Source organism: Ignisphaera sp., assembly GCA_038735125.1.
Lineage (GTDB): Archaea > Thermoproteota > Thermoprotei_A > Sulfolobales > Ignisphaeraceae > Ignisphaera.
In genome coordinates this window covers 343,672-459,014 of the sequence record JAVYNU010000001.1, presented here as the reverse complement: position 1 = coordinate 459,014, position 115,343 = coordinate 343,672, and the positions used below count along the sequence as shown (strand labels likewise).

At 40.1% G+C, this 115,343-nt stretch carries 124 protein-coding genes, 11 tRNA genes and 1 other RNA gene (1 of these 136 running past the window's edge); 58 read left to right on the top strand and 78 right to left on the bottom strand.

Annotation, left to right across the window (positions count from 1 at the left end; all coding sequences use genetic code 11):
• The 4 genes from QW284_02635 to QW284_02620 form a co-directional block, all read right to left on the bottom strand.
• Positions 1–158, bottom strand: partial view of an NADH-quinone oxidoreductase subunit C gene (locus QW284_02635; GenBank protein ID MEM0338562.1) — the 5' end (the start) only. 319 nt of this gene lie to the left of the window's left edge; 158 of the gene's 477 nt are visible here — the first part of the coding sequence; it begins with the start codon at positions 156–158; the stop codon falls past the left edge of the window.
• Positions 142–582, bottom strand: a complete 441-nt coding sequence (locus tag QW284_02630) for an NADH-quinone oxidoreductase subunit B family protein (GenBank protein ID MEM0338561.1) — start codon at positions 580–582, stop codon at positions 142–144. The genes QW284_02635 and QW284_02630 overlap by 17 nt, the downstream gene beginning before the upstream one ends.
• Positions 583–1,648: 1,066 nt before the next feature.
• Positions 1,649–1,726, bottom strand: a tRNA-Glu gene (locus tag QW284_02625).
• A gap of 45 nt (positions 1,727–1,771) precedes the next feature.
• Entirely contained in the window at positions 1,772–2,308 is a 537-nt protein-coding gene (locus tag QW284_02620; protein ID MEM0338560.1) for a phosphoribosyltransferase, read from the bottom strand.
• Between the two features lie 181 nt (positions 2,309–2,489).
• Between QW284_02620 and QW284_02615 the strand changes: the two genes are divergently transcribed.
• A complete protein-coding gene (locus QW284_02615; GenBank protein MEM0338559.1) occupies positions 2,490–2,765 on the top strand; it encodes a DNA-binding protein in 276 nt (91 codons plus the stop codon).
• 82 nt (positions 2,766–2,847) lie between these two features.
• On the opposite strand, the gene rgy is transcribed toward QW284_02615, so the two are convergent.
• Entirely contained in the window at positions 2,848–6,522 is a 3,675-nt protein-coding gene (rgy, locus tag QW284_02610) for a reverse gyrase (protein ID MEM0338558.1), read from the bottom strand.
• A 166-nt stretch (positions 6,523–6,688) separates the two neighbouring features.
• On the opposite strand from rgy, the gene albA reads away from it, so the two are divergent.
• Complete coding sequence (gene albA, locus QW284_02605) at positions 6,689–6,988, top strand: DNA-binding protein Alba (protein MEM0338557.1); 300 nt, start codon at positions 6,689–6,691, stop codon at positions 6,986–6,988.
• Between the two features lie 67 nt (positions 6,989–7,055).
• Here the strand turns inward: albA and QW284_02600 are convergent, their stop codons facing one another.
• The 5 genes from QW284_02600 to QW284_02580 form a co-directional block, all read right to left on the bottom strand.
• On the bottom strand, positions 7,056–7,541 hold the full coding sequence (locus QW284_02600) for a hypothetical protein (GenBank protein ID MEM0338556.1): 486 nt from the start codon (positions 7,539–7,541) through the stop codon (positions 7,056–7,058).
• Positions 7,523–8,059, bottom strand: coding sequence for a DNA-directed RNA polymerase (locus QW284_02595; GenBank protein ID MEM0338555.1), 537 nt, complete (start codon positions 8,057–8,059; stop codon positions 7,523–7,525). The genes QW284_02600 and QW284_02595 overlap by 19 nt, the downstream gene beginning before the upstream one ends.
• A gap of 67 nt (positions 8,060–8,126) precedes the next feature.
• Positions 8,127–8,558 (bottom strand): hypothetical protein, encoded by a 432-nt coding sequence (locus QW284_02590; protein ID MEM0338554.1) that lies wholly within the window; start codon positions 8,556–8,558, stop codon positions 8,127–8,129.
• Positions 8,525–9,757 carry a translation initiation factor IF-2 subunit gamma gene (locus QW284_02585; protein MEM0338553.1) on the bottom strand — a complete coding sequence of 411 codons (1,233 nt, stop codon included), beginning with the start codon at positions 9,755–9,757 and terminating at the stop codon, positions 8,525–8,527. Before QW284_02585 ends, QW284_02590 begins: the two co-directional genes overlap by 34 nt.
• A gap of 63 nt (positions 9,758–9,820) precedes the next feature.
• Positions 9,821–10,480 carry a 30S ribosomal protein S6e gene (locus QW284_02580; GenBank protein MEM0338552.1) on the bottom strand — a complete coding sequence of 220 codons (660 nt, stop codon included), beginning with the start codon at positions 10,478–10,480 and terminating at the stop codon, positions 9,821–9,823.
• Positions 10,481–10,605: 125 nt separating this feature from the next.
• Between QW284_02580 and infB the strand changes: the two genes are divergently transcribed.
• Positions 10,606–12,423 (top strand): translation initiation factor IF-2, encoded by a 1,818-nt coding sequence (gene infB, locus QW284_02575; protein MEM0338551.1) that lies wholly within the window; start codon positions 10,606–10,608, stop codon positions 12,421–12,423.
• Between the two features lie 14 nt (positions 12,424–12,437).
• On the opposite strand, the gene QW284_02570 is transcribed toward infB, so the two are convergent.
• Complete coding sequence (locus QW284_02570; protein MEM0338550.1) at positions 12,438–12,620, bottom strand: 50S ribosomal protein L24e; 183 nt, start codon at positions 12,618–12,620, stop codon at positions 12,438–12,440.
• A gap of 102 nt (positions 12,621–12,722) precedes the next feature.
• On the opposite strand from QW284_02570, the gene QW284_02565 reads away from it, so the two are divergent.
• Complete coding sequence (locus QW284_02565; GenBank protein ID MEM0338549.1) at positions 12,723–12,986, top strand: 30S ribosomal protein S28e; 264 nt, start codon at positions 12,723–12,725, stop codon at positions 12,984–12,986.
• Positions 12,987–13,050: 64 nt separating this feature from the next.
• Here the strand turns inward: QW284_02565 and rpl7ae are convergent, their stop codons facing one another.
• From rpl7ae to QW284_02465, 20 genes are all read right to left on the bottom strand, one after another.
• Positions 13,051–13,437 carry a 50S ribosomal protein L7Ae gene (gene rpl7ae, locus QW284_02560; protein MEM0338548.1) on the bottom strand — a complete coding sequence of 129 codons (387 nt, stop codon included), beginning with the start codon at positions 13,435–13,437 and terminating at the stop codon, positions 13,051–13,053.
• A 72-nt stretch (positions 13,438–13,509) separates the two neighbouring features.
• Positions 13,510–15,267: a glutamate--tRNA ligase gene (locus QW284_02555; GenBank protein MEM0338547.1), complete on the bottom strand. Its 1,758-nt coding sequence runs from the start codon at positions 15,265–15,267 to the stop codon at positions 13,510–13,512.
• Positions 15,239–15,787: a DUF2118 domain-containing protein gene (locus QW284_02550; protein MEM0338546.1), complete on the bottom strand. Its 549-nt coding sequence runs from the start codon at positions 15,785–15,787 to the stop codon at positions 15,239–15,241. The genes QW284_02555 and QW284_02550 overlap by 29 nt, the downstream gene beginning before the upstream one ends.
• A gap of 25 nt (positions 15,788–15,812) precedes the next feature.
• Positions 15,813–16,808, bottom strand: coding sequence for a polyprenyl synthetase family protein (locus QW284_02545; protein MEM0338545.1), 996 nt, complete (start codon positions 16,806–16,808; stop codon positions 15,813–15,815).
• 16 nt (positions 16,809–16,824) lie between these two features.
• Complete coding sequence (gene fni, locus QW284_02540) at positions 16,825–17,916, bottom strand: type 2 isopentenyl-diphosphate Delta-isomerase (protein ID MEM0338544.1); 1,092 nt, start codon at positions 17,914–17,916, stop codon at positions 16,825–16,827.
• Positions 17,913–18,689, bottom strand: coding sequence for an isopentenyl phosphate kinase (locus QW284_02535; GenBank protein ID MEM0338543.1), 777 nt, complete (start codon positions 18,687–18,689; stop codon positions 17,913–17,915). The genes fni and QW284_02535 overlap by 4 nt, the downstream gene beginning before the upstream one ends.
• A gap of 16 nt (positions 18,690–18,705) precedes the next feature.
• Positions 18,706–19,524: a hypothetical protein gene (locus tag QW284_02530; protein MEM0338542.1), complete on the bottom strand. Its 819-nt coding sequence runs from the start codon at positions 19,522–19,524 to the stop codon at positions 18,706–18,708.
• A gap of 18 nt (positions 19,525–19,542) precedes the next feature.
• Positions 19,543–20,169, bottom strand: a complete 627-nt coding sequence (gene rpsB, locus QW284_02525; protein MEM0338541.1) for a 30S ribosomal protein S2 — start codon at positions 20,167–20,169, stop codon at positions 19,543–19,545.
• A gap of 10 nt (positions 20,170–20,179) precedes the next feature.
• The gene (locus QW284_02520) at positions 20,180–20,380 is read right to left on the bottom strand and encodes a DNA-directed RNA polymerase subunit N (protein ID MEM0338540.1); all 201 of its coding nucleotides are present in this window, start codon (positions 20,378–20,380) and stop codon (positions 20,180–20,182) included.
• A gap of 6 nt (positions 20,381–20,386) precedes the next feature.
• Positions 20,387–20,848, bottom strand: a complete 462-nt coding sequence (locus tag QW284_02515; GenBank protein MEM0338539.1) for a 30S ribosomal protein S9 — start codon at positions 20,846–20,848, stop codon at positions 20,387–20,389.
• 3 nt (positions 20,849–20,851) lie between these two features.
• Positions 20,852–21,355 carry a 50S ribosomal protein L13 gene (locus QW284_02510; GenBank protein ID MEM0338538.1) on the bottom strand — a complete coding sequence of 168 codons (504 nt, stop codon included), beginning with the start codon at positions 21,353–21,355 and terminating at the stop codon, positions 20,852–20,854.
• A complete protein-coding gene (locus QW284_02505; protein ID MEM0338537.1) occupies positions 21,352–21,714 on the bottom strand; it encodes a 50S ribosomal protein L18e in 363 nt (120 codons plus the stop codon). Before QW284_02505 ends, QW284_02510 begins: the two co-directional genes overlap by 4 nt.
• The gene (locus QW284_02500) at positions 21,711–22,568 is read right to left on the bottom strand and encodes a DNA-directed RNA polymerase subunit D (protein ID MEM0338536.1); all 858 of its coding nucleotides are present in this window, start codon (positions 22,566–22,568) and stop codon (positions 21,711–21,713) included. Before QW284_02500 ends, QW284_02505 begins: the two co-directional genes overlap by 4 nt.
• A 3-nt stretch (positions 22,569–22,571) precedes the next feature.
• Positions 22,572–22,973, bottom strand: a complete 402-nt coding sequence (locus tag QW284_02495; GenBank protein MEM0338535.1) for a 30S ribosomal protein S11 — start codon at positions 22,971–22,973, stop codon at positions 22,572–22,574.
• A 14-nt stretch (positions 22,974–22,987) separates the two neighbouring features.
• Positions 22,988–23,509, bottom strand: a complete 522-nt coding sequence (locus QW284_02490; GenBank protein MEM0338534.1) for a 30S ribosomal protein S4 — start codon at positions 23,507–23,509, stop codon at positions 22,988–22,990.
• Between the two features lie 18 nt (positions 23,510–23,527).
• Complete coding sequence (locus QW284_02485) at positions 23,528–24,010, bottom strand: 30S ribosomal protein S13 (GenBank protein MEM0338533.1); 483 nt, start codon at positions 24,008–24,010, stop codon at positions 23,528–23,530.
• Between the two features lie 91 nt (positions 24,011–24,101).
• Positions 24,102–25,160, bottom strand: a complete 1,059-nt coding sequence (locus QW284_02480) for an ABC transporter ATP-binding protein (protein MEM0338532.1) — start codon at positions 25,158–25,160, stop codon at positions 24,102–24,104.
• A gap of 1 nt (position 25,161) precedes the next feature.
• Positions 25,162–26,646, bottom strand: coding sequence for an ABC transporter permease (locus QW284_02475; GenBank protein MEM0338531.1), 1,485 nt, complete (start codon positions 26,644–26,646; stop codon positions 25,162–25,164).
• Entirely contained in the window at positions 26,643–27,743 is a 1,101-nt protein-coding gene (locus QW284_02470) for an ABC transporter permease (GenBank protein MEM0338530.1), read from the bottom strand. The genes QW284_02475 and QW284_02470 overlap by 4 nt, the downstream gene beginning before the upstream one ends.
• 173 nt (positions 27,744–27,916) lie before the next feature.
• Positions 27,917–30,751: an ABC transporter substrate-binding protein gene (locus QW284_02465; protein ID MEM0338529.1), complete on the bottom strand. Its 2,835-nt coding sequence runs from the start codon at positions 30,749–30,751 to the stop codon at positions 27,917–27,919.
• Between the two features lie 83 nt (positions 30,752–30,834).
• Between QW284_02465 and QW284_02460 the strand changes: the two genes are divergently transcribed.
• Positions 30,835–31,338 carry a hypothetical protein gene (locus QW284_02460; GenBank protein MEM0338528.1) on the top strand — a complete coding sequence of 168 codons (504 nt, stop codon included), beginning with the start codon at positions 30,835–30,837 and terminating at the stop codon, positions 31,336–31,338.
• On the opposite strand, the gene QW284_02455 is transcribed toward QW284_02460, so the two are convergent.
• The 14 genes from QW284_02455 to QW284_02390 form a co-directional block, all read right to left on the bottom strand.
• Positions 31,302–32,264, bottom strand: coding sequence for an ABC transporter ATP-binding protein (locus QW284_02455; protein ID MEM0338527.1), 963 nt, complete (start codon positions 32,262–32,264; stop codon positions 31,302–31,304). The genes QW284_02460 and QW284_02455 overlap by 37 nt on opposite strands.
• A 127-nt stretch (positions 32,265–32,391) precedes the next feature.
• Positions 32,392–33,573 (bottom strand): hypothetical protein, encoded by a 1,182-nt coding sequence (locus tag QW284_02450; protein ID MEM0338526.1) that lies wholly within the window; start codon positions 33,571–33,573, stop codon positions 32,392–32,394.
• The gene (locus QW284_02445) at positions 33,570–34,187 is read right to left on the bottom strand and encodes a hypothetical protein (protein ID MEM0338525.1); all 618 of its coding nucleotides are present in this window, start codon (positions 34,185–34,187) and stop codon (positions 33,570–33,572) included. Before QW284_02445 ends, QW284_02450 begins: the two co-directional genes overlap by 4 nt.
• A gap of 87 nt (positions 34,188–34,274) precedes the next feature.
• A tRNA-Ser gene (locus tag QW284_02440) sits at positions 34,275–34,363 on the bottom strand.
• Between the two features lie 36 nt (positions 34,364–34,399).
• A complete protein-coding gene (rpsJ, locus tag QW284_02435) occupies positions 34,400–34,714 on the bottom strand; it encodes a 30S ribosomal protein S10 (protein MEM0338524.1) in 315 nt (104 codons plus the stop codon).
• 18 nt (positions 34,715–34,732) lie between these two features.
• Positions 34,733–36,079, bottom strand: coding sequence for a translation elongation factor EF-1 subunit alpha (gene tuf / locus QW284_02430; protein MEM0338523.1), 1,347 nt, complete (start codon positions 36,077–36,079; stop codon positions 34,733–34,735).
• Between the two features lie 100 nt (positions 36,080–36,179).
• Positions 36,180–36,794: a 30S ribosomal protein S7 gene (locus tag QW284_02425; GenBank protein ID MEM0338522.1), complete on the bottom strand. Its 615-nt coding sequence runs from the start codon at positions 36,792–36,794 to the stop codon at positions 36,180–36,182.
• 5 nt (positions 36,795–36,799) lie between these two features.
• Positions 36,800–37,243, bottom strand: coding sequence for a 30S ribosomal protein S12 (locus QW284_02420; protein ID MEM0338521.1), 444 nt, complete (start codon positions 37,241–37,243; stop codon positions 36,800–36,802).
• An 81-nt stretch (positions 37,244–37,324) separates the two neighbouring features.
• On the bottom strand, positions 37,325–37,786 hold the full coding sequence (locus QW284_02415) for a NusA-like transcription termination signal-binding factor (GenBank protein ID MEM0338520.1): 462 nt from the start codon (positions 37,784–37,786) through the stop codon (positions 37,325–37,327).
• 8 nt (positions 37,787–37,794) lie between these two features.
• On the bottom strand, positions 37,795–38,124 hold the full coding sequence (locus QW284_02410; protein ID MEM0338519.1) for a 50S ribosomal protein L30e: 330 nt from the start codon (positions 38,122–38,124) through the stop codon (positions 37,795–37,797).
• Between the two features lie 10 nt (positions 38,125–38,134).
• Positions 38,135–39,334 (bottom strand): DNA-directed RNA polymerase subunit A'', encoded by a 1,200-nt coding sequence (rpoA2, locus tag QW284_02405; protein MEM0338518.1) that lies wholly within the window; start codon positions 39,332–39,334, stop codon positions 38,135–38,137.
• Entirely contained in the window at positions 39,334–41,982 is a 2,649-nt protein-coding gene (locus QW284_02400; protein ID MEM0338517.1) for a DNA-directed RNA polymerase subunit A', read from the bottom strand. Before QW284_02400 ends, rpoA2 begins: the two co-directional genes overlap by 1 nt.
• Before the next feature lie 11 nt (positions 41,983–41,993).
• Complete coding sequence (locus tag QW284_02395; GenBank protein MEM0338516.1) at positions 41,994–45,443, bottom strand: DNA-directed RNA polymerase subunit B; 3,450 nt, start codon at positions 45,441–45,443, stop codon at positions 41,994–41,996.
• A gap of 6 nt (positions 45,444–45,449) precedes the next feature.
• Positions 45,450–45,710: a DNA-directed RNA polymerase subunit H gene (locus QW284_02390; protein MEM0338515.1), complete on the bottom strand. Its 261-nt coding sequence runs from the start codon at positions 45,708–45,710 to the stop codon at positions 45,450–45,452.
• A 139-nt stretch (positions 45,711–45,849) separates the two neighbouring features.
• Here QW284_02390 and QW284_02385 point away from each other — a divergent pair.
• From QW284_02385 to QW284_02375, 3 genes are all read left to right on the top strand, one after another.
• A tRNA-Lys gene (locus QW284_02385) sits at positions 45,850–45,926 on the top strand.
• A 238-nt stretch (positions 45,927–46,164) separates the two neighbouring features.
• Positions 46,165–46,692 (top strand): DUF4382 domain-containing protein, encoded by a 528-nt coding sequence (locus tag QW284_02380; GenBank protein ID MEM0338514.1) that lies wholly within the window; start codon positions 46,165–46,167, stop codon positions 46,690–46,692.
• Positions 46,693–47,088: 396 nt separating this feature from the next.
• Positions 47,089–49,230 carry a sodium-translocating pyrophosphatase gene (locus QW284_02375; GenBank protein ID MEM0338513.1) on the top strand — a complete coding sequence of 714 codons (2,142 nt, stop codon included), beginning with the start codon at positions 47,089–47,091 and terminating at the stop codon, positions 49,228–49,230.
• A gap of 157 nt (positions 49,231–49,387) precedes the next feature.
• Here QW284_02375 and QW284_02370 read toward each other — a convergent pair.
• A tRNA-Ala gene (locus QW284_02370) sits at positions 49,388–49,463 on the bottom strand.
• Positions 49,464–49,589: 126 nt separating this feature from the next.
• Between QW284_02370 and QW284_02365 the strand changes: the two genes are divergently transcribed.
• Both QW284_02365 and QW284_02360 read left to right on the top strand, forming a co-directional pair.
• A complete protein-coding gene (locus tag QW284_02365; protein ID MEM0338512.1) occupies positions 49,590–50,810 on the top strand; it encodes an orc1/cdc6 family replication initiation protein in 1,221 nt (406 codons plus the stop codon).
• Positions 50,779–51,369 (top strand): DUF99 family protein, encoded by a 591-nt coding sequence (locus QW284_02360; protein MEM0338511.1) that lies wholly within the window; start codon positions 50,779–50,781, stop codon positions 51,367–51,369. Before QW284_02365 ends, QW284_02360 begins: the two co-directional genes overlap by 32 nt.
• Before the next feature lie 18 nt (positions 51,370–51,387).
• Here the strand turns inward: QW284_02360 and ahcY are convergent, their stop codons facing one another.
• On the bottom strand, positions 51,388–52,632 hold the full coding sequence (gene ahcY, locus QW284_02355; GenBank protein ID MEM0338510.1) for an adenosylhomocysteinase: 1,245 nt from the start codon (positions 52,630–52,632) through the stop codon (positions 51,388–51,390).
• A 262-nt stretch (positions 52,633–52,894) separates the two neighbouring features.
• Here ahcY and QW284_02350 point away from each other — a divergent pair, with 262 nt between their 5' ends.
• Both QW284_02350 and QW284_02345 read left to right on the top strand, forming a co-directional pair.
• The gene (locus QW284_02350) at positions 52,895–53,482 is read left to right on the top strand and encodes an AAA family ATPase (protein ID MEM0338509.1); all 588 of its coding nucleotides are present in this window, start codon (positions 52,895–52,897) and stop codon (positions 53,480–53,482) included.
• On the top strand, positions 53,473–53,910 hold the full coding sequence (locus QW284_02345) for an RNA-binding domain-containing protein (protein MEM0338508.1): 438 nt from the start codon (positions 53,473–53,475) through the stop codon (positions 53,908–53,910). Before QW284_02350 ends, QW284_02345 begins: the two co-directional genes overlap by 10 nt.
• 505 nt (positions 53,911–54,415) lie before the next feature.
• On the opposite strand, the gene QW284_02340 is transcribed toward QW284_02345, so the two are convergent.
• Genes QW284_02340 through prs form a run of 3 tightly spaced genes read right to left on the bottom strand, consistent with a single transcriptional unit; the run spans position 54,416 to position 57,165 of the window.
• Positions 54,416–55,225, bottom strand: a complete 810-nt coding sequence (locus tag QW284_02340) for an MBL fold metallo-hydrolase (protein MEM0338507.1) — start codon at positions 55,223–55,225, stop codon at positions 54,416–54,418.
• Complete coding sequence (locus QW284_02335; GenBank protein ID MEM0338506.1) at positions 55,222–56,238, bottom strand: RsmD family RNA methyltransferase; 1,017 nt, start codon at positions 56,236–56,238, stop codon at positions 55,222–55,224. The genes QW284_02340 and QW284_02335 overlap by 4 nt, the downstream gene beginning before the upstream one ends.
• A 39-nt stretch (positions 56,239–56,277) precedes the next feature.
• On the bottom strand, positions 56,278–57,165 hold the full coding sequence (prs, locus tag QW284_02330; protein ID MEM0338505.1) for a ribose-phosphate diphosphokinase: 888 nt from the start codon (positions 57,163–57,165) through the stop codon (positions 56,278–56,280).
• A gap of 315 nt (positions 57,166–57,480) precedes the next feature.
• Between prs and QW284_02325 the strand changes: the two genes are divergently transcribed.
• The 3 genes from QW284_02325 to QW284_02315 are packed head-to-tail and all read left to right on the top strand — an operon-like array spanning position 57,481 to position 60,111.
• A complete protein-coding gene (locus tag QW284_02325) occupies positions 57,481–58,344 on the top strand; it encodes a 4Fe-4S cluster-binding domain-containing protein (protein ID MEM0338504.1) in 864 nt (287 codons plus the stop codon).
• Positions 58,345–58,389: 45 nt separating this feature from the next.
• Entirely contained in the window at positions 58,390–59,184 is a 795-nt protein-coding gene (locus QW284_02320; GenBank protein MEM0338503.1) for an ATP/GTP-binding protein, read from the top strand.
• 27 nt (positions 59,185–59,211) lie between these two features.
• The gene (locus QW284_02315) at positions 59,212–60,111 is read left to right on the top strand and encodes a hypothetical protein (GenBank protein ID MEM0338502.1); all 900 of its coding nucleotides are present in this window, start codon (positions 59,212–59,214) and stop codon (positions 60,109–60,111) included.
• Positions 60,112–60,152: 41 nt separating this feature from the next.
• Here QW284_02315 and uppS read toward each other — a convergent pair whose 3' ends face one another.
• The gene (gene uppS / locus QW284_02310) at positions 60,153–60,860 is read right to left on the bottom strand and encodes a polyprenyl diphosphate synthase (protein MEM0338501.1); all 708 of its coding nucleotides are present in this window, start codon (positions 60,858–60,860) and stop codon (positions 60,153–60,155) included.
• 307 nt (positions 60,861–61,167) lie between these two features.
• Between uppS and QW284_02305 the strand changes: the two genes are divergently transcribed.
• The 4 genes from QW284_02305 to QW284_02290 all read left to right on the top strand — a co-directional run bounded on the left by QW284_02305 (position 61,168) and on the right by QW284_02290 (position 63,758).
• On the top strand, positions 61,168–61,569 hold the full coding sequence (locus tag QW284_02305; protein MEM0338500.1) for a 30S ribosomal protein S8e: 402 nt from the start codon (positions 61,168–61,170) through the stop codon (positions 61,567–61,569).
• A 499-nt stretch (positions 61,570–62,068) separates the two neighbouring features.
• Positions 62,069–62,335 (top strand): RNA-binding protein, encoded by a 267-nt coding sequence (locus QW284_02300; protein ID MEM0338499.1) that lies wholly within the window; start codon positions 62,069–62,071, stop codon positions 62,333–62,335.
• On the top strand, positions 62,332–63,195 hold the full coding sequence (locus QW284_02295) for a transcription initiation factor IIB family protein (protein MEM0338498.1): 864 nt from the start codon (positions 62,332–62,334) through the stop codon (positions 63,193–63,195). The genes QW284_02300 and QW284_02295 overlap by 4 nt, the downstream gene beginning before the upstream one ends.
• Positions 63,196–63,320: 125 nt before the next feature.
• On the top strand, positions 63,321–63,758 hold the full coding sequence (locus QW284_02290; protein MEM0338497.1) for a hypothetical protein: 438 nt from the start codon (positions 63,321–63,323) through the stop codon (positions 63,756–63,758).
• A gap of 35 nt (positions 63,759–63,793) precedes the next feature.
• Here QW284_02290 and QW284_02285 read toward each other — a convergent pair whose 3' ends face one another.
• The 5 genes from QW284_02285 to QW284_02265 form a co-directional block, all read right to left on the bottom strand.
• Positions 63,794–65,050, bottom strand: a complete 1,257-nt coding sequence (locus tag QW284_02285; protein ID MEM0338496.1) for a hypothetical protein — start codon at positions 65,048–65,050, stop codon at positions 63,794–63,796.
• Between the two features lie 96 nt (positions 65,051–65,146).
• Positions 65,147–65,716, bottom strand: coding sequence for an NTPase (locus QW284_02280; protein MEM0338495.1), 570 nt, complete (start codon positions 65,714–65,716; stop codon positions 65,147–65,149).
• A gap of 6 nt (positions 65,717–65,722) precedes the next feature.
• Positions 65,723–66,727, bottom strand: coding sequence for a helix-turn-helix domain-containing protein (locus QW284_02275; GenBank protein ID MEM0338494.1), 1,005 nt, complete (start codon positions 66,725–66,727; stop codon positions 65,723–65,725).
• Between the two features lie 81 nt (positions 66,728–66,808).
• Complete coding sequence (locus QW284_02270) at positions 66,809–67,516, bottom strand: fibrillarin-like rRNA/tRNA 2'-O-methyltransferase (GenBank protein ID MEM0338493.1); 708 nt, start codon at positions 67,514–67,516, stop codon at positions 66,809–66,811.
• Positions 67,517–67,584: 68 nt separating this feature from the next.
• Positions 67,585–68,817, bottom strand: coding sequence for a C/D box methylation guide ribonucleoprotein complex aNOP56 subunit (locus tag QW284_02265; protein MEM0338492.1), 1,233 nt, complete (start codon positions 68,815–68,817; stop codon positions 67,585–67,587).
• Between the two features lie 162 nt (positions 68,818–68,979).
• On the opposite strand from QW284_02265, the gene QW284_02260 reads away from it, so the two are divergent.
• The 7 genes from QW284_02260 (at position 68,980) to QW284_02230 (ending at position 76,114) form a co-directional block, all read left to right on the top strand.
• Positions 68,980–69,189: a 30S ribosomal protein S30e gene (locus tag QW284_02260; GenBank protein ID MEM0338491.1), complete on the top strand. Its 210-nt coding sequence runs from the start codon at positions 68,980–68,982 to the stop codon at positions 69,187–69,189.
• Between the two features lie 130 nt (positions 69,190–69,319).
• Positions 69,320–71,251 (top strand): Glu-tRNA(Gln) amidotransferase subunit GatE, encoded by a 1,932-nt coding sequence (gene gatE / locus QW284_02255; GenBank protein ID MEM0338490.1) that lies wholly within the window; start codon positions 69,320–69,322, stop codon positions 71,249–71,251.
• Between the two features lie 32 nt (positions 71,252–71,283).
• On the top strand, positions 71,284–71,877 hold the full coding sequence (locus tag QW284_02250) for a hypothetical protein (protein ID MEM0338489.1): 594 nt from the start codon (positions 71,284–71,286) through the stop codon (positions 71,875–71,877).
• Between the two features lie 26 nt (positions 71,878–71,903).
• On the top strand, positions 71,904–73,061 hold the full coding sequence (locus tag QW284_02245; GenBank protein MEM0338488.1) for a PhoH family protein: 1,158 nt from the start codon (positions 71,904–71,906) through the stop codon (positions 73,059–73,061).
• Between the two features lie 76 nt (positions 73,062–73,137).
• On the top strand, positions 73,138–74,286 hold the full coding sequence (locus tag QW284_02240; GenBank protein ID MEM0338487.1) for a hypothetical protein: 1,149 nt from the start codon (positions 73,138–73,140) through the stop codon (positions 74,284–74,286).
• 138 nt (positions 74,287–74,424) lie between these two features.
• A complete protein-coding gene (locus QW284_02235) occupies positions 74,425–74,928 on the top strand; it encodes a hypothetical protein (protein MEM0338486.1) in 504 nt (167 codons plus the stop codon).
• Positions 74,915–76,114, top strand: coding sequence for a hypothetical protein (locus QW284_02230; protein MEM0338485.1), 1,200 nt, complete (start codon positions 74,915–74,917; stop codon positions 76,112–76,114). Before QW284_02235 ends, QW284_02230 begins: the two co-directional genes overlap by 14 nt.
• Positions 76,115–76,147: 33 nt before the next feature.
• On the opposite strand, the gene QW284_02225 is transcribed toward QW284_02230, so the two are convergent.
• A complete protein-coding gene (locus QW284_02225) occupies positions 76,148–76,909 on the bottom strand; it encodes a hypothetical protein (GenBank protein ID MEM0338484.1) in 762 nt (253 codons plus the stop codon).
• A gap of 228 nt (positions 76,910–77,137) precedes the next feature.
• On the opposite strand from QW284_02225, the gene QW284_02220 reads away from it, so the two are divergent.
• Entirely contained in the window at positions 77,138–77,785 is a 648-nt protein-coding gene (locus tag QW284_02220) for a TFIIB-type zinc ribbon-containing protein (GenBank protein MEM0338483.1), read from the top strand.
• A 66-nt stretch (positions 77,786–77,851) separates the two neighbouring features.
• Positions 77,852–77,928: transfer RNA gene (locus tag QW284_02215), tRNA-Met, on the top strand.
• A 179-nt stretch (positions 77,929–78,107) separates the two neighbouring features.
• Here QW284_02215 and QW284_02210 read toward each other — a convergent pair.
• The 3 genes from QW284_02210 to QW284_02200 form a co-directional block, all read right to left on the bottom strand.
• Positions 78,108–78,317, bottom strand: coding sequence for a hypothetical protein (locus tag QW284_02210; GenBank protein ID MEM0338482.1), 210 nt, complete (start codon positions 78,315–78,317; stop codon positions 78,108–78,110).
• A gap of 56 nt (positions 78,318–78,373) precedes the next feature.
• A tRNA-His gene (locus tag QW284_02205) sits at positions 78,374–78,465 on the bottom strand.
• Positions 78,466–78,514: 49 nt separating this feature from the next.
• Entirely contained in the window at positions 78,515–79,024 is a 510-nt protein-coding gene (locus QW284_02200; GenBank protein MEM0338481.1) for a metallophosphoesterase, read from the bottom strand.
• 103 nt (positions 79,025–79,127) lie between these two features.
• Here QW284_02200 and QW284_02195 point away from each other — a divergent pair, with 103 nt between their 5' ends.
• Together QW284_02195 and QW284_02190 are read left to right on the top strand one after the other, a co-directional pair.
• The gene (locus QW284_02195; GenBank protein MEM0338480.1) at positions 79,128–79,361 is read left to right on the top strand and encodes an LSm family protein; all 234 of its coding nucleotides are present in this window, start codon (positions 79,128–79,130) and stop codon (positions 79,359–79,361) included.
• Between the two features lie 12 nt (positions 79,362–79,373).
• Positions 79,374–79,559, top strand: a complete 186-nt coding sequence (locus QW284_02190) for a 50S ribosomal protein L37e (GenBank protein MEM0338479.1) — start codon at positions 79,374–79,376, stop codon at positions 79,557–79,559.
• Positions 79,560–79,675: 116 nt separating this feature from the next.
• Here QW284_02190 and rtcA read toward each other — a convergent pair whose 3' ends face one another.
• Positions 79,676–80,731 carry an RNA 3'-terminal phosphate cyclase gene (rtcA, locus tag QW284_02185; protein ID MEM0338478.1) on the bottom strand — a complete coding sequence of 352 codons (1,056 nt, stop codon included), beginning with the start codon at positions 80,729–80,731 and terminating at the stop codon, positions 79,676–79,678.
• A 67-nt stretch (positions 80,732–80,798) separates the two neighbouring features.
• Here rtcA and QW284_02180 point away from each other — a divergent pair, with 67 nt between their 5' ends.
• The 3 genes from QW284_02180 to QW284_02170 all read left to right on the top strand — a co-directional run bounded on the left by QW284_02180 (position 80,799) and on the right by QW284_02170 (position 85,786).
• On the top strand, positions 80,799–81,320 hold the full coding sequence (locus QW284_02180) for a nicotinamide-nucleotide adenylyltransferase (GenBank protein ID MEM0338477.1): 522 nt from the start codon (positions 80,799–80,801) through the stop codon (positions 81,318–81,320).
• Positions 81,321–81,409: 89 nt separating this feature from the next.
• Positions 81,410–82,024, top strand: a complete 615-nt coding sequence (locus QW284_02175; protein ID MEM0338476.1) for a hypothetical protein — start codon at positions 81,410–81,412, stop codon at positions 82,022–82,024.
• A 126-nt stretch (positions 82,025–82,150) separates the two neighbouring features.
• The gene (locus QW284_02170) at positions 82,151–85,786 is read left to right on the top strand and encodes a methyl-accepting chemotaxis protein (protein ID MEM0338475.1); all 3,636 of its coding nucleotides are present in this window, start codon (positions 82,151–82,153) and stop codon (positions 85,784–85,786) included.
• Between the two features lie 40 nt (positions 85,787–85,826).
• Here the strand turns inward: QW284_02170 and cyaB are convergent, their stop codons facing one another.
• Complete coding sequence (cyaB, locus tag QW284_02165; GenBank protein MEM0338474.1) at positions 85,827–86,378, bottom strand: class IV adenylate cyclase; 552 nt, start codon at positions 86,376–86,378, stop codon at positions 85,827–85,829.
• A gap of 98 nt (positions 86,379–86,476) precedes the next feature.
• Here cyaB and QW284_02160 point away from each other — a divergent pair, with 98 nt between their 5' ends.
• A complete protein-coding gene (locus tag QW284_02160; protein ID MEM0338473.1) occupies positions 86,477–87,181 on the top strand; it encodes an FKBP-type peptidyl-prolyl cis-trans isomerase in 705 nt (234 codons plus the stop codon).
• 48 nt (positions 87,182–87,229) lie between these two features.
• On the opposite strand, the gene QW284_02155 is transcribed toward QW284_02160, so the two are convergent.
• Positions 87,230–88,297: an NAD(P)-dependent glycerol-1-phosphate dehydrogenase gene (locus QW284_02155; GenBank protein ID MEM0338472.1), complete on the bottom strand. Its 1,068-nt coding sequence runs from the start codon at positions 88,295–88,297 to the stop codon at positions 87,230–87,232.
• Between the two features lie 101 nt (positions 88,298–88,398).
• Between QW284_02155 and psmB the strand changes: the two genes are divergently transcribed.
• Together psmB and QW284_02145 are read left to right on the top strand one after the other, a co-directional pair.
• A complete protein-coding gene (gene psmB / locus QW284_02150; protein ID MEM0338471.1) occupies positions 88,399–89,094 on the top strand; it encodes an archaeal proteasome endopeptidase complex subunit beta in 696 nt (231 codons plus the stop codon).
• Positions 89,091–91,022 carry a beta-CASP ribonuclease aCPSF1 gene (locus QW284_02145; GenBank protein ID MEM0338470.1) on the top strand — a complete coding sequence of 644 codons (1,932 nt, stop codon included), beginning with the start codon at positions 89,091–89,093 and terminating at the stop codon, positions 91,020–91,022. Before psmB ends, QW284_02145 begins: the two co-directional genes overlap by 4 nt.
• A 4-nt stretch (positions 91,023–91,026) precedes the next feature.
• Here QW284_02145 and QW284_02140 read toward each other — a convergent pair whose 3' ends face one another.
• The 3 genes from QW284_02140 to QW284_02130 form a co-directional block, all read right to left on the bottom strand.
• Positions 91,027–91,713, bottom strand: coding sequence for a DUF357 domain-containing protein (locus QW284_02140; GenBank protein ID MEM0338469.1), 687 nt, complete (start codon positions 91,711–91,713; stop codon positions 91,027–91,029).
• 99 nt (positions 91,714–91,812) lie between these two features.
• A tRNA-Val gene (locus tag QW284_02135) sits at positions 91,813–91,886 on the bottom strand.
• A 162-nt stretch (positions 91,887–92,048) separates the two neighbouring features.
• The gene (locus QW284_02130; GenBank protein ID MEM0338468.1) at positions 92,049–92,633 is read right to left on the bottom strand and encodes a DUF367 family protein; all 585 of its coding nucleotides are present in this window, start codon (positions 92,631–92,633) and stop codon (positions 92,049–92,051) included.
• A 123-nt stretch (positions 92,634–92,756) separates the two neighbouring features.
• On the opposite strand from QW284_02130, the gene QW284_02125 reads away from it, so the two are divergent.
• Both QW284_02125 and QW284_02120 read left to right on the top strand, forming a co-directional pair.
• On the top strand, positions 92,757–93,017 hold the full coding sequence (locus QW284_02125; GenBank protein ID MEM0338467.1) for an Lrp/AsnC ligand binding domain-containing protein: 261 nt from the start codon (positions 92,757–92,759) through the stop codon (positions 93,015–93,017).
• Positions 93,018–93,032: 15 nt separating this feature from the next.
• Positions 93,033–94,451, top strand: coding sequence for a tRNA(Ile)(2)-agmatinylcytidine synthase (locus QW284_02120; protein MEM0338466.1), 1,419 nt, complete (start codon positions 93,033–93,035; stop codon positions 94,449–94,451).
• A gap of 357 nt (positions 94,452–94,808) precedes the next feature.
• Here QW284_02120 and rnpB read toward each other — a convergent pair.
• Positions 94,809–95,122: RNase P RNA component (gene rnpB, locus QW284_02115), an RNA gene on the bottom strand.
• 70 nt (positions 95,123–95,192) lie between these two features.
• Positions 95,193–95,369 (bottom strand): preprotein translocase subunit Sec61beta, encoded by a 177-nt coding sequence (locus tag QW284_02110; protein ID MEM0338465.1) that lies wholly within the window; start codon positions 95,367–95,369, stop codon positions 95,193–95,195.
• Positions 95,370–95,522: 153 nt separating this feature from the next.
• Here QW284_02110 and QW284_02105 point away from each other — a divergent pair, with 153 nt between their 5' ends.
• Together QW284_02105 and QW284_02100 are read left to right on the top strand one after the other, a co-directional pair.
• The gene (locus tag QW284_02105) at positions 95,523–95,825 is read left to right on the top strand and encodes a hypothetical protein (protein ID MEM0338464.1); all 303 of its coding nucleotides are present in this window, start codon (positions 95,523–95,525) and stop codon (positions 95,823–95,825) included.
• A 60-nt stretch (positions 95,826–95,885) separates the two neighbouring features.
• On the top strand, positions 95,886–96,638 hold the full coding sequence (locus tag QW284_02100; protein ID MEM0338463.1) for a geranylgeranylglyceryl/heptaprenylglyceryl phosphate synthase: 753 nt from the start codon (positions 95,886–95,888) through the stop codon (positions 96,636–96,638).
• 25 nt (positions 96,639–96,663) lie between these two features.
• Here the strand turns inward: QW284_02100 and mtnA are convergent, their stop codons facing one another.
• The gene (gene mtnA, locus QW284_02095) at positions 96,664–97,707 is read right to left on the bottom strand and encodes an S-methyl-5-thioribose-1-phosphate isomerase (GenBank protein ID MEM0338462.1); all 1,044 of its coding nucleotides are present in this window, start codon (positions 97,705–97,707) and stop codon (positions 96,664–96,666) included.
• A 100-nt stretch (positions 97,708–97,807) separates the two neighbouring features.
• On the opposite strand from mtnA, the gene QW284_02090 reads away from it, so the two are divergent.
• From QW284_02090 to QW284_02050, 9 genes are all read left to right on the top strand, one after another.
• The gene (locus QW284_02090) at positions 97,808–98,317 is read left to right on the top strand and encodes a hypothetical protein (GenBank protein ID MEM0338461.1); all 510 of its coding nucleotides are present in this window, start codon (positions 97,808–97,810) and stop codon (positions 98,315–98,317) included.
• Positions 98,314–99,621, top strand: a complete 1,308-nt coding sequence (gene hisS / locus QW284_02085) for a histidine--tRNA ligase (GenBank protein MEM0338460.1) — start codon at positions 98,314–98,316, stop codon at positions 99,619–99,621. The genes QW284_02090 and hisS overlap by 4 nt, the downstream gene beginning before the upstream one ends.
• Positions 99,608–100,540 (top strand): deoxyhypusine synthase, encoded by a 933-nt coding sequence (locus QW284_02080; protein ID MEM0338459.1) that lies wholly within the window; start codon positions 99,608–99,610, stop codon positions 100,538–100,540. The genes hisS and QW284_02080 overlap by 14 nt, the downstream gene beginning before the upstream one ends.
• A 100-nt stretch (positions 100,541–100,640) precedes the next feature.
• Positions 100,641–102,224: a DNA topoisomerase VI subunit B gene (locus QW284_02075; GenBank protein ID MEM0338458.1), complete on the top strand. Its 1,584-nt coding sequence runs from the start codon at positions 100,641–100,643 to the stop codon at positions 102,222–102,224.
• Between the two features lie 11 nt (positions 102,225–102,235).
• A complete protein-coding gene (locus tag QW284_02070; protein ID MEM0338457.1) occupies positions 102,236–103,411 on the top strand; it encodes a DNA topoisomerase IV subunit A in 1,176 nt (391 codons plus the stop codon).
• A gap of 59 nt (positions 103,412–103,470) precedes the next feature.
• Positions 103,471–103,591: transfer RNA gene (locus QW284_02065), tRNA-Phe, on the top strand.
• A gap of 97 nt (positions 103,592–103,688) precedes the next feature.
• A tRNA-Cys gene (locus tag QW284_02060) sits at positions 103,689–103,797 on the top strand.
• A gap of 82 nt (positions 103,798–103,879) precedes the next feature.
• Positions 103,880–103,956: transfer RNA gene (locus QW284_02055), tRNA-Val, on the top strand.
• A gap of 82 nt (positions 103,957–104,038) precedes the next feature.
• Positions 104,039–104,188, top strand: a complete 150-nt coding sequence (locus tag QW284_02050) for a hypothetical protein (protein ID MEM0338456.1) — start codon at positions 104,039–104,041, stop codon at positions 104,186–104,188.
• A gap of 411 nt (positions 104,189–104,599) precedes the next feature.
• Here QW284_02050 and speD read toward each other — a convergent pair whose 3' ends face one another.
• Positions 104,600–104,968, bottom strand: coding sequence for an adenosylmethionine decarboxylase (gene speD / locus QW284_02045; GenBank protein MEM0338455.1), 369 nt, complete (start codon positions 104,966–104,968; stop codon positions 104,600–104,602).
• Positions 104,969–105,181: 213 nt separating this feature from the next.
• Between speD and QW284_02040 the strand changes: the two genes are divergently transcribed.
• Positions 105,182–105,481 (top strand): hypothetical protein, encoded by a 300-nt coding sequence (locus QW284_02040; protein MEM0338454.1) that lies wholly within the window; start codon positions 105,182–105,184, stop codon positions 105,479–105,481.
• A 62-nt stretch (positions 105,482–105,543) separates the two neighbouring features.
• On the opposite strand, the gene QW284_02035 is transcribed toward QW284_02040, so the two are convergent.
• Both QW284_02035 and QW284_02030 read right to left on the bottom strand, forming a co-directional pair.
• Positions 105,544–106,161, bottom strand: a complete 618-nt coding sequence (locus QW284_02035; GenBank protein MEM0338453.1) for a hypothetical protein — start codon at positions 106,159–106,161, stop codon at positions 105,544–105,546.
• A complete protein-coding gene (locus QW284_02030; GenBank protein ID MEM0338452.1) occupies positions 106,158–106,655 on the bottom strand; it encodes an adenosine-specific kinase in 498 nt (165 codons plus the stop codon). Before QW284_02030 ends, QW284_02035 begins: the two co-directional genes overlap by 4 nt.
• A gap of 225 nt (positions 106,656–106,880) precedes the next feature.
• Between QW284_02030 and QW284_02025 the strand changes: the two genes are divergently transcribed.
• The 3 genes from QW284_02025 to QW284_02015 are packed head-to-tail and all read left to right on the top strand — an operon-like array spanning position 106,881 to position 107,807.
• Positions 106,881–107,117, top strand: coding sequence for a hypothetical protein (locus tag QW284_02025; protein MEM0338451.1), 237 nt, complete (start codon positions 106,881–106,883; stop codon positions 107,115–107,117).
• Positions 107,110–107,496, top strand: a complete 387-nt coding sequence (locus QW284_02020; GenBank protein MEM0338450.1) for a hypothetical protein — start codon at positions 107,110–107,112, stop codon at positions 107,494–107,496. Before QW284_02025 ends, QW284_02020 begins: the two co-directional genes overlap by 8 nt.
• Positions 107,493–107,807, top strand: a complete 315-nt coding sequence (locus tag QW284_02015; GenBank protein ID MEM0338449.1) for a hypothetical protein — start codon at positions 107,493–107,495, stop codon at positions 107,805–107,807. The genes QW284_02020 and QW284_02015 overlap by 4 nt, the downstream gene beginning before the upstream one ends.
• Here QW284_02015 and argF read toward each other — a convergent pair.
• From argF to QW284_01990, 5 genes are read right to left on the bottom strand one after another with little or no spacing between them, the layout of a single operon-like run.
• Positions 107,799–108,743: an ornithine carbamoyltransferase gene (gene argF / locus QW284_02010; protein ID MEM0338448.1), complete on the bottom strand. Its 945-nt coding sequence runs from the start codon at positions 108,741–108,743 to the stop codon at positions 107,799–107,801. The two genes, QW284_02015 and argF, sit on opposite strands and share 9 nt — an antisense overlap.
• Before the next feature lie 27 nt (positions 108,744–108,770).
• Positions 108,771–109,826, bottom strand: a complete 1,056-nt coding sequence (gene fen / locus QW284_02005) for a flap endonuclease-1 (protein ID MEM0338447.1) — start codon at positions 109,824–109,826, stop codon at positions 108,771–108,773.
• A gap of 42 nt (positions 109,827–109,868) precedes the next feature.
• The gene (locus tag QW284_02000) at positions 109,869–110,102 is read right to left on the bottom strand and encodes a hypothetical protein (GenBank protein MEM0338446.1); all 234 of its coding nucleotides are present in this window, start codon (positions 110,100–110,102) and stop codon (positions 109,869–109,871) included.
• A 16-nt stretch (positions 110,103–110,118) separates the two neighbouring features.
• Entirely contained in the window at positions 110,119–110,400 is a 282-nt protein-coding gene (locus tag QW284_01995; protein ID MEM0338445.1) for an elongation factor 1-beta, read from the bottom strand.
• A gap of 15 nt (positions 110,401–110,415) precedes the next feature.
• The gene (locus QW284_01990) at positions 110,416–110,598 is read right to left on the bottom strand and encodes a zinc finger domain-containing protein (protein ID MEM0338444.1); all 183 of its coding nucleotides are present in this window, start codon (positions 110,596–110,598) and stop codon (positions 110,416–110,418) included.
• A 135-nt stretch (positions 110,599–110,733) separates the two neighbouring features.
• On the opposite strand from QW284_01990, the gene pth2 reads away from it, so the two are divergent.
• Positions 110,734–111,096 carry a peptidyl-tRNA hydrolase Pth2 gene (gene pth2, locus QW284_01985; protein ID MEM0338443.1) on the top strand — a complete coding sequence of 121 codons (363 nt, stop codon included), beginning with the start codon at positions 110,734–110,736 and terminating at the stop codon, positions 111,094–111,096.
• A gap of 26 nt (positions 111,097–111,122) precedes the next feature.
• Positions 111,123–112,340, top strand: coding sequence for a tRNA pseudouridine(13) synthase TruD (truD, locus tag QW284_01980; GenBank protein ID MEM0338442.1), 1,218 nt, complete (start codon positions 111,123–111,125; stop codon positions 112,338–112,340).
• On the opposite strand, the gene aspS is transcribed toward truD, so the two are convergent.
• On the bottom strand, positions 112,337–113,644 hold the full coding sequence (gene aspS, locus QW284_01975; protein ID MEM0338441.1) for an aspartate--tRNA(Asn) ligase: 1,308 nt from the start codon (positions 113,642–113,644) through the stop codon (positions 112,337–112,339). The two genes, truD and aspS, sit on opposite strands and share 4 nt — an antisense overlap.
• A 311-nt stretch (positions 113,645–113,955) precedes the next feature.
• Between aspS and QW284_01970 the strand changes: the two genes are divergently transcribed.
• The 3 genes from QW284_01970 to QW284_01960 form a co-directional block, all read left to right on the top strand.
• Positions 113,956–114,031 (top strand) — tRNA-Ala (locus QW284_01970).
• A gap of 80 nt (positions 114,032–114,111) precedes the next feature.
• Complete coding sequence (locus QW284_01965) at positions 114,112–114,609, top strand: hypothetical protein (protein ID MEM0338440.1); 498 nt, start codon at positions 114,112–114,114, stop codon at positions 114,607–114,609.
• Between the two features lie 72 nt (positions 114,610–114,681).
• The coding region (locus QW284_01960; protein ID MEM0338439.1) for an HD domain-containing protein at positions 114,682–115,343 on the top strand (662 nt) is incomplete at its 3' end.

Below are 115,343 nucleotides of genomic sequence, written 5' to 3'. Positions count from 1 at the left end.
AAGTAGAACCATTCATAGCCGACCCTCTCAACAAGTTCCTCAAACAGCTTTCTCACGCTTTCAGGCTTTACAACAAAAATCATTCTATCAGGTTTGATGGAGCCTTTCTCAACGGCATGTCTCTCAACAATCTTTATAACATCATTTGCATTCTTCACTAGACTCACCCTTCTCAATAATCTTAAGAAGCTTGACAATGCCATCAAGAATTGCCTCAGGTCTTGGGGGACACCCAGGAATATACATATTCACGGGAACAACCTTATCAGCACCTCCAATAACACTATAAGAATTTGCAAAAACACCACCATCGATGGCGCATGCCCCAACAGCAATCACAAATTTTGGACAGGGCATTTGCTCATATAGCCGTTTGAGTCTTTCACCAGATTTCTTAGTAACAGCACCTGTAACAATTAGAATATCCCCATGCCTAATACTAGGTGCAAGCTTTAACCCAAATCTCTCAGGATCATAAAGAGGGGTTATAGATGCAAGAACCTCTATGTCACAACCATTGCATGCGCCAGTATTGAAATGTGCAACCCATGGCGAATATCTCACTAGTTTAGCATTATCCATATTATTTCCCGATAAATGTCCTAAGCTGAGTGAAATAAGCACAGAATAAAGGCTTTTCGTGTATACTCTATACAAAAATAGATAAAGTTTTGGAAAAATTATACAAAATTGCTTGTCTGTATAAACAATCTATATCATACATTTACTCAATGCTTTAAATATATAAATAAATCCCATGTCTTCAAGATTGTGCAAGTATAAATAACCATTAGCATTGTATCACCAACCAAGGCATTGCACATCTAGGTACAGCATCGGCAATTGCCTTAACCTCATACTCTTCAACATATATCTACACCCAACCTATTAATTGTTGAATATAGAGAGTATTATGTGATTATTACTTAGGTTTTATTTTGTTTAGAGAATTTCTTACATATTCAACTATTTTCCACTACATACCTAGTGTAAATAATGTTAATCTGAGATGCTAACCACCAACAGTTATGTACAACCATTTTCCTGACTCAAAACAATAAAGTGATTAATGCTGAGCTTGTTTTCACATAGTTTTTATATAATATACTGGCAAAGATGATGTACTGAAAACATAGAGAATACCTACCACCTCACAAAATAGATCTTATAATTCTTTTTAGTCTATACAATAGAAGGATAACCAACTAGAGGCTGCCGTGTCTGAATTCTCATGAGGCTGTTGCAGATTTAACGATAGATTTAAATACTTTTATTTTTCTGCTAGCGATGAGATGCAATGCGATGAGGTTCAATCCGCAGATGGGGTCCGTGGCGTTGGGCTCGACAAAGCCCCATGAGGTGTGGGTTCACCAGCTTTAACCCACACCAAGGGCCAGCACTCTCACAGAATTAAAACTATTGAAAAGTAACTAGAAGTACTGTGGGAGGGGAAACGTTTACCCACATATTCAGTAAGCTTTATTGGACAAGGAATTAATTTCTGAGGTAGCTACTAAGGGATTTAGGTCTGATATAGGTTTATGTTGGTTGTTGTAATCCCCTCATCTCTGTTTCCCCTGCATCCCAGCCCGATTAGCAACATCATCTATTGGGATATATGATTGTTATAATAATTGTTTTGGTTTTTTGGTGCCGCGGCCGGGATTTGAACCCGGGTCACGGGCTCGAAAGGCCCGCATACTTGTCCGGGCTATACTACCGCGGCACTAATCTTTGTTGTTGTGTGTAGGGTCTTTAAGCTTTATGTTTGTTATAGACTTCTTGCTATTCTCACTATTTTTTCTATTACTTCTTTTGTATAGTACTTCTCTAGGTTAAGTATGTTTATCGCATTTTCAAAGCCTCCGAATTTCTTTGACAGTTCTCTTAGAACTTCACTTACCTCCCATGGAAAGACTATCCAGCTTTTTGTTTCTGCAACATAGTAGTCTGGGGCTGTTATAGACCATGGCTTTAGATATAAGGTAGCCGTCTTGACTTCTTTTGCACCATATATTCTTGCAATATCTATGGCTACTTGGAGTGTTCTTCCACTATCTGCAACATCATCTACTATAAGTACCCTCTCATCTTTTATGCTACGTATAAGTGGTGTTGAGACAATTGGTCTCTCTGCTCTTTCTCCAACACCTCTATAGAATTTTATCTCTATAGTAGCTATATCCTCTACACCAAGATAGTCGCTAACAAGCTTTGCCACTATGTAGCCCCCTCTAAGGATAGCTATTATCACACCTGGTCTAAAGCCCGATAAGAGAATTTTCTCTGCAAGCTCCAAGCTAAGCACTACTATATCGTTCCAGGTTAACACAAGAAAATTTCTATCCTCTATAGCTATACACCTCTCACATCTTGTAATCTGCCGAGAGACCCACTTTTAAAGTCTATATAGGCGTATACAATAAAATCATAAATTTATATTTCTATACACAATTTACATTATTACAATTATCTAGAAGGGTCCCAGAATGAGTGCCTCACCAACCGGCAACATAAAAACTATTGTACTTGGAAATAGACCACTAAGAGAATATGTGCTAGAAGCTATAGTAAGCCTTAACAGAGAAGCTGATGCTGTCGAAATACTTGGCAGGGGAAGACATATATACAGAGCCGTTACATTATACAATGCATTAATTACGAGGCTTGGCGATAGAATAATGCTTAAAAATGTTGAAATAGGAAGCATGCTAGTAAGAGGAAGAAGGGTTTCATATATAAAGATATCAATTGGAAGAAAATAGCCTTGGCAACTAAATCAGTAAATTCCTTGCGATATTCAAAGCCATACTAATAAGGATTAATGGAATCTCAAGAGACTGCACACTATACAGTAGCTAGTGGTAGCATATGTTGCCGAGATGCTATCACCTCACTGATTTTAGGTGATATTGTATCAACTTTGGATTTAATAAAAGATACTGCGGTGCACATATCTATAGCCCTTCTTTCAACATCATCAATAAGTTTCTCTAAGGTTCTGGTAAACCCAATATCAACAAGCTCTAGAAACTCCTTTGAAAGTACTTCAGCAACCTCTAGGCCAAGTTTCGTTGGTATGGCAACTTTCTTCTTCTTGCTCAGAACAATATAGCCATGCCTAACATTGTTATCGATTGCCTTGGCATACGTACTTGGTCTACCAATCCCGTGGTTCTTCATCATCATTATTAGATCAGAGACTTTGTATAGCCATACACTAGATGTTTTTACAACTTTAACATCGTCAACCTTTATTATGGTATCTTGAGTAAGATTCTTGAATTGTTTATACGTTTTAATTGGATAGATGTATGTGAATCCATGATCAATTACATCTACAGGCAAGGATAGGGTATATTTATGTCCATCTAAATCAAGAACAATTGTAGCATACAAAATCTTTGCAGAAGCCATTTGACTTGCTAAAAACCTTCTATATATGAGATCATACAGCTTTAGATGATCATTTGAAATCCTAGTTATGAAGCCCATATCACCACGAAGAATAGCCTCCATAACCTCATCTGAGCTTTGCGATGTTGTAGGCCTTATGGCTTCATGCGCATCTTCACCCTTTATATCTTTGTCCCATGATCTGGGGATGCACAGATTTCCTAAATTCATTTTCTCCAGGGCTTCTTTAGCTATTGCAATACCTGATGTTGAAACCCTTGTAGAATCTGTTCTATGATATGTTATCAGACCTAATTCGAATAGGTTTTGAGCAAGAGACATAGTCTTTGATGCTGAGAAACCATATAATGTATTTGCCTCAGCTAGAAGGGTATCTGTTGTAAATGGTGGTGGTGGGCTTAACATCTTTTCTTCATATTTTACATCAATAACCTTAGCACCATTTTTACGAATTCTCTCGGCTATTTCCTCTGCATCAGATCTGCTTATCGACCCTAGAAATACTTTGAATCTGTAGCCAAGAGCTGTTACATTAATGGCATATCCTTGATTCGATTTATATTCGCTATATCTATTAACTGTCCATAGAAGCACAGGTGACTGAACCCTTCCAGCGCCAAGCCATGGTTTATTAAATGTCGCCTGAAGATATGTGCTTAGCTCAAATCCCACCCACCTATCAGCTATTCTCCTAGTAATTTGGGCTAGAACCTTATTCAAATCTATTTCTCTTGGGTTTCGAAGAGCTGCAAGAATAGCATTTTTTGTAACCTCTCTGAATTCTATTCTATACACGTTCTTATTATAGCTATAGATGAGATTATAGACGTCAAACGCTATTTTCTCGCCCTCTGTATCAGGATCAGTTGCTATGAAGACTAAGCTAACTTCTGATGCAAGCTTCCTTAAAACATTATATACAGAGGCTGATACGTATACATCCACAGAGCCACAATAAGGACATGAATCAAATACCCCCACATGTTGAGATCCACAGCTCCTACACTTTGTTATGAAATCGTATACAACCACATAGTCTTTGGATCCTATTTCCCTAACACCATGGAACCCTTCGTCAATGACGAGATCTGTTAAATGACCTAGTGTTGCCATAATCATTGCCACATATACCCTGTCCTCTAGGGGTATCACAGTCTCATAAACAATAACATCGCCGTAAATCTTCTTAACAGGCTTACCAAACATTGATGCTATTGTTCTCGCTTTTGTTGGGGATTCTACGACTATCAAGACCGGCTTTATATTCTCAACTTGTATTCCTTCTGCATTCCAGTTATCCCCACTTCTACTTTGAATAACTTTTTTATATGATTCATGTATAGCTTCTCTGTTGTATTCCCTAAATCCATTAAACATAGTAAGTCTCTTAAGCCTCTTTTCAAGTATCTTGACAAGCTCATAGTACTTCTCAAAAATGATTGAGACCCCATAACACTTGGTCTTCCCAACTATTCTCGAGGTTCTGCCACTTGCCTGGATATAGGTGAACGGATCTGGTTTAACAACATAAATTTGTTTATTATCATCGGCGACTATAACCCCATAATTCTCTATTACCATGTAGTTGTGTTTATCAAGAATACCTTTAGTTAGTGAAACAAGTTTTTTCTTCAGTTCCTTCAAAATATTTACTCTTTCAACAACATCTTGCTGAGGTTCTGCTACCCCCCTCAGCATTTTTGAGTACAAAATTAGTTGAGCAGGTGAAGATCCTTGGATTATTTCTACAACCTTTTTAATATCCTCCTCTACGTCTAGCCCATATTTATCCAAGGCTTTGAGTAAAATAAACATGAATCTCACATTATTTAATGCTTCGTCCAATCTTCTCATAATATGTGGAGCACCAATAAATATGGCAAATCTAATTCTCTGAGGCTCGTCAAGGCCCCTCACAAGTATTCCATAGTATGACGATGAACCTATTAAAACATTAACTTCACCTCTTCTAAATTTGTCTACCGCTCTATTTCCGCTCTTCGCTATAGAAAATTCAATACCATTTTTTTCCAGAAGCATTGTTATCTTATCTACAATATTCTTGTATAGGCTTGATACAAATATTATACCACTTCTAAACACCTTAACAATGTTTATAACTTCTTCAATTTTGTCTAGACTAACGTAGAAGTCGTCAACATTTCTCAAATACTCGAAAACAGCCCCTGCATCAAATCCCAGTAGCTCCTTTAGCAAAATAGCCTTTATCCCTTTAGATCTTCCAGTAGCTGATGCAACTATGAGTTGGGTTGTGACCTTAGACAGCCTATCTCTAAGTTGTGCCTCTATCTCTACCAAATCCTTTCGAATCTTATCAACCTCGTCTTGGCTTCTAGAAAGTTTTGCCATGAGCATCTTCTGCTTAGTTTTGATTAACCTCAGCCCAATCTCTATCAATTCATCATCGAACCCAAGAAGCCGAAGAATTTTGTCAACACTTTTGGAATTTCTTAGTATAGAGTCCAAGTCGTCAGCTATAATAACATCAATTTTCTTATCCATTATAAGTTCGTGGTGCCTAGAAAGAAATGCCGCAGAGGTTATGAGTATATCGAAGTCGCCGTTCATTATAGAGTTTTTTAGTGCATTAACATTTTTGGCTGTTGAATCGTATAGCACCAGCCTTATGTTGTTGACGCTATATCCCTGCTCACTAAGATTATTAATATAGTCCAATATCTTTTTATATAATTGCTTAGCTATTTCCCTTGTTGGGGCAACTATATACACTTTGCTATTATATATCAACGCCCTATAGAGAGCATAAACCGTTAAGAGGGTTGATTTGCCAACACCCGTAGGGGCTACAAGTGCAAAAGACTCTCCAAATAGAAGCCTCTTGCTCCAGTACTCCTGAAATGACCTCATTTCACATTTCGTACACTGCCTGAAAAACTCCTTGAAGAATGTGATCTCCTTCTCCATAACATTTTTAAGATCATTAAATTGAGAAGAAGTACTATCATCTCTCCCACATACAGCTACAACCCTGTCTACCTCATTCGGGAATCTACACATTCCGTTAAGTCCATTCCTATACTCTATCCTCAGCAACTTAATACCCAATGCCAAAGCTCTACTCATTCATGAAAAAGTACAAAAGAACTGAGAGTCTTGAACTTGCAACTGTAAAATATATTATATGCAAATGGGCTGCACAACTTCTGTGTAGCAAATAAATTTATAATCTCTAGCCATCCCAGAATTATTTACAAACAAATAAGAATCTAGAAGTAAAGGTGGAGAAGTGATGTCACAAGCCCAAGCACCTACATCTGCAAACACAGTATTGGTTGGCAAAAAACCTGTCATGAACTATGTGCTAGCAATGTTGACACTGCTAAACCAAGGAGTTAACGAAGTTGTTGTCAAGGCTAGAGGTAGGGCAATAAGCAAAGCTGTAGATGCTATAGAAATTGTTAGAAACAGATTCCTACCAGGAAAAATCGAGGTCAAGAACATTACAATAGGTAGCCAGACAATAACAGGTAGCGATGGTAGGCAAAGCAGAGTTTCAACAATAGAAATAGTTATAACAAAGAAGGATTAGAGAAAATCAACAATTATTTTCATAAAACTTTTTTAGAATATTTTCATGTTACTAATTGTGTTTTGCATTAGTTGTTCTGTTTACATTTTGCGCTTATACCTGCTGCACTCAGTTTTGCTACAATATTTTCGATTACCTGATCACATTCAATTACAATAGAGCTGTTCTTCAAATCGATTACAACGCTATACCCTCTCGATTTTAAATTTCTATAGAGTCTCTGCATCATATAGTTTTGTAAAAGCTTTTCAAAAGCTTTTTCAAGTTCGACTATGTTATAATCTATGACCCCGGTTTTCTCTAAGAATCCCTTTTTAACAAGTTTTTTTAGAGTTTTTCTCCCAACGTTCTTAGAGCCAAATAGAGAAAGAATATCTAGTGCCTCGCCTAAGTTAAACGGTTTATTGCCAAAAGCTTTCCTTAGAATAATGTAGTAAGCTATTTCCCTTTTACTGATCCAAACCATTGCTTCAGTATCCCCAGTAACATCATTTTTATCAGCCCTTACAAGGTTCATCATACCATGTGTAGATACTATTTCTTTGAAATCCAATCCAGCTTGCCTAAGTATGGTTGTCGCATGGTCATGGTAACTCTGGGTGGCCTTCCAAAAGCTCCAAGAGAGACGCTTGTTACCCTAGCTCTAACTACATCTCCCTGCATAACAAATCTTTTGGTATTTTTACAGACAATAATGTTTCTAGCAACATCATATGAAACTTCATCATCTGCTATCTGCTGTATGTGTATAAAGCCTTCAATTGGACCAAGAGAAATTGTTATACCACCTCTCCCAACAGTTGCAACCTCTCCTTCAACAACTTCGCTAACCAGAGGAACATATGCAATTACTGTGAATTCTACTCTATGATAAGGCGCTCCATCGCCTATGGGTATATAACCCATTGAATCAACATTAACATCTGTTATCGCTATAACTATGCCAAGATTTTTATCCTTTAATCCTTCATACTTCTTTCTGAGCTCGTCAAAGGCCACCTCCTCGATGGGTCTATTAATCTTTGATGGGTCTATTCTTACAATATCTCTTAGTCTATATAGCCTAAACAAATAGACCTCACCAAAAACTCTATATCCACGCTGTTTCCTACCATATACACAACTTAAAAGCTTATGGTTATAGAGATTCGAACATCTTCTCAGAAAATCTGTAGACAATCACATCTATGGATTCTTTCATCGCCTTTTCTCTTACCTTTTTATCTGCTGATGCTATAAATACCTTGAATCCTTTATCACGAAGTTTTTTTGCAAAAGCTATTAACGCGTCATCTACAGACCCTTCGAAGGTAAAATCCTCGACTTTTATTATTGGAACGATATTTTCTAGAATCCATTTAGCCAACTTACCTTTTTTGCCGCAATCTCGTTTTGAAATATTTATAATCTCCTGAAGAACTGGCTTAATGAGTATAGGTCTGCAACCATAATCCACCTCATAAATATTATCAAAAAATGCGAGACCATCAGCAATCAAAAATAGTATGCTCGTGTCTAGAACAATGACACATTCAACTATTTCACATTCCCCCAGCCAATAAGCCTCCATCTACCCTTTATCTTTGATAGAACAGCAACCTTACTTTTTTCAAATACCACAATAGGACTGTCTGTTTTCACCTCCATTTCATCACTAGTAACCCTCTGAACAACTGCACTAGCATTAGCAGTACCCACAATAAGTAAAATCCTGTCCCCTGGCTTAAGATGAGGAGGTGTTTCAAGCTCCCTAGCCCCAACTATTTTGTCAAGCATTCTATACTCTATTGAAACATCATTAACAGGATCTGGAACATTGTGCCCAAGAACCTGGCCTGCCAATCTATTGTTCTTTGTTAGCGATGGATCAAGCTTTGTACCTATAGCGACTAGTCCGCCAGGTCTAGCAACATCTGATTCTACATCAGCATACCTAATGCTCACAACCTCTGTTGTTAGAGGTTCGTATCTAATCTTTCCCTTTACCTCGATTCTTATACCAGGCTTTATCTCTACATCGTCTCCAACCCTAATCTCACCCCTCATAACCCCACCACCAATAACACCTCCAACAAGCATCTCTGGTCTTGTCCCAGGCAGATTAACATCGAAACTCCTAGCAATCTGCATTATAGCCGGTTTCCCAAGAACCCTTTCAGGCTCTTTGAAAAGCTTTGCAATAGCCATAGCAACAACTCCAATATTAGCTTTATGCAAAGCACTTACAGGAATTATAGGCGCATTAGAATATGGTGTACTCTCTAAGAACTGCTTTATTTGTTTATAATTTTCCAATACCTTTTCCCTAGGAACAACATCAACCTTATTTTGAACTATTACAACTTGATTTATACCAAGAATCTCAAGCGCTTTAACATGCTCACGTGTCTGCGGCTGGGGACAAGGTTCATTAGCGGCTATAACAACTATTGCTGCATCCATTAACGAAGCTCCAGAGAGCATTGTTGCCATGAGAATTTCGTGGCCTGGAGCATCAACGAATGACACTGTTTTAATATACTCTGGCTGTGAATTTTCTCCACAGGAGCTAGAAGATGTTATATATGAGTCTGGGGGCTCAAGATTTCCACAACGAAATATGGATGTCTGGGCATAGCCAAGGTATATTGTCATAGACTTTTTAAGCTCTTCTGAATATCGAGCTGTCCAAATACCCGTTAATGCCTGTACAAGAGTGGTTTTCCCATGGTCAACGTGGCCCACGACCCCTATCGAAATAGTTGGTATAGGCTTTTCTGCGCCAGGCATTTTTGAGAGCACCTATGTAGCTAGAAAAGTCTCTTCTCTTAACAAAATAAAAATGTTGTTACTTTATTTTTCGCTTTTCAAAATAGCGACTGTGTTTATCTGAACGATATCCTCGGATATGGTGTTACCCCTCACTAGCTTCCTTCTTCTCTCTCCTTCTTCCTTAGGTCTAAAACCAGGCCCCGAGGCTAAAAGAACGTATTTTTTGACTGCACCACTTATGTCTTTTCTCATTGGGAAACCTGCTAAATCTGATCCTCCTCTAATCTCTAAAACAATTTGAGGAAGACCTATTATTGAGCCATCTATTCTATCACCAATTCTCATACCAATTAGCCTAGAGGCTTCTGCCCCACCTACTCTCAGCTGGAAAGCTGGAGCCCGGAATATTTCTCCTAGAGCCTCTGCAGAGCCTATTTTCTCGCGTAGAAGCGCTTCTGGCACCATCACTGTCTGGATATCTAGCGAAGAATCCTCAATCAATCTTGTTGCTATGTTGACCTTCTCTTTATTCGCTTTATTCTTCCATATTCTAATTATTGCAACACCTAGTTCAGGCTTCAGCAATTCTATTAGCTTTGGATTTGCCTTGCTTACAACAAGCTCTCTCTGCTCTTTATGTTTTTCGCTATACTCGATATCGGAGGATCCAACAACTTTAACAGGCACTATTCTCAGCTCTCTTACTCTGGGATCGGAGATCACTATCTTGAACTCTGGCATCTACTTTAAACACCCTACATTACTGCTATCGACAATTCCTATCTTGACAAACCCTAAAAAGCTATTTTGAAAATCTTTTACACAACACCTTATATTCTGAAATTGCCTTTACTACCGTAAGGGAGGTGTCAATAGTGAGTACAGCAAAAAGACTTAGACAACCTATAGTAGCTGTTCTTGGACATGTCGATCATGGGAAAACAACGCTATTAGATAAAATTAGAGGTACAGCTGTTGTAAAAAAAGAAGCTGGTGAAATGACGCAACATATAGGCGCTAGTAACATTCCAATATCAGTTATTGAAAAGGTTACAGAGCCTCTCAAAAGAATCATACCCATTAAACTAACTATACCTGGGTTACTGTTCATTGATACCCCAGGTCATGAATTATTCTCTAATCTTAGGAGAAGAGGGGGAAGCGTTGCTGACATAGCAATCCTTGTGATAGACGTAAACGAAGGTGTAATGCCCCAAACCGTGGAAAGCATAGAGATATTGAAGTCTAGAAAAGTCCCCTTTGTTATAGCTGCTAACAAAATAGATAAGATACATGGCTGGAAACCGAATCCTGATAACCCAATTTCCATAAGCTTGAGAAAACAGGATCAAGCAGTTGTTAAGAGATTGGAAAATTTGCTCTATAAACTGATTGCCCAATTATCAAACTATGGAATCTCTGCCGACATGTTTGAAAGAGTCAGGGACTTCTTGGCTACAGTACCAATCGTACCTGTATCGGCTAAGACAGGCGAAGGCATTGCAGAGCTTTTGGCTGTTGTAGCTGGAATGGCTCAAAAGTATGTTGGTGATAAGCTTTTATATGCCGAGGGCCCTGGAAAGGGTGTTGTGCTTGAGGTTAAGGAACAGCCAGGATATGGAACAGCTATAGACGTTATTCTATATGACGGTATCATACAAGAAAGGGATTTAATAGTCTTAGCTGGAGTCAATGGACCTATAACTACAAGGGTAAGAGCCATTCTAATGCCAAAGACTATGACTGACATAAGAGTTGCTAAAACAGAGCTTAGAACAGTGGAATCAGTATCAGCTGCAGCAGGCATTAGAATAGTAGCGCCCGGACTGGAAGATGCTCTGGCAGGGTCTCCGCTTTATGTAGTTTCACAAGAAAGTGAAGTTGATAATTACAAGAAACTTGTACAAGAAGAGGTTGAGACAGTGCGATTCAGAAAAGATATTAATGGTGTTGTAGTTAAAGCTGATACGCTCGGAACCCTAGAAGCCATAATATATGCCCTCACCAAAAATGGGATCCAAATTCGCATAGCTGATGTAGGGCCGTTAACAAGAAGGGATGTTATTGAGGCATCGCTTGTTGCAAAAACAGATAAATATCTTGGTGTAATTCTACTCTTTAACACGAAGCCCTTGCCAGAGGCCGAAGAACTTGTTAAAAAAGAGGGTATAAGGATATTCTCAAATAACATCGTATATAGACTCATAGAAGAGTATATGCAGTGGGTAGAAAATGAAAAGAAGATGGAGCTACAAAAAGAATTTGAAATGTTGATACCACCAGGAAAAATAAAAATCCTACCAGGTTTTGTATTCAGGAGAAGTGACCCAGCAATAGTTGGAGTAGAAGTTATCGGGGGATTGATAAAACCTGGTAATCCTATTATGAGAGCTGATGGAAAAAGAATTGGTGAAATACTTCAGATTCAGCACATGGGCCAAACTTTAAAAGAGGCTAGGATGGGCCAAGAGGTTGCGATATCCATTAGGGGAAATGTTATGGTTGGACGCCACATTCACGAAGGAGATATTCTATACACAGATATTCCACTAGAGCACGCAAAGTTATTGACAACAAAGTTTAGATCGATGCTTACATCAGATAGTATTGAAGTACTTAAAGAGATTCTAAAGATTAAAGCATCTAAAGAGCCAGAATACATGTTCCTACTAAAGAACTTGTAGAACGTCTCTCATCTCTATCTCCTGCCAAGATACAGTCTAGTCCACGGCAATTTCTTCGGATCTCTACCTAATCGATAGTTTTTATAACATTTACTAGAGCAGAACCATATTATGCTACCATCGTTCTGTACGAACATCAGCCCTGTACCAGGTTCTACACTTCTTCCACAATAGCTACAAACATGTTTTGAAACCATTTGCAACAGCACCTTTTCATAACTTACTCTCTTTGGTAAAGCTTAAAAGCTCTCTTCAACATATTAAGCCACTATGAATAACATTGCTTGTAGGTGTTATGAATGCCCAATATAGTTGTTGAGGACAAGAGCAAAGAGTATGAAATAAATGTTGTTGAAAAAATAGGTTTTCCAGCTGAGGTCGTGCAAATAATCGGTAGAACAGGTGTCACAGGCGAGGTTATACAGGTAAGAGTTAGAATACTTGAGGGCAGAGATAAAGGCAGGATTTTAACTAGAAATGTCAGAGGCCCTGTGAGAGTTGGTGATATAGTCATACTAAGAGAGACTGAAAGAGAGGCTAGAAAACTTACAGTAAGGAGATAGATACATCCTATATAAAAACAATTATTTTATTTCTTAGAAAATAGTTGATGTATTTTGCATCTATTTATTTACCAGCTTTTGCTCTAAGCTCTTGATACTTTGATGCAAGCTCCTCTAGCTCAGCCTTTGCTTCACCAGGCTCTACTATACATGCTGAGGCGGCTGCAACTTCTATACCTGCTGCCTCTCCTAATCTCTTTTTGCTTGGCACATAAAGGTATGGAACTTTCTTTTCTTCACATAGCAGAGGCAGATGTGCAACAACCTCTGGTGGATCAACATCCTCAGCTATGAGTACTAGCTTGCATAGGCCTCTCTCAACACCCTTTGTCACTTCATTTGTTCCTTTTCTTATTTTTCCTCCTGTCTCTCTTGCCTTTTTCAGTGCTTGATATGCTTTTTCAGCTACATCTGAGGGAACTTCAAATTTCACGTAAAATGGTTTCGACATCTTTTATCCCTTCCACATCTTGTATACTAGATTTACTCATTTGCCCGGGTATTTAAGATATTTTGAAACTGCTTATTCATGGCTATATATAATCGATATTTTAGCTTTAGATATCTTTTCTATTTTTCCAAAGCCTAATCTAACCATTTGTATAATTTCTCCTTCTCTCAGCATTTTTAACGATGACTCGCCGACACAATGCTCTTTTCGAATTTTCATACCTTCTACCCTTAGTAGCTCGGCTTTTGCAGTATCGTTACATGGAATCCACTGAATTATTGGGGCTCCTAGTTTCTTTGCATCATCCAATGAACTACTGTGATACCTAGCAATAACATTATCTTCTGCGTTTCTTTCGATGACGATATTGAAAAGTTCCATGAGCCTTATAACGGCTCCTTGATTAACGTTTTCTAAATCTTTTAGAGATATGTAAACCTCTGGTCTTGTTAAAAGCAATTTCCTTTTACCTAGATCTTTTGTTGGATGGTATGGTATTTCGATTTCTCTAGGCGTTTTCACACCTTCTATGACAACCTTGACAGGGTTACATACAATAAAGATTCTTTTGGCTATTGGATCAACATTCTTTCTGTTAATTGCTGCTAGATTAACCCAGCTAATCCTTGCATCAACAGGGCTTAGACCAAGGCTAAGAATAACCTCCCTGATCGTTTCGGCTAGTATCCCTCTTCTCCTAAGACCAGATATAGTTGCAAATCTAATATCGTCAAAACCCATGAACTTTTCAGGATTGTTCTTCAGTTGATTCTTTATCCAGGTTTTGCTCAATATAAGCCCTTCTAGACCAACCCTGCCGAAATTGACGACCTCTGGGTATCTCCATTCAAGATACTTGTATATGTACAGTTGCTTTGCAGTATTTAGCGCATGTTCCTTACCTCTCAATATATGCGTCACACCCATGAGGTGATCATCTACAGCTGCTGCAAAGTTGTATGTTGGCCAGAGCCTATATCTATCTCCAACTATTGGATGGGGATTCTTTGTGGTGTCTACAATTCTGAACATTACCCAATCTCTTATAGCCGGGTCGGGATGTGCTAAATCTGTTTTTATTCTTATAACAGCTTCTCCCTCTCTAAATTCTCCTGCAAGGATTTTCTCAAAAAGCTCTAGATGCTGTGTTGGTGGCATTTCTCTATGTGGGCAAGCTTTTCCAGCATTTCTGTATTCCCTGAAAACATCTTTTTTACAAAGATCGACATATGCGTATCCCAGTTCTATCAACTTCTTTGCAATTGAATAATACCTATCCATTCTCATGCTCTGAATATACTTTTCATCCCATGTTACTCCAAGCCATTTCAGATCCTCTTCGATGATCAGGTATGAGAATGGAAGAGGTGGTTTAGTTCTTGGGTCAGTATCTTCAAATCTGAGTATAAACTTTCCTTTATACATTCTCGCATATTCGTGGCTTAAAATTGCTGCCCTAGCATTTCCGAGATGTATTGGAAAATCTGGGTTTGGAGCAAACCTTGTTACAACACTTCCCCACAAATCAACATTTGGAAGTGGAGGTAATACCCTCTTCTCCTTCTTAGATTCCTGCGCCTCGGCAAGGCCAAGCTTTTCTGCAAGCTCCTTCAACTCTGATATGCTTAAACTATTAACATATTTTAGAACATTAGAGACTATCCCTGCTATTTCTCTGGCCAAGTGCCTAAACTCCTTAAGCTCTCCCAATACCTTATTCATTACAGGGCCTTGCTTTGCCTCTCCATACCTTAGCCTATTCTCTACAGCATATTTCAGCGCTACATTCTCTATTTTCTGCCTAATGGCATCTAGAGACTGTGACGACATTCCCCTCACCAACTATTATCGAAACCATTTTACTGGTTTCGCTATTTAACACATCACCAATGTAAACGACTACCCCTCTAACCTCAGCTCGTATAACTCTAACCTCAAATTTGCTTGTTACCACATAAAATATTTTTTCATGTTCTGAAACCACTCTACCCTCAGATACAAGCGGGAAAACACTTTTTCCTGAAGCTTCGATGATAAATGCTCTTGTGGCTGCATTTACATATAACAGTTGGTCATGTTCTGGCAAGTATATTGCAAAATCTGTCTTGGTGACCCCTTTCTCCAAATCAATTACAAGTTCAGGTAGGGCTTCATAGACAACCTCCACAAGTTGCTTTCCTTCGCCTTTTAAAGGCTTGTCGTTAAAGCACTTTTTCTCATTATCTATATAGATCCTCGAACTTGGGTTCGTGTATCTAGATAGATCAGTCTGCATAGCAAGAGTCTTTATACTCTCTTCATCTATATAAGCAACTGGATACGCAATTCTTGGAGAAGGTTCTGTAGACATTTAAGTTTTTTCCTCATTCTGTGTTCTAATAGTTTCTCTTTATCATGAACTCTATGACTTCTTTAAACATTTCAAGGGCTTCTCTATCGTTTGAATCCATGTTCTTAACTATTTCCAATGCCCTATTTGCATATACTTCACTAAGAGAGTCTGCATATTCTATGGCTCCACTTTCCTTAATGATCCGTGCCACTTCTTTTAAGGAGTCTATGTCTGCCTTCCTATTTCCAAGCACACCAAGTATCTTTGTCTTTTTACCTTCATCTAAATTCTTTAAGGAATATATAACCAGTATAGTCCTCTTACCCTCCCTCAAATCGCTGTAAACAGGTTTTCCAAGGGTTTTCTCATCACCTACTAGCCCAAGTATATCATCTCTTATTTGAAACGCTATACCTGCATTCATCATTGCATTAAACAGATTTGAAACCAATCTTTCCTCTGCCCCTGCCAAGATCCCGCCAATTTTTGCAGAATATGCGAACAATGCTGCTGTCTTCTTCGAAACCATGTCTATGTAATCCTCAATGTCAGCATTATCCATTTCTGGTAGTAACATATCTAGTGCTTGTCCTTCAGCCACAGTTATAGCTGCTTCTGTTAATGCTCCCAGTGCCTTGGCAACTCTCTCACTTGGCACAGAATATTCCAGAGCCTTTAACAGGCATCTGTATGCATAAGCAAACAAAAGGTCTCCTGCTATGATGCCCATCTCAACACCCCATAGTTTATGAACTGTTGGAACGCCTCGTCTAAACTCATCCTTATCGATTATGTCATCGTGAACAAGTGTAAATGTGTGCAAAACCTCTACAGCTGCCGCACCTGGTATAGCGATTTCCTCGCTACCACCACTAATCCTGCTGGAGAGCACAACTACTAGGGGTCTAAGTCTCTTGCCACCGGCTCTAATATAGTGTAGCGATGCTTCATATAGCTTTTGTGGATAGCCCTTTAAAGTGCTATATATGAAATCTTCGACTTTCTTTGCGACAATATTTGCATAACTCGTTAAGTCCATGTGGATTCCCAGATTTCTAATAGCAACAATGTATATAAATGTGATTGTTTCTGAGCTTTAACTTTCTAGAACAAATCCATTGAGCAAGCCTGCCAAGTATTATTGTAGGAGCGTGCTTCAGCTCCTCTATGTTTTTAGAGTTCACAAGAGCCATGGCAGTTTTGAGTTGCCTTAAAATAGTGTTTACATACTCTCTGCCTCTTCCCATAACCACACTTCTGAGAAACGGTTGTGCTGCAGCTGCAAGGTCTGCACCAAGAGAAATAGCCTTTGCAATATCTAGACCAGACCGAATTCCACCACTTCCAATTACTGTTATATCCTCTGCAACCGATCTAACTTCACATATCGAAGCAGCTGTTGGGATACCCCAGGCTGTAAACACCTCACCAAATCTAGCTATATCTGCACCACTTTTTATACCCCTTAGCAATTCTATCTTGACCCAGTTAGTGCCACCAACACCAGCAACATCAAATATTTTGATGCCTATAGAATATAGTTTCTCGGCAACCTCTTTTGAAATTCCATTTCCAACCTCTTTTATTATCAAAGGAATTGAAAGCCTTGCTATAAGATCCTTCAGTATATCGAGCACCCCCTTAAAGTCTTTGTCGCCCTCGACTTGAACAAGTTCTTGCGCAGGATTTAGGTGAATAGCAAGTGCGTTAGCTTCTATGGCCGAGACCATGCTCTCTATCTGGTCAATGCTTACTTTCTTTAACTGTGCAAAACCAATATTGGCTATAACTGGAACAGATTTTGCTAAATCCCTTACAATCCTATATGTGTGCAGAAGAGATGGGTTCTCGATCATGGCCCTTTGACTGCCAACACCAATTGCTATACGAAACTCTTCAGCTAGTTCAGCTAGCCTCCTATTTATTTCAAAAGCTCTTTCAGTTCCGCCTGTCATTCCAGAGATTATCAGTGGTGCATTGAGCTTATATCCAAGAAAACTTATTGATACATCAATTTCATCATATGAAAGATCTGGGATAGCGTTATGAACTAGGGTAACATCTTCAAACAGCGTTGTCATAGGCCCTTGCGACTCTAGAGATAAGGCTATTTCTATGTGTTCTTTTTTTCTATTCTCTATGCTCATATCACCACCTTGCTTCCCCTAACATTTTTCCCGCAAAGAGCTTTAACGATGTTATCTTTTTTAAGCCCATTAAATATGAGGACCTCTCTTATATCACTATTCCAATATTTTAAGCCATAGAGAAGTTTTGTCTTTATTCCCCCTGTCACGTCGATTCTCTTCCGGAGACTGGTATCAATAACCTCGATTTCTCCAATTTTGACAAGCTCTAGAAAGCGTGCACCAGGCTCTCTAGGATCCTTATCATAGACGCCATCAACATCTGTTGCAAAGAGTATTCTGCTCGGCTTGAAAATTGTTGAAAGCTTCCACGCTATTTCATCGCCAGACAAGATTTCTGTGCCCCCATCCCCAAATATTATATCTCCAAAGAGAATGGGTATGACCCCCTTCTTTAGAGACATTTCAATTGGTTTAGAAAAACACTCTAAGTCTCCTCTACGACTTCGATAAAAAACTGCATGCGTGTCCAGAGATATTGCTGGAACACCATATGCATTCAATGCATCGGTAAAGACTGTGTTCAGCTCTTTCATGAACCATACTATCTGGGTTATCGCTTGCCCACTCTCTATATTCCCATGCTCTACAACCGTTGCGTGACCAAAGCTCCCACCACCGTGTATCAAAATTATTCGCTTTGTACATAATTGATATGCTTTGCTAATCTCATAAGCTACTCTATACATTTCATCAAACTTTATTGAATACTCGACATCCTTGTTTGTTATCACCGACCCACCAATCTTCAGAATATTAACTATGTCCATCATCTACCTCAAACCTATGCTACATGAGTTTGATTCGATAGAATTTTATTGTAGTGCAGTCCATAATTGGTTTTGCTTCGCTTATCTCACTATAAACAAGCTCCTCACCTAGATAGTCTTTTACGGCTTTGCTTTCCCATGCAATATACAAGCTAAGCATCTTATTTATTTCACCTAAACTGGTTTTGTCACTTGAATTAACCATTTGTGCAAAGAGTCCTACTACATGTGTCAACAACTTATAGAAGAGGGATAGGGTATAACTATCATAGGGATATTCAAGCGAGCTACACCCTCTATCTTTGCATAATATTTCCTTTACCTTTTCAATAATAATCTTTGCACTACCTAGTTTAACGATTTCATTATGCCCCTTAACTACACATACGCTATTGAAGAGATGAGAGCATCTAAGTGACTCTACATAGCCTGGGTCAAATTCAAGTACCTTCTCGTCAAAGGGCGCCATATTTTTTAGAGCCCACATATAATCCCTTGCCGTTATTCCCAGTAACTCCTTTAGAATTTCGATTGTTGCTATAGAGAATATGGATATTGTAGGTGGGTCTCCATTACAGGAAATCCTAACTTCTCCACTAACCCCTCTATAGCCTAGCTCATCTAGTACCATACCAACATAGTTTACTATATTTGTGCTTACATCTAAGTGCCTGTAGTCCAAGGTTCTCTCATAGCTTTTCGAACTTCTTTCAATCCTTGCTATAAAGGTGCATGAAATGTTTGACTGGGCTGAAACAAATGGTGTGTAGAAGCCTTTTATTGGGATACCGATTATTGTAAAAGGAATTGAAACTTTTTTCTGTAGCACTCTATTCATTGAATCACATAGTTTATTCTAGGTAGAGGATTCAAAGGCTTCGTGAGTAACAGGCAAATTGTCTGTGGGTCCTATGCTACCCCTCTCTCGCAGGATTTGCCTTGCCAGTATCCAGTACAACAATGCCAGCGATTTCCTACCTTTGTTATTGGCAGGTATTGCTAGGTCAACCCCCTCCAACCTATTATCGGTACTAACAAATGCAACCACCGGTATGCCAATCATCAATGCCTCGTCAAGTGGCTGCGAATCTATTCTCGGATCAGTCAATATTATAACATCTGGTTCGTAGTACCACTCAAGTTTTGGATTTGTAAGTGTACCAGGAACAAACCTTCCAACAACAGGTTTTGCGCCAACAAACTCTGCAAATTTTAGTACTGGCTGTTTTCCATACTGCCTTGTTGAAACTACCATTATTTTTGATGGTTCATATCTACTAAGGAATTTACCAGCTATTCTTAATCTTTCATCGGTTTTCTTAATATCCAAGATGTAGAGACCATCTGGTCTAACTCTAAAAACAAATTTTTCCATCTGTTTAGTACATGTATGAGTTCCTATATGAACCCCTGCCTGGAGGTATAGCTCTAGGGGTACCAGAAGCTCCACTTGTTGTTGTGCTAGTGCTTTCTGCTCCTCCATGTTGCTACACCTACTTAACACTTCCATATTTTATGACATGCTTAAATAATTCTATATGAGATATCATCATCCTCCTGCAACAATACCTCTTTATACCGAGGTCGTCTAGAACCTTTGCAGGGTCCTCTCCCCTTTCTACACGCCTTCTAAACTCCTCCCATTTAGCGCCTATTGGATAGCCACATGTAAAGCATCTAACAGGTATTATCACTTTATCTCACCTATACGATTTTTGTCTAAACCTCCTAGCACTATATCTCATCCACTTCTCAGGCTCTGTTTGCCTCGGATCGCCAGCCAACATCGACCTGTCATATTCATTGAAAAGCTGTTTTATCAACGGATTTCCAAAGTACATTACAAGACCTCTGGCAACAGCTGTTCGCACGGCATAAGTCTGTGCCATTATACCCCCACCCTCCACATTGACCTCTATATCAATAGTGTTTCTAAGCTTCTCGCTTAGAAGATTTAGGGGTTCAAGCATCTTTAGCCTTGCTAGCTCTATTGGCCATAACTCAACAGGATAGCCATTGACTCTAAACCTGCCCTGCCCAGGTCTTATAATTGCTCTTGCAATAGCAGTCTTCCTCCTACCAACACTTATAACAATCTTCCTTCCGCTAACTATCTGAGGATATGCACCAATTAATTTTAGCTCCTGCTTTTCTTGTGACATCTATTACACCACCTTCTGATGCCAGCCAAGGGCTTTAGCTAGCTCGGCTAATGTAATATACTTTTCTGCTTTTCGGCTATATATCGATATATCAACCACTCTTATGATTTCCCTCCCCTCAAATCTGATTGGCACACCTATGTAAGCCTTTATATTTTTGAGCGCCTCTACACCTCTCCAATTATCTTTTGGAAGCATGTTTTTAACAGTCTTTTTAAATATTGTTACAGGGTTCCTTGGTCTATGTATAGAGTGTCTGTATGGATTCTTATGGGTTCTTACATTGAATAAAAGCTTGTATCCTTCTATTACCCTCTGCTTATCTCCTGTCAGCACAGCCTTCTCAACATTGACTACATGAACCTTAATATTCATGAGAGCTATTTTCGCAACTATGCTTGCAAGTCTTCCTAAAACCATGGAATCCGCGTCAATAACAACTTCTTTTACACCCTTTGACAACACGTTTGCGTATAGATCTTTTGATGTGCTTTCTACAATATTCATACAATCACCTTTACTCTACTTCCGGTAGGGTTTTCTTTAACAAGTTCAAGGATGTGTATAGCTCTTCCACCAGCACTCTTAATTTTCTCCACGGCCATTAAAGAAAAACTTATAGCGGCGATTGTAACCCTGTGATCTAATTTGCCAATTCCGAGAACCTTTCCCGGAACAACAACAACATCCCCATCATTTGTATACCTATTTATTTTATAGATGTTCACTATAATTCTTCTTCTAGCAGGTCTTTCGAGTAATTCGGCCACGTACCTCCAAATAGCTGCTTTATTAGCTCTAGCAGCTTTTCTAAGCTCTCTTATGGTTTTTCTCAATATGTAGTTCGTGGGGCCTGTTCTCCTCAACTACCACCACCTTTTTTCAGTTCTTCAATAAAGCTTCTGATTTCCATAAGCTCTCTTTTCAGTATTTCGAGAGATATCTTAAGTATGGTTTCAGGCTCTAGAGATCCGCTAGACTCTATCCTTAAAATATTTTTATCATCTATCCCATCAACACTTATTGCCTTTGACTGACATACCTGCACACATTGCCTACATATTATACAATCAAATATGTTTCTAATCCTGATCTCATTACCATTCATATAAAGAACCTTTTTGGGGCATACCTCAACACATTTCCCACAAAGATTGCACAGGCTTTTATCCACCTCAATTCTGGCCAGATGTCTGGTGACAGAAACAGTTGCAGGACTCCACTTGGCGTGCTCCAATCCCCTACCAATCCTGGCTCTAATCTCCAAAGCAACCCTTTGCCCAGGTGCAAGAACAACTATTGGTATATTGTCATAGACAGGCTTTACATATGGATCCTCAGACTTTATATCACCAGAATAAACTGTTACCTCATTATCATGTGCCTCAATCTCAAGAAACATGTTAACAAAGCATTTATCGCATAAATCCTTGGATGGCCTCTCATCAGAATCAAGCGAGCACTTCTTGCAGGTATCTATGTCCACCTCCAGCAATCTATCAACACTCTCCTCGCTTCTTATGGGTATCATAGCTAATCTATGTGCAAGCATTTCGTCGAACATGGCTGACGTATTTGAGACGACCGTCACCTCATCTATGGCATATGTTGGAACCTTGGCTAGAGAATATCTTCTAATAACATTTAGTAATGGTAGAGGGGCCCCATCAATAAACAGCTCTATCACTTCTTTGCTCCATTCCCTAATCGCTATATTCAATAATTACACCCTCCTACCACGCCTACCGCCAGGTCTTCTTGTAGTATCATGTGGTATTGGAGTGACATCCTCTATCCTACCAATAATAAATCCTGCTCTAGCCAAAGCCCTTATAGCGGCTTGTGCTCCAGGACCAGGTATCTTGGGTCCATGGCCACCGGGCGCCCTAACCCGTATGTGTATTGCTGTAACACCTTTCTCCATAGACTCTTGAGCAACTCTATAGGCAACCATCATAGCTGCATAAGGACTTGGCTTCTCCCTATCAGCTCTCACAACCATGCCTCCAGAGCCTTTAGCAACTGTTTCGGCACCACTAATATCTGTTATATGTATTATTGTATTGTTAAATGACGCATATATGTGTGCTATACCCCACTTTAGTTCTCTACCCCCAAAAGACATCTACTTCAATCACCTCAGCTTACCTGCGTTGTCTCAGCTGTTCTAGCTTTTGCATAAGATGAGATTGGATAAAAATCTATATATTTCTCATCTTCTCTGCTCACTAGATACCCTGGGGATGTGACCCTCCTACCTCTAACAGCTATGTGCCCATGAACAATAAGTTGCCTAGCTTGGTAAATAGTCTTAGCCAAACCTTTTTTCCAAACAATTGTCTGCAACCTTCTTTCCAATACAGCTTCAGTTGAAAGGCTTAGAATATCTGTAATTGTTGCATTAGCTGTTGACAATATACCCATGCTATAAAGCCTTGCCACTAATTGATTGAGCCTCTTCTCCCTTTCATCTTCCGGCAAAGCCAGCAACGATCTAGCCAAATGCTTTACTCTTCTTAGCATTGTTTCAGCAATCCAAAGCTCTCTCTTATTTCTGAGACCATATGTTCCAACTAGCTCCATTTCTCTCTCTAATCTCGATTTTATCCATGGATGCCCCGGCGATTCCCACCTTCTTCTAGATTTCTTTGGATCACCCATTGTCTACACCATCAAAAACTACTTCTGTTGCTGTTGTTGCTGAGCAGCCTTTTTCCTTTGCACACCTACAACAGGTCCTATACGCCCTGTAGTATGGGTCTTCTGGCCCCTGACTTTATAGCCCATTGAATGCCTCATCCCTCTCCAGCTTCTAATCCTAATCTCTCTATCTATATCCTGCCTAGCGTAGTAGATCAGCTCAGAAGAAACAAGATGCATATCCTGCCCAGTTTCATAATCCTTTCTTCTATTTAGCATCCAAAATGGGAATCCATACTTCGTTGGGTTCTTGATGACCTCCTCTATTTGTGCCACATCCTCATCCCTCAAATAGCCCACAAGAGAATTTGGATTCAAACCAATTTTTCTGCAAATCGCTATAGCCATGTTGTATCCAACACCTTTTATCTTTGCCAGGCCCCAAGCTAAGCTAATGTTCCCCGGAATATCTGTCTCAGCTATTCTTACTATATGCCTATAGCTTCCTCCTGATGACGACATTTAAGACCACTATCAACATCTGATTACATGTAACTTTAAACACTTTAAAAAATATTTTGAAGCTGCTTTTAAGTTATAAAGAAAATCGTTTTCACTTTTTTGTGTATAGCCAGCAGGAGACCATGTGACCATTGCCAACATCAACCAGAGGAGGCTCCTCCCTCCTACAAACATCCATAGCAAACGGACACCTAGGATGAAACCTACAGCCAGGTGGAATGTTCACTGCTGAGGGAACCTCACCCTTTATATCAATTTTTCTAAGGGTCAATCTATTGCGGGGATCTGGTTCGGGAACAGATTCCATTAATGCTTTGGTATATGGATGCAACGGGTTCTCTATTATCTTATCAACATCGCCCATTTCAACTATTTTCCCTAGATACATAACAGCTATCTTATTGCATACATAGCTTGCTACTGCAAGATCGTGTGTGATAAATAAGTAGGATATATTTCTACTCTTTCTAATGTCTAGCATAAGCTGAAGAATCTCCACACGTATCGAAACATCAAGCATACTGACAGGTTCATCAGCAACTATGAGAGAAGGCTTTAGTATCAATGCCCTTGCAATTGCAACCCTCTGTCTCTGACCACCAGATAACATATGTGGATATCTCTCAATGAATTCCTCTGGTGGTGTGAGCTTAACCTCCTGAAGCGCCTTTAGAATAATCTCTAGTCTCTGAGAAGGTTTGTCGCCAATGCCATGTATAATTAGAGGCTCTTCTAAAATATCCTTGATCTTCATCCTCGGGTTCAGAGAGCTGTATGGGTCTTGGAATATTATCTGAATCTCTCTTCTCAATGCTTTATCAATCTGTTTTGGATAGCGCTTTCCAAGATCAATGTACTCATTTGCAAAACCTTGTACCTCAAGAACATTTTTAAGTTCATTGGATGGCTTATAGAGTACAGAGCCTGATGTTGGCGGTATGAGCCTCGCTATCACCCTCCCTGTTGTTGTTTTGCCACATCCCGATTCGCCAACAAGGCAAAATATTTCCCCTCTATCCACAGAAAAGGTAATACCATCTACAGCCCTCAAATATGTTGGCGATTTAATTCCTAGCACTTGCAGAAGAGAGCCTCTAATCTCGTAATACTTCTTTAGATTATCAACAACTAGAATTGGTTTAGTGCTCACTCTACATCCCCCTAAGCCTCGGCTCTACAACCCTCTCTATAGACATGCCTAAGAGCACAAAGGTTAGAGAGACTATCGATATAGCTATTCCTGGCGGGAATATCCACCACCAATAACCGATATTTCCATAGAGTCTAGCATCAGATAGTATACCACCCCATGTGGGGAGCCCGTGCTGAATACCTAAGATAGAGAGCCCAGCTTCGGTTAGTATTGCTGAAGGCGCTGAATACACCATCTGAGCTGCTATATATGGTAATAGCTGTGGTATTATATGCTTTGTCATAATCCACCAATTCGATGCTCCTACAGCTTGCGCAGCTTCAACATATGCCTCAGCTTTTATGCTTAGAGTCATGGATCTGACTATTATTGCCAAACCACCCCAGCCAAACACTATGAGCGTGAATAGTATCACCATAAGCATTATTATGGGTTTGTAAGGGCTAGCCCCATATGCTTGCTGCACTGAAACTGCAATTAGAATAAGTATTGGAAGCGTCGGTATACTGCCCAAAACATCTATAAACCTTTGAACAAACTCATCTATGAAACCTCCATAATAGCCGCTTACAAGACCTGCAAACAGCCCTATTACAGTTGTTAAAAATGCTGTTCCAAAGCCTATTAAAAGAGCTATTGGAAGCCCAAAAAACAATGCTTGCGCAAGGTCTCTACCCCTATAATCTGTTCCCAGTAAGCCATAACAAGTACCAATAATAATAAATCTGAAGTCTTTGGAAGACTTCAAAGCATTTACAACTTTATTCACATCATCAATAGTTACAGAGCCTAAGGTGGATATCCTTACAAATACATATACCTTATATACCCCACCCAAAGGCGCAATTTTTGAACTATTCGAGTATTTGCCAAATAGATATATCGGATAGTTCATAGCAATATCATTCATGCTAGCTACACGCAGAAACTGTGGATATGACATTACTAGCGTTGATGCAAGTTTAATTGTATCCGGGTTCAAAATAATGTTCTCAATAGATATGGATCCATTAGCCCCAGTTGCTAAGTATGATATAACATCTGGTACCACAACCCCATCTGGTCTGGCAATATGTATCTCGATCCTCATGTTTCCAACACCATTAACATAAATGCCATCAAGCTTTAGAGCCATACCTTGTGGAAATCCATCGCCTCTATAGTCATAATTGAATGTATATGTTAAGGATGCTTCATTTGCTGTGACATTCAATTTGTACGCAAGGGTTCTCAAATCCTCTTCAAAATGCTGTACACATGGGTACCCAAAAAAAGATGACCAGCTGGGTGGGACATTCTTTGGTTTGCCACCCCAATACTTTGGATCATTCCATATAGATATAAAGTTTGGTGGAAGTGCTAGGGCAGCTGCCACCCCAATAATAACGAGCATTGAAAGTAGTATTAGGGCTGCTTTTCCACTTGTCTGACTCCATATAGTCTCTCTTATTTGCTTCCAAAACCCTTTTAGCCTTTCCGTCATAGTCTCACCCTAGGGTCGAGAGCTACATAGAGAATCTCTAGTATGAGCCTTGCAACAACATATACAAGGGTTAACACATATGTCAAACCAATTATTGTTGCTGGGTCACCACTTGTGATAGCTTCATAGTAAAGCGTCCCCATGCCCGGCCAATTAAAAACTGATTCTGTTATTATATAGCCTCCCAAAGTCCCTGCCAATCCGAGAAGTACAGAGGTTATCACTGGTGGCAAGGCTGGTCTTAGAATATATCTTCGCAGAACAACCCTCTGTGGCAACCCGCGTGCAACAGCCGCTGTAACAAAGTCCTCTCGTGAGACTCTTAAAAGCATTGCTCTCATATTATAGATCCACGGCCCTAAGAGAACAATAACGATAGTTATTATTGGCAACCATGAATAATTCAATACATTTGCAAAACCTATGATAAATCCCTTTACATCCCCAGATAGAAGCGCCACCGACATATCGCTCAAAGCTCTGATAACCCCCCTGAACTGCTGTGGGGCGACGCCAAGTCTATAACTAAAAATGAATATCATTATTAGTGCCAACCACCACACAGGAATTGCGTTAGTTAGAGCTGCATATATTATCGTAAATCTGTCTGCTAACGAACCAATTCTAAATGCAACGTAAGGCGCTATAACTAATGCAATTAGAATTGCAATGAGCTCGGCAACAGTTATCATAACAATTGTTCTAGGCAAACAAGCCAAGATAACATCACTTGCTTTTACAGGAAGCTGCATGCCAGCAACATCAGCAACTCCAACCTGCTGAACATCGCCAAATTTGAACACAAGTGTTGCATATACTAATGGCAGAACCTTGTAGTACCAAGGCTTGTCAAGACCGTATGTCTCGATAAGCATCTGCTGGTACTCTCTCACCCTCTCCTCTATATAGGATTGACTAACATTTGGCATCTTCGACAATGCCTGTCTATAGGCCCTAACCTCCTCATTTACAATAGCTCTGGCAACTTTATCTACATATCCTGTAGCACCTATTATAAAAGCTGTTAAAAAAACTGCTATAACCAATGCTAAGACCAAAAATATGGCTCTTCTTGCAATCACCAGACCAACTGTCATTAATACATCACCATCTTACATCCATATTACTTTGACCTCCCCCAAGTTAGTATCTGAGTATCTTTGTACACATCAATGGAATGCTTAAAGAATAGTTAATAAACGAAGTTTATAAATTTTTACATAGTTTAAAAGCGGCATTTAAAAAATATATTCTTTTATTGGTGTTTATGCTAGGACCTCCTAGAGAACCTTAATAGCAACACTACATTCAGTATTAGCGATACTGCAAGCAATGCTATTAACACAACCATATATGTGTTCATTGATGCTACAGTACTGTTCAACTTGCTTACAGCGTTCTGCAGATCACTAATAGCATTGCCCACAGCAATGATGTTGTTCGAGACAGTTGTCATAGAATTGGATATTGTATCAATCTTGCTTGCCAAAGGAGCTATCTGGCCAACGATAACACTTGACATCATCTGAGCAATGTTTGGCTGAGCCTGGATTGTCAATGTATATGATGCTGGAACTGCAACAGCATCGCTGAATGCCAGTATTTGTATTTGGTAGTAGTTATAAGGAGCCATTGACTTTGTTACATCAGCTGGAATGGCAATCTGATATATGAGTAGCGTTGCTCCACTTGTTACAAGAGTTGCTTCGCCAATGTATTTAACAGCATTTGTTTGAAGATCCTTTACAATGTATTGCACATATATGTTTCCAGATGCAACAGTTGTTCTCCCACCAGCTGTTAGTGTTGGTGGAACAACATTAACTAGAAATGTAGTTGTATTGCCTACAATTATGCTTGGGGTTGCCGGTACCGTTAGTGTTGCTGGTGTTGCAGAGCCTTTCACCCATGTGCTTGGAGTGAATGGATATGATGGGTCTCTAAATGCTTTTATAACTGCTTTCTGGGCTTTGTCATCGAATGAGTCTAGGTAGAAAGGTCCTTGCGATATCCATGCATTGCTATGTTGATTAACCCAGTTTATAAATGCATTTAGCCTTGCTTTCCACTCATCAAGTGTCATATAAGATCTTTGTGGTGTTGTAAAGTATTTTGCTGGGAAGATGTTCGCCGATAGCATTTGTTGTGCGAGTGCTGCAAGATCTTTTGCATGGGTGCTTAGCACTAGGTTTAGTGCTGGTATCTTCTTTGCATTGCCTGTTGATGTTGTAAATGCATATTTCTGCATATCAAATACTATAATGTTTTGCAAAACAAGTAGCTCGGCTGGGTTGATTGGTGTGAGAGCTGCGTAGTCTGCTATATAGTTGGGGTCGAAGTGCCAGTAGTTGACATACACCTCCAATGTGTTGTTCTGTGGTATTATTCTCAGACCCTTTATGGTGTCGAAGAATGGTTTGTTCGCTCCTGATATAGGTGTTTCAAAGCTTGCTTTCGTATTGTTGTAGACTAAGTCGAACCATAGTGCCCAGGCAGCTAGTATGTCACCCCATGTAATGTTTATTCCGTGGTGCCATTTAGAGCCTATAAACATCGACATGTCGTATTTAACAACAGATACAGCTTTTGTTCCAGGGGCCACATTAACCCACTTGCCTTGTGTAGCGTCCCATATTATGGCATCGGATGGTACATCCAATGTTCCGTCGGGACCTGCTGTCAAAACTACATACTTGGTTCTGACAGGTATTGGCTCTCCATTGAATGGATCTCTCCATGTTAGTGGATCATATGTAGCCCTCTCTATATCGACACTATAAACATCTGTAAAGCCTCCATATATATTCCAAATTGTTCTCGCTGTATATACCCATAGATGACCTATTGTGATGTCAGGCTTGCCTGGTACGTACATACTCTTTAGATTGAACGGCGATCTTAGCCCCACTGACATATCCTCTGTTATTCCTTGCATATCTGCTCTAACAACGTGAATATCCATTCTGGTTGCAATCCATATTCTCACTGATTCTTGTATGCACATCGCTACAATAGTTCTATAGGTGTTGACATAGTCGTCACGGCTCTTGAATGTGCCGAAGTACAGCTTCTGTGTTAGGTTGTCTATTGTGTCGTTTCTGTACCACCACCAGCCCTCTACTTGCCAGCCAGGCATATAGCTGTACCATGGCGCGCACATTTGAGCCGGTGTTGCGGAGTCGTACTTCTCTAATGCGCCTTTACCCCAGCCTTCAGTGTATATATGCCATTGAAGCTCTTTAGGATCTGTGTCATATACTATTTCAAGTGCCTGTGCAAAGGTTAGAACCTGCTTATTCACTACAAATCCGAGGTTCTCAAGCTCTGTTGCAATAAGGTCTCCAATGTCTCTTCTCTCATCTTCTTGCCTTATAATGAATGTCAATTGTATTGGTTTCCCAGCATAATACCATTTGCCGCCTTGCAAAGTTGCTCCTGCAGCTGTCAATGCCTTTTCTACTAGTGTTCTAGCATATGCTGGGTCATACCTTATCGCAAACGATGCTACTAGATCTGATATCAACATGTATGTTGGGTCGTAGTATGAGAGGAATGTTACCATGGGAGCTCCATAGCCTCTGTAAATGTTCTTGACTATGAAGTCTCTATCGATTATGAAGTTTATGGCATATCTGACATCTTTTAGTGCAAATGGATTGATGTTGCTGCCGTCGGCAGCTAGATCAACATATGTAACATCTTTGTCTTTGTCATAGTAGATCTGTGATATGACTGTCTTTGGATAGCCAATAGCCTTTGCTATGTCATCTAAGCTCTTCTTTGTCCAGTCGCCAGATAGGTTAACTGTTTTTACTGGTGCTGGGTTTAGAACAATTGAGACTAGCCCTCCTGGTGCTGAGATAAATCTTATGTTTGATACTCCTTGGAATTGGTCTAACTGTGTTGGCCTCAAGCCATATATGTATGCATCTATAGACCCTGATCTGAATGCCTCCCCAACTCTGTCAGTAGACACTTGCACAAATGTTATGCTATCTGATGCTGGCCCTTTGTTTGCTTGTTGCGCGTATAGCGTTATTGGGGATAGAATTGACAACATTAAGACAGCGAATAGTACATATACTACTAAATTCTTGGCTTTCATTTTATCTACCCACTTAGACAACTTTGCTGTTTTCAAAAGATTTTTAAATTTATATGAGAATTTGAAAAGCTTTGTGCAGGTACATGAGGCAAAAACGAAAACTATTAGCATTAACCATAGTGTTTTTGTCAGCTGCTTTTCTAATAGCTTTTGCCAGTCTATATAGAATTGAGTCTATGGTGCAGAGCGCATTGCATATCCTGCTTGAGGGGGGCAAAGTCTATGTTCTCTCCCTAGCCAATTTCACACAAGGAAGAAGTATGCAGATTGAGAATGCCTCCATAAAGATAGAAAATGCCTCTTGCACTATATACATCTCTGTTGAGACTCTCTACGGAAATTACAGTTACTTTGAAGCTGTAAACAAATCAACTATTATTTCACTTCCATCAACATCATTCATAGCTTTAGTGAAATCTGATAGAAACTGTAATGCAACAATTGTTTTCTTTGCCAAGGTTTTTGAGGAGCCGTTCAAGATCCTGTCTATTGTTAGCTTAGTGTTATTTGTCTTGGGAAATTCCATAATGATTTACTTGTTGACCATCCCTCACTTTTTTGTGTATAGCCAGCAGGAGACCATGTGACCATTGCCAACATCAACCAGAGGGGGTTCCTCCCTCCTACAAACATCCATTGCAAACGGACACCTAGGATGAAACCTACAGCCAGGTGGTGGGTTTCTTAGATCTGGTGGTGAGCCCGGTATCCATGAAAGGCCCTTTCTTCTTCTAATCGATGGTATGCTGTTTAAAAGGCCTTGGGTGTATGGGTGCAGGGTTTGTGAATATACATCATCTGAAGAGCCCATCTCAACTATTTTACCAGCGTACATCACAGCTACTTTGTTTGCTATTTCTGCTATTAGGCTTAGGTCATGTGTTATGAATATCATTGAAACCTTCTCCTCCTCTCTAATCCTCTTCAACAAATTCATTATCTGAGCCTGTATAACAACATCGAGTGCTGTTGTAGGCTCATCGGCTATCACAAGTCTTGGTCTGAGAAGAAGAGCCATTGCAATAACCACTCGCTGCTTCATACCACCGCTAAGCTCGTGGGGATACCTTCTTGCAACATCTGGTGGAAGACCAACAAGTTTTAGATGCTCCTCAACAATCTTCATGGCCTCATCTTTGGAAAGCCCCTTGTGAACGACTAGAACCTCGGCCATCTGATCCCCAACCCTAACAACAGGATTGAGAACATTTAAAGCTCCTTGGAAAACCATGCTAACCTTGCTCCACCTAATCTTCCTAAGCTCATCCTCAGAAAGCTTCGTGAGATCAACACCATCAAGCACAATACTGCCACCAACAATTCTACCAGGAGGTGGAACAAGACCCATTATACCAAAGCCAAGAGTAGACTTGCCAGAGCCAGACTCACCAGCAACACCAAGAACATCACCCTCTTCAACATCAAATGAAACCCCATCAACAGCTCTAACAGCTCCCCTACTAGTGAAATAGTATATCCTCAAATCCCTAACACTAAGCACAGCACCAGCCACTAAACCCACCACACCATCTTTTGCATCTACACATATACATTATCATATAACACAACAATCTATTAACACTATAAAATATAAACTTTTTGAAAAGATGCTCATGTAACCATCTCAAAAGAGTATTTCATCAGCTTGGCTTTGGCGGCCACAGTATCTGTCCCCCCACTATCGCTAGGTACTCTAGATTCACCTGACTAACAGTAACGCTTGAGGCGATATTCATGTTAAGTACAACTGATATTGAGTAGAAGCCTTCGCTGAAGTTGTATAAGAACTTTGGGAAGGCTGCCCACCCAACAACAGCCACAACACCACTCCTAGACGGTGCAGTTATAACAGAGCCCGCAGACGTGAATTTAGAGCCGTCTTTCAGCGACTTTAGCGATACGCTGGCTGAGAGCCCTACCTGCTGTGCCACACCGCCGCCGGGGACGTAGACCACGAACTTATAGTAGATAGCAACAGTGTCAGTTATGTTCGGAATATATGTTATGTTGTAGAAGGTCATATTTACATATACGTTTCCCTTACCGCTAAACGACATTGGCGCAAGCGGCGATGTGCTACTGACTACTACAATCTCTTTGACCATGTTCGAATCAATATCGCTGATATCATTTACGCCTTGTGGCAATTGTATTGAAGACGGTGTATAGTTGCTCCAGCCATATGTTGACTCGCTTTCCGGTTTGCACTGGTGTCGCAAAATCGTGTTCTTGGACTTGTTATACACTAGTGCTAATGGCGTGTCCTGTGAGCTGGTTTCATATCTGTAGCCTACAACTATGCATGCCCTGTCGGATGTTATTCTGGTTGTCGCCACTAGGTTCTGCGATGTGAATGGAGCTCCAATTGGTATGGCCGATATGTACTGCTCAACCGTGTTCACAACCTGTGCTTGGTTTGCCACTTGGCTTTGGCACTCAGACTTTACGGGGAACACATTGCCTCTCGACGTAACTATGTAGTCTGGTGCGCTGCTCAGTGAGAAATTCAGGCCTCTGCCTCTGTTCAAATCCTTTTTAATCTCTGTGAACATACCATTTGTCCACTGCCTAACAATTGTTATGTCTACAGAGCCTGTGTTGTTAACTATGCACTTATAGTTGTTGGCGTCATACACAACTGATATCCTCTCGCTGTTTCTCTCAACCTCGAACTGTGCTCTCTTCGAAATGTTTGTAGACGATGACGACATTAATGCGAATGTTGCATACAGAATTGTACTTATAGCCATTAGCAACACAGCTATGGCTAGCACACCACCTATTATCTCTGCTTGTGCTTTGGATAGGATTCTAGCTCTCATAAAGCCCACTCCCCAACCTCGTAGAACTTATCGCTTACCTGCACTAAAAAGATTATCCTAGCTTTTTCCACCCCCAAGGCATTCAGCACAGCTTTGTTTACAGCCACTACGAAGGGCCTTCCCTGGCTCACATAGTTCTTCACAATGTCTTCTGGTACGTAAACAACGTTTATGTAGTCTTGCCTCGGAGGCGAGGGAAGCGGGTAATAGTCGCCGCCAAATATATAGAAAACGTTGCTTCTTCTAACAGAGTACGTAGTCATCGATGAGCTTGACTGCGGAAAGCTGACAAGCCTCTGTATATTTGGCTGAGCACTTTGTATAGCATCTATTGAGAGATCCTGCGACAGAATTGCTATAGCGTATCGCGTGTTGCCGGGCTCCACCCTGAGAACCCCTAGAAAAATATGTGTAGAATTCTCATACTCTCTATACAAAACAAGGTTGCTCTGCTCAGTGTGGAGAAGACTCTTCAAATTGTTTTCCTCAGATATCCTCATAACCTGTGGTACTACAAGAGCTGTGAGAGCTGTACCAATAACAAGAACCACCCCAACAAGTATAACAACAGATAGAATCTCGCCCTGACCCACAACACTTTTCATAATAGTCATGGAACCACTATACCTCTCAAAAGTCTACATGGACAACCGGACTAATAAAACTTTTGTATTATAGATGGAATGTGACAGAAATGTAAGTGGCGCCGGGGGCGGGATTTGAACCCGCGCGGGGAGGATTCCCCACCGGCTCTCCAGGCCGGCCCCTTAGACCACTCGGGCACCCCGGCGCGTGAAAGGCTTTTTGATGGGTTTTGTATCAAAAATTATTTTCTTCTTATCTCTATTTCTATGTATACGTTTTCTGGTACCCTTACCCTCATTATCTGTCTTATTACATGTTCGTTTGCTTCAACATCTATTATTCTCTTGTGTATTCTCAGCTCCCATTTGTCCCATACTTTGCTTCCTTCTCCATGTGGCAGTCTTGGTACTGGCACGACGAGTCTCTTTACTGGTAGTGGTACTGGCCCTTTTATCTTTACGCCTGCCTTCTTTGCAATGTCAACTATTTGCGAAACTACATAGTTTAGGTTATTGGAGTCTGTGCTCCAAAGCCTTATTCTAACCATTGATGACATTGCGTCTTCAGTCCTTCTCTATGCTTTTGGAGCTGGCTTAATATCCATTACTATTCCTATTCCAACTGTTTTGCCCATGTCTCTCATTGCAAATCTTCCGAGCTGTGGGAAGTCACTGTACTTCTCTATGACCATCGGCTTGAGAGGCTTGAATCTGACTATCGCTATATCTCCTTGTTTGATGAATGGCGGGTTCTTCTCTGTTGGCTGGCCTGTTCTTGGGTCTAGTTTAGCAACTATCTCAACTATTCTACATGGCACGCTAGCAGTGTGTGCATGGATTACTGGTGTGTAGCCTGGTGCTATGGCTGTTGGGTGCCAGACTATCATAACCCTAGCAGTGAATTCGTCGACAACTGTTGGTGGATTTGTTGGATGGCCTGCAACATCTCCTCTCTTAACCTGTTCTTTTGAAATGCCCCTCACGTTGAATCCTATGTTGTCTCCTGGCAATGCCTTTTCTAGCCTCTGATGATGCATCTCTATAGTTCTCACTTCGCCAGACACATTGGGAGGCATAAAGACTACTGTGTCACCAACCTTTAGAACCCCTGTCTCAACCCTGCCAACAGGAACTGTGCCAACACCAGATATTACGAACACCTCTGATATTGGTATTCTCAGTGGCTTGTCGATAGGCTTTGGAGGCTCCTTTACAGCATTTAGAGCATCCAGAAGTGTTTTAGCACCGTTGACACCATATTTCTTCTTCAGCTCTGCAATCTTCTGGTCGTTCCACCAAGGCATGTTTGTGCTAGGCTTGACAACATTGTCTCCAACCCAGCCTGATACTGGGACAAATGTAACTGTATCTAGTTTGTATCCTATGGATCTGAGGAACTTTGTCAAAAGCTCTACAATCTCTATAAACCTTTTCTCTGAGTATGGAGGCTCTGTGGTATCCATCTTTGTTATAGCTATTATGAGCTGATCTATACCCATGGTTCTAGCCAGTAGAATGTGCTCTCTGGTCTGGCCCTCTGGGCTCATACCAGCCTCTAACTCACCTTTCTTTGCAGAGACCACCAGTACAGCGACATCAGCTTGGCTTGCACCAGTAATCATGTTCTTTACAAAGTCTCTGTGGCCAGGTGCATCAATTATTGTGTAGTAGTAATTGCTGGTCTCGAACTTTCTGTATGCAAGGGATATTGTTAATCCTCTTTCTCTCTCCTCTTTTAATCTGTCTAGTAGCCACGCATATTTCTCGCTTTCTTTACCAGCCTTTATGGCGGCTTCGACAGTTTCTTTCCATGTTTTCTCATCTATTGCACCAATCTCTACCAGTAGTCTGCCAACTAGCGTGCTTTTTCCATGGTCCACATGACCTATTATAACTAGATTTAGATGTGGTTTTGTGCTCATATTCCAAACCCTCTCATCGATACTCTTCTAAGAAACAAAAAGTGAGCAGGTAGAACTTATAAGTGTATAGTTGCATCGCATCAAATGAAAAACCAGTTCTCTACCTAGAGCTCAGAGCTATACGCTCTATCTCCTCTTTTCTTTGTATAGCATAACTCTTGCTATCATTAGCTGCTGCCGCAATTATTTCATCCGCTAAACACTCCTCAATAGGCTTGATAGACCTAAACGAGCAGTTATATGCTCCTTCAGTCAAATGCCTTATAGCTAGGTCTACTCTCCTCATTGGAGCAACATCCACTGCAACATGATATACTATACCTCCATACATGATCCTAGTTGTCTCCTCTCTGGGAGCAGCATTCTCTACTGCTCTAACAAGAACTTGTATTGGGTTTTCCCCTGTTCTTGCATGGATAATTTCAAATGCATGTTTAACAATGTTAAATGCCAAATGTTTTTTACCAGTATTCTTCATTTTTCTCATAAGCCTATTGATGAGCCTTTCTACAATTGGTACCTCAGCCTTGCCAAATCTTCTATGAGCGTGCTTGCCAGCTGAATGAGGTACAACAACAGGTTTTAACGATATATATTTCTTGAGACTGGGGTCAAGAACAACTACATCTTTGTAGCTCCATTTGCCAAAGAGCTTTAGATTATCTAGATCAGCAACAATTTCAGACAACTTTGCTTGCAACTCGCCAGACGACATATACATTACCTCAGAGGCTTTTGCTTCTTACCCTTCAACAACTCCGTTAAAGCAACACCATTTACTGCAATAACCTTGTACTTGACACCTGGCAGATCGCCCATAGACTTGCCTCTTGTGCCACCGATACCAGCAATTATAACTTCGTCATGTTCTTCTATGAAGTTTAGACCGCCATCATAAGGTACAAAGGCTGTTACAACCTTGCCATTCTTAACAATCTGCACACGAACACATTTCCTAACAGCTGCATTTGGTTGTCTAGCCTCGACACCAACCTTCTCAAGAACTATTCCCCTAGCCATTGGAGCTCCCTCCAATGGGTCGTACTTCTCCTTCAGCTTTAGCATACGTATTCTAAAGTCTCTCTGAGACCATCTAAACTTCAATCTCCTTAACTTTAGCTTTCTTGCTGCATAGAGCCCGTAAGCGCCTTTTTTACCCGGCAAGCACCCTCCCCCCGAAAATGCATCAGCTTATTCTCTAGGTATTTTGGCATATCTAAGCTTAAAAACTTATAACATGGTTTTCTATGCAATCACAACGTTGTCTATGTTATAATATCTCTTCATAAGTATCCTAGCCCTTGTAACATTTCTTCCATTCTTACCTATGGCAACTCCTTTATCCTTTGGATCGACATATACATAGAGAGTCTTCCTATCTGATCCTTCAATAAGTTGGACTCTATACACCCTCGCTGGTATGAAAATGTTTTTAGCGAAATCCTCTAAGTTATCGGCCCATCCAACAACATCTATACCTCTTCCAAACAGCTTTGACAAGTACTTAACATTGTAGCCTTTCTTACCTACAGCCAATCCAACCTTATCACTATCAACAATAAATATTATCGAGTTGAGCTCATCACTAACAACGCAATCTCTTGGTGTAACACCTGTAACATCCTGGAATATTGTCATATAGCGCATTTCCTCCATAGTTAGTTTAACATTGAACTGAGGCTTAATGTCGTTGACTTTTGTTGCCATGGCTATACTCACCTAGTTGCAGATCCTACAAAAGATCTTAGTGCCTCCTCCGATACTTGACCAGTATCAATTATGCCCAAGGTCGATACTGAAAATGGCTTGCCAAGTAATGCACCTAGATCTCTATTTGTGCCTGGATACACTATGACTTCAATGTTTGATAGCTTTGCATAGTACTCTAAATCATTCTTCATAGCCTCTGGGATATTTGATGTTATTACAACAAATTTTAGCCTCCCCATCTTCACATTCTTTAGCGTCTCTTTGAATCCTACTACAATCTTCCCTGTTCTTGCTACAAATCTAAGTATGTTATCTAGAGATTGCTGAGCTGACATCCTGGTTTATTCACCCCTCTGTCTTCATATAGGGATTAAAAACAATTCCAACTTTAGATGTGCCCACAGGTATGTAGTTACCCACAATAACGTTTTCTGTTATGCCCGTCACCTTATCTATTTCACCTCTTACAGCTGAGTTGACAAGGTTTTTAACTGTTACTTCAAATGCTGCTTTTGCAAGTGGGCTATCCTTTATAGCCATAACACCGTGTCTACCTATCTGCTTGACTGTTCCTGTTCTAGTCATCATATCAGCTACTAGCATAATATGTCTTATGTCTACCTCGAGCCCCTGTTCCTCGAGAACATTCATTATCTCTTCTATGAGAAGTGCCCTTGCCGCCTCTATTCCTAAGACATCCTCAACCTCTTTAACATTGTTCGTTCTGATTCTCCTATAATCAATTTCCTCTATCTGCATAAGCTCACTTAGATTACTACCTTCACACACTAGAACATATTCATCTCCTCTTCTCTGAATAATAACCTTATTTATCCCCTTGACACCTTTAATTTTTAGACCCAGTATCTTCTCTCTCAGCCTCTCAACCTTTGTTGGGTCTATGGGCTCCTCAAACTGGATTATAACTTCATATGGGTTTTCCTCACTTCTAATTACCCTAGCCTTTTTCATAGATTTTTGCACTACCCTGATAACATCTTCTACTTCAACCCCCTTATCCTCAAGCATATCCCTATCGAGAAGAATGTTTATAGAGTTATTGAAGAAATCGACATCGATACGGAGGGCAACATTTACAACTCTCGTCATCTCAATCTTTCTTGCAACCTCAATTGCCTTCTCCCTACTATTCTTATACTCTGGCTTAAGATATACATATGTTAATGGTGTTGAAGGTGTTTTCTTAGCGTCTACAAGCTCTATAAGCCTTGGCAACCCTAGTGTAACATTTAACTCTCTTACACCCGCATAGTGGAATGTTCTTAGAGTCATTTGGGTGCTTGGCTCACCAATACTCTGAGCAGCCACCATTCCCACAGGCTCGCCAGGATCAATGCTGTTCTCCTCGATCTCTTTCTCCACCTCACTTATGATTTTATTCAGCTGTTCCTCAGAAATACTATACTTCGTCACAACAGCCTTCAGCTCCTCTATAATAGATCTTGGGATTCGCCCGTCCAGCTTCTTCTCTATAAGATCATAAGCATTAGAACTCCTAGCATCTGAACCACTTGGCAGCGTCATTAAATTTCACCCAAGACCCTTTCAACAATTCTCTCAACATTAACTACCTTACCATGTGGAGCCTTTGAGGGATCTGCCATATCCTCACCATAAGCGAACTGTATTATAGATCCAGAAGAATCTCTAACTGTATTGTCATAGGCAATATGAAGATCCATCAGCGCGTTAACCAACCTGCGCTGCATATAACCACTCTGTGATGTTCTTACAGCAGTGTCTACTAGACCCTCTCTACCACCTGCAGCATGCATAAACATTTCTGTAACCGACAAACCTCTAAAGAAGCTATTCACAACAAATCCTCTTGCAATAGCACCCAAATCATCATGTTTGAAGTGTGGCAATGGTCTACCCATATATCCACGCCATATCCTCTCACCACGCACCGTCATTTGGCCTAGTGTAGCAGCCATTTGTGTTAGATTCAATACATTTCCTCTTGCACCTGTTCTTGCCATAATAAACGCATAGTTAAACGGGTTGAGCGATGATACCGCTACCTCACCTGCCTTATCCCTTGCCTCTGCAAGAACCTCCAAAACCTTTATTTCTAAGCTCTCCTCCAATGATCTTCCAGGAACAACCTCAAGTGTTCCCCTAGAGTACTGCTCAACAAGGTTTCTCACCCTCTCAAACGCCTCGCTTAACAAGTTCAGGATCTGTCTCTGCGCATCCTCGCTTATTGCTACATCGTCCAGCCTTAATGTGAAGCCCTTTAACTCCAACACTTTTATAAACAATCTGAAAATCTTATCCATAAACGTAGCTGCGACTTCGGCACCATACTCCTTGGCAAGCCAGTACAAAACGCTATCCTGTTGCTCAGCACCAATGGTCTTCTTGTCTAAGACTCCTAACAAAAGCTTGCCATGTCTAATAACTACGTATGAGTCCCAGAAACAGTTGATGTCATCACATCTTAGGGAGCCAGATGAGATGTTTGCTTTTCCATGGAAGTTAAAGTCCTCTGGCAGAAACATGCTCACAATCTGTTTCCCTGTCCACAGCTTTTTCGGCGATAAAATTGCAGGTTCTGGAGGCTCTTTCACAACACCGGCTGCTGCCAAGAGCTCTATAACCTCTTCTTTCTCAAGCAATGTAGACTTTATTGTGAGAACATAGGAGCCACTTATGTAGTCTTGTATAGCCCCTATTATAACACCTCCATATCTAGGTGTGAGAATGTGGTTCTGAACCTTTAGCAGGGTTCTTGCCTCAGCTCTCGCATCCTCTGTTTGGGGTACATGCAAATTCATTTCATCTCCATCAAAATCAGCGTTATAAGGTGGGCAAACAGATAAGTGTAATCTGAATGTCCTACCTGGTAAGACCTTCACCACGTGGCCCATCATAGACATTCTGTGGAGCGATGGCTGTCTATTAAACAATACTATATCGCCATCCTTAAGATGTCTCTCAACAATGTATCCAGGAGCAAGAGACTCTGCAACGCTTTTCCTATCCCTCACATATCTCAAATCAATTCTCCTACCATCTGGTGTTACAACATAGTTTGCACCAGGCCATTTGAACGGCCCATTAATCACATATCTCCTTAGCTCATCAATGTTCCACTCATTAACTCTCTCAGGCACGGTCAAAATTTTTGCAACATCTATGGGGACGCCGACCTCGTTTATGCTTAGGTATGGGTCTGGGCTAATCACGGTTCTAGCTGAGTAATCTACCCTCTTGCCTGATAGGTTACCTCTGAACCTACCCTCCTTTCCCCTCAGTCTCTGCGCCAATGTCTTGAGAGGTCTTCCAGATCTATGCTTAGCTGGGGGTATGCCAGGAACCTCATTATCTAAATATGTTGTGACATGATATTGGAGCAGCTCCCAAAGATCATCAATTATGATCTCTGGTGCTCCAGATGCAATGTGTTCCCTTAGCCTCTCATTGGTTCTAACAATATCCACTAGCTTATGCGTTAAATCGTCTTCTGATCTAATACCTGTTTCAATTAGTATCGAAGGCCTAATAGATGTTGGTGGAACTGGAAAAGCTGTAAACACCATCCACTCTGGCCTCGCATCCCTAGGGTCATAACCCAGTAGCTCCAAATCTTCATTTGGTATAGCCTCTAACCTCTTCCTAACCTCTCTAGCATTGAGTCTTATAGTATCCTTTGAATCAGGATACTGCTCTATAAATGTTGTGGGCTTCTCAAGCTTTATCTTTGGCTGTTTAGCCCCGCAATACGGACAAACATTTGCCTTCATTGCCTGCCTCTTGATGTACTCTGTGAAGAGCTTTGCTAGATAGGGATACCTCTCCTTAAGTCTAGTAAGATACTTTCTATACCTTTCAAATGCCTGTGGCGAAATTTTTAGCCTGCCACACTTTGAGCACGTTGCTTTAAGCAACTCGTGTATATGCTTAACAAACAAGACATTTATTATAGGAACTGCCAGCTCTATATGACCGAAATGACCTGGACACCCCTTTATAGTGTTGCCACATACCGGGCACACTTGCCCAGGCTCTATGGCACCTAGCCTATAATCCATAACCGAATGCGCTCTAGGTGTTCCATCCTCTTCATAAGTCTCGGGAGATGTTATTTGAACAACAGACATTTTTCTTATCTCATCTGGAGATAGAATACCAAACTTTATTCCTGAGATAATCTTCTCTTCACTCACATACATTCACCTCATGCAACGTATTTCTCATGTTTATCTGATAAAATTAGCCTTGGCTTAATCCCCATGCTCATCATCTCTTGGATTAACAGCTTAAACGCATATGGAACTACCACTGGGTGTAATACACCTTTATCGCCATGTATTGGGCATTCATAGACCTCTCTTTTCTTATTGTACCATCCAATAAAACCGCAGAGCTCACAAACATAGATGACTGTTTTGTCTGAGCTCTCAAGCATTCTCTCTCTCAATAATGCTGAAGCTCCGTGACCAATTATCGCATCTCTCTCCATTTCGCCGAATCTCAGCCCACCCTCTCTTGCCCTACCTTCTGTGGGCTGCCTAGTCAAAAGCTGTACAGGTCCCTTTGGCCTTGCATGTATCTTGTCTGCGACCATGTGATGAAGCTTCTGGTAATAGACTATTCCAATGAATATTGGGTTCCCTACAAACTCTCCTGTTCTACCATCATACATGGGCTCTGTTCCATCCATTGGATAGCCAAACACAAATAGCTGCTTCTTCAAATCCTCTATGTTTTCCTCGTAAAATGGCGTGCCATCAACAAACCTACCTCTCAGCGCGGCTACCTTCCCAGCTATACTCTCCATAAGTTGGCCCAGGGTCATTCTAGATGGTAGTGCATGTGGATTGATTATTATATCTGGTGTTATCCCATCTACTGTAAATGGCATGTCATATTGCGGTATTAGAGCCCCTATAACACCTTTCTGACCATGTCTGGAAGCAAACTTATCTCCTATTTCAGGTATTCTGAGGTCTCTTACCTTCACCTTCACTATCCTATGTCCTTCAGCTGACGTTGATATGAATACAGTGTCAACCCACCCAACTTCTCCATGTCTGACAGTTGCGGAGGAGTCCTTTCTTCTCTGGGCTAGAATTCCATAGCCTCTAAACTCTTCTACAAATCTTGGTGGACTTGTCTTCCCTATAACCGCTTCACCTCCCCTAACCATTGCCTCGACCTTTGCTATTCCATCTTCTTCAAGTTTTGTATATGCCTCCTTGCCCCGATAACCTATAACCTTTGTATCTGGGATTTCGATCCTATCCTCTTGGCCACCTGGATACTTAAGCTCCTCAGTCGAGTACAACCTGAAAAAGTTCGACCTTGCCAGCCCTCTATCTACAGACGATTTATTCATTATTAACGCGTCCTCCATATTGTATCCTGTATAGCTCATTACAGCCACAATCATGTTTTGGCCAGATGGCCTATCGTTGTACCCTATTATTGAGAGGGCTCTTGTTTGAACAAGCGGTACTTGCGGATAGTGCAATATATGTGATCTTGTATCAACTCTTAGTAGGAAGTTGGCCATGTAAAAGCCTAGGGCTTGTTTAGCCATAGCCGATTGATATGCGTTTCTAGGGGATTGGTTATGCTCAGCATATGGTATCGTAGATGCTGAGACACCCATTATCGCAGGAGGCCATATCTCGACATGTGTTGTCTCCTCTGTTATATCCTCTGGATTGATTGCTATCAGTGCATTCTCCTCCTCTTCTGGATCTAATAGCTCAACGACTCCCTCCTTCAACAAAATTTCGAAAGGCTCTCCATTTCTGATCCTTTCTATATGCTCTTTCGAGATTTTCAACTTTCCATTCTCAACTATGAGAAGTGGTCTAAGCATTCTACCAGAATCACAATTGACGTAAACCTCGTTTATGTATCGAGTCTTATACTGTGCTACATTAACTTCATAACTTATTTTTCCAGCTCTTCTCAACCCCCTAATAGTCTTAACGAACGCCTCTCCATCAGCAACATAGCCTACTAATGTTCCATTTAAATAAACCTTGCTCCACCTAGACACAACCTCATAGTCTAGCTCATTGTTTCTAAGCTTATTGAAAACCTCTGTAAGTGGCATCAGCCCTAGTGAATACAGTGTATTCAGCACCTCTTCTTCAGGTACACCAACAGATATTGTAACCATTAATGCAAGGTTTTTAACAAGCCCACAGTTAGGTCCTTCTGGTGTCTCAAAGGGACATAATCTCCCAAACTGTGTCCCATGAAGATCTCTAGCTTCGAAGTGTGGCTGGCTTCTACTTAATGGTGAGATGACTCTTCTCATATGGCTTAGTGATGACAACCAGTTTGTTCTGTCTATTATCTGGCTTACGCCTGTTCTCCCACCAATCCATGTACCAGTTGCCATGGCATGTCTGATTCTCTCTGTAATAATGTCGCTTCTAACATACAGCCCTATATTCACCCTCCTCTCCTTAACCTTTGCTCTCTCAACTTGGTACCTTAGATCTCTTAGAAACGCCTTGAAAGCAACTCTAAATAGAAGTGCTAGCATATCTCCAGCAAGCCTTATCCTCTTGTTAGCATAATGATCCTTGTCATCAGCAGGTCTTCTCCCCAAGACAAACTCTATTAGTTTACATGCCATTTGTCCTAGGAAAAGAGCTTTTCTTAGTCTATCCTCAGGTCTGGTTCCCAGATGAGGAAGGAAATAGTGATCGAGTATATACTTGGCTCTCTCAATTCTACTTTCCCTCACCTGTCCTATTGCAACCCTCGAACCTATGTAGTCTAAAGCATCGTCAACCGTTGCAATATCACTTGCTTGAACAAACGATGAAAACAACTCTTTCTGTATATCTGGATCAGGAGATACAGCTAACGCAATGTCTCTGTCAGTCTCCATGCCAAGCGCTCGCATTAATACTACAAACGGTATTTTTCCTGGAACCGCCGGGAATGAGATGTGCAGAGTGCCATCTCTATGCCTATCAAGAATTACAGGCACCCTAAAGCCTGTTATAGAAGATATTACCTTTGCAGTGTGGGTAACGTTTAGTCCCTCCTGACCATAGTCAACTATCACCCTATTTGGTGCTAGATCCTCTTGAGCAACAATTATCCTTTCTGTGCCATCTATTATAAAATAACCCCCAGGATCTCTTGGATCCTCACCTATCTTGATAAGATCTTCTTCACTAAGCCTCGCTACCGGGTCTTTACTTGACTTGACCATGAGAGGAACTTCTCCTACCATAACCTCGACTGGTGTTCCAGCAACATTGTTTTCTATAGGAACTATTGTTATGTGTATGGGTATTGCATATGTAAGATCTCTGTGTCTACATTCCATAGGTGTTATATTTCTATTTATACTACCATCAACTTCTCTTACTTGTGGTTCGCCTAGTCTAAAATCCTTTATGATGAGTTTATAGCCTGGAATAGAGGTCTCTATGACCGGCTCCTCCATTATAATTTCTCTTAATGTCCTCTCTAAAAATGTGTTATAGGATTCTATGTGATGCTTTGTAATGCCCTTCTCCTTTATAAAAGCCTCTATTATAGTCCATCTATCATTGGATGAAAGAATTTTTGATTGTGGATGTGGCTGTGGTATCGGACCCAGCGAGGCATGAACACTGCTCTTATCTAATATGGATATACTGCTCATGTGGGTCTACCCAGGAACAACATATCTATAAGCAATTATTTCGCCAGCTGTTGGACTTCTCCTATATATCCTTACTATATCCCCAGGCTTAGCACCAATAGCTCTTGCCACAGGGTCGCTTGCCCGAAGCCAAGGCAACTGCTCTGGCTTGATACCATATCTCCGCAGTATCTCTACACCTTCTTCAACACTTAAAACCTCATGCTTTGGCACAAGCTCGTGCTCCAAAACCTTGCTTAGGTCTTGCAAAGATCTTTTTCCAGGCATTAATCACACCAAAAACAGTATAAAAGCATAGTGTGAGATAGATTACTTCAGAATACTGCTTATAAGCTCAACTCTGGAAAAGAAGCATATAAACCTTTTAAACACAGCACTACATAGGTTACATCTCGAAGATTCGAGAGGGCCCGTAGCTCAGCTAGGTAGAGCGGCGGGCTTTTAACCCGTAGGTCCCGGGTTCAAATCCCGGCGGGCCCGCCACATATGAACATCATCTGCATCATTCTGACCACCTCGAATGGATGATGTTAGGAAAGCTCTGTAACACCGAAGAACAATCACAAGACTTACTATACTACGAGGTTGTGCTCGACATCTAGAAGCTAGATTTAGGCATTCAGGATATATTGAGGTGCCTAGCACAAAGCAACTAGGGAGCTTGTATCCCAAAAGATTTATAAAGCTTGCTTGGTGTAAGCACCATCTTGGGGAATGAGTAATGTCTATGAAGATGGCCTTACTAATAGTCTTGCTAGCTATAGTTGCTTTAGGCCTATACCTATTTTACCTCAGGTTCACCAACTATGGCACCCTTGTAATTAAGATTGTGGATCCCCCGCGTGAATGGGGTGAGGCAACACATGTGTATATACGCTATAGCGAAATTGCGGTCCATAGAGCGGATGTTGGAAACGAATCCGGGTGGTATGAGGTTGCCACGGGCAGTGAAATAGATCTTGCGGATGTTGTAAATGTGAGTAGGGTCGTAGGGAAAGCAAGTCTTCCAGCAGGTAAATACAATCTTATTAGATTTAGGATTCTTCAAGCAGTAGTTACAATAGCTAACAAAAACTATAGCGCAGAAGTGCCACCAGGTGAAATAACTGTTGTGATAATTGGGGGAGGTGTAGAGATTCAACCAAGCAAAACGACTTACTTAGTAATAGATGTGAATACAAAGGTTGTAGGCTCTAGAGAAACAGGGTTCAAAATAGTTCCAGCAGCAACGGCGTATCCAGAGGAGTAAACAAACAATAAACAATCTCCATCGCTTACCAAGTATTTAGAGGTATTCAAAAGTATTTAAATCTATCGTTAAATCTGCAACAGCCTGTCTGAGAGCTCTAGGTAACAGGCTTTAACAGTGCTTTTGTATACAGAGAATCTCATCAGCGCTTTCTTTGCTAGGCGACTTGCCAAGTAGAAGATGTTGCGTTTAAATCCTGGTCTGCTACATCAAGAGTTTGTCATTTATTGGATTGGAGCTAGCTTGTTACAAAATGAGAGGTCATGGTGTTGATATACCCTATAATCATTTTATATATAGTGCATACTTGTATATAAACAAGTATATAAACAAGGTTTTAATATTGAAAAATCTCAACCAGATCTCGCATTAATAAATATTGTAGGATGGTGAACAATGTCACTAGTTGAGACAAGTATGTGGCTTGGATTGGTCTCAGGAGTAATAGGTGTTTTGTATGTTATTGGCTTGATACTGTATATAACAAGGCATAAAATTTTGGAGGACGATGAAAAAAGCAAGAGAGCTGCTCAGATACATGGTTATATAAAGAGTGCCTCTATTGCCTATATAAAGGCTCAGTACACTGTAATACTCTCTATAATCTCGATAGTGTCGATAATTTTGATAGTTGTGGGGATAGTTACCGGCAGTAGTTTAGTGCTGTGGACTGGTGTAGCATATCTCCTTGGAGGGTTGAGCTCTGCAACAGTTAGCATTGTCGGCATGCTCATGGGTGTTCTCAGCAATATTAGGGTTTTAAACACGCTTACTAGAAGGGGACTAAAAGATGCACTAGCATTGGCATTTAGAGGGGGGTCTGTAACAGGTTTTCTAGTTGGTGGAATAGGTCTCTTAGGCACAGCAGGACTTTTCATAGCACTAGGCGGTTTTTCAAACCCTGTAGACGTTACTCAGATACTGCTGGGCTACGCCTTCGGCGCTAGCACGGCAGCGCTCTTTGCTAGAGTTGGCGGAGGCATATATACCAAGGCTGCTGATGTTGGTGCAGACCTTGTTGGCAAGGTTGAGGTTGGGATACCAGAAGATGACCCTAGGAACCCAGGTGTTATTGCAGACAATGTTGGTGATAATGTTGGTGACTGTGCTGGAATGGGTGCAGACCTATTCGAATCATATGTAGAGGGCATGATAGCGCCAATGGCTATAGCGGCTGTGCTTGGAAATCTTGATTTAGTGGCATACCCAGTTCTATTTAGCGCAACAGCTCTTCTAGCATCAATAGTAATAGCACAATTCGTCTCAATATCACCATTCAAACAGCCCGGAAGAACGTTGACAACAACATCTATTCTATCTATAGTTGGTGCAGCTGTGATAAACGGTATAATCACCTATGCTTTAGCACCATCTATTTCACCAGCATTCATAGTGGGGGTGCTGGGGCTAGTCGCTGGTGCTATAGTTGGGTTCACCTCAGACTACTTCACCTCGCCAATGTACAGACCGGTCAAAATCGTTGCTCAAAACTCGCAGTTCGGGCCAGCGCTAACAATTCTAAGTGGCTTATCCATGGGGTTCTACAGCACATTCATACCTAGCGTTGCAATAGCGTTAGCAGCCGTAGGATCCTACGCCATAGGCTCTGCACTAAGCACATCAGAAAAGCTGTTGGCAGGAATATACTCAGCTGCGCTAGCTGGAACAGGGATGCTTGCCACAGCCCCAATAGTTGTCGCAGCTGATGCATATGGCCCGATAGTTGACAATACAGCAGGCCTAGCTGAGCAAGCAGGCTATGAAGAAGATGTGAGGTCACTTGCAGACATGCTTGACTCTGCTGGAAACACCATGAAATCTATATCAAAGGGATATGCAATAGGCTCCGCAGCTCTAACAGCACTAGCATTACTCTTCAGTTTTGCAAGCGTCTTATCGAGTAGAAGTGGTCTTAGAGTAGACACCGTCATGCAAATGATATTCAATGCCGGGCATCCAGAATATGGAGCATACTTCATAGGAGGGATAATAATAGGCGTTGTAGCAGTAGCTCTATTCGTTGCAATGGTTATACAAGCCGTTACAGCAGCTGCTGGAAAGCTTGTCGATGAGATTAGAAGACAGTTTAGAGAGAAGCCAGGCATTCTAGAATGGAAGGAGAGACCAGACTATGAAAGAGCGGTACAGATAGTCACATTCTATGCTTTGAGAAGGTTAATAGCGCCAGGGTTGCTAGCAATAATAATGCCGATAATCATAGCCTTGGTAGGGCCGGCAAGCGGTGATATGTGGAAGGGAGCGGCAATACTTGGAGGATTATTAACTGGTTCTATAGGCTCTGGACTACTGCTTGGCCTATTCCAAGGAAACGTCGGAAACACCTGGGACAACGCAAAGAAGTTCATAGAGACAGGAAACTTCGGAGGAAAGGGAACAGAGACGCATAAAGCAGCAGTTGTAGGAGATACTGTTGGAGACCCGCTAAAAGATGCTGCTGGACCAGCAATAAACATTATGATCAAAGTAATGGCGGTGTCATCATCAGTAATAATACCGCTAATACTATTCGGCTTATAAAATTATAAAGCAATTTTTTTTGATAGCACAACAATTTTGTTGTAATCCAACCTTTCTTTTTAAGTCTTCTACCATCTAAGATATAATGCAATTTCTGATTAGACAATCCAACATACTTTATGCAACCAATTCCATCGCAAAATTCAAAATTATGTTTTGGTGGACCGGCCGGGATTCGAACCCGGGACCTCTCGGGTGCGAACCGAGCGCTCTTCCAGCTGAGCTACCGGCCCAGCTTGTTTACCAAAAACATAAATATTTTGTAGTTGCCAGCTTAAAAAGCTGTTTTCAACTATTTAATTATATTAACAGATTATTTATTTTTTATATGCAAAGCTTGTGTAGCGTGATTGAGGATTATGAGTGAAGCTGTGAATGATTTGCTTGACAAGATTTTTGTGAATACGCTTAGATCTACTGTATTTGTTAATAGAGATGTTCTGAGACCAGAGTATATACCTGACGAACTTCCTCATAGAGAAGAGCAAATAGCTAAGCTGGGTTCGATAATTGCACCAGCATTGAAGGGTTCCAAGCCTAGCAATGTGTTTATCTATGGGCTGACAGGCACGGGCAAAACTGCTGTGACTAAATATGTTTTGAAGAGGTTGTATGGGAAGTCCATTGAGCTTGGCGTAGACATCATTCCATGCTATGTCAACACTAGACAAGATGACACAACATATAGGGTTGTAGTTAAGCTTGCTGAATGCATAGGATTGAAGTTGCCATTCACTGGAATATCTACTGCAGAAGCATATAGAAGATTTCTAAAGGTTTTGGATTCTAGGTCATCTATAATGATTGCTGTACTCGATGAAATTGATTTCTTGATAAAGAGAAGCGGTGATGAGATACTATATAGATTGACCAGAAGCAGCGACGAGCTGGCCAACTCAAAAATAGCTATAATTGGAATAACAAATGATTTGAAGCTAGTTGAAGACATTGACCCGAGGGTTAGAAGTAGCCTAGGCGAAGTAGAACTTGTTTTTCCGCCTTACAACGCAATGCAATTAGAAGACATACTTACCAGGCGAGCAAAAATAGCATTCAAACAAGATGCTATAGACAAATCTGTTATCAGTCTATGCGCAGCATTGGCTGCCAGAGAACATGGAGATGCTAGAAGAGCTCTTGATCTACTGAGAGTTGCTGGAGAGATAGCTGAGAGAGAAGGAAGTGAAAAGGTTTTGGCGGAGCATGTATATAAGGCTCTAAGAGAAATAGAGGTTGATAGAGCAGGCGAGGTCATATCAACTATGCCTTTGCACAGCAAGCTTGTCCTGCTAGCAATTCTAAACCTTACGAAAGCTAGCGATGGAAAAACAACAACAGGAGAGGTGTATACGCACTACAAGTCCTTATGCACAAAAATAGGGATTGAAAGTGTCACACAGAGAAGGGTTAGCGATATTCTAAGCGAATTAGATATGACAGGCATAATAACGGCTAGGGTCATAAGTAGAGGAAGATATGGCAAAACAAGAGTTATATCCTTAGCGGTCCCAGAAGAAGTTGTAGTAAAAGCACTCAGTGAAGATCCATATGTATCACAGTTGCTTTCTGGGAATAGATGATGGCTATTTTAACGTCCTTTATAAGAGACTAGAGCCAAAAAGAAAAACATTTCTAGTTGGCGTTCTAACATGCAACCATAAAATAATTGATGTTCTCCTAAATTATATAACAATAGATTCACTAGATGGAACCCGAAGAGCCATAGAAATAGTTGAAAATGCTACTTCCAGATATGAAATTGATGCAATATTTCTGGATGGTATAACATACGCAGGATTTAATATTGTTGACCCATTTAGGATTTACAATATATACTCCATTCCAGTAGTAACTATGTTTAGACATCCTCTTAATCTAGAGAAAATTTATTTTGCATTGAAAAAGCATTTTATTGATTATACATATAGGTTTTCAGTCATAGAGCGTGCTTATCTATACTCCAACACTGTAAAGGTTGGGGAAACAACTTTGAGATATTACTCCATTGGTTTACCAATAAGTTTGGCGGAGACAATTCTTAAAAAAATGTGTAAATATTATTCCTATCCATACCCTCTTCACGTAGCAGACAGAATTGCGTCATTGCTTGGTAGATTATATTTCAAGGAATTTGATTGACGAAAAACTATTTAGAGATTATAACCAACTTTCTAAGTATTTCCTCTGCTCATCTGTTAACACATCTATTTCTATGCCCATGGACCGTAGCTTTAGCTCTGCAACTCTCCGATCTATTTCTAATGGCACATTATAGACCTTTTTCTCTAAAACTTCTCTATTCTTAACAATGTATCTAGCTGCCAGAGCTTGGTTCGCAAAACTCATATCCATAACCTCACTTGAGTGCCCCTCTGCACAAACAAGGTTCACAAGCCTCCCTCTTCCGAGAATATAAAGTCTTTTCCTGTTATATAGCATATACTCCGTCACGCAATCTCTAATTTCTCTTTTTGAAATAGCCATTGACTCTAAGTCTTTTACGCTGACCTCCACATCAAAGTGACCAGCGTTTGCCAGTATTGCCCCATCTTTCATTTTCTCAAAATGGGTTTTTGTTATAACATTAATGTTTCCGGTAGCAGTTATAAATACATCACCTATTTCAGCAGCTTCATCCATTTTCATAACCTCGAACCCATCCATAACAGCTTCTAGAGCTCTAATGGGGTCGACTTCTGCCACTATTACCCTTGCTCCCATTCCCCTGGCTTTCCATGCAATACCTCTTCCAACCCAGCCATAACCAGCAACAACAACTATTTTACCAGCTATGAGAATGTTCGTAGCTCTTAGTATACCATCAATTGTGCTTTGACCAGTTCCATACCTATTATCGAACATGAATTTCGTCAACGCGTTGTTAACTGCTATCACAGGGTACTTCAGAATCCCTTGCTTCTCCATGGCCTTTAGCCTAAGAACTCCTGTTGTAGTTTCTTCGGTGCCTCCAAACACCTTCTTTGCAATTTCTTGGGCAGTACTATGAAGATATGCATGCAGATCCCCGCCATCATCAATTACTATCTGTGGCTCTGCACTAGCAACAGTTTTTATTGCGCCAAAGTACTCTTCCTCTGTTTCACCTCTCCAAGCATATACATGAACGCCCTCAGAGGCTAGCGCAGCTGCAACATCGTCCTGTGTAGAGAGGGGGTTGCTGGCGGCAAGCCAGACCTCTGCACCCCCGGCCATTAATGTCTCAGCCAAAACTGCTGTCTCCTTGGTCACATGCAGAACAGCAGCGATCCTTATACCATCTAAAGGCTTTTCTCTACTAAACTCATCTGCAATAATCCTTAAAACAGGCATATGCATACGAGCCCATTCAATCTGCTTTCTACCCTTCTCAGCAAGACTCATATCCTTTACTTTATAGCTCACAGACTTGCACCTCAACAGCTTCAGTATCTTATCTTTCGCCTTAAGTATTTAAGTTAAACGTCTCCACAGATGAAACTCATATAGCTTAGATCCATAGAGATAAAAACAGCTTCGCGATTGCTGACTTTCAATTTTGCATTTGCAAATGAATTTAGAAATATGTAAAAATAAATATTGAGCTAAAGACTATTTTTATTGAAGAACGGCATACTCTTGATTTATAAAAAAATACAGAGAATGTTTATCCAAAGGCGATGTTAATATGTTGAGTTATGGAACCCTATGCAAGGTAGTTATAGTGCTAGCTGGGTTACCAGGTGCTGGAAAAAGCGTTGTAGCTAATGTAGCTAGGGAACTAGGTTTGCCAGTAGTATCCCTAGGTGATGTAGTAAGAGAGGAGGTTGCGCAAAGAGGGTTGGAACCAACCTTAGAGAATATACTTAATATTGCAAATGAATTGAGAAGAAAATTCGGAAAAGATGCTATTGCAAAACTTGCTTTAGATAGAATAGCTCGTGCATGCAGTTCTAGCTGTATAGTCATAGTAGATGGTGTCAGAAGCTTAGACGAAATTGAAACCATAGGCAAGCAAGTCGATAAAAAAGTTTTTATCTTAGCTATCCACTCATCGCAGAAAACGAGATTTGAAAGGATATTAGCTAGGGGAAGACAAGGAGATCCAAGAACATTAGAAGATTTTAGAAGACGAGATCTTGAAGAGCTTTCGTGGGGTCTTGGAAATGTTATAGCCTTGGCTGATAAAATCATAATTAATGAGGGTAGAATTGAAGAGCTTATAAGTGAAACAAGGAACTTTTTTATTGAGGTGCTTAAAAGTTGGTGTACATAAGAATAGAGGCTGAGGTTAGACCAACAGAGGATTTGAATAAAGTCATCAAAGCGATTAAGAATATTTTCAATTTTAGAAATATTAAAGTAGAAGAACTGGGTAATGAAAGAAAATTGATAATCATAGAAGAAAATAACGTAGAGGCCTTGACAAAGTTACGTGATATACTAAGAAGACAAAGAATTCTTGACACTGCACGCAATATTCTTCTAAAGAACTATAAAGGAAATGTTATCGAAGTTAAGCTGAATAAACAAGCAGCTTATCAAGGAATTGTAAGTTTTGTGGATTCAGATAATGAAAGCCCTCTAGGCCCGATAAACATGGTTATCTCAAGTGATAAGATAGAGCTGATAATAGACTGGCTAACACCAAAAACGTCTCACGGCAAACCAATATGGGATTTGCCAACACCTACAGACTGTTGACCAGACGAAAGGCATTTAAGTATTTTAGCTACTATACGTTGCTTGCCTAAACCTGTTCTCCCGCCACAATGACGGCTTTGTTGCCACCAGTGGCGGGAGAACAGTCCTCAGAACCCGCGAGGCGGGCCAAGTGGTGCCCGTCTATGAAGCCGTTTGTCCCTAGAGGACTGATTATGGTTGTTTGGGACAGTTTGGTTTGTCCTCTAGGGACTTCCACCTCGCCCACAGGGACTTGCCTGCCCCCGTGGAGTCATGGGCGGCTGTCGAGGTGAACGGAACGCACCTCCCATCTACGACAGACCCGCCTAGGCTTGGAGCGTAGCTCCCATTACCTAGGCAGACTCTAACCCATACTAAACTAGACCAAACCACCCTAATAAATATTTCTGCCCCCGATGACCCCACGAACTGTGAGTGGGTGTTGAGGGGGAAGCCCGCGCCCAGAAAAACCAGAGTAGCCGAAGTCATTAAAAGAAGCTAAAATAACGGGCGCGGGCAACCACGCTTAACAAATAACCCTATCTAATTGAACTTGCGAGAGATCGGAAGCTACATAAATATCTCCTCCAAATAATCTCTTAGCCCGCGAAACAAAATCGCTTATCTCTCCATTGCGATACCTGCTACTTATATGCGTAAGTATCAACATTTTTGCTTCGGACTCTCTAGCTAAATTAGCTGCATCTGCAACAGTTGCATGGAACCTCTCCCTGGCTTTTTTAGCATCATCTTTATAGTCGAGGAATGATGCTTCATGTATTATGATACAAGGTTTTGCACTTCTCAAAAACTCTAAGCACTCATCCTTACATATGCCATCCCCTGAATAGAATATACTTACCTCCTTCTCTCTGTATTTGATGGCTATGAAGATGCCAAAAGCCTCTATATCTCCATGATCCATTGGAAGCCATTTGACTTTAAAATCTCCCATTTGAACAAGACCAGCGCTTGCTACAGTATTTTTAGATATTTCGACGCATGCAATTAAATCATTGAAATGGTTACCAAATTCACTACAAAAACCTATTGGAGCATAGATCACGAGCTTTTTATTCTTTAATCTCTGAGATTTTATCTTCATTACATAGCTGTCAATTAGTGGATAGACACCGTAGAAGTGGTCGCCATGTAAATGTGTAATTACGATATAAGCTATTTTAGATAAATCGATGCCTGCTTCTATTAACCGCACTTGAGTTCCTTCTCCACAGTCAAGCAACATACAATCCCTAACACTACACAAAAGTATGCTGGACAGAAATCTGTTGGAAGAAGGAATCGTTGCACCTGTGCCTAGAAGTATCAGTCTCAAATTTTGTGCACCACATAAATAAGTCTCGTTAGAGAGCCATGAACCCTATTAATATGTTTCTCCTTTATCTCGAAGCCATGATCCTGCAAATGTATATCAATGGCAGACTCATATTGTATCGGTATTGCAAAGACCATGTATCCGCCGCTCTTTATAATATCAGATGAAACAACGATGAAATTTTTTAGGAGATCCAATATCCCGAAACCCTTTGGAGAGCTCTGTATACCATATGGAGGATCAGTTACAACAGCATCTACCGAGCATCCTCTGATAGTCTCTCTACCAGCATCACCTAGAATCACATCAGCTCTTTCATCGCATTTAAAATGCTTTATGTTCTCCCTAGCACACATACACATTTTAATGTCTATGTCACTACATATTGAGTGTATGCCCATAGAACAGGCCTCTAGCACTATACCACCAACACCACAAAAGGGATCCAACATTATTTGTTTTCTTACCGATGAAAGCCTAGCCAAGTTTACAAGTGCCCTAGCTAGCTGGGGCTTCATAGTTCCTGGCCTGTAACAAGGTCTTTTATGAGGTTCTCTATCAAGGAATTTCGACTCTTTTCTTCTATACATAACTTCATATATTACTGCTATACCACTAACAAAAGCCACCTTAACAATTTCTCTACATCTGCTCCAGCTCAAACCGCTGAGAAGAGTCATCAAATTTTTTATTGATTCTTTCCCAAAACCTCTAATAGCATCAAAGTGTATACATGTACCAGGCCTTTTCAAATAATCAATCATTAAATTGCCAAGACCTCTCAAGTCGTCTTCATCAAAGACATCGATTATGCGCCCCGATTCCAGTAACAATGAGGCTCTGCTACTTAGATGCATAGCCGTTTTTTCATCTGTCTCAACTATGAGAAATTCATCAATTTGTTGAATGGTTTTAGCAGGTAGGTTATCTGCTACTATAATGGAGCCGAATTCTGATAGAGCTATTGAGAGAAGCTCATTACTAAGCTTAAAAACAAAGATTTTTTCATGCACAAATACATCACTAGCTAAGGATTCTTATGTAATATGTGTCTATAATACCCTTCTAAGCTCATTGCATATTAACTCGCTCAAGTCTACTTCAAGAACCCACTCCGGCAAACTGCTTTGACGTTTGATACTATTTGTGATTACCAATTTGGTTAAGCCGGCCTTACTTAAAACCTCTATAGACTTTTCAGTTAGTAACGCATGTGATACTACTGCATAAACTTTGTTTGCCCCAAGACCATAGAGTATTTGGCATGCCTTCGCTATAGTGCCCCCTGTACTGATTATATCATCAACTATTGCAACATTTGCATTCTTTACATCAAGATCTTTAGGCGACACCTTTATTTCACCCGTGACCCTATCCCTGAATTTATCCAAATAATCAAAACCAATGCCAAAAGCTTTTGCTACATTTTCTGCCCTATGAAGAGCTCCTCTATCTGGGGATAACACAAAATCTACATTGATACCAGCTCTTTTAATCATATATGCATGTGGCAAAATATTTATTACCTCAATCCCCACCAGCGTTGACACATCCTGTGAATGTGTATCTACAGCAACCAATCTCCTGACATTGAATAGATGTAGTGGAGCATAAATGGCTTTTATACTTATAGGTTCCCCACTTAGAAACCTTTTGTCTTGCCTAGCATAAGCCATATAGGGGATTAAAACTGTGGACACAGATGCTTGTAGCCCTTGCAAAGCTTCAATAGCAAGATAAAGCTCCACAACTTTGCTATCTTGGTTTGGATACATTGACTGAACAACAATAACATCTTTGTCTCTAACCTCTGATAGTATTCTGATATACTGCTCGCCATCTGGAAACAGCTTGTGATGACTACTAACAATTTCTAGACCACACGATCTCTGCAAACCATGTAACAGAGACCCGGCAACACCTGAAAGCGGTAGCAACAATTTAGATCACATAACAATGAAATTTAAAACAAAATATAAACTTGATGAATCTTGGATCAATAATCTTGGAAAAATTCCCCAGATGATTTAAATGAATTTTTATCAGTAATGAATCGATGTAGGAAGAAACGCTAATTTTACTTCGATATACAGCTAGCAGATAATCAATGTTTAAGTTAAGGAATCTATTGCAAATTCTTTAAAGCTGTTAAAAGCATCAAAGAAATGAGTATAAGAATCTACTAAAACCGAATCATCGATTTTAAAGCTTTGTAAGTACTATCATGTTTGAGAATTCGACAAGAGGTCGAAGACATGGCATTGAGTTCTGTGGCATCAATTTCTCTGGTCAATGTTGAGAAAATACCCCTCTCATTTTGTTGTAGTGGAGGTATTGCTATGGCCATAAACTTTATTGAGTGCCCTCTTTCATGCACTATTTGTCCATGGGAAGCCAACCTTGATCATAAAAGCTCTCAAGTGCTCAATATCGGCTTGCATGACATTATTGAATTAGTTAATAAATATAATCCGGATTTGGTTATGTTACATGGAGGAGAACCTTATAAGAAGAGTGAAGTCAATGAATTAGTAAAGGAATTGAACAATCTACATACATTGCATATAGGAATGAAGATTAACGGAATTTTCCTCAAAGATGAGAAAATTCGTATTAATCAAATTAGTGAGTATGTTGATATAGTGCTGATAGAGTTAATCGATTATCATAGCAATATTGTCGATCACGAAGAGCTATCTTCGTTTCTGAGCTCCTTAATTCGAGAGGGAAAACACATCGAAATAGTATTTGTTATAACATCAAATAGATACCCTATTAATATGTTCATTACATCAATGAAGGATCTTTTAATAACCCAAAAAATTCCATTAAATATTCTGTTTGCCAGTAATGGTTTTTCAGTTAATGAGAAGCTAAGCATTGTTGACAAGTATAGAAATGAGAATATCATAGTACAAGCACCTCTAGAAAGTGTTGCTGAATTGGCTTCAACGTTTTGCATCTCTTGCCGGAATCCAATCATAGTAAGACAAGGAGGCTACATGCTCAGACTAAACATAAAATCTGATAAGACATGTAAGTACTGTGGATATAAATATAATGTTTTTAAGTTCCCAAAGAGAGTAGCTAGTATACCATTAACAATACAGCTAATGTAGATAAGTAGCTTAACCACATTGATTAAACAAGTAGGAGTGAAAAACATGTACTACATATTTATAATGGGGCCTGCAGGATCTGGAAAAAGCTTTCTTGCCAAGGCTCTGAATGATTGGCTAGAAGAACATGGAATGGATACAACCATAGTAAATCTGGATCCAGCTGCTGATTGGATGCCATACAATCCAGATGTTGACATTAGAAACTATATAACAACAGACGATGTTATGAAAAGATATAATCTTGGACCCAATGGGGCGCTGATAGCATCAATAGATCTCACTGTAAACTATGTTAATGAACTTGTAGAGGAGATAAACGAGGAAAAGCCAAATTATGTCATTGTTGATACGCCCGGCCAATTAGAGGTATTTGCATTTAGAAAAGCAGGATCTATAATAATAGACTCTCTGTCCAGGGAATCTAAGAGTGTTGCACTATTCTTAATAGAATCTCAGATGGTTTTAAAACCCACAACACTGCTACCCCTCCTCATACTATCACTTGCAACAGCGTTTTCGCATAGAAAGCCACAAATACCAGTTATAACAAAAAGCGACATACTTTCCAAAGAAGAATACATTCAGATCTCAAAAATAATTGAAAATCCATCTGACTTTATAATATCTTTGAAAAGTCCAGAGCTAAACATTATAAGCGAGTTTCCTTTCGAGGACGCATATTCATTTATTGAAAGAATTGTTAGAAGTAATCTAGAAAACGCCGTTATGGTTTCAGCCATAACAGGAGATGGCTTAGACAATTTGTATGCAGGTATTCAAAGAATTCTAGCGGGAGGTGAAGATTTTTATACTGAGGAGCCAAGTGAGATTCTATAGCACAAACGAAAATGAGTGATGTTAATCTTGTCAAAAGATCTTGAAGAGAGAATTAACATAGAACTGGGTTCAATAAGGGAAGAACTACAGAATTTGATAATACAAAGAGATGATTTGAGAAAACAACTTAGTGAAGTTAGAGAGAAGCTTAATGCGAGAAGAGAAGAGCTTAAGAAGAAAAGAGAGGAACTTGCTAATACAAGAAGTGAAATTGCTAAGATAAGAGAAAAGATAGCATCACTAAGAAATGAGATTCAGACCCTAAAAACAAATCTAGAGAACCTTTTCAAAGACTTTAGGCAAGCATCCTCAGAATTTAGACAATTATCCAGAGGAAGAGAATCGCCTACTGCAATAGATGAACTAAGAACTAAGATAGAGCAATTAGAGTGGACATTGATTACCACACCTTATTTAGATCTTGAAAAAGAGAAGGAGATTGTAAATGAGATTTCTAGGTTAGAACACAAATTAAAGACCCTAGTTTCTTTCCATTCGAGATATGGCGAGATTGCTAACAAGTATGAAGACATTAAGAGAAGGATTTCAGAGGTTAGGAATGAGCTTGCGAAAAAGAGAACAGAGTTAAACAACTATGTGAAACAGCTCAACGATCTTAAAGCAATGCGAGATAAGATAAAAAATGAAGTCAGCAGTATCATAGAGGATATAAAGATGTTGAAGGGTCAGCGCGACAATATAAAGAATAGACTTGTAGCAATAAACAATGAGATCCAAGAAAAGAAAAAGCGATATAATGAATTAGTGAAAGAATTAAAGAAACTAAAAGAGGAATATGAGAAAAGCAGGCAACAGAAAATTGTTCAAGAGAAAAAAGCAAAGGTTTTGGATAAGATTAATAGAGGGGAAAGGGTAACTATATACGATCTCTACATAGTGTATAGTCAAGGAGATGAAAATAAGTGACGATATCAATAATTCAATTATCTTGCCATGATCATCAGCTTTTATCTCCCAAACCTGCGTTCTCTTCTTTGATAAGATCTTATAGCCCTAAGTAAATCTATTTTTCTGAAATCGGGCCAATAAACATCACAGAAATAGAGTTCGCTATATGCTATTTGCCATAATAAAAAATTGCTTATCCTCATCTCACCTGATGTTCTGATAACTAAATCTGGCTCTGAAAGATCTTTCAAATGAGAGGTTGAGATATATTTTTTTATCAATTCCTCAGATATGTTCTCTATCTTAACTTTTCCGGCTACCACATCTATGGCTATGTTTTTAATAGCATCAACAATTTCTTGTCTACCCCCATAACATAAAGCAATGTTCAAAAATCTATCCCTATATTGAGATGAGACTTTCTCAATATTTGATATAGTTTCTAGTAGATCTTTGTGTACCAATTCTAGCTTTCCAAAGACCTTTACATTCACTTTATATTTGTGTACCATGCCCTCATTCAATAATGTATTTAACCCCGATTTAATTAAATTGAATAGATTGTTCTTTTCATCTTCATTCCTATAAACACAGTTTTCATAAGACATTGCATACACTGTTACGACCCGTACCCCCAAATCATATAGAACTTGCAAAACTTCTTTTAATTTTTCATAGCCATATCTATGGCCTTCTTTAGGATCCAATCCACGTTCTCTTGCCCACCTTCTATTACCATCTGGAATTATAGCCACATGTTGAGGCATGGGTCCAGCTATTATTTGTTTATATAGGTATTGCTCATAAACGGAGTACACCACATCTAGAAATGGTTGAAGAAATTTTTGGATCCGTGGCTTCAGAAGTAGATCAAAGAGCTTATCTACTAACGCAACACTAAGTTTTTTTGACGTTCCTTCTCCCCCACTCTATGATGTGCCAATATTCAAATATTTATGCATATATTGTTTTAACTACTAAAATCTGTATATCAATATAGGGGATAAAAGTTTAAAAGTCAATATCAATACAGACTAATATGCTTGTCTAGGTACAGAACAGAGGCTGTGTATAATGGGTTTTTACCAAGGTAATGATCTTAAAAAGATTACAGGAGGACTGAAGAGAAGACATAGAAAACCTAGGAAATATGAAATTGGAGGTTACCCAATAGAGACGAAAGTGGGTCAATCCGATGTAAGAGTAGTAGAAAGGGTATATGGTGGCAATTCAAAGGTTAGATTAAAATATGCAGCTTTTGCAAATGTCTATAATCCATCTGAGAAGAAATTTGTAAAAGCTAGGATAATTGAGGTTGTGGAGACTCCTGCAAATAGGGAACTTGCAAGACGTGGCATAATTGTGAAAGGCAGTATAATAAATACAGAAGTTGGAAAAGCAAAGGTGGTTTCAAGACCATCTCAAGAAGGTATTGTAAATGCTGTATTAATTGAGGAAGCAAAGAAAATGGCCTAGCGAAGTATAATTAATTCTTTTAACGTGCAGTTCAATGCCATTAAAGCGTATATGGATCCACAGCTTAAATTGCTCATTACCTAGAAGATTAGGGCGAAAGGTTTCTAGACAGCTATGTGTAGACAATCCAAGACCTGAAGAATTTTTAGATGCTTGTTCGGAGCTCGGTATCAGGTGTGAGTATCTAGATAAAAAATACCCAAGAATTTGGTATAGGCAAGGTGGTATAATTCTAGTAGAGAGCAATTTAAGTAAATACCAGGTAATTAAACTATTGGCTGAACGGATCATTAGTAAAAGAAAGATGTATAAAACTTAGTTAAAAACATTTTGCTAGTACGCTTTTCAATATTTCCATGAAATTGTACTCTTCCTTGCAATACAACCTTCCATGTTTTTCAATACAATTTCGTTACATTAAGTATAGTAAAGTACTATCTGTCTAATGTTTTTAAAATTAGCTGATGAAAAGTTACTATTTGGTGTTACTTAATTGGCTGTGCGGCCTTTGGGAAGCGTACTCCATATCACGAGGTCAAGATACATCATTGTAAAGATACATGATAAAAAAAGTTTACCAATACTGGGATCCGATGTTGTGGATCCCAACAATGAGATTATAGGCAAGGTCATTGACGTAATCGGGCCTATTGATAAGCCATTTGCTGTTGTCAAGGCGGTTAAGCCTGGTATAGTGTCATTTCTAAAGCCATCAACATTCTTATTTTATAGAACAAAAAAGATAGGGAGGGGTAAGAAGCATTGAATTGTACAAATGTTATTGTTGATAGTGAAAGAGGATCTCTTGTATGCTTAGATACTGGAGAGGTTATTGAAGAAGAGCAGATATTGATTAGTCCAGATTGGCGAGCTTATACATCAGAGGAGTGGCTTAGAAGAGCACATATGGGGAGCATAACCTATAAGGTTCACGACTCTGGACTTGCCACAGAAATAGATCTCTCGGTAAAAAGATATAGGGAATCTGTTAAAAATAGAAAACTTGCATTACTTCAGAGAAAAACGCGTGTAGATAAAAATGAGAGAAAAATTGTGGAGGCTCTTACTCATTTGAATCAGATGTGCGCCTTAATTAACTTGCCTGATCAAGTTTCTGAGACAGCCGCTATGCTCCTACGCAAAATATTCAATGTTATTCAACCAAGAGTTGACAAACTAAAAATATTGGCTCTAGCCTCGATAGTTATAGCCTCTAGAAAACATGGTATACCAATAAGAGTTAGAGAGATGCTGACAAGGTTTGGCATTGATGAAGAGGAATACTGGAAATTCATCTCTGATATCTACTTTAAAGTCGATATAAATGAGTTTAAGGCATATATAGACCCCCGTAAGTATTTACCGTATATAGTAACGAATTTGAAGTTAAGTCAAAAAGCGTATATGTTGGCAGCCAAGATAATAGATATACTAAAGAAAGAGGGCTTTACTGAAGGAAAAGACCCAGCCGGTATAGCTGCTGCAACTGTCTACATAGCATCTATTCTTGTAGATGAAAAGAAAACACAAAAACAAGTTGCAGAAGCTGCTAATGTTACAGAGGTCACTATTAGAAATAGGTATAGAGATATAATTGATAAACTAAACATAATAGTATATGTATAGAATTATCTCAAAAACCAATAATGAAGATATTTAACAACCATTCTATTACAATATAATACAAGATTTTATGATGAATTTATTAGACTTTATAGCACACCATATCTTGTTAGAAGGTTCTACACAAGGTGAGAAAAATATCGTTCGATAATCTTAGTGACGTAGAGAAAATTGTGTATGATGTTATCAAAAAAGAGACATATAATTCAGGAGGTATATGGCAGAGAAAGTTAAAAGAGGTACCCGAACTTAGAAATATAAAGCCAAGAACCCTGCAACATATAGTAAAAAAACTAATTAAGCTAAAGTTGGTTAAAAGACTGAAAATAGAAAACAATGGCAAGACTGCATACTTTCTAAAAGCAGTTATTGAAGATACTCAAAGAAAGAGCGAAGGTATAGAAACTTTGCCCAAGGATTTATTCGAAATTCCATGCATAACATGCAAATACCTAACTGTATGTGGAATTGACAAAGTTCATGCTCCAAGTAGATGCGTAATATTATCTCGATATCTCTATGCAAAGATATCAAGCAATACAAATAAACACATCAACATGGCTTAGACACTCGCAATATAAGTGTGCTAAATATTAGTATATTAAGAATTAGAATCTGAGCCTGTTTTAGAAGTTCTGTTTATGCATTTTATAACTAGTTCTATTGACGCGTTTGTTATAATCCCATCGTCGTAAAAAATACTTCTATAGGCTTCGTTACCATGTTCTTTCAAACAATTGATAACTAGCGATATGGAAGGAATGTTTATTCTAAATTTCTTTGCCAATTGGCTTATTCTTATAGTTGGAGACTCATACTCTGATTCACTTAAGATGCCAAGAATATTTAAAGAGGTCTTTTTCAGCCACGGCATTTTAGTGGCATTGACATATGCAGATTTCACATAGTGTTTATTATTAAGGTTGCAAATCCATAAAGGCTCTATAGAAATCATAGTGCCTCCGCAAATGGGGCAAGTTCTCTGTGCGGATTTTTCATCAATTGCTTCAAAAAGGCTATAGCCACAGGATGGGCAATACCGTACTTTACCAATACATCTGGATATGTAGTAATTGGCTTTAGAGGCGCTTTCGAGAACCCTTATAAAGATTCTGACATAGTGTTTGAACTGATATGAAACCAAGGGTTCGATAAATCTATCATAAATTGTAGCAACTCTTAATAAAAATGATAGCAAAGCTCTTGTGGCAATCTCCTTCGATATTTGTGTTTTAATTCCTCTTATACCATATCTTCTAAGCAAAGTATTGCTATACTTTCCTTCTAGAACAGCAACATCTGTTGCCGTAATTCCTACTATTCCTCCTCTTTTTATTGATGAAATTGCCGAGTGTATATATGGAGCTGGAGAGCCAAAGGGATCAACATCAATGTAGTCTATTACTACATGGTTTCTTTTTAGATGGTATACATATTCATTTGCATCCATCAAATTAATTGATAGATCTGCATTAGAAAAATCATTGATTCTATTAATACGCAAATTATGCTTGATAATATCGACGGCAACTGCTGATATATCGCCCATGTAAATATGCAGTGATTTCTTTAATTGTTTTCCCACCTCTAAAACAAATCTGATGCTCCTCACACCAGTTGCGGCCATAGGATCAACAAAAACAAAACTCTTCTCGTTTCTAGTGGGTTGAGTCATAATTGTATATAGAATTGCTATTGTGATATCCCTATTTTCAACCATTTCGGGATTGTAAAATATGGGAGCCCATGAAGGTTCATATACACCGTCAAATCTCTTATACAAATCAATGCTTGGTACACAAATCTTCGCTAAACCTTCAAATACCAGGTCATAGTTTATAGGACACTCATTTGACATTGTTATCACTATGTAGCAAAGAATGAGTGGGTTAACATTATTGAGTTAGTGTTGAAATATTGTTGCAGCCAGCAGATAAGGTGACCTAAACCTGTCTCATGCTATCTTCAATAACGTGTATCTCAATTTATTGATTATTGTGCTAAACATTTCATCTCTATTCATCTTAGTCAACACCATAATCTCTACCCCTTTATTGTGTAATAAATCCCATATCTCCTTATCTTTCATATTTCTATGAATTGTTACCATCAAATTGTTGCTCAACCCTATTGCTTTTATTATTGCCTCACGCAAACCACTTATTGAAAGTTCCATGGGACCAATTTCATCTATTGCTAGAACAGCATCTCTGTTATGCAATGCTAGTGCTTCTTTACCTATCTTCTCTGCTTCATCATGTATTAGAACATACCTACCGATCTTCTTACGAGCACTGATGTTATAACCCATTTCAATAGCCTTTTCGGGTACTAAGGCTAGCCATCCTTCACTGTTTTTTGCTATGTCTACTATTTTAAATCCTATCCTTCTCCCCTCTTCTCTGACCTCGGGACAGTAAAATCCATAGACAGGAACGCCTGCAGAGCTAATGTATTTTACTAGCTTCAGTAACAATGTTGTTTTTCCAACACCTGGATCCCCAGTTATTGCAAGCTTAAGCATATGTCATCATCTCTTGGTCTCCTCTACAATTTCCCTAGCTAATTGCTCAATATTTGAAACCTTGCTTACATAGCCATATTCTTCAACTGATAAAATGTTGCTTTTATCAATGTCATCGTCTACGACAACAAGTGGAGTTCCTCTGAATGTCTTCGCAAAAAAGTAGTTATTTTCGCACTTCGACCTTATATCGTCTTCGCTTAGGTTCCTCTCTATGTAGGATATGAAAAATCTGATGCTTTCATCACTTGTAATGATATCTGATGGAATGGAGTTGTATACATTTGCCTCTAGTCCATAGCTTCTCAATTTGTCTACGATCTTAGTTCTTTTGTCTGTAGAGACTTTTCTATTATATGAATGACCTTCGGTTTCTTTTTGGATTATTCTATCCCTAAAAATATCAACCTCCTCAATAACATCTTCAAATTCATTTCCAAAAATCTCTAAAAATCTATATGCTCTTTCTATAGTCATATCAATTTTGCCATCTTCATAATCCTTCAAAGCTCTAGCTGAAACACCCACGGCATTTGCTAGCTCATGCACTCTAAATCCTTTCTTTTCCCTTAAGGTTTTAAGTTTCTTTCCATCAATTTTTACATATAGCATTCCATTGTATTCATACACAAAGACCTTATCTCCTGTAGCATAGTGCTTAATCGTATACATTGATACTATGCCCAAGCGCCCCCTTATATACAAAACCTCGTGCATTAACATTTCGTCATTCAGTTTATTGGCTACTATAAGAGAGTTTACATTAAGCTCTTTTGATAGTTTTTTAAGCTCCTGATATAACCTGCTCCGAGAAGATATATTGTTTGAGAACTTTATTAATGTCTTACAATTCTTATATTCAATTATATGATCAACCGACCTGTCTCTAGGATATGTCACCCTATGCAAAATGTTTGTTCCTCTAGTTTTCGCTAAATCAGATAGTATTTTATCCACATCCCCCTTAAGACTTGTATATCCTATGGCACTATTTTCGTTATATCCACTCACATCATTTACCCAGTTACGGTATTAACTAGGTGTATTGCATCAAAAATGTATTATTTTAAATCGTTCATAAAAATTACTGTGCTATTTCTTATAAATGGCATAGACCATGGCATGGTCCTTATCGAAAGGCTCCAAATGAACAACATCAACGATTTCAAATCCTCTTCTATTTAATGTTTCAATCTCTTTTTTGTAGACCTCGCTAGGTTCTGCTGTAACATCAATGCTTCTCGCCTTTATGGCTAATAGCAGCCACCCACCGCTCTTCAAAAACATATCTGCATTATCAGCAACAATACTTGCTTGCTCTGGCTGAGCCACATCTGCATAAAGTCCATCAACTTCCTCGACAATTATTCTGTATCTTGTTGGAAACCTTGCATCTTCTAGGATTGGCACAATATTTGGCCTGTCATCTGCTACCACAATCAGTTCTCTCATTACTCTTGGAGCAAATTCGACTGCATAAATAACTCCCTTTAAACCTATTATATCAGATATATGACTGGCCGTCGTGCCGGATCCTGCTCCGAGGTAAAGTATTTTCTGCCCTTCCTTTATAGGTAGCTCTTTCAATCCCTTTACAAGAGCTCCAGCCAACTTGCTTCTATAGGCATTCCACTCTCTGTATTCTCCATCTTTCCATTTGAATAGATGTTCTCCATACACCTTCTTTCCGGGAACGAGGTTCTTTGTAGCTAGCCTGCTACTACCATCTTCAAGCTCTACAATATACACCTTAGGGTATTTAGGATGCTCATAAATGTTTGATGCTATTAAATGTGACATGATGTTCACCTTTCCCTCATACTTATTATCTAAATCAAAATTTTAGTTTATATAAACCGTTCAGCCATCTATTTCCGTCCTTCTCTTCTACCCTCCCTGCGTGGCCGTGGTCTAGCCTCTTTAGCTTCCTTCTTCGGCGGTTTTGGATATAGCTTCTTTATCTCCTCTATTCTCTCCATCAATTTCTGTTTCAATTCTTCACCAACATATCTACCTGTGAAGAAGTCTATTCTAGCTGCTATGCTAAGTTTTGTCGCCAAGGCCCTTGAAATTTTACCTCTCTGCCACTTTGGCGCCTTTCTAATCTCTGGAAACTGGAATATTACGCCATGCTTTGGAGGTTTGCCACCTGTTCTTAGAGCCCTGAACAACGCTTTTTCTGCACCAAGAACTTGAACTGTGCTAGCTGGTAGCTTAGCCAATTCCTCCAGGCTTCCAGCTAGGCTGAGCAACCTTGCGCCTAACAGTGGGCCAACCAATGCTGTTACATTCGGGGCTACCTCTTTCATTACTTGTGTTATGTAGTCTGTGAGCTTTTGTCTAAGCTCGAATAGTTCAAGCCATATGTTTGCAACTGTCTGAATAATGCTCATATCCATTTCGGAAAGATCTGCTCCTATACTTTGCTTAGATGCCTCCGCTATCTTCTTCGCCCTACCTTCAGAAATGCCTAGCTTAATAAGAGCCTCTGGCACTATGTTGTCTCTAAAGCCAAGTTCTGCAACAATTCTTATATACTCTTCGTGCTCCTTGGATATATCGTCTAATTCTGGGAAATGAATGCTATACCATTCTCTCAGTCTTGCTGCAAGCAGATTTAGGGTCTTGTCAATATCATCAATGGCTCGAATAGCTTGGATAGCAAGTAAATCCCTCTTCTGAGCAAACCTCCTGAGCTTTCTCCTGGTAAGCTCAAGGGATATCTGATGCACATATTCCCTATAATCATCTTCTGTCTTGAATATTCCAAGCTTCACAGCTATAACTGGTAATTCTCTTCGCAAATTCCTAGCCACAGCATTTGAAGATTCAACAGCTGTTTTAAATCCTCTTTCACCCACTTGTCTAGCGATTTCAGAGTCCTCAAAGACTAGAACAATACTGCTCACATCAATTTTGCTCTTCAGAGACTCCAACAGCTGAAACAATGTATTACTAGCCTTACTCTCGCTTATTAACAACATCTCCTCAACAACCTTACCTACATCTCTAGGATAAACTAAACTATCTACAACTTCGCCACTTGGATTTAGTGCAAACACCCCTATTGGTGTATCAACAATGTATATTCTTTCACTCATCATATATGCACCTTACTTCAGCATTTTTCTATATGTTGTAGAAGATATATAAATTATATTGAAAGAGCCTATCTTACCTAGCATCTATGCCAAGCCCATATTCGTGTGCATAAAACCTTATAAATTAATCTGGACTGACATATCTAAAGCAGGTGCTATCTAATGCCATCCCACGGATCCCTCACAAAGGCTGGTAAAGTAAGAAGTCAAACACCGAAGATACCGCCAAAACCTAAGAGAAATCTTGTACCCAGAATTAGAAATAGGCGGGAATATTGGATAAGACAGAGAAAGGTTCAAGGGCTCCCGGTACCCACGGTAGTTCCACCATCATCTGTTCCGAGGAAAGCCGCTTCTACTGCCCAAAAATAGAGGTCTTTTAACGTTATTTTGAATCATAGAGGAGTTAAATTATTTTTACTATGATTTATGGCTGGCAAAAAGCATTAAACTCTGCATAGAACAATCTTGTATTGGGTGAGTATCTATAGTAAAAGCGGCTTTGGCTGTACCCACAAACATTAATTATAGAGAAGTTGGTTTAAAGGTGGGTCTCGAGATACACCAACAATTGAATACACATACGAAACTATTTTGTAATTGTCCTGTCAAACTTATCGATGATGAAAAGCTGTCTAAGGCAGCTTCTTTTGCGAGATTTCTGCGGGTTACAAGGAGTGAACTTGGAGAGGTGGATGCAGCTGCAGCATTTGAATTCCAAAGAAGACGCCTCTATAAATATCTCGCCCCATTAGATGCGTCATGTCTTGTTGAACTCGATGAAGAGCCTCCTCATCCGCTAAATAAGGAGGCTCTCACAGTTGCTTTAGCACTTGCAATATCATTTAACTCATTTATTGTTGATGAAGTCCATGTCATGAGAAAAATTGTTATAGACGGCTCCAATACCACAGGGTTTCAGAGAACAGCTATAGTAGCTTTGGGCGGCTATATTAGCGATGAAGAGGGGTCTATCGGTATCCAAAGTATAGCTATTGAAGAGGATGCCGCCAGGAAAATAGCTGAAGAAGCAAATGTTGTAACCTACAGCCTAGATAGGCTAGGAATACCATTAATAGAGATATCAACAGCACCAGACATCAAATCGCCTATGCAAGCAAGACGTGTTGCTGAGAAGATCGGCTTGATGCTAAGATTTACAGGAAAGGCGAGAAGAGGTCTTGGAACCATTAGACAGGATCTGAACCTCTCTATTAGTGGAAGTCCAAAGATAGAAATCAAGGGGGTTCAAAGACTAGAGCTAATTCCGAAGGTTATAGAAGAAGAGGCTAGACGTTTAATAGGCTTAAAAATGATTAGAGATGAGCTCAGAAATAGGGGGGCAACCCAAGCTGAGATAGTGACTCAGAAACCTATTGATGTAACCGATATACTGCTTCGCAGTTCAAGCAAATTAGTGTTAAGTAGTATAAAGAGTGGCGGTAAGGCATATGCGATAAAATTGCCAAAATTTGATGGAATTCTTGGTGTTGAGTTGCAGCATGGAAGAAGATTTGGTACAGAGCTTGCTGATTATGCAAAGCAATGGGCAGGTGTAAAGGGGATTATCCATAGTGATGAGCTTCCAGGCTATGGAATAGATGAGGATATCTTAAAAGAACTTCGATATGCATTGGAACTGGGTTCTATGGATGCATTTGTTGTTGTTCTCGACAAACCCGAAAAGGCTGTGAAAGCTTTGGAAGTTGTTAAGAATAGGTGTGCTGAGGCTATTGAGGGGATACCAAAAGAGACTAGAGCTGCTAATGAAGATGGTACCACAAGGTATATGAGACCGCAGCCGGGTGCTGCTAGAATGTATCCAGAAACAGATATACCGCCAATAAGGATAACATCTGAGTTACTTGAAGAAGCTAAGAGACTCGTACCACCAACAGTTGATGATAAGATAAAGCAGTTTGTTCAGCAATACAATCTCAGTTTCGAGTTAGCTAAACAGCTTGTCTACAGCGATTATCTAACACTATATGAAGAACTTGTCAAAGCATATAGTGCAAATCCAAAAACTTTAGCAACACTTTTTACAACTGTTTATGGAGAACTAAAGAAGAATGGCGTTGATTTAGATGCTGTTGATGACCCCTTCTTCCACAAAATTGCAACAGCCATAATGCGCCTAGGCGATGTTAGTAAGGAGGATTTGATAACCATAGTCACAACACTATATCAAAAGCCTGATACACCCATCGACGAGATTGTAAAGAGCTTGAGCTTGCAGAGGATGAGCTATGATGAACTGAGAAACCTTGTTAGAACAAAGATAAATGAGCTAGCTGATGAGATTAAGAGGAGGGGGGATAAATCCTTCCAGTATCTGATGGGGAAGGTAATGGCAGAGGTTAGGGGTCGTGCTGATGGTAAAACCGTTGCTATGATTGTTAGAGATGAGCTCGAAAAATTCCTCTCTAAATAGCAACACCCCCCATTTAACGAATCGTGATCGGGTTGGAAGAGCAAGTAGATGAAAAGATTTGGAGAAGTAGACGAGAGGAAGCATATAAGAGGTTCTTAGAAGATATTGAAATAGGCTATGTTGATAAGGATGTGAAGGAACTCATTTTATTAGTCTTTAGCAAGAAGAACATATTTACCACAAGTTCGTGCAGCGGTAGAATAACTGTTGTCGACTCTTTATATCCATGGCAAAGAGACGAGGCATTCGTAATATTTAAGAAGCATGAGCCGGTGCAACTCAACGAATTGACTAGTATTGTTGAGCAAAGACATATGTATAGATTATGGCTTATTGTAAGCGGACCCATAATACATTTCAATACAGTTAATTTGACTGCAGCAAGCAAGTTATTGAATATAGCAAGGTCTGCCGGATTTAAACATAGCGGTATCTTATCCGTTAGTAGTGGGGGTATTGTTGTAGAGGTTGTAAGCGGTATATGGGTACCATTTCTCCTTAAAGATAGAGATGGCTTTGTTGTAAGCGATTTGCCACGTGTAGTAAGCATTGCTAATGAAATGCTTATAGAGGGGAAGCAAAGACTTGAAAAGCTATTTAAGTTTTTAAGGGATGCTGATATTTAAAGAGAATATGGTATGGTTTGCTAGTGATGGCTATGAGCATCGGTATCTGGGATAAGATAAAACCCCTAACACCAGGGCAGGAGGAGATGTATAATGCCCTCAACGACAAAGGTTATGAGGTGCTGGGATTTTTTGGACCTACAGGTACAGGCAAGTCTCTATTTAGCTTAGCTTACGGAATACACAGCGTCTTTACAGGCAACTACAAGAGGTTCATTATTATAAAGCCAGTGGTTGACGTGACCACAGGTGAGGAGATAACCGTTGCCAAAGCACCAGAAGCATTCATGGGTATAGTCAAGAGCTATATGCAGGATGTTATTGGAGAAATTGTTGACTGGAGCCAGATAGAGCCATTGATAGGCAGCAAAATTATTATTGCAGACCCTCATTATCTTAGGGGTAGAACATTCGACAGCTCTATCATATTTATAGATGATATCCAGTTAATGAAGTCTGAGACAATTATAGAGGCCATCATTAGGGTAGGACAAAACAGTAGACTAATTGTTGCGGGGGATCCAGTTTTCCAAGCTTTGAGAGAAGTTCAAAGCGATCCAGCTGCATTAATCAGAGAGGTTTTATTGAGTGAAGAAAAATCGCGTGTCGTAGATCTTGGGGTAAAAGACATTGTTAGAGAGGGGGCTAAAAGAGGGCTGAGATTTTTATTGGAGTACAAGTTAAGGTCTAGGACAATGACAGAAGAAGAGAAGAAGGTTTTTGACGTTATTAAAACCAAGGCACCTGACGCAGACATAATAACAGTTGTTGATGTTGCTCAAGATAAGCAAAGGTATGAAATATCCTCAGAACACGTCCCAGATGCTTTGATAATTGCTAAGCAGGGGCATCTTGGAAGAGTTGTTGGAAGAGGTGGTGAAAGGATAAATTCTGCTGAAAAAGAGCTAAATAAGAAGCTGAGGGCAGCGGAACTTAACCTAGACTTTAAGGACTTTGTTAGAGCTCTTCATCCCACAGCATGGATATGGAAACACATAGAAGAGGTGGATTTTGCGGGTCCCAATCTGCAGATAAAGATATATGAGGATGCTGTTGGTGCAGCTGTGGGTCAGAGAGGCTCCTACGTAAGATTCTTAGATGCTGTAATGAGAAGGCTTATAGGTGTTGGGGTCAGAATAATAGCTATTGAAAGACCGAAGACAAAAAGAGAGAAGAAAGGATAGCATAAACTAAAATCAAAAACCTTATTATCCAATACAATATTGTATATCAGAGCAGCACTTTCTTGTGGTCAAATCCATGAAAATCTTAATTGAGAATGCAACCATATTGACAATGAATAGCCAAAAACCTTTCGTACAAAACGGATATCTGTTTATAGACAAAGGGGTCATAGTAACCTATGGCGAGGGTGCCCCGCCAATAGAACTCGAGTTCGCTGATTACGTCATCAATGATAGTTTCGCTGTTGTGTTGCCAGGCTTTGTTGTTGGGATGGGGAATATCCTCCATTACCTATTTCAATTCAACGACAACAGCGACAACCTATCCAATGCAATCTCAACACTTACTAGATTAGAGCTTGAAACGCTTTTAGAGGTTTCATTAGCCTCTCTGGCGTTTCATGGCGCAACATCTGTTGTTACCTTGGTTAGAGAGGCTAATGAAAAGATTGTGCAAGCTCTTGCAGAGGCTTCTTCAAATAGCTGGACTAGAGCTAGATTTGTTTTGCCAGCTTCTCTGATATCTACAGTAGACGATTATGAGTATCTCAAAAAGACCTTGCTAAAGGGTGTTAAGGATCAGGATGCAATGGCTAAGAAAATGATTTCAATGGCTCTTCTACTTGAAAGCGAAGGTGATTTAGCTAAGCTATCGAAGGAGTTCATAGATGTTGTAAATGAGGATAGAACCTATGTTTATGTAGATAGCGAAGTATTTGAAAAAGCCTTGCCCATAGTAAGAGAAATAAATAATGTGATTTTGCTGAATCCGAAGAACAATGTTGCATCACCATGTATCTACACATCAATAGACAGCTGGAGGGCTGGTTGCGGGATAATGAGCTATGAAACCGGGTTTCTCAATCCAAAGAGATCTCTATCAATTCTATACTCAGTGTGCAAAGATGCATATACAACAGTGAGTGCGCTGTCTCATACCAATTCTCTAAACAATAAAATTGGCGCTTCATCCATAAGAGAATCCGAACAAGCAGACATTATAGTGCTGAGTTTTAGAGAGCCTCCCTACGGCCCTTTACCAATATCTAATAAGACGATTGTTCACGCTATAAGCAATGCTTTCTACGCAGTGAAAACCGTTATTGTAGGAGGTGAGATAGTTCTCGACAATGGTCTTCATCTATTTGTCGGAGAAGAGAAGATAAAGAGAGCTGGTACGATAATAAATGAGCTCAGCAAAAAGATGTTGGAGATCTCTAAATAAAACGAATATTACGCGGATTTTGATTCTGCTCAAGCCTTTGATTTGTATAAAGTTTAACATGTTTGAGTATTGTTAAGCAACCCGAGGCACACCTTATTATTTTTCTGAAGTATAAGCACTCTGATTGTGTGGTTAATCTTGGCCTCAATTTCTTCGCCTAGGCTATGCCTCGATAGAGACTGCGTGTCTTTAATGGTAAACTATCTTCTCGATCTATATAGAATCCAGCTGTATGAGTATAATAGGATGATTAAAAACTATGGGGTTTATCTAAAGCCTATGCACATCGTTGTGAAGAAGAGTGCCACTGGTTTGAAGACATACTACTATTTTGGTAGATATTGGTATAGGATAGAGACTGTGAACTCGAGAGTGAAATGGATCTATTTAGGCAGTAGAAAACCGTTTGAGAATATTCCAGATCCTCCCATAAATCCCATACTCTTAATTAGTATTGAAAAAAGCGATGCCAACGCTAAAACAGTTTGTATCCACAACGAAAGTTTTGCTGAGCTCTCTGAACAGATCAGCCGAATAGTCAGTGCCTTTTCTGTGTGTTGCAAGAATTTAGATAGAGCTTCTGAAGAAGAGATAATAGCATGTGTGTCAAAGAGGTTTGAGGAATATAATGAGCATAGCTAAACTTATTTTAATGCTGATAAACGCCAACTCATGTAAAGAGATCTTGAAAAGTCTGTTCTTAGACGATACAAAGATTTTCGTGGATAGTGTTGAAGAAGCTTTAGGGAATGGTCTTCTCAATGGACTTGCGGAAGACAATGAGAATCGCAGTATTTCTGAAAATGTGAAGGAACACCATTTGGCTGCCTCGCTAATAGCCATCTCGCTATATGGTAGTGGTATTCACATTAGCAAGGCTGTTCACAAGGTTCTTGGCACTGTCGCTAACGAGTTGAGTAGCTATAGTGACGATGCACTTATAGACTTTGTCAAGTCACTTGGAATTAACGCAGATTTTAATGATAAGTGCTTCGCCAGTTCTACGTATGTGACCATGAGGAGAGGTAAATATGTTATTACAAAGCTTTGCTATAGATATAGAATCCATTTTGTTGACTATATTAGAATGGCTAGAAACCTTCTAACGGAGGAGAGCTGGAGAATAATATCCTACCCCATTTCAAAAGGTTATGTGTATATTGATAGAAGAGACAGGGTTATACGCCTAATAATAGAGTATTTGAGGGGCTCCCTAACAGCTAAACTACGTCTGCTTTCAGACTCTTGCCAACAAATAAAGAGTTTACTTGACTCAACACAAATTAGTGAAAAAATTAAAGACATAGTAAAAGCAGGTGGATTTGGTGCTGAGGAAAAGACTGTTGATAGCCAATCTAATTTGATGGCATCTTCAACTAGATACCATTTCGAGAATATTAATAGTGTTGAAGATTTGTATAGAATTGCGCAGAAGTTCTTCCCACCATGTGTAAGAGATATTATGGAATATTTGAGCAGAGGAGAGAATTTGTCGCATCATCAACGATTTGCTTTAGCAACATTCTTAATAAACATTGGTGTTCCTCAAGAAATTTTAATCGATCTCTTTAGACGTAGTCCAGACTTCAACGAAAGGATAACAAAGTATCAGATAGAGCATTTAGCTGGTTTGAGAGGTTCGAAAAAGAGGTATCTAACCTATAGTTGCAACACTATGAAAACTTTGGGTATGTGCAGATGGGAATGCGGTATTAGAAACCCTGTTCAGTATCCTTATAGAGCTGCTATGGGTATTGGCAAAAGGGTCGCTACAATCGATAAGGATTTGGTAGCTAAGGAAAGCATGGATTCAAACACACAGCAGTAGGAGGGGTGCAATACAAATGTATCCTGTTTTGTGCTAGATCTTTGCAGCTAGATAGTACTCTGCTTTTCCACCAGAAAACTCTGCTGATATGTAGAGAGGTGCTTCAGAACCAAACTTTACATCAATAATGTTGCTGAGTCTTAGAATATCCTCGATTTTTGCTACATACTCACTATCGTAAGCACCCACAACATTCTCTTTTTTCACATTCAACGATATAACGTTTCCCGAGGCTGTGGTTAGCTTGTATGTGCTTCTCTTTGAGTCGAAGTCCAGCAGGGTCAAAGCATCTTGCGTTGCTGTGATTCCTATTGTGCTTGTAACTGATGCTAGTTCCGATAAAGCTGTTCTAAATGGTGATGATAGTACCGATGCCTCTACATCATACTGGGGTGAGAGCTCGGGTATCTCCTCTTCCACAACCTCAATATTTCTAAACTTGTATCTCCTCATCGAAGTCCCCTCAACCAATATTTCGACGCTCTCCTCATTAGCCCCTATAGTAAGCTTGTCGCCTTTCTTCAACTGCTTCAAAATCTTTGTTAGATTTCCGACTGCCAAACCTATGCTCAACTCTTTTTCAGCTCTAAATTCTTGGAAAGACTCTGCAGGAAGTGTGATGGATATCATGGCCACCCTGCTTGGGTCAAGAGCCTTCACATTTACACCCTTTTCGCTGACTTTGAAGAGAACCTCGTCAACTATTTCCGAAAGCGTTTTCAGGATATTTGTAAAATCTTTTGCGCTAGGATACGAAAAGACTACTGCTGGCTGTATTGTAAAAGACAAGCTCACGCTCTTCACCCAGGTTCTGGATATGTTGCTACCAAAACTTTTAAGTGGTTTTATTCATAGGATTTCAACTAGATGATGAGGGGTCTCCTACTGTATTTGTGATGATGCATATGAATACTGATTTTAATCGGATATGAATAGTTTCGGTCTACAGACACTGTGTATGAATTGACCTTTACATACCATTTTATAAACTTGTACAGCTTCTCCAAAAATTGGTATAAGAAAATGATTTGCCCATATTGCAACTCCCAAGATGTTGCATTTGATTTCGAGAAGGGTTACACAGTTTGCAGAAACTGTGGAACAGTTATAGAATCCATATTCATAGAGCAGTTCATAGGTGTTGCAAGTAGCGATGAATGGGAGTACTCCAAGCCTACTACCAGAGAAGCTCTGAACCTTAAGAGAAGCTCTCAATATGCATCAAAGCTTAGACGACTCAACAAAGAGATTAGATTGTATGAAAAATATCTGAGCAGAGCCCGAAACAATGATATTAGAGTTGATCTACACGCACTAAGAACTGTTTTAGCTGGGGGCAAGGCTAGGGTATACAGACATGTTTCTGACCAAAACCTTGAAAAAATTGTTGAGGGAGATCATTTGCTGAAAAGAATTCTCGAGATAATAGATGAGGATCCCATACTATCGTCTAGAACCTTTAGAAGCAAAGTAGCCATCGCACTCATTCTAAAGAACATTATACTATACGGAGAAGCAGACATCAACAAAATAGCTAAAGAGGCGTCTATAAGTAGAATACACATGCACAGACTCGTTGCAGCGCTAAAGAATAGGATAAAGTATATAAAGCCAAAGCTGCTAGAGCTAAAACAATCAACAAGCTTAAACCGCCTCATTTCAATAGCTTGAAACTCAACGAAACAAAACACTTTTTAGGCACAAAAACAGAATATGTGAGAAATGGGGCCGTGAAATAGCGGGGTAGGGCAGCCTGGCAGCCCGCGGGGCTCATAACCCCGAGGTCGGTGGTTCAAATCCACCCCCCGCTACCAAACGGCCCCACCAAATTCTTAAACAGTTTTTATTCAATGAAATTAAGTGGAACAACTTTGATTAAGTTTTATTAGCTATGAGAAGAGTTTTTTGCTTGGCCCCGCTACCTCACGTCTCTCTTAAAGACCCGTTGATGGGGATGGAGATGTGGAGAGATCGGTTAGGCGGGGTACAAAAACTATTTGGTTTGAATAGCCTTCGACTTCACATAGTTTATGTACTCGTCTAAGCTCATCTCGTCTCTGCGTCTTGGAAGCTCTACTAGCAACACCTTGCCATCTTGTATCCTTTGAACCCTTAGAACATCTTTATCCTTGTATCTATAGACATCTAGCTGTCTTAATCCGAGCTTTTCTAGAGCCTCTTTATACTTTTTATAGCTTGTCATGTCTATTCACCACCTACACGTAACGTTTTTGCATTGAAAGTGGATCATTTTTAGAGGGCCGCGGCCGGGATTTGAACCCGGGACCTCGGGATCTCTGCGCATTTTAGCCCCACAGTCCCGCGCTCTAACCAGGCTGAGCTACCGCGGCCACCCATTACATTGTTGTGTTACTTGTTTTGCGGTTAAAAAACTCTATATCAAAATTCTGCTATGCTGTATTCGAGTGTCTCTGTGTTTAGTATGGCAACTGTTCTTCTATTTGTTAGATAGCCGCAGACCTCCCCAGGGTTCAAAATAAGTGTTTTTCCAATTTGTCTCACATCAACTTTGTGTGTATGTCCATATAACACCACATCGTATTTGCCTGTTAAGGCCATAGCCTCTGCAATAACTTTTGTTTGCTCGGTGTCTCCAAATCCGTGCATCAAGAAGAATCTTTTTCCAGAAACCTCCAGCTGGTGAACCTCTCTTTTTAGCGTTGCCCCAGCTTTTGAGGCAAGCTCTTTAAGTGTAACCACATCTCCATCGTTGTTCCCTAGAACAATCACTATCCTCCCTGGATACTCCAATATTTTCATTAGCGCAAAAGGGGATATAACATCGCCAAGGTGTATTATTGCCTCGACACCACCTTTTCTGAATACCTCAAGAGCCTTTGCAATAGCATTTAGATAGTCATGAGAATCGCTCATAACCCCTATTATCATGGTCTCTACCTGTATAGCATATAAGGTGTGTGATGTTGTAGCTAATAAGGTGAATAAAGCTTATAACTCTACCTCGACTAAGCTAACGATACGAGGAATAACTATGAGCAGCCAACAAATTGATACATCGCATAAGATATTGGCTGAGTCTCTAGGGCAGCTTGTGTTGATCAAGCTTAGAGGTGGCAAGTCTATAAGAGGTAAGCTGAGAAGCTATGACCTGCATCTAAACATTGTACTTGACGATGCTGAGGAGGAGCTTGGCGATGGCAATTGGAGGAGACTTGGAACTGTGCTCATAAGGGGAGAGAACATAGTTGTTATATCGCCTATGTAGAGGTGGTAAACAGTGAAAGGAACGCCTTCAATGGGTAAGAAAAGCAAGAATGTTACACACATAAAGTGTAGAAGATGTGGAAGAGTGGCATACAATGTTTCTAAAGGCTATTGCGCCGCCTGTGGCTTTGGCAGATCTAGCAAAATGAGGAGATATAGCTGGCAAAACAAGAAGTACAACAGAGTTAGGGTTAGGTAGAAAGGTGGAAAACTGTAAAACCTATGCAACTTGCGTTTCCTTTCTTGTGGATCTAAAAATGTTGCAAGCGATTAAATTAAGGGCATCGTTAGATGAATCCTAAATGGCTTGCAGTCCTAAGCCTTTATACCCTTTATCTCAATAAGTTTCGCCTTACCGTAGTCTGATACCATATAGCTACATCCAGCAATGTCTTTGGCTATCTTTAGAACGGTTTCTGTATGTAGTGTTAGCTTGGATGTTGTGTATTTTGTAACACCATTTGCTAGGCAGGCTAGGGAGACTATCATATCCCCCATATGGCTGTCTAGCGCTGCTCTACTTTCAATCTCTTCTAAGAGCTTTGCTGCAGCTTCTCTACCAACATCCTCAGCAGGCTTCCCCTTTTCACCAATTGCATCAGCCCCCAAGAAACTCTCATCAGTTTCTGCATATAGCACAATGCCGCTGCCAGGACCTAGATGAGGATCTTTATCAGGTTCGTAAAACTCTAGCTCAATGTTTATTGGTATGGAGAGACGCGATAGATAGTCCCTAGCTGCTTTAGCCTGTCTTTCAGCAACATGTTTTGGAAGCTTGACGGAATGTGATCTCCCACCAATCCTCTTTATAGACCCTCTCTCGATGAGCTCTAAAGCACTTAGCTTTTTGGATGGGCGAACATATACCTTTATGATTCCACCACCCCTAGGATAGTGACCCCTTCTAATAAGCCTGATTTCCATGTCTAACCCAAGCCTCTTTGCAATCGGTATAAACACATACTTTATGTAGTCTATTGGTGGGCTCCAGGGCACGTCTGTACCCCCTCTAATCTCTATAACGCTCTCCCTGTCGAGGAATGGCAACACAGGTGTAAGTGCTTGTAGAACAAGTGTTACACTACCAGCTGTCCCAACGTCGAATACGTATTCTCCTCCCCTCAAGCCCCTTGGCTCGAAAACAAGCTGTGTAGAGCCTATGTATGCTCCCTCGACCCTAGCGTTAGAGATTTGGGTAAGAGCCTTCACAGCTGTTAAATGCTGGTGCTGCAAACCGGGGTTGCTCCTCCTAGCCCTTATATTAACTATTCTAACTGGCTTACCAAGAGCAGCTGACAATCCTATAGCTGTTCTAAGTATCTGCCCACCACCCTCGCCAAAACTACCATCAACAACAATCAATCTTTTCACCAAAGCAAAACGCTTTTTTCTTCCCACACAAAAAAGCTGAGAGAAAGGCTCTTAGGCGATTTTGAAAATGGTTGAAAGAGGTGTTTACCCAGGCAGGTTCCAGCCGATTCACTGGGGCCATGTAAACGTCGTTAAATGGGCTCTTGAGAAGGTTGACGAGCTTATAATCGTGATTGGAACTGCCCAGGAGAGCCACACCCTATCAAACCCCTTCACAGCTGGCGAAAGGGTTGTCATGGCTAGAGAAGCTCTTAGAGAGGCTGGCGTAGACCTCTCGAGGGTGTACATAATACCTGTGCCAGACATTCTAATGAATGTTGTTTGGGTGAAGTACGTAGCTATGTATGTACCCCCATTCAGATATGGCATTGCCAGAAACCCGCTTGTTGTGAGGCTCTTCAAGGAGGCTGGCTACGAAGTTCTTGTGCCACCAGCATACAACAGAGATGTCTATAGCTCGACAAAGATAAGAACAATGATGCTTCTAGGCGATGAGAGGTGGAGAGAATTGGTGCCAAAAGCGGTGGCCAGATTCATAGATGAGATCAGGGGTGTTGAGAGGATTAGGGAGATAGCTGGGAGAGACTAGGGCTGTTAAAGCTATAAACATGTATTTGCCCAGATATTTGCAGAAGGCTTTATATCCCTCGCAACAACAGCTTTTGTTAGTGAAAAGTTTTGAGCTCTGAGGCATCTCAGAAGAGAAAGGTTCTTGTTGCAAGAGAAGACCTTGTAAACTCTCTCAGCCTCATAGCTAGGAAGAGAGGCTCGACCCTATATTCTCTAACAAACGAGATCATCGAGCAGACCGTCAGAGCAGAGTCGATGGGTGTCACACTAAGGGATGTTCTAGACGCCTACGAGATTCTAAAGGCTAATAGAAGTGCTGGGCAGACACTCATACCAATAGACGTTCTGATAGCTATGACCTCAAAGCTCAGCCCAAAGGATCTCGAAGAGATTGAGAAGCTCTGGAGAGAGTCTGGCAGATGGTATGGTGAATACATAACAATAAGATTTAGAGAAAACTTCAGAGACAGCCAATCAGCTATACAGCACCTTGAGAGGATACTAAAGGAGATTAGATGGGAGTTTGTAGACCTTGTAATACAAAACGAAGGGGATGGGATAAGAGTTAGATGCGTCTCTCCACAAATACCAGCAGAACTAATGAAACTAATATCAACATTTATAGAGGGCCTGCTAGAACCATTCGGATACAAGGTTGAGAGGAGAAGCATATTCAAAGGAATTCTAGACATATACGCCGTCAAGGCCCAGCAGAAACAGTAGAAAAAGCTGTATACAGAAACAAGACAGCTATATACAGCAATAGTAATACCACGAAAGCTCTGTAGACAAAACCCTTTTAAAACCAGTCCATCACAAATATTCTACCGAATGTGGGTGAACCTATATATGAAACCAAATCTTAGAACAATAGCCTCAACAACAATAGCAATACTATTCCTAATACCACTAATACTATCGATAGCCCCAATACAGGCACAATTTGTTGCTGCAACAATCACCAGCGTATCATCACCAGCATACCCAGGAGAGCCAGTAACAATAACAATAAACGTTGCATTAGCTACAACAGTCAATGTATACCTATGCGCCGATAGTGGTTGCTCTACGATATGGGCATCAACATGGTTTGCACCACCAACACCAGGCCAATACACAGTAAGCCTGACACTTCCGCTAAGCCTACCAAATGCTGCCTTCAATGCAACAGATGGTATGCTGAATCTATATGTTGTTGTCCAAGCTCTTGGGGTATCACAATCCAGAAGAGTTCCAATAGCGCCAAAAGTTGTTGTGTCACCAATACAAACATCTAATGTCGATGCCTTTGGAAACCCCGTTACTGCAACCGTTTCATTCTATGGCTATGCACCAGGAGACACAATAACGCAAATACAATTCAAAGGACCGATAACAGTATCCTATACAACATCTCTATCTGTTGCAAGCGATGGAACAGCATCAACAACTGTTAACCTAGTTACATTAACAGGAAAGGGCCTTCCAAGAGGAACCTACACTGTTGCTGGCATAGCCACTCAAACTAATGTGAGGCTTGCAAAGAATGGAACTTTAACAATAGTTCCACAAGTTGTTATAAAGCCAAAAGAAGGCAATGGCAGATGCGATGGTAGCGTATGCGAGTTGCAAAACATAAACATTACGGGATACGGTTTCGACCCCAATGTAAATATATTAAAGATTGACTTGTGGAACATTAACTTCACAAATGTTAGATACACATTTACAAAATCTGGAGGTCTTACAACAACAGATGGATATGGATACTTCACCTTATCCAACCTAGCACAGTATTTGAAGACCAATATGACTGCTGGTCTATACGTGCCAATAGTCTATGAGGCTCCTCTGCCACAAAAACTATCTAACACATCATCAATTGCCTTGGGTTCGAAAGGAGCTGTTGTAATAAGCCAGAGCGCTATCTACAATGCTCTTGGGACAAGAGCATCTATAACAGCAACATCCTATGTAAGTGGAACACTGGCTTATCTGAGACAGACAACGGCAATGTCGTACACAAAGAGCGATGTCCTGAGAATCAACATAACATATGCTGGAAAGAAGTATATGCTTGCAGCTAACCTCGAAACCGGTGGTGTAAGATTCTCACTATACAATACCACACCTGCCACACCAATACAGATGTTCACTGGTGTAGCAACCATAGCCTATAACAGCTACTACAATGCATATACCGCAAACGTATCATTCAACATATATCCCACAAGCTATGTCCTTGCCGCACCCACAACACCTGGCCAATACACGTATTGGGCAACATTCTACAACTACAGCAACTACATATTCCTAGAGCTAAAGCAGTGGGGTCTCAGCATATCGGCTGCCAACCTAACAATAACGTATACAAATGCTGACACAGGCACAACTATCAAGAAGTTCTATGTGTATCCAACTAACATGAGCCTTTCAGCTACAACAGTAGTCAGTATTGCAAGTTTGAGTTTTAGTGATGCTGGCATCAGCTGGACTGTGTCTTGGAGCTACAATGCAAGTGCTCAAAGAGCTTGCCTGACAGTGGTTGGTCAGCCAACAACAGGACCGTCATTTACATTTAGAAATGTCTACTATATCGTAAGGCCCTTGCTGGTGTTGTTAACACCTGGCATTATAAAGCCTGGCGACACTGTAGCAATTGCTGCTTATGGCTATGGACCTGGCTCTGCATGGGGCTACCCAGGATACAATACTTTGAATGTCTATTGGGAGAAGATAAGGTTGCTGGCAACGGTGCCCCTAGGCAAGGATGGTAATGCAACATTCAAAGTAACTATACCAAGCGATGCAACCTTTGGTGTTCACTATATATGGGGTGTTGATAAGTGGGAATACGAGTACACGCTGGCTATAGTCATAGGTGCTAAGGCTTATTGGACAATAGTCTATCCACCGCCATTTACACCACCAGCTAAACTAAGTCCAGTTGTAAGTGCAGGCTACAACAATCAAAGAATTGTAGCATGTCCATGCCCAGAGACTGTTGTTGGGCTAAGCTACTGTAACAAGTGTGTTGCATATGGAGGAAGATGTGACTACTTAGGAGACATTATAAGGATTACTCTATCTGGTTTATCGCCAGGAGAAACTGTTACAATCTACTTCGGCACCACACAAGTGAAGAGCGTTGTAGCAAACGCATCAACAGCTACAATAGACTTTGTTGTGCCAACAGTTCCACAAGGCACATACCAATTAGTTGCTGTGGGTAGTGTTAGCGGAACCATCTATGTTACAATGTTCTACAACGGAACAGCATTCCTTGGAAGCGACGCATCGCCTGTATATCCACAAGTAGTCCCGAAGCTACTACTGCTAGATCTTAACAAGAGCATTGTGCCTATTCTGGTTGGACAAGGTATTGTGAGGGTTATTGGAACAGGGTTCCCGCCAGGTGCATCTGTACTGGCAATGCTCATAAACAATACTGATGCTGGATACTCAATGAATCTACAAGTGCAGAGGTGGGGATCAAATAGCAATGGTGTCTTAATAAACACACTATCACCTCAAATAACGCCAGGAATCTACGTGCCAGTGCTAGAGCCTGGTGCATATGCATTTAGCTTGCTATATGTGTTGCCAAGCTCAACACAGCCGAGCTCTACAATGCCAGGCTATGTATATGTGGTAAACAATGTTAGCAGACTTGTTGATAAGAGCTACTTCAACAATGCTGTGAGTAGTTTGAGCAAGCAGATATCAGCTGTTAATAGCAGTATTAAGGCCCTTTCATCAGCTGTTAGCGATGTTAAGACAACATTAACTGCTGTCTCGTCGACTCTACAGCAGCTGAGCTCAGCTGTAGCATCTGGATTCGACAGTATTAGCAAGAAGATCGACTCTGCACAATCAGCTATAACAAATGTTATGGCATCTGCTACTAGCGCATTGAGTAGCAAAATAGATGCTGTTAACAGCAACGTTAATGCAGTATCATCTAAGGTCGATACACTATCCAGTAAAGTTGATAGCGTTTCAAAGGCTGTAAGCAATGTATCATCCAAGGTATCAACACTTGACTCTGCAATATCAAAACTACAAGATGCTATAAACAGTGTGAACTCAGCTGTACAGCAACTAACTGGCTTAAGCAGCAAGGTAGACTCTATAAGCTCTGCTATATCAACGCTTAACAGCAAGGTAGACTCATTGACAGGCGCTGTGAACAGCGTCTCGTCAAAGGTTGACAACGTGGCTTCCAAAGTTGATAATGCAGCAAATAGCCTGTCGAGTGCTATAAATGGTGTTAGCTCAAAGGTAGACGCTGTCTCAGGCAAGGTTGACACAGTCTCAGGCAAAGTCGATGCTGTATCAAGTAAGATTGACACTGTTTCCAGCAACCTAAGCAACCTATCTGGAAAGATAGACTCTGCAACATCAACCCTGCAGACATACATCATAATAACACTTGTGCTGGCACTGATAGCAGCTGCAACATCTATCTACGCAGCTATACAGCTTGGTAGAAAGCTAGCCGCATAAGACAAGCCAACAACAAAAACAATTTTAATACAAAATATTTTTAATCCAAATCTTTTTTCTCTAACAGCATCTCCAAATAGGTTTTCTCTTCAAGCTCTCCAAAAACTCCAATGATTGATAAAAGCTTTTTCATTTCATCGGCTAAAACAGCTAGGCTTTGAGACCCTGGATCATCTACCTCTATCTCGATGAAGCTCCCAAGCTCTTTCACAACATCTAGGAATATCCTGAAGTTCCCAAGTCTATATATTCTTCTGCTTTTAGAAACGATATATGTCTTGGCAAAGCCCAGATCCTTGAATATCTCTAGAAACTTTTCAGCGTTATCTATCTCAACAATGATCTCCTTTCTAGCCTTTGGATAGCTACCCACCCTACTACCCTTAAAAGTAAGCTCACATCTCGTAGAATTGCTTAGAAGGCTTGTTGACTGTCTGACTCTCAAAGCCATGTCCATAGACCTCAAATCTATGCATGGTCTGAGATCAATATAATAATCAATTTCATTGACTATGTCAATAAGCTTTGCCCCAAGAGCCAATAACTTCTTCTCTATCTCCTCTAGATTACTCACCCTGAGTTTTACTTCCACTTCCAGCAATTGGTGAACACCTTCGCATAGCGTGTGTGATAACAGCTTTTTTACCTTTTCGTTAAAAAGGCTTAGACGAGCGGAAGGTGCTAAACCATATGGCTATACCCAAAAACAGTTTCATTTTGGTAGACTATGTGATAAAGGCTAAGGAGACGGGCGAACTTATTGAGACAACAATTGAGGAGCTGGCTAAAAAGGAGAATAGATACGAGGCTGATAGAATCTATGAACCGTTGCTTGTTATAGTTGGTGAGAACAGGATCATCAAGGGACTTGAGGAGCACATTGAAAACTTTGGAGAGGTTGGAAAAGAGCTACAGGTTGAGGTTCCGCCTGAGAAGGCTTATGGCATTAGAGATCCCTCAAAGGTTAAGATTGTTGGTATGAGGGAGTTGATAAAGAATAATATTGTTCCAGAGGTTGGGAAAACAGTTGAGTTAAATGGGCAGATAGGGATTGTAAAGGCTGTTACAGGTGGTAGGGTACTCATAGATTTTAACCATCCGTTGGCGGGGAAAACTCTCTTATGCACATACAAGATAGTTAAGGTTGTAGAAGACGATGCTGAGAAGATAAAACATTTGCTGCATAGAAGGTATAGAAGGGTACCGCTAGAAAGATTCAATGTGTCCATAGATCAAAACAGTAACACTGTGACCATAGAGATTCCAAAGGAGATCCTACTTGATAGGGATCTACAGCTGGTTAAAGCTATTGTTGCTGAAGAGATATACAGATTCATAGGGAAATACAATACAGTTGTCTATGTAGAGAAGTTTGAGAAGTCAGCTGAAAAGTAATAGGGGGCTCTAAGTCAAAAGCTTTAATAAAGGTTTTGAACAGCATTGCTAGTCAAGCTCCAATGCATCTATTATTCTCTCGGCCGCCTCTTCGCTAAACCCTTTTTCACCTAGTATAGTATATCTCTCTGGCCTAATTGTATGGGCTATTGTAAGTGCCTTCACCATCTGCTCTCTAGAGACGTTTATCTGCGAGATTTTTGTTGGCGCTCCCATTTCGCTTAGTATCCTCCTGATCCCTCTCCAATTCTTTCCGTGGAGGTAGAGCGCTATCAAACTTCCGATGCCAACCTCCTCGCCGTGGAGAGCTGGGAAATTAGCTACAACATCTATGGCGTGGGCTATGAGGTGCTCTGACCCACTAGCAGGTCTAGTGGAGCCGGCTATAGCCATTGCAATACCACTACTTATGAGAGCCTCTACAAGAACTCTTACAGCCTCTAATGGTATCTGCTTAGCGCTGAACATCTTACTGTACTTCACTATATGTTTTGCTGATAGAAGGGATAGAGATGCTGCATAATCGCCGTAGTACTCTCCCTTCAGCCTGTGGGCGAGCCTCCAATCCAAAACCGCTGAGAACTTCCCAATCAGGTCCCCACAACCAGCAATAATGTTTCTTCTAGGGGCCTTCGCCATTACAGAGACATCAGCTATTACAAGAACTGGTGTAGACGCCTTCACAGATGTGACTCTACCGGAGTTTTTTATAGATGCGAAGGGAGATGTTATTCCATCGTGTGAGGGGGCTGTCGGAATGCTGACAAAAGGCTTTCCAACTATATGCGAAGAGTATTTAGCTACATCAATAGCTTTCCCACCGCCAACACCAATGAAAGCCTCTGCCCCAATCTCTTGAGCCATCTTAGCTACTTTATCAACCTCCTCCATAGTAGATGATCTTACAGGGATTGTCCACGTCTCTACACCAGCCTCTCTAAGGCCATCAGAAACAATACGAGCGTATCTGAGTGTGTCTCCAGAGCCTGTCACAATCAAAGCCTTTGAACAGGAGATGATAGTTAGAATATACTCAGAGGCTTTCTCAATAACATCAACACCGATGACAAACCTCTTAGGCAGTGCTATCTCATGTAGATTCGACAGAGGAAACACCAAGATATTTTGAGCGCATAGAAACTTATTAAGCTTTTCAATAAGAAAAATGCTGTGCAGCTACTTGCTAAAAACCTTTCTAAGTGGAAAGGGTTTTGAAAATGTATTATCATGGTCTGAGAAGCCAACATCAAGACAATAAAATGCTGGAGGAGATTATAGAGAAGGTATACAAGGGTACAACAACTGTTGGCATAGCATTCAAAGACTGTGTCGTGCTTGCATCTGATAAAAAGGCTACCGCAGGGATATATGTTGCGCATAAGAATGTTAGGAAGATTGTTAGGATAAATGATAGGGTTGCCATGACTGTTGCAGGACTTGTTGCAGATGCCCAAGCATTGGCGGATTATATAAGGGCTGAGGCGACATACTACCAAATACTTAATAATAGGCCTATGCCCCTCAAGAGCATGGCATCTCTACTGGGCTTAATACTAAATGAGTACAAGTACTTCCCATTTATTGTGCAGCTCATTCTAGGGGGATACGACTACTACGAAGGGCCTAAAATATTTGGTATAGAGCCCTATGGCGATGTCACAGAAGAGAGATTCACAGCCACGGGATCTGGATCCCCAACGGCTATTGGGATTATAGAGGCTGAGTACAATCCTGATATGAATTTAGAAGACTCAATAAAGTTGGCTGTCAAGGCTGTTGCAACAGCTATTGCAAGAGATGTTTTTACAGGTGGTATCGGCATTGATGTTGTTGTCATAGGCAGGGACTTCTACAAGGAGAACACATACACTGTAGACGATATTAGAAAGTTGCTCGGTAGATCAATGTCATGAGCTTTAACATAGACCTTTCCTACATAAGATCAGTAATATTTAAGATGATGCCGCCAACAGCACAGCTAACAAGGTTAGAGTTTGAAGGGCCTGAAATAGCTGTTTACGTCAAGAACCCTCAGTTTCTGTTGGAGCAAGGAGAAATTGTTTCGCAGATAGCTAAGCTAATAAAGAAGAGAATTGTTATTAGAACTGATCCATCTATTAGAAAGCCTCAGAAAGATGTTATAGAATACATAAAGAGTATTGTCCCAGCAGAAGCTGGAATAGAGAGTATCGAGCTTGACGATGTTCTTGGAGAGGTTGTTATAAAGGCTAGAAACCCGCAGATTGTTGAGGATAAAGCAAATCAAATCCTTGTCTACACAGGCTGGAGACCAAAGATAATCAGATCCCCTCCCATGAGGTCTAGAATCTATGAAGAGATTATGAGGGGATATCTAGCCGAGAGTGGCTATAGACTAAAGTTTTTAAGAGAATTGGGAGAGGCTATACACAGAGATGTTCTGCTAGCAAAGAATGGGAGTAACTATGTGAGGCTAACATTTCTTGGAGCAGCGCAAGAGGTTGGAAGATCCGCCATACTTGTGGAGACTGCTGAAAGCAAGATTCTGCTAGATTTTGGGCTAAACCCTGGGAGAGGGCTCTCACCAAATGCATTCCCAAGAATAGATCTCATAGGAATTGACCCAAGCGATATAGACGCTGTTATAGTGACCCACGCACACCTGGATCACGCAGGTCTTGTACCATATCTATTCAAGTATGGATTCAAAGGAGCTGTATATATGACAGAGGCGACAAGGGATCTGACAACACTTCTACTCAAAGACTTTCTAGAGGTTACCGAAAGAGAGGGTGTGGAGCCTCCATTCAGCCTAAGAGACGTAGAGAAAATGCTTTTACACACAGTGACACTTAAATACAATGTCGTAACAGATATAGCTCCAGACATAAGACTCACACTCTATAACGCAGGACACATACTAGGCTCGGCAATAGCGCATCTACACATAGGCAACGGATTCCACAACATTGTCTACACAGGAGACCTGAAATTTGGCAGGACAAGACTCCTAGACAGAGCAGACTATGAATTTCCACGTGTCGACACAATAATAATGGAGAGCACCTACGGAGCAACCGACCAGCCAAAGAGAGAAGAGGCTGAAAACGAGCTACTGAAAATAGTTCTTGAAACCTATAACAAGGGTGGCAAAGTCCTAATACCAACACTAAGCGTTGGCAGAGCCCAAGAGATAATGGTTATTCTAGCAGACGCCATGAAACAGGGGAAAATACCGAAGATACCTGTGTACATAGAGGGCATGATACACGAGGTCACAGCTATACACACCGCCTATCCAGACCTCTTATCAAAGGATCTTGGAAGAAGGCTTAGAAATGGTGAAAACCCATTTGACTTTGAAACATTTGTTAGACTAGAGGGTAGGGAGCCCAGAACAGAGATTGTAGAATCACCACAACCAGCAATAATAATAGCATCTTCTGGAATGCTCACAGGCGGGCCTGCCGTAGAGTACTTTAAACTCATGGCTCCAAATCCAAACAACAGCATGATCTTTGTTAACTACCAGGTTGAGGGAACTCTTGGCAGAAGAATAAGAGATGGTGCTAGGGAAATAGCATTTGTGAATGAGAAGGGGAAGGTAGAGATACTAAGGGTGAAGATGCAGATATACTCTATAGAGGGGTTCTCAGGTCATTCAGATAAGCATCAGCTCCTCGATTATATCCGACATGTACAGCCAAAGCCAACAAAAATTGTTTTAGTGCATGGTGAGAAAAACGCCATAGCAAACCTATCTAACGAGATCGAAAAGAGAAGAAAGTTCCTTGGACTAGGCGATGTAACAGTAATCACACCAAACATTCTAGATTCGTATACACTTGCTTATAGCATGTAGAGAACTAAGCACTATTTTTAGACATCTCCCTGCACCATATTCTACATACCTTATCTTTTACACTAGATGAGGAAAAGCCCCCCACTCTGCTATCAAGTTTAACGATTTTGGGGCTCAACCCCCTCTCTCTCAATAACCTCTCCAGGTAACGAGCATCGATTTGATCAGGCCCTAAAGCGATTAAATCTGGCTTGATGTCCTCAACAGGCTTTAAGAAATCGTCTTCAGAACCAACAAAAGCCTTGTAAACAAAACGAATAGAATTGACAATGAAGACCCTATCAACATCACTAAATATCGGATCAAACCCCTTAATCCTTTTATAGTTAGAATCTCTTGAAACAACGACATAGAGTTTATCGCCTAGCGTAGAAGCCCACTTGAGAAACTCTATATGCCCAGGATGAATAATATCAAAAGAACCTGCAACCAGAACCCTTATCTCCTTCGGCTTCATCCACAACCATTCAATAAATCCAAGCTCTCTCAAAGCATCTAGAATACCCTCAGCATAAGATATTGCCACAAGACCGGTTACACAATCACCCTTCTCAAAGTAATATTTAGAATCATTGTAATACCTCATTGCATTATCTAATAACCTCTCAGCACCAGAACCAATTACTCTAAGAGTCTTCAAACTCTCTTTAAAGTTTACAATATATCTATGTAACCTATCACATATATCCATAGCAAACACCATTAATAATATTATCTGGCATTACAAAAATATAAGAACAAGCCATAATAACATTAAATTTTTGCTTTAACTACTCAACACCACCTTTAGTGGGCCCGCGGGGATTTGAACCCCGGACCTCCGCCTTGTGAGGGCGGCGTCCTACCAGACTAGACGACGGGCCCTTTACACTTTCTTTATAGAGTGCGGTATTAAGCGTTTTTCCTAGTCTACAGCTATATAGAGAAATATTGTTTGCGCATAGCATGTTTATAACTATTAACCTTGTGTATGCCCCATTTGGCGATTTTATGAATGATGTTCAAAAATTTGTCAATTATATTATTTTATGGCTCCTCCAATAAATATTTATGCAACAGGTCTAGAATTCTAGTGTTTGAGGATGTGTTTATGTTGAATATTGTGCGTTGTATCTGTTCTAGTTCTTCATCTGACTGGGCTTGTAGGTATTTCTCTATTCGCTCTCTATTTAGCAATATGAAGTGTTGACCCCATTTGAAGAGTGAAGCTATTTCCAAAGCCTCTTCGTGGAATCCTGTTATGATTAGAGCTGCTACTAGAGCCTCTGCTGTACTTAGTTTGAAAGGCTTTCCATAGTTGATACTGTTTGCGGCTATTAGGATTGGTAGAGCCCTCTGATTCCCCCTTCTAATCTTTTTCAGTGTGTCTATACCCCTTTTCCAAGACACATCTATTGCAACAATACCACATGTTTGCACATATACCCTATCCGATGACTTGATGTATGTGTTTGCAAAGGGATTTAACACAACAGAGCATTCTGGTATTTCAATATATCTTCTAATCCTTTCGGCTAATCCATGCCTCACAAGCCTCTCAGCTGTACATAGATTTGGATCGTCTTCATGCTTTGAATATATAAGTATTTTTATCGTTTGCCCCACCTGCATAATCGATTATTACCTACAATATATGGCCCTACTCACAGCAATCTCTAAGCTACAGTAATACATAATACTCATAAAATTTATATACCTAACACATGAAACCTTTATACTACTGTGATGTGCACTATGCCAGAAGCATTAGTGCTGATCAATACTGATGTTGGTGCAGAAGACGAGGTTTTGGCACAGGTAAAGACCATAGATGGTGTAAAAGAGGCTTACATAGTCTATGGAATATATGATCTCTATGCAAAGATTGAGGCAGAAAGTATTGAGAAGCTGAAGGATATAGTCTCATCAAAAATTAGGAAGCTTCCAAAGGTTAGATCAACTATAACAATGATTATAGTGTCTACGAAAACCAATTCGAGTAATGCAAAACAATGATGCATCGATGATTAAATGAGCTATAAAGATTTTTGTTGTTGGCATCTAGGGCTAGACGACTTTGATTTGCTTAAATATGGCTGTACAACCCATCTAGCGACATACATTCTAAATGAGTTACAAGAAAAATTAAGTGATGTAACTCTACTCGACTATCCTAATCTAGTTAGATTGAATCCTTCAATACCATGGAAAACGAGGGGCAATGGAGCAGTAGCAATAAGGTTTTGCATTCATTGTGATGAACGAAAAATGCTAGAGAATGGCTATGTAGTTCTAGGCATCATAGAGAACATAGTTGATAAATATGTTGATGTGATGGCTAAAGAATTTGATTCTATTACACCAGATTTTGAACCTGGGCTTGCAATAATTCCGCAGAACAACTTGATACACGATTTGAAATGGTTCTATGAAAAAGCACTCACGGATATTGTTATATTTGACGAGGATTTGAAGAAGAGGTTTGAGAAGCTGGGTGCAATATTTTCTCAGAGGTATAGTGGACGGGGTGTTGTGGGCGCTTTAGCTGCTGTAGCATGGATTGTTAATGAAAGTGATTATACATACGAGCTTTTGACATACAGGTCGAAGAAATTCTATGAAGCTCCAAGATGTGTTGATGAAGAGAGCATAAAGCTTTTTGATTCCATTGCCAAGGGAATGACATTTAATAACTATGACTATGAAGAGAAAAGAGCCTTGATAATACCAAGAGGATTTGACCCAATACTCTATGGGGTTAGGGGAGAGAATCCAAATATTCTGAAGGAGGCATTGAATATTATAAAAACATGTGAGCCCATGGTAGCCTGGACAATATTTAGAAGTAATCAGGCAACCGATGCACATGCAATTTATAGAAACGTTTCTGACTTTAAGCCGTTTAGAACAGGCAAAGCAAGAGTTGTTATAGCTTCTGAACCATATCCAATGAAAGGCGGCGTTATAGTCTTGAAGGCATTTGATGCTACAGGTGAAATTTTATTGGCGTTTTTCAGACCTTCGCATTTGAATAGGGTTGCTAAGCATCTAAAAGTTGGAGACTATGTAGAGATTCAAGGACATGCGAAAAAATGGGGGGATATAACAGTTCTACATATAGAAAAAATCTCTATACTAAGACAGACAAAAACTTATTTATGTAAAGCCCCTAAATGCCTTATATGCGGCTCTAAAATGTCAAAGAAAGGATTTGGAAAAGGATACAAATGTGAGAAATGTGGTTTTGTACAGCTTAACCCAAAGCTTTCTTGTACAGAGGCTCCAAGACAAACAGAGGAGAGAATTTATTTACCACCACCACACTCTCAAAAACACTTAATTAAACCAATTGAAAGATATGGCAAGGAGCACAAGTTCTATTTTGAACAAGCTTCACTAATACAGATTAAGGATGTCACGAAAATTATTGAACCCCTGCAGTTCCTGTAGAGAACACTATTTTCCCACTTGCCAGAGACCCCTGCACTTCTTTTGTAACAACTAAAAATACAGCAGGTTATGATGAATTTGTTACTAGAAAAACTCAAAAACTGAATATTTATACAAAAACATATATGTATAGAATATTCATTATACAAACTATATTTTAATAGAATACTATTATCGAAATAAATGGATGCAATTCAAAATTTGCATATGAAGTATAGGGGTTTCCCTCTCATCAAATTATTGGACAATTAGAGGTTTTTAGTATGAGGTAAAGTATTACTAACCCCTTGAATTCCTGTGGAGAGCAGAGTTTACAGCCATAAACCTTTATAGAAGGCTTACCTAGTATAGGTGGTTCCTGGCCCGCAGTAACCCATCTTCTGTTTCGACTGCATTTGGCTAAGCGGTTTTCAACCCCTTCACACAGCAGTTCATCGGGGTTTTCCTTACTCCCCAGAGGCTGGCCGTTTCACCACTGCTACAAACCTCGTCGGCGGGTTTCTGCCCCCTAGTTACCTGGGGGGCCTCACCACCTCATATTCATCGGTTTGTAGCTGTATCGTTTCTGTGCCAGAGCCTAGGGTGTTACCCTAGCCCCTTGCGGGGCTCTGGTGCTGTGCGGAGGATGGTGTTTCCTCGGGGGTAGGCCCCGTAGCAGTCTGCGGGCCAGGAACCAAAGAGAAGTAGTTTTTATATAGCTATTATACTTTCATTATAATAACAACATGAGTTAAATCTATATTATATTGGTGGTGGAAAAATCTTTGTGAGAAATATTACAATTATGGGTGTTGCTATTGACAGGAATAGAATGAGGTAAGGATTCAATTTAACTTGTTCTTCAACCTCTTCATAGAATCTAATCAATCCTACATAGCTTGCTAGACCAGGTCCTGCTCTTTTTCTTCTCGATGACACAGTTTATAACCTCTCTATCGTCTAACATCTTTACTGTGCTCTGTTTAAAAGCTTTATAGAGTGACTGTACTTAGGTGAGGAAATGTAGATGATGGGTTATGCACAGAAGATAACGTAAATAGATATAGAAACTATGATAAAGTATTGGAGGGCTTGAGAAACAAAAGATTTATTTCGCTTGTTGATAAAGGATCTGGTGTTGTAATCAATGTTTTTAAAGGACTTAAAAATGACTATCTTGTATCGCCTTGTAGGCTGTGCACCTGTACCGATTTTTTGATTCATTTTGTCCAGGGTAGAAGAAGATATCCATGTTATCATGTCATTGGCTTCTATATAGCTTACAAAGAGCAAAAAGTAATCGTATTGGAGCTTGACAAGGATTTGATAAAGGACATTGTGTTGGAGATAGCTCTGCAAGGTTTCTCTAGAACATTAAGGAAGATCCTTAGATGATATACAAAATTAGTAAAGCTATTTAATATCCGAGTTTTTAACAAGAATTGGTGTCTCTTCGTGAAGTGGAGAGGTAGGGTATACGAAACAATAAAGAGAAGTGTCGATAAAGGGCTGAAACTTCACTTTACATTGATAGATCCAGAGAAGGTAACTAATCCCAAGGAGCTTTCAAACATCCTGAAAAAAGTTGTTGATGCAGGTACAGATGCCATTCTTGTTGGAGGAAGTCTCCAGGTATACATGGATGATGTTGAAAAAATTATAGAGGTCATCGAGGAGCTCGATGTGCCATCCATACTGTTCCCTGGGAGCCCAGCCGGTCTTGCAAGAAATGCTGACGCCATTCTATTTATATCATTGTTGAACTCTGACGACCCCTACTATATAATAGGTGCTCATGTTATGGCAGCGCCACTTATAAAAAGACTTGGTTTAGAGGTTCTTCCCACAGGCTATATAATCGTTGGCAATTGGGGCACATCTGTAAGTGTAGTTGGAAAGGCACGTCCAATACCATATGATAAACCTGGAATAGGTGTAGCTTATGCCCTAGCAGCAAAGTTCCTTGGAATGAAATTTGTGTATCTAGAAGCTGGGTCTGGAGCTCCACAGCCCGTGCCACAAAACTTTGTCGAGAAGGTCAAAAAAGCTATTGACGACACTATACTAATTGTCGGTGGTGGCATAAGGGATGCTGAAAAAGCGCTTGGCATCATAAATGCTGGGGCAGACATAATTGTTACAGGTACTATAGTCGAAGAAAAATTGGACGAGGCGCTAAAAATCATTAGTGCAATTAAAAAGAGGTAGCCAATTTAGTTCATGGGCTAATCGGCTATAGGAACAGTTTCCTTATGTTCTCCTCATACGGCTGTGTAACAACACCTTTTTCTGTTATTATACCTGTAACCAAGTCAGGTGGCGTTATGTCGAACGAGGGATTGAACACATCAACATCCTCTAACGTGATGTAGACTTTGTTCAACACTTTTCTAACTTCATTTGGATTCCTCTCCTCGATTTTCACATCCTCTACCCTAGATCTTAGGTCGAATGTTGATGTTGGTGCAGCGACATAGAACGGTATGCCATGTCTTTTTGCAGCTATTGCTATGGTATAGGTACCGATCTTGTTTATTACATGGCCGTCGCCAAGCACTCTATCTGCTCCAACAATAACTTTGCTCACCATTTTCTTATACATAACATATCCAACCATGTTATCTGTTATTAGTGTAACTGGGATCCCCTCTTTTTTCAGCTCCCACACTGTGAGTCGAGCACCTTGGAGCACAGGTCTTGTCTCTGTTGCTATAACCTTGATCTTCTTTCCCTTATACCAGGCAACCCTGATAACTGCTAGTGCTGTTCCAAAAGCTGATGTTGCCAATGCACCAGCGTTGCAGTGTGTTAGAATAGTATCTCCATCTTCTATGAGCTTCTCGCCAACTTCGCCAATTCTAATGTTTGTTTCAACATCCTCGTTATATATCTTCAGAGCCTCTTCAACAACAGCTTTCTTCAAATCATCTACACTAATGTACCCTCGTAGAAGCACCTTTTTAATTCTGTCCAAAGCCCAGAAGAGATTGTATGCCGTAGGCCTTGTTCTGCCAAGTCTCTCAACAGCTCTGAGACCCAGAAGCCTCAGCTCTTCAGCATTATTTGTATTAGCATTTACAATAGTCGCTGCAACAGCAAACGCTGCTGCCACGCCTATGGCTGGAGCGCCTCTGATCTCCATGGTTTCTATAGCCTTTGCTATTCTCTCATAATCACTACTTTCTTCGTATACCTCTTGATGAGGTAAAAGGTTTGTGTTGAGCCATCTAACACCTTTTCCGGTCCATTCAATTGCTTTGATTTTTATCGGATACATACATGCACCGAATGAGCACTATGAAAAAACATATTTAAACCTTGTTTACAAAGCACAATTCTAAACACTGTTAGATCATTTTCAAAGGGCTAGCGAAGCAATGTCTGCAAAAAAGAAAATTGTATTAAAGATTCTAGGAAATGGTGAAATAGTCATAGCTTCTGGTGATTTAAAGACAGAGAAGTTTATGCTCAGTGAGAAAGGTTTTGTTGACCCAGCCCTAGCATTCTACCTTGTTTACAGTGGCACGGCCGATGTAGTGGATGAAAGCAATACAAAGATCGATTTCGAGGAATTCGTAGAGAAAATTCAAAGCAGACTTAAAGGTTCTGTTTTCCTAGTTTTGATGGATTTGCTGAAGAGAGGAAAAAAGGTTTTGCCTGGACATTCTGAGAATGAGCTAGTTATAGTTGACGAGAAGGTGAATGTTCTTGTACTTGACGAGGACGCTATTGTCAGAGTTGATGATCTTTACAACGGTGTTGATAGAGCTATTAAACAGGGATACAAGCTAATTATAGCTGTTGTTGATATGTATGGTGATGTAACGTACTATGAGGTTTCAAAAATGTCTTTTCCAAAGATTGAAAGAGGCGGTGAATTCATTTGAAGGAGTTGCTAGAGCCTATACGTGGCTTTAGAGATTATGTCCCACCTGAGAGCGATGCAATAACATGGATTTGCGACAACTTCAAAGAGGTTGCTAGACTGTTTGGCTATAGAGAGGTGAAGACACCAACAGTAGAGAATTTCAAGCTTTTTGCACTGAAATCTGGTGAGGAGATAAGAAACTCTATGTATGTTTTCAAGGATAAGGGGGATAGGGAAGTTGCTCTAAGGCCAGAAGTCACACCAAGTGTTATAAGGGTTTATCTTAAAGAGCTGAGATCGTGGCCAAAACCCCTAAGACTATTCTATGTAGCTAATGTGTTTAGATATGACGAGCCCCAATATGGCAGATACAGGGAATTTACACAAGCTGGCGTAGAGATATTGGGTGGAGACGGCACTCACTATGATTCTGAGCTAATAGAGCTTCTAGAGGAGTTCTACCATAGGATAGGCCTCGCCAGAAGAGTCTACAAAGTAAACAATGTAGCAATATTCAAAAAGATTGCAAAAATAGCTAGGTTTACAGACGAGGAAACTGAGAGAATGCTGCATCTGCTCGACAAGGGAATGTTTCAAAATGTTGCAGGCATGTTTGAATCGAAGGGGTTTCCCAAATACAGCGAACTTGTAATGTTTCTAGCAAATGCATACAAGGAGGGCTACAACATAGATGGTGTTATAGCAAAGCTATCCGAGCTGAGGGTTTACGACGAGCTTAGAGAAGACATAGAGCTTCTAGCCAAATACATAGATATGGTTAAGGGAATCGGCGCCAATGTTGTTGTGGATCCTGGTTTCGCAAGAGGCATAGCATACTATACTAGCATCATATTCGAGGTACAGGTACCCGGCATGACAATCAGCATAGCTGGTGGTGGCAGATACGACAATCTAACAACAGTTTACGGAGGTGAGGAACTCTCTTCAACAGGTTTTGCAATAGGTGTTGAAAGAACTTTGCTAGCACTGCAAAACCTTGGAATAGACTTGGAAAAGCTTCTGCATAGACCATCCACATTATTTCTGCTACTAGATGAGTCGATTAGGAGAAACAGCAATTTGAATACCTTACTGAAGCAGTTGAGAGGTAGAGGTGTTGTGGTTCAGCTAGAGGTTTCGCCACCAGCAAAAATGAGTAGATGGCTTGAATACGCATCTAAAACAGGCTTCGACTATGTTGTTATAATAGGTAGGAAAGAGGCTGAGAAGGGCATGGCAGTTGTGAGAGATTTAAAGAGGTGGAGCCAGACTGAAGTTGATTTGAATCATCTAGTAGAGGTGCTTGGACATGAAACTAGGTGAGGTAGAGGAACCGTTTCTTTCAAAGGATATGAAGATAGAGGATTTAATTAATCTATATGCAAAGATACATGGCTTCATGGCTTCTCACCTGTTTGATGCGATAAACATTGTGAGGGAAATTAGGGACAAATGCGACGTCAGAGTAATATCATTTACAGGCAACATTGTTGCTACAGGTGTTAGAAGCATTATAGCTCAGCTAATCAAGGAGAAGATATTCAATGTTGTAATAACAACCTGTGGCACCATAGACCACGATATTGCGAAGAGTTTTGGCGGCAAGTATCTAAAGGGCTTTTTCGATGCAGACGACTCTGAGCTTCATAGAAGGGGCATCCATAGGCTGGGCAATGTTTTCATACCTGTGGATAGCTATGGCCCGCTCATTGAGAGAGTTACTCACAGATTCTTGCAAGAGATAACATTGCAGGAAAAATCGAGGGTATTTGGCGTGAGGGAACTTCTCCATGAGATTGGGAAGAGAATAAATGATGAGAGGTCTATACTGAGAAGCGCAGCAATTTCAAATGTGCCCATATATGTTCCAGGTTTTCTGGATGGGGCCTTTGGGACAGCGCTGCTAACATATTCTCAGTTCAACAAGCTTAACCTAGATGTGTTTAAAGATGAGAAGGAGCTAGCAGATATAGTATTCCATGCAAAGTGTATTGGAGCTCTAATAATCGGCGGTGGGATAAGCAAGCATCACACCCTTTGGTGGGCGCAGTTCCATGGAGGCCTAGACTATGTGGTTTATGTGACAACAGCTACCGAGTGGGATGGTTCTTTAAGTGGTGCAAGGCCTAAAGAGGCGATTACGTGGGGGAAGCTAAAGGAGAATGCTAAAAGTGTTGTTGTATATGCTGATGCCACGCTAGTGCTGCCTATAATAGCTTATGCAGCCCTCTATATGAGGTAGCATTTCAATTCTTTTTCTAAGTACCTTTGATATTATTGCTTATAATTTCTCTCATAGATAAATACAGTGATTTAGGCAGGTGCTGAGGCGCAGAATAAGAATGAGTGTTGCAGAGAAGTTTAGGAGTATAAGCCCTGCAGAATTTTTCTATCGAAACAAGGAGATAGCTGGTTTTGCAAATCCCGCTAGAGCACTGTACCAATCTGTTAGAGAGCTTGTTGAAAATGCTTTAGACGCTACAGATGCCCACGGCATTTTCCCAGACATCGCAATATCTATTGAGAGGGATCAGAATAAAGCCTATGTATATAGGATAACCGTTAAAGATAATGGGATCGGCATACCAGAGAACTACATACCCGACGCCTTTGGCAGGGTCTTGTTCAGCTCAAAATATGTTTTGAGGCAGACAAGAGGGCTTTTCGGCCTTGGCGCAAAGATGGTTGTTCTATATGGTCAGATAACTGTTGGCGAACCTGCAGAGATTGTGTCAGCAACAATCAATTCTAAAAAGATCTATAAATACAAAATAATGATAGACATTAAGGAGAACAAGCCAATCGTACTAGAGAGAAGCTGGTGGCAAAACAAAACCGGTTGGCATGGAACAATGGTGAAAGTAGCTGTTGAAGGGGATTGGAGCAAGGCAAGGCAAAAGGTTTTGGAGTATATTAAAAGAACAGCTATTGTATCGCCGTATGCTAACATAGTTTTTAGGAGTCCTGATGGAGAGATAAAGATATATCAAAGAGTTGCCAACATGTTGCCTCCGCCACCAAGAGAGGCAAAGCCACATCCACATGGAGTAGACCTCGAAATGCTGAAGGCGATGATAAGCGAAACAAAGGCTCAGACGCTTATCGAGTTCCTTTCAGACGAGTTCCAAGGTGTTGGCAGAGTACTTGCAGAGAGATTTGTTTCCACCTATGGATTCGACCCTAATATAAATCCAAAGGATCTTTCTAAAGATGATCTAGAAAAACTTGTTAGAGCATTGAAGGAGTTCAACGAGTTTAGAAAGCCTAGAGCAGACCATCTCTCACCCATAGGATCTGAGCTTATCAAAATAGGTCTAAACACCATCCTAAAGCCTGAGTTCACCGACGCCATCACTAGAAAGCCTGTTGTATATGAGGGACACTCTATGGTAGTTGAGGTTGGGATAGCATATGGAGGTGCTATAGAGCCTCTTGAAGAGCCAATGTTGCTGAGGTTCGCAAATAAAATACCGCTTCTATATGATGAGAAGAGCGATGTTGCTTGGAAAGTCATATCAGAGAATATTGATTGGAGTTACTATGACATAGTGTTCCCAGCTCCAATAGCCATTCTAGTCCATGTTTGTGGAACCAAGATACCTTACAAAGGTGTTGGCAAGGAAAGCATAGCTGAGGTTCCGGTGCTAGAGCACGAGATAGAGGAGGGGGTTAGATATGTTGCTAGATCCCTGAAACTGTATCTAGCCAAGAAACAGAAAGAGGAGGAAATGGCTAGAAAGGCGATAACATTGATAAAGTATATACCAGAAATTGCGCGAGCTCTAACAACATTTGCAAAAGCAAATCCAGAGCCTATTAAAGCTGAAGTGCTAGAGTCAAAGCTTTTCGACTTAGTTAAAAACAGGTTTAGAGACTCTCTAAAGAATATTTCATCGCCTAGAGATGTAGTGTTGTCACTTGAGTAGGGTGAGGGTAGATGTCTGAAGAACATGTAAAGAAATTCATGTCTTCTGTAGACATCAAGGCTAGAATAAGAGCGGCTGAGAAATTCAGCGAGGTTTTTGATAATGTGGTTAAAGCAGTTCTAGGTGGGGAAGAACCAAAGCTTGTAATACCAAAGAGGACGCTGTCAAATACTATATATGATAAGGAGAGGGGTTTGCTTCTACTTGGCCCAGCAACATTTGAGAGAAGCTTCCTAGATGTTAAAGAAGCGAGAAAGTTTATGCAAACACTTCTAATGGCTAAGATAATATACGATGCTCTTATAAACAATGAGTATCCAACTATAAGAGATCTGTTCTACAGAGGTAAGCACAGTATTAGGTATAGAGATCATAAAGGGAGAATTGAAGAGGAGAATACATGGGATGAGCAAAAAGAAAGCGATGCAGTTCTAAGGGATATAGAGGTTCTGGTTAATCTACTTAGAGAGGAGATGCTGATTCTAAGCAAGGAGAAGGGCAAGGTTGTCGGCGATATGAGGATTAGATCCGGAGATGATGTTATAGACCTTAGTAAAATGGGTCACGGAGCCTATGCGATAGAGCCAACACCAGATCTGATAGAGTTCATCGACGTTAATGCAGAGTTTGTGCTTGTTGTGGAGAAAGATGCTGTGTTCCAGCAACTACATAGAGCAGGTTTCTGGAGAAAGTATAAGGCAATACTTGTCACAAGCGCTGGGCAACCAGATAGAGCAACAAGAAGATTTGTAAGAAGACTAAACGAAGAGCTTAAGCTACCTATCTACATACTAACAGATGCAGATCCATATGGATGGTACATATACAGCGTGTTCAGAATAGGCTCAATAACGCTATCATATGAGAGCGAAAGGCTTGCAACACCAAAAGCAAAGTTCCTAGGCGTCAGCATGACGGATATATTTGGGGATAAAAACAAAAAGCCATATCTCTCAGATGCTGAGAGAAGAAACTTCATAATAAAAGCCAAGAAGACAGACATTAAAAGAGCGCAAGAGCTCTTGAACTATGAATGGTTCAAAACAGAAAAATGGACAAAAGAAATAAACATATTCCTACAAAAACAAAGCAAACTAGAAATAGAGGCTCTAACAGGGAAGGGACTGCACTTCCTAATGGACACATACATTCCAACAAAGATTCACACACAAGACTTCATAGAATAGAGTGTTAGTACAATAAAACTTTTAACCAGAAAAACAAATGATACTAATAACGGCAGAACGCCGCCGTAGCTCAGCTGGGAGAGCGCCCGTGAGCACCCGTGCATAATGCAAAACACTCAGAGCGGGTGCTCGGCGAAGCTGAAGACCGGGAAGTCGGGGGTTCAAGTCCCCCCGGCGGCATTTCTAACATATTCAAAGCGTAGGATAATGATGTAATATAGCGATAACCTTATTACTCCTAATAAACAGAAGTATTCTACAGCCAAAGCCTATGTGAGCCGGGGTGGCCGAGCGGTCTAAGGCGTCGGGCTGCAGCGGGCTTTTCCGGCAAAAACCGCCTGTCGAGACCCGATATTCCCCGGGTTCGAATCCCGGCCCCGGCTCCATTAAACCAAGAACATAGGTTTTTAACTATCTTGAATTAAAGCTTATAATACTCGCATAAAATTCAAATTAGTATAGCGTACAGGGCCCGTCGTCTAGTCTGGTAGGACGCCGCCCTGACGAGGCGGAGGTCCGGGGTTCAAATCCCCGCGGGCCCACCAAAGAATAGACTTTTATTTAACTTCTTTTAAAAGTATTTTATAAGCCGATACTACTTAATTAAATCTCTGGAAGATGCATGATTTGGCCGAGGCAAACGATGTTTATATTTTTATGACTGTTCCATCTTTCAAGGCTATTAGATATGCTGATGGGTTTTTGTATGCTCTAAAGCTAGTGAATGTAGTGGTTGCCTCGGTTTCTGGGGTAGAAACGGTGTTTATGGTCTTTTAGGATTGTTTAAGTCTTTTTGAGGCTATGGGGTAGGCTGGTGCTAGATGTTTGGAAAGCTTTTAAATCTTGGAGACTGCAAATCTAGTTGGTGACCCTCGGGTGTGTGAGGGTGGCTAACCGCCGTAGCCTGCCCGAGGGAGACCGTGATGAGCCTGAGGGTGGCTGTAAATAACCATAAAATATCCTGAACAACCGCTCTCAGGTAAACGGCTTGTGGCCAAACCATAGTGAGGATATCCAAGAAGAGTGCGAGGAGCCGAGATGGCTGTAGATGACCTCTAAAGAAAATAAAATCGTTGTCGGGTGAACAGCGATAGATCTCAGAAACGTTAAGTTTGTGCATCAGGCCAAAGCTTTTGTGTAAGATTGGGTAAACATGTTCACAGTATAATGTAGTTCTAGTGCATTGAGTTATATCTCATAGCTTCTATCGAGAACCTTTTTCTCAATTTTTTGTGCTTCTAACGATGATGCTATATAATCGAATGCTTTTTCTGGGTCTGTATGCGCACCACAACTATATACATCTACGGTTGCAAAACTGTGTTCAGGCCATGTGTGTATCGATATATGGCTTTCCAATACAATCCCCACAACACTAACTCCATTGCCTATTTTCCAAGACTTGATGTCGAGAAGAGTCATATTTCCGATTTTTGCAGCATTTTTCACTAGATTTATTAAATATGCTATGTTGGCTAGCTTTTCAGAATTACAGTTGTATAGATTGCCTGCCACGTGTCTGCCATGTATCAGCGTTAACCTCTTTGTAGCACTCATTTCTGTTCACCAAGAGCTATGTCTCTGAAGTATTTATAAGCTTTTCTATCAAAAATTAATTGAAGACCTTTAAAAACCCTATTTAAACTAGTTAATAACTCACTTAATTTTTACGAGCCCCCCTATAAAAATATGGTCTAGTCTATATTAAGCTAGTTTATGTCAAAAGTATTTAACAGCCTTTAGGAATGTAGTTATAGGTAAACAAGTACTATGGACAGCAAGATTTTATCTAATATTATGCAGTACATTAAGGATGATGATTTAAAGAAAAAAATATTGTCGTTGTCTGTTGAAGAGATCAAGGTTCTAGAATACTTTATTCAAAATATTTCTGTGGGTACATTAGTCGCTATAAGAGAATTGAAGTTTTTATATAGAATTAATGACCCGAAGGCTGTGATTAGGAAATTGATAGAGAAAGGATTGATTGAACAGGGATATGGTTGCTACTCTTTATCAAAAACACTTAGAGAGGTTCTCTACTCCATTATAGTTTCGGGTAGAGGATGATTTAAAGTAATTGACTACTTATCGCCATTCTTTGTCTACGTACAACTCTGAATCGACGTTCACTAACCTTTTTTAGATTTTCTTTTCCTAGCTCTTCTTTTTCTTTTCCTAGTCCTGCTTTTCTTCTTGCGTTTTGCTGTGCTTTCAAATATCTTGACCAAGTCATTTGATTTGATATGCTCTACACCCATACTAGTTACTATGATTAATCCTGTAAAGCTATCCAATATTTTTATTGGATTGAAAAAGGCGTATAAATTATCATGAGAAAAATCAATTGCAAATCCACTACTATAATCATCTTCCTTAATACTTGTCTCGCCCTCGCCAATATCCTTTAGAACAACGATTTTAAGAAGCCTCGCCAGATATGGAACAGGTATGATAAAGTAGCTTGGGTCTGTTTTGAGCTCTTTAAAAAATATTGTTGAATATATCTTATCATAATAATTGATAGTGGCTTTAACAACACCTTCTCGAAAGTCTTCTTCAAGTTTTGAATTAATCCAGGACTCAAATGTTTCATCGTTTTCTACGAACTTGTAGGCTACTTCCTCTTCTTCCAGAGCCTCTAGAGACTCTCCACATTTCTTTAGAACATATAATACAAAAAGCGGGGTTTCATATGGCTGGAAGCAGTATTTCTCTACAGCTATATCAACTGATTTCGTTTTACTCATTTCTTATAACCTATTTTCCTAAGAAACTCATATCTCTCGCGTTTCTCATTGGCATCCTCAACGCCTAGGGGTGTAAAACCATCGACTACCCCAATAACTCCTCTACCCTGATTTGTCTCTGCAACAATTACCTGTAGAGGATTTGCCGTAGCAACATATATTCTAACAACCTCTTGCACGTTCTTTAGAGCATTCAATACATTAATGGGCCACGCGTTCCTGATATAGAGTACAAATATATGTCCAGCCCCTATCTTCAAGGCAACATCTACAGCGAGTTTAACAAGCTCTTCATCATTTCCATCATATCTAACAAGTCTCTTTCCACTAGCCTCATTGAATGCTATCCCAAATCTTATATTAGGAACAGAGGTCACTAAAGCCTCGTATAGATCCTCCACGGTTTTAATAAAGTGGCTCTGACCTACAATAACATTTGCTCCATGTGGTATCGGAACATCTATAACCTCAATTTTTTTGATGGATGAGGACATAGCAACCTCACTATAGATACTATGGATAGAGTACACTGAAAAAGTTTACGTTCATAGTTATTCAACTTAGCATTGCATTAAATAGATGTATCACGTGTTTTGAGTTACTGACATAGAGGTGGTTGAACAAGCAGTAATTGACAACTATAGACAAAAGAACTATTAAAGGTGTAGCTAAAATATGAGTATAGCACCAATATTAAGCTACTTAATTGGTGTAAGGCTTTGGTGTACGCAAAGATATGCTTTAATGTGGTCGGCTCATATGCAAGTGTTGAACTATATAATGACGATGGAGCTTATGTAGATGGTGGCACATACAATAATGTAAAGTTTATTGAGATAAACGGCATTGTAAGAATTGATGTAAGTTCTATAGGCATGGGAAAAAATGTTATCTGCATGTTCGCTGAGAATGTGAAAAAATGGAATTTTACCGAAGGTGTATTAAAGATTGGGTAAAATTCAATTCAAAATTGAAGACACACGAAGCAATACCGGAAAGCATAGAAGGATTGCAAAAATATTTATTGTTAATGATAAAGGGGATATAGTGCCGCCAAAGATTACCAACTCTTGGAAGTGTAGAGGCCTGTACACAAGAGGCGAAAGCAGATGTGCTAACATTGATTTAGAAAATGGCTTTTTTGCTGTATTACTTGAATTAACTATAAACTGGCGGAAGAAAGTGAGGGGCTATATTTCCATAGTAAACCACGATGGTTTGGAATTGCTTAAGACCAAATACGTGAATGGAAAGCTAAGATATGTTTCTGGAAAAAAGGATATGATTAATTTAATTAGCAATGTGCTGAAAAATATTGAGGCTGAGCTGAAGTGAGTGCAGTTGAAATTGTTAGAGCAATTGAAAAAACTGTTAAACAGTATGGTTTCCTCATCGCACCTATGGAAAGCGGAAATAGAATAGTGGATTACTTAAGAAAATCCAATTTGATACATTTATTTAGAGTAAATAAAATTAATGATTTTATTGTACTAGAATTCAATGTTTTATCTTGTAACCATGAGTGCAATACTCAGTGCCATAACCATAATGGCTACAGAGATAACGAGTGTTTTACAGAATGTGTTTATGCCTGTAGAGAAGAAAGGTTTAGAACCTTAATGGATAAGATAGAAGAGTTATCTTAGAATAGATGCGATAACAGCTTTTGCTGTATGCAACCTATTTTCTGCTTGTTGCCATACAACAGAGTTTTGGGATTCTATAACCTCTTCAGTTACCTCCTCACCTCTGTGTGCAGGAAGACAATGCATGAATATGTAATCTTTTTTGGCATAGGACACAAGCTCTCTGTTGACTTGATACTCCTTTAGGTCTCTAATTCTCTTATCTCTCTCAATTTCCTGGCCCATACTGACCCATACATCAGTGTATATCACATCAGCATCTTTAACAGCTTCTACTGGGTTTCTCACTATTGCAATGTAACCACCACTTCTCTCAGCATAATTCTTAGCTATGCTGTATAGCCTAGTATCTGGTTCGTATCCCACTGGGGTGGCTATGTATATAGAGCCTCCAAGCATGGTAACCGCCAGCATTAGGCTGTGTGCAACATTGTCTCTACCATCGCCTACAAAAGCCACTTTAACCTTTCTCATATCCTTTTTGAACTCTAGTATTGTCATTACATCAGCTAGTGCTTGAAGTGGGTGTTCAAAGTCGCTTAAAGCATTTATCACAGGGATTTTAGCGTATTCTGCTAGCTCTAAAAGTGATTTATGGCTATAAACCCTGGCTGCAATGCCATCAACATATCTTTCTAACACCCTTGCCATATCTTTTATGGGTTCTCCTCTTGCAAGTTGTAGTTCTTGGGATGATAGGTAGAGGGATCGCCCACCAAGCTGCTCTACAGCAACCTGTAGACTTACCCTAGTTCTTGTACTGTGCTTCTCAAATATCAACGCCATAATCTTTCCATTCAATATATCTAGATATCTTAACCCATTATAGTAAAGCTCTTTGAGCTTGAAGCTCAAATCTATTAATGATTTTAGCTCCTCTACAGAAAGATCCGTTATAGATAGCAAATCTCTGTTACGCAGACTATCTACAAACATGATGCACACCTAGCAACACTCAGCAGATTATTTTCTAAACCACATATCTAAACTTGTTGTAGTTGATTTTATAAATTCTTTATACCCTTTTTCAAGTCTTTTAATAGCGTTTTCAACTCTATCTGGCGAAAAGTCGTGTTCCTTGACCAGGATCTGAATAATCCTATTTCTATCTGGTTCTCTCCACTCAATATTAACATTTTCGTTTACTGGGGGGTTAAGGAAATAGGCCTTTATTTTCAAAGGATCTTCAGGAAACCTTGCTTGGGGAATATATTTCAATGCTTTTTCTAGGGATCCATGCATTCTAATCATTTGTAACGCTGTCTTAGGTCCTATTCCTTCAACCCCATCTGGATTATAATCTGTTCCCATCAATATAGCTATATCTATTAACTGCTCCCTCGTTATCCCTAGAGCTCTGAGTAGAGTGTCTAACTCTATTATCTCTGGTTTTATCTCAATATATATGTCTTTGCCTGGAAGTTTTCTCTTACCCGATATTGTAAGGTTTCTTACCAGCCTTGGACTACCAAAAAGAAGAGAGTCGTAGTCCTGGCTTGCAGCTGCCCAACACAAACCCTTCTTAGCTAAGTATGCAGCCTGTGCCTCTCCCTCCTCTAATGCTTGGACATATGGTATGCCCATAGCCTCTAAAAGCTCTTTTGCATCCCTAACCATATCACTCTCAAGACTCACAGATTGGATGACATATTTTGCAGCCTCCTCAACAGCTCCCTCTTCATATGCTTTCTCTGCTAGCCTCTGTGCCTTTTCCTTTCTCAATCTCCTTCTCTCTAGCTCGGCTCTCTTAAGTTCTGGAGGTTTACCATCAAATACATAAACAGGTTTTATGCCGTTTTCAACCAGGTTTATAGTTCTGTAGAAAAGACCGCTTAGATGACTCGTTATTCTCGATTTCGAATCCATTAGTGGTGTTCCATCTGGCTGTCTTATGGCAGCCAGAAACTGATATAGAGCATTATAGGCATCAAGTGCAATAATTCTTCTTGCAAGTTGCCTTAGATCAGTTATTTCGGTTCTGCAATTAGGTGGTATTAGATCTTTTAGATTAACACCCATGTCAAATTTCCAAAAACTTTTTGTGTATGAGAGATTTAAAACTTATTGTGATATAATCTTTCTTGTGGATGGTTTGGGTGTGACTATTAAACTATCCTTCTGCTTTCTGGCGTCTACAAAACCCTCAATTTCTAGATACATTATTAGATTCAGCAGCTCATTGTATGAGATTTCAGTCTCTTTTTTTAATAGCTCTAGCAATTCCTTATCTTCAGCTTTACCATTCTCCTTTACGAATTCTAGTATTTTTTGCTGCATTCTTCTCTTTGTCAACATCTATGTCTACTCCCTATTATGCACCCACTCTCGTAACATATATGACTTCCACGTTGTCTATATCATCAACGCTTTTTATTATTTCCTCAAGATTTTCTGTACCGCCTTCAATGTCTTCAGGCAATATGAAGTATAGATCAAGTGCTTTATACCCAAAAGCTATTTCAACAGGCTCCCACTTCATTAAAGCATATACTGTCTCTTTAATCTTCAGCTGGATTTTCTCAATGATTCTTGTGAAATCCTCCATAACTTCTTTTGGATAAGCTCTTACAACAACTACAACATTGCCTGGCATGGTCTACTCACCCAGCTAAGGCCCTTCGAAACCACAGTTAGGACATTTGTAGGGGACAGCCATTGTTCTACACTTATAGCATCTCCATATAACAACACCTCCACAGTTTGGACATTTAAAGCTAACAGCCTTCTCATCAGGTGCTATAGGCTTTTTACAGCTCGAGCATATTCTTATACCGGCTATTTCATGAAGCACAATTTTTGTGGTAGCTACTGCCAGTATTATTCACCTTAGTTTAATGGAATTCACTACCAATTGAATTTGACCAGCGCAGATTTAAAAGCCTATTAATTCTTTCGTAGCAGTAACAAACCATATGTGGATACTGAAATGAGTGAGATAAAGCAAGTCATTGTTGTTAGAACTGATATAAAAATGGGGAAAGGAAAACTGGCTACACAAGTAGCTCACGCCGCTGTTGAAGCCGTTCTGCAATGTCTTGAGAAAAAACCTTGTAGAGATATAATTGCTGAATGGAGGAGACAGGGTCAGAAGAAGATAGTCGTCAAGGTTAAAAGCCTAGAGGAGCTACTGAACTTGAAAAGAGTTGCAGATGAACTTGGGATAACTACAGTTCTAATAGCTGATGCAGGATTAACCCAGTTGCCACCAGGAACCATAACAGCATTGGGGTTAGGGCCTGCACCAGCTGAGATCATTGATAAGGTTACTGGAAACCTACCATTGTTGTAATAAATGGATATTTGGAGGCGTTCTCATTGAACTTTTTAACAACTTCCTTGCTGGATATTTTACTTGGCTTACAAGTTTACACATATCCAAACATATCTACGCGTTCGGAATCGCTTGGAGGTATATTTGTTTGGATAGAAAGGCCAGAGGGTTTTGTGGTTACGGAGAATGTGAATCTGATCAATCTTAAGGAGGTTTTCGATAGATTATCTAAAAGTCCTATGCAAATTGATAGAGATGCGAATAACAGGTACTGTGTTTATGTAGCTAAAAAGCAGAACATCGATTCGATGTCCCTAGGGTATCTTTTGAAATCTAGCCTTAATTGCAATGATTTTGAGGTACTGGGCCTAAAAGATGCCTATGCTATAGCCTATCAGGCTGTGGTATTATCTGGGTGCAGAAAACATGAAAGTAGCGTCAAAATGATTTCTAGTTCTGCCATCATAGAGGCATATCTATGGTTTTGCAGCCTATCAAGACCATTTTTAATGCACAATTCAAATAAATTTGATATAAAGATAGCCTTAGATCCGCATGCCGCTTTAGACGATTTAATAAGAGCCATTAACACTCTTAAGGATCATGATTATCAGTTTCTAAACTTTTTTGGCTATCAAAGATTCGGATCCAGAAGACCCATTACTCATATCCTTGGCAAGGCTCTTATCAAGGAAGATTTTGAATTGTTTCTCAAAGTTTTATGCAAGAGCCCTCCAAAAAAATCAGCTATGTTATATAGGAGTTTGGAGGATCGGCTATGCCGAGCAGATAATCATCGTATTGATGAAGAGTTGAAAAATTTGTTAAAAGACCCCATGTACAACAGAATTATAAGGTTTTTTGTGAATGCATATCAAGCCTATTTATTCAATAGATTGCTTTCAAAAGTATGGCTTAATGTTGTAGAGCTACATAATGTTAGGGATGGGTTGCATGTACTGAGAAGAGAATTTAGATACCTTCCTTTGCCTGGCTACAATGTCCATGTTGGTGAGAACGTTAAAAGGTTTTTTGATGAGATTGTAGAGATAGAGGGTATAGATCTGAAAATGTTCTGCCAAAATAAACTAGAGGGGCTATGTTTCTACGGAGATTACAGAGAGTCTGTTACAAAAGCTTTTGACTTTGACTACAAAATAGAAAGCAATGTAATTTCACTTAGCTTTAGTCTTTCTCCAGGATCTTATGCTACACTATTGTTGAGAGAGGTAATGAGATGTAATCCCCTATTATATACCTAGGGGGTCAACCTCTTTTTGTCTCTTGGGAACAGCGTAACTTCCTTAACATTACTTCTACCGGTGAGCATAAGCATTAGTCTTGAGTAGCCCAGGCCCCATCCAGCGTGGGGAGGCATTCCATAGTCAAACCACTTTATGAAGAAGCTAAAGCTATCAACATTTAATCCACGTTCTTTTAGCGCCTCTATTAACTGGTCCTTTCTATGTATTCTAGAGCTGCCAGAGGCCAGCTCTAGATGCTTCCATATCAAATCGAAACTTTCGCTATACATGGGGTCATCATCCTTCGGTTTTGTGTAAAAGGCTCTTACTTTAGTTGGGAACTCTACAATGAAATATAGCGGAGATTCTATAGACTCGCTTAAAATTCTCAAATGAGTTGTTGACAGGTCTTCACCGGGCTCCACGTAAACTCCTTTATCTCTAAGCATTTTAATGGCATCAACGTATTTTATTCTTGGCAAAGGCAGAGAAATATTTGGCAATTCATAGTTTAATATCTTGAGATCATCCTCATTCTCTTCTTTGACAGCTTTTACAATCTCGTAAACAACATTTTCAAGGATTTTCATAACATCTTCGTAGTTCATGAATGCAGCTTCTATATCTATGCTTATGAACTCTGCCAGATGATATGGGGTATCACTTTCCTCAGCTCGCCATGCAGGAGCTATTTCAAACACCCTTTCAAGCGATGCTGCCAAAAGCTCTTTGTAAAGCTGCGGACTTTGAGCCAGAAAAGCTTCTTTCCCGAAGTATATTACTGGAAATAGGCTTGCACCACCTTCTGTGGCAGAAGCTATGATTTTTGGTGTAAAAACCTCTACAAATCCATATTCTCGCAGCACTTCTCTAACAGTCTTTAATACTGTATCACCTATTCTAACAATCGATCTCATCTCAGCTCTTCTCAGATCTAGAACTCTTTCTCTAAGTCTTGTATCGATATCGGCAGGAACCTTACCACTTACATCAAGTGGTAGAGGCTTCTTTGCCACATTTAGCAACTTAATCTCGTATGGGACTATCTCAACACCTCTAGGCGCCCTAGGATCCTCTTTAACAAGACCCCTTACTTGAACAACAGATTCAAAAGTAAGTTCTTCAGCGATATCCAATAATTCTTTCGATGCACTATCCTTTGATATGGTAACCTGTACGATCCCACTAAAATCTCTGACAACTATGAATTTCTTTCCTCCAAGATCCCTTATCTGGTGAACCCATCCCGCTATCACAACATCTTTTCCGCTGAACTCCTTCGTAATATTGCCGCACATAACATTCTTGTATTTGGTTTCCATGGCGTGGCTACCTGAGTGCATTACATTAAGTCTATAACCACCAATAAAATATTTTTATAAAATTTTCAAAAACGAATACACAAAAAGCTAGATGTATTATAAGGATAGTGGATTTAAGGCTAGTTAAATAAAAAGGGATTGTATAGCAGAGGTATATAAACCTTGGCAAATTGTGTATACTGTTAAAAAGATGATGATAGACGCAGGCCTAATGGATTAAAGATGATGGGACCCCTTTGGCTGATCTACATAGTATTCACATTTACGCTTTTTAACCAGCATTTCATTATAAGTAGATTACGTAATATGGTGGGCCGGTAGCTCAGCTGGAAGAGCGCTCGGTTGGCATCCGAGAGGTCCCGGGTTCAAATCCCGGCCGGTCCACCAAAAATTCTTTCGGTAGTCCCTCACTGCATATATAATCTCACAGAAAAATGTCTCTCTTGTAGTATTGTAAGGTCTGTTTTATGAATGATGATAGAAAGAGGATTGCAATATTAATTGCTAAAATAATCAATGATATTAATTTGGTGAAAAACCTATCAGTTGACTCTATGGAGTTTAAGATTATTGTCCAAAAACTGGGCTACCTACTTCAAAGAATTGGTGGCATTGACTATGGATTCAAATTTGGATGGTTGTCTAGGGGCCCTTATTCAAGAGGACTTCAAAACTATTATCATTATGTTGCGCAATATTTGAATGCTACCTGTACTAATTCGTTGAATGAGGTAGAAGCTGTAGCAGTTCAGAGAGTTGAAAATCTGCTAACTGATGTTAAAAATGCTTTAGGTTCAATAGATCACTATGCACTAGAGCTTATTGCGAGCCTAGTTATGTTGTGTTCTGATGTCTATCCAGCTCCAGATGATGTTGTCGAGGAGCTGGCAAGGAGAAAGAACGTGTCTTCAGATATAGCTAAGCAGCTATTCAGCATTGTGAAGAAATATGGTATTTGCATATAGGCTTACTTAGCTGTTAAGCAAGAGCAAGTAATACAAGTAATACTAGAGTATTATATTTGCTGGTGCAAGGTTTTGCATAAGTATAGAAGCAAGATTTTGAATAGCGCTGGCGCAAAGAAGATCTACGACGAAGTTCATGGCTACATAGATCTAACAGAAGTTGAACTCAAAATTGTTGATACACCCTATTTTCAGAGACTTAGATATGTAAAGCAACTAGCAGTGGCATGGTATGTCTATCCTGGCGCAACTCATACAAGATTTAGTCATAGTATTGGCGCAACTCATTTGATGGGTTTAGTAGCAGAAAAACTTGCAGAACTAGGCTATATACATTCATTTGACGATGTTCAGATGCTTAGATTGTCTGCACTTCTCCACGATATAGGGCATACACCGTTTAGCCATGCTATTGAGCCCTTTTACAAAGATTTGCTTGGCCTAGGCCATGAAGAAATCACTAGGATGATTATATTGGAGAGCGAAATTAGGGATATTCTTGACTATTTTGGCTATGACCCAAAAACAATTACGGCTGTGATAGAGGGTAGATATAGAGAGCCTATATATAATCAGCTTTTATCTAGCGATATAGATGTTGATAGAATGGACTATCTAATAAGAGATGCTATACATACTGGTGTAACCTATGGGATAATAGATCTGCAAAGAATAATATCTACACTTGTTGTGGATGGCGATGGGAATATAGCTATATTGGATAAGGGTATAGA

Bases quoted from the DNA above. Each gene is read 5' to 3' on its own strand.
- QW284_02630 (MEM0338561.1), bottom strand. From the start codon at position 582: ATGGATAATGCTAAACTAGTGAGATATTCGCCATGGGTTGCACATTTC.
- QW284_02615 (MEM0338559.1), top strand. From the start codon at position 2,490: ATGAGTGCCTCACCAACCGGCAACATAAAAACTATTGTACTTGGAAAT.
- rgy (MEM0338558.1), bottom strand. From the start codon at position 6,522: ATGAGTAGAGCTTTGGCATTGGGTATTAAGTTGCTGAGGATAGAGTAT.
- albA (MEM0338557.1), top strand. From the start codon at position 6,689: ATGTCACAAGCCCAAGCACCTACATCTGCAAACACAGTATTGGTTGGC.
- QW284_02590 (MEM0338554.1), bottom strand. From the start codon at position 8,558: ATGGAGGCTTATTGGCTGGGGGAATGTGAAATAGTTGAATGTGTCATT.
- QW284_02585 (MEM0338553.1), bottom strand. From the start codon at position 9,757: ATGCCTGGCGCAGAAAAGCCTATACCAACTATTTCGATAGGGGTCGTG.
- QW284_02580 (MEM0338552.1), bottom strand. From the start codon at position 10,480: ATGCCAGAGTTCAAGATAGTGATCTCCGATCCCAGAGTAAGAGAGCTG.
- QW284_02570 (MEM0338550.1), bottom strand. From the start codon at position 12,620: ATGGTTTCAAAACATGTTTGTAGCTATTGTGGAAGAAGTGTAGAACCT.
- QW284_02565 (MEM0338549.1), top strand. From the start codon at position 12,723: ATGCCCAATATAGTTGTTGAGGACAAGAGCAAAGAGTATGAAATAAAT.
- rpl7ae (MEM0338548.1), bottom strand. From the start codon at position 13,437: ATGTCGAAACCATTTTACGTGAAATTTGAAGTTCCCTCAGATGTAGCT.
- QW284_02555 (MEM0338547.1), bottom strand. From the start codon at position 15,267: ATGTCGTCACAGTCTCTAGATGCCATTAGGCAGAAAATAGAGAATGTA.
- QW284_02550 (MEM0338546.1), bottom strand. From the start codon at position 15,787: ATGTCTACAGAACCTTCTCCAAGAATTGCGTATCCAGTTGCTTATATA.
- QW284_02545 (MEM0338545.1), bottom strand. From the start codon at position 16,808: ATGGACTTAACGAGTTATGCAAATATTGTCGCAAAGAAAGTCGAAGAT.
- fni (MEM0338544.1), bottom strand. From the start codon at position 17,916: ATGAGCATAGAGAATAGAAAAAAAGAACACATAGAAATAGCCTTATCT.
- QW284_02535 (MEM0338543.1), bottom strand. From the start codon at position 18,689: ATGATGGACATAGTTAATATTCTGAAGATTGGTGGGTCGGTGATAACA.
- QW284_02530 (MEM0338542.1), bottom strand. From the start codon at position 19,524: ATGAATAGAGTGCTACAGAAAAAAGTTTCAATTCCTTTTACAATAATC.
- rpsB (MEM0338541.1), bottom strand. From the start codon at position 20,169: ATGGAGGAGCAGAAAGCACTAGCACAACAACAAGTGGAGCTTCTGGTA.
- QW284_02515 (MEM0338539.1), bottom strand. From the start codon at position 20,848: ATGTCACAAGAAAAGCAGGAGCTAAAATTAATTGGTGCATATCCTCAG.
- QW284_02510 (MEM0338538.1), bottom strand. From the start codon at position 21,355: ATGAATATTGTAGAAAGCACATCAAAAGATCTATACGCAAACGTGTTG.
- QW284_02495 (MEM0338535.1), bottom strand. From the start codon at position 22,973: ATGTCTTTTGGGGGTAGAGAACTAAAGTGGGGTATAGCACACATATAT.
- QW284_02490 (MEM0338534.1), bottom strand. From the start codon at position 23,509: ATGGGTGATCCAAAGAAATCTAGAAGAAGGTGGGAATCGCCGGGGCAT.
- QW284_02485 (MEM0338533.1), bottom strand. From the start codon at position 24,010: ATGTCGTCATCAGGAGGAAGCTATAGGCATATAGTAAGAATAGCTGAG.
- QW284_02475 (MEM0338531.1), bottom strand. From the start codon at position 26,646: ATGACGGAAAGGCTAAAAGGGTTTTGGAAGCAAATAAGAGAGACTATA.
- QW284_02470 (MEM0338530.1), bottom strand. From the start codon at position 27,743: ATGACAGTTGGTCTGGTGATTGCAAGAAGAGCCATATTTTTGGTCTTA.
- QW284_02465 (MEM0338529.1), bottom strand. From the start codon at position 30,751: ATGAAAGCCAAGAATTTAGTAGTATATGTACTATTCGCTGTCTTAATG.
- QW284_02460 (MEM0338528.1), top strand. From the start codon at position 30,835: ATGAGGCAAAAACGAAAACTATTAGCATTAACCATAGTGTTTTTGTCA.
- QW284_02450 (MEM0338526.1), bottom strand. From the start codon at position 33,573: ATGAGAGCTAGAATCCTATCCAAAGCACAAGCAGAGATAATAGGTGGT.
- QW284_02445 (MEM0338525.1), bottom strand. From the start codon at position 34,187: ATGACTATTATGAAAAGTGTTGTGGGTCAGGGCGAGATTCTATCTGTT.
- rpsJ (MEM0338524.1), bottom strand. From the start codon at position 34,714: ATGTCATCAATGGTTAGAATAAGGCTTTGGAGCACAGACTCCAATAAC.
- tuf (MEM0338523.1), bottom strand. From the start codon at position 36,079: ATGAGCACAAAACCACATCTAAATCTAGTTATAATAGGTCATGTGGAC.
- QW284_02425 (MEM0338522.1), bottom strand. From the start codon at position 36,794: ATGTCGTCTGGCGAGTTGCAAGCAAAGTTGTCTGAAATTGTTGCTGAT.
- QW284_02415 (MEM0338520.1), bottom strand. From the start codon at position 37,786: ATGGCAACAAAAGTCAACGACATTAAGCCTCAGTTCAATGTTAAACTA.
- QW284_02410 (MEM0338519.1), bottom strand. From the start codon at position 38,124: ATGTCAGCTCAGCAATCTCTAGATAACATACTTAGATTTGTAGCAAGA.
- rpoA2 (MEM0338518.1), bottom strand. From the start codon at position 39,334: ATGACGCTGCCAAGTGGTTCAGATGCTAGGAGTTCTAATGCTTATGAT.
- QW284_02395 (MEM0338516.1), bottom strand. From the start codon at position 45,443: ATGAGCAGTATATCCATATTAGATAAGAGCAGTGTTCATGCCTCGCTG.
- QW284_02390 (MEM0338515.1), bottom strand. From the start codon at position 45,710: ATGCCTGGAAAAAGATCTTTGCAAGACCTAAGCAAGGTTTTGGAGCAC.
- QW284_02380 (MEM0338514.1), top strand. From the start codon at position 46,165: ATGTCTATGAAGATGGCCTTACTAATAGTCTTGCTAGCTATAGTTGCT.
- QW284_02375 (MEM0338513.1), top strand. From the start codon at position 47,089: ATGTCACTAGTTGAGACAAGTATGTGGCTTGGATTGGTCTCAGGAGTA.
- QW284_02365 (MEM0338512.1), top strand. From the start codon at position 49,590: ATGAGTGAAGCTGTGAATGATTTGCTTGACAAGATTTTTGTGAATACG.
- QW284_02360 (MEM0338511.1), top strand. From the start codon at position 50,779: ATGTATCACAGTTGCTTTCTGGGAATAGATGATGGCTATTTTAACGTC.
- QW284_02350 (MEM0338509.1), top strand. From the start codon at position 52,895: ATGTTGAGTTATGGAACCCTATGCAAGGTAGTTATAGTGCTAGCTGGG.
- QW284_02325 (MEM0338504.1), top strand. From the start codon at position 57,481: ATGGCATTGAGTTCTGTGGCATCAATTTCTCTGGTCAATGTTGAGAAA.
- QW284_02320 (MEM0338503.1), top strand. From the start codon at position 58,390: ATGTACTACATATTTATAATGGGGCCTGCAGGATCTGGAAAAAGCTTT.
- uppS (MEM0338501.1), bottom strand. From the start codon at position 60,860: ATGCCTCAACATGTGGCTATAATTCCAGATGGTAATAGAAGGTGGGCA.
- QW284_02305 (MEM0338500.1), top strand. From the start codon at position 61,168: ATGGGTTTTTACCAAGGTAATGATCTTAAAAAGATTACAGGAGGACTG.
- QW284_02285 (MEM0338496.1), bottom strand. From the start codon at position 65,050: ATGTCAAATGAGTGTCCTATAAACTATGACCTGGTATTTGAAGGTTTA.
- QW284_02280 (MEM0338495.1), bottom strand. From the start codon at position 65,716: ATGCTTAAGCTTGCAATAACTGGGGATCCAGGTGTTGGAAAAACAACA.
- QW284_02270 (MEM0338493.1), bottom strand. From the start codon at position 67,516: ATGTCACATTTAATAGCATCAAACATTTATGAGCATCCTAAATACCCT.
- QW284_02265 (MEM0338492.1), bottom strand. From the start codon at position 68,817: ATGAGTGAAAGAATATACATTGTTGATACACCAATAGGGGTGTTTGCA.
- QW284_02260 (MEM0338491.1), top strand. From the start codon at position 68,980: ATGCCATCCCACGGATCCCTCACAAAGGCTGGTAAAGTAAGAAGTCAA.
- QW284_02245 (MEM0338488.1), top strand. From the start codon at position 71,904: ATGGCTATGAGCATCGGTATCTGGGATAAGATAAAACCCCTAACACCA.
- QW284_02240 (MEM0338487.1), top strand. From the start codon at position 73,138: ATGAAAATCTTAATTGAGAATGCAACCATATTGACAATGAATAGCCAA.
- QW284_02230 (MEM0338485.1), top strand. From the start codon at position 74,915: ATGAGCATAGCTAAACTTATTTTAATGCTGATAAACGCCAACTCATGT.
- QW284_02220 (MEM0338483.1), top strand. From the start codon at position 77,138: ATGATTTGCCCATATTGCAACTCCCAAGATGTTGCATTTGATTTCGAG.
- QW284_02210 (MEM0338482.1), bottom strand. From the start codon at position 78,317: ATGACAAGCTATAAAAAGTATAAAGAGGCTCTAGAAAAGCTCGGATTA.
- QW284_02200 (MEM0338481.1), bottom strand. From the start codon at position 79,024: ATGATAATAGGGGTTATGAGCGATTCTCATGACTATCTAAATGCTATT.
- QW284_02195 (MEM0338480.1), top strand. From the start codon at position 79,128: ATGAGCAGCCAACAAATTGATACATCGCATAAGATATTGGCTGAGTCT.
- QW284_02180 (MEM0338477.1), top strand. From the start codon at position 80,799: ATGGTTGAAAGAGGTGTTTACCCAGGCAGGTTCCAGCCGATTCACTGG.
- QW284_02170 (MEM0338475.1), top strand. From the start codon at position 82,151: ATGAAACCAAATCTTAGAACAATAGCCTCAACAACAATAGCAATACTA.
- QW284_02160 (MEM0338473.1), top strand. From the start codon at position 86,477: ATGGCTATACCCAAAAACAGTTTCATTTTGGTAGACTATGTGATAAAG.
- psmB (MEM0338471.1), top strand. From the start codon at position 88,399: ATGTATTATCATGGTCTGAGAAGCCAACATCAAGACAATAAAATGCTG.
- QW284_02145 (MEM0338470.1), top strand. From the start codon at position 89,091: ATGAGCTTTAACATAGACCTTTCCTACATAAGATCAGTAATATTTAAG.
- QW284_02140 (MEM0338469.1), bottom strand. From the start codon at position 91,713: ATGGATATATGTGATAGGTTACATAGATATATTGTAAACTTTAAAGAG.
- QW284_02130 (MEM0338468.1), bottom strand. From the start codon at position 92,633: ATGCAGGTGGGGCAAACGATAAAAATACTTATATATTCAAAGCATGAA.
- QW284_02125 (MEM0338467.1), top strand. From the start codon at position 92,757: ATGCCAGAAGCATTAGTGCTGATCAATACTGATGTTGGTGCAGAAGAC.
- QW284_02120 (MEM0338466.1), top strand. From the start codon at position 93,033: ATGAGCTATAAAGATTTTTGTTGTTGGCATCTAGGGCTAGACGACTTT.
- mtnA (MEM0338462.1), bottom strand. From the start codon at position 97,707: ATGTATCCGATAAAAATCAAAGCAATTGAATGGACCGGAAAAGGTGTT.
- QW284_02090 (MEM0338461.1), top strand. From the start codon at position 97,808: ATGTCTGCAAAAAAGAAAATTGTATTAAAGATTCTAGGAAATGGTGAA.
- QW284_02080 (MEM0338459.1), top strand. From the start codon at position 99,608: ATGAAACTAGGTGAGGTAGAGGAACCGTTTCTTTCAAAGGATATGAAG.
- QW284_02075 (MEM0338458.1), top strand. From the start codon at position 100,641: ATGAGTGTTGCAGAGAAGTTTAGGAGTATAAGCCCTGCAGAATTTTTC.
- QW284_02070 (MEM0338457.1), top strand. From the start codon at position 102,236: ATGTCTGAAGAACATGTAAAGAAATTCATGTCTTCTGTAGACATCAAG.
- speD (MEM0338455.1), bottom strand. From the start codon at position 104,968: ATGAGTGCTACAAAGAGGTTAACGCTGATACATGGCAGACACGTGGCA.
- QW284_02040 (MEM0338454.1), top strand. From the start codon at position 105,182: ATGGACAGCAAGATTTTATCTAATATTATGCAGTACATTAAGGATGAT.
- QW284_02035 (MEM0338453.1), bottom strand. From the start codon at position 106,161: ATGAGTAAAACGAAATCAGTTGATATAGCTGTAGAGAAATACTGCTTC.
- QW284_02030 (MEM0338452.1), bottom strand. From the start codon at position 106,655: ATGTCCTCATCCATCAAAAAAATTGAGGTTATAGATGTTCCGATACCA.
- argF (MEM0338448.1), bottom strand. From the start codon at position 108,743: ATGTTTGTAGATAGTCTGCGTAACAGAGATTTGCTATCTATAACGGAT.
- fen (MEM0338447.1), bottom strand. From the start codon at position 109,826: ATGGGTGTTAATCTAAAAGATCTAATACCACCTAATTGCAGAACCGAA.
- QW284_02000 (MEM0338446.1), bottom strand. From the start codon at position 110,102: ATGTTGACAAAGAGAAGAATGCAGCAAAAAATACTAGAATTCGTAAAG.
- QW284_01995 (MEM0338445.1), bottom strand. From the start codon at position 110,400: ATGCCAGGCAATGTTGTAGTTGTTGTAAGAGCTTATCCAAAAGAAGTT.
- pth2 (MEM0338443.1), top strand. From the start codon at position 110,734: ATGAGTGAGATAAAGCAAGTCATTGTTGTTAGAACTGATATAAAAATG.
- aspS (MEM0338441.1), bottom strand. From the start codon at position 113,644: ATGGAAACCAAATACAAGAATGTTATGTGCGGCAATATTACGAAGGAG.
- QW284_01965 (MEM0338440.1), top strand. From the start codon at position 114,112: ATGAATGATGATAGAAAGAGGATTGCAATATTAATTGCTAAAATAATC.